The 113,823-nt window shown below is 50.1% G+C and carries 115 protein-coding genes, 2 tRNA genes and 1 pseudogene (2 of these 118 running past the window's edge); 67 read left to right on the top strand and 51 right to left on the bottom strand.

Features of this window, described 5'->3' with window-relative positions; all coding sequences use genetic code 11:
• A protein-coding gene (locus AACQ84_RS00830) for a phosphoglucomutase/phosphomannomutase family protein (protein WP_012305803.1) crosses the window boundary here: on the bottom strand, nt 1-981 show its 5' portion. 453 nt of this gene lie to the left of the window's left edge; the window shows 981 of its 1,434 coding nt (coding positions 1-981); its start codon is at nt 979-981; the stop codon falls past the left edge of the window.
• 270 nt (nt 982-1,251) lie between these two features.
• Between AACQ84_RS00830 and AACQ84_RS00825 the strand changes: the two genes are divergently transcribed.
• The 3 genes from AACQ84_RS00825 to AACQ84_RS00815 all read left to right on the top strand — a co-directional run bounded on the left by AACQ84_RS00825 (nt 1,252) and on the right by AACQ84_RS00815 (nt 3,770).
• Nucleotides 1,252-1,794 carry an Npun_F5560 family protein gene (locus AACQ84_RS00825; RefSeq protein ID WP_012305802.1) on the top strand — a complete coding sequence of 181 codons (543 nt, stop codon included), beginning with the start codon at nt 1,252-1,254 and terminating at the stop codon, nt 1,792-1,794.
• A complete protein-coding gene (locus AACQ84_RS00820) occupies nt 1,760-2,488 on the top strand; it encodes a hypothetical protein (RefSeq protein ID WP_012305801.1) in 729 nt (242 codons plus the stop codon). Before AACQ84_RS00825 ends, AACQ84_RS00820 begins: the two co-directional genes overlap by 35 nt.
• A 184-nt stretch (nt 2,489-2,672) precedes the next feature.
• Nucleotides 2,673-3,770 (top strand): ATP-dependent 6-phosphofructokinase, encoded by a 1,098-nt coding sequence (locus tag AACQ84_RS00815; protein WP_012305800.1) that lies wholly within the window; start codon nt 2,673-2,675, stop codon nt 3,768-3,770.
• Between the two features lie 24 nt (nt 3,771-3,794).
• Here AACQ84_RS00815 and AACQ84_RS00810 read toward each other — a convergent pair whose 3' ends face one another.
• Nucleotides 3,795-4,349, bottom strand: a complete 555-nt coding sequence (locus tag AACQ84_RS00810) for a COP23 domain-containing protein (RefSeq protein ID WP_012305799.1) — start codon at nt 4,347-4,349, stop codon at nt 3,795-3,797.
• Nucleotides 4,350-4,451: 102 nt separating this feature from the next.
• On the bottom strand, nt 4,452-4,919 hold the full coding sequence (locus AACQ84_RS00805; RefSeq protein ID WP_012305798.1) for a Tic20 family protein: 468 nt from the start codon (nt 4,917-4,919) through the stop codon (nt 4,452-4,454).
• Nucleotides 4,920-5,105: 186 nt separating this feature from the next.
• On the opposite strand from AACQ84_RS00805, the gene AACQ84_RS00800 reads away from it, so the two are divergent.
• The 3 genes from AACQ84_RS00800 to psbA all read left to right on the top strand — a co-directional run bounded on the left by AACQ84_RS00800 (nt 5,106) and on the right by psbA (nt 9,694).
• Nucleotides 5,106-6,158: a fatty acid desaturase gene (locus AACQ84_RS00800; RefSeq protein ID WP_012305797.1), complete on the top strand. Its 1,053-nt coding sequence runs from the start codon at nt 5,106-5,108 to the stop codon at nt 6,156-6,158.
• A gap of 132 nt (nt 6,159-6,290) precedes the next feature.
• The gene (locus AACQ84_RS00795; protein WP_012305796.1) at nt 6,291-8,444 is read left to right on the top strand and encodes a transglycosylase SLT domain-containing protein; all 2,154 of its coding nucleotides are present in this window, start codon (nt 6,291-6,293) and stop codon (nt 8,442-8,444) included.
• Between the two features lie 167 nt (nt 8,445-8,611).
• Nucleotides 8,612-9,694 (top strand): photosystem II q(b) protein, encoded by a 1,083-nt coding sequence (psbA, locus tag AACQ84_RS00790; RefSeq protein ID WP_012305795.1) that lies wholly within the window; start codon nt 8,612-8,614, stop codon nt 9,692-9,694.
• Nucleotides 9,695-9,882: 188 nt separating this feature from the next.
• Here psbA and AACQ84_RS00785 read toward each other — a convergent pair whose 3' ends face one another.
• The 5 genes from AACQ84_RS00785 to AACQ84_RS00765 form a co-directional block, all read right to left on the bottom strand.
• Nucleotides 9,883-10,731, bottom strand: coding sequence for a hypothetical protein (locus tag AACQ84_RS00785; protein WP_012305794.1), 849 nt, complete (start codon nt 10,729-10,731; stop codon nt 9,883-9,885).
• Nucleotides 10,732-10,792: 61 nt separating this feature from the next.
• Complete coding sequence (dut, locus tag AACQ84_RS00780) at nt 10,793-11,221, bottom strand: dUTP diphosphatase (RefSeq protein WP_012305793.1); 429 nt, start codon at nt 11,219-11,221, stop codon at nt 10,793-10,795.
• Between the two features lie 6 nt (nt 11,222-11,227).
• On the bottom strand, nt 11,228-11,896 hold the full coding sequence (locus AACQ84_RS00775) for an energy-coupling factor ABC transporter ATP-binding protein (protein WP_012305792.1): 669 nt from the start codon (nt 11,894-11,896) through the stop codon (nt 11,228-11,230).
• A gap of 104 nt (nt 11,897-12,000) precedes the next feature.
• The gene (locus AACQ84_RS00770; protein WP_012305791.1) at nt 12,001-12,273 is read right to left on the bottom strand and encodes a hypothetical protein; all 273 of its coding nucleotides are present in this window, start codon (nt 12,271-12,273) and stop codon (nt 12,001-12,003) included.
• 52 nt (nt 12,274-12,325) lie between these two features.
• On the bottom strand, nt 12,326-12,769 hold the full coding sequence (locus tag AACQ84_RS00765; protein WP_012305790.1) for an SRPBCC family protein: 444 nt from the start codon (nt 12,767-12,769) through the stop codon (nt 12,326-12,328).
• A gap of 191 nt (nt 12,770-12,960) precedes the next feature.
• Between AACQ84_RS00765 and AACQ84_RS00760 the strand changes: the two genes are divergently transcribed.
• From AACQ84_RS00760 to AACQ84_RS00745, 4 genes are all read left to right on the top strand, one after another.
• Nucleotides 12,961-14,580 carry a mechanosensitive ion channel gene (locus AACQ84_RS00760; RefSeq protein ID WP_041443304.1) on the top strand — a complete coding sequence of 540 codons (1,620 nt, stop codon included), beginning with the start codon at nt 12,961-12,963 and terminating at the stop codon, nt 14,578-14,580.
• 273 nt (nt 14,581-14,853) lie between these two features.
• Nucleotides 14,854-16,605 (top strand): bifunctional metallophosphatase/5'-nucleotidase, encoded by a 1,752-nt coding sequence (locus AACQ84_RS00755; protein WP_234991336.1) that lies wholly within the window; start codon nt 14,854-14,856, stop codon nt 16,603-16,605.
• 90 nt (nt 16,606-16,695) lie between these two features.
• Nucleotides 16,696-18,096 (top strand): glycosyltransferase family 4 protein, encoded by a 1,401-nt coding sequence (locus tag AACQ84_RS00750; protein WP_012305787.1) that lies wholly within the window; start codon nt 16,696-16,698, stop codon nt 18,094-18,096.
• Between the two features lie 352 nt (nt 18,097-18,448).
• Nucleotides 18,449-21,679, top strand: coding sequence for a PAS domain-containing protein (locus tag AACQ84_RS00745; protein ID WP_012305786.1), 3,231 nt, complete (start codon nt 18,449-18,451; stop codon nt 21,677-21,679).
• A 92-nt stretch (nt 21,680-21,771) separates the two neighbouring features.
• Here AACQ84_RS00745 and groL read toward each other — a convergent pair whose 3' ends face one another.
• From groL to AACQ84_RS00725, 4 genes are all read right to left on the bottom strand, one after another.
• Nucleotides 21,772-23,439 (bottom strand): chaperonin GroEL, encoded by a 1,668-nt coding sequence (gene groL / locus AACQ84_RS00740; RefSeq protein WP_012305785.1) that lies wholly within the window; start codon nt 23,437-23,439, stop codon nt 21,772-21,774.
• Between the two features lie 212 nt (nt 23,440-23,651).
• Nucleotides 23,652-25,412, bottom strand: a complete 1,761-nt coding sequence (locus tag AACQ84_RS00735; RefSeq protein ID WP_049761696.1) for an Rqc2 family fibronectin-binding protein — start codon at nt 25,410-25,412, stop codon at nt 23,652-23,654.
• Between the two features lie 56 nt (nt 25,413-25,468).
• Nucleotides 25,469-26,050 carry a hypothetical protein gene (locus AACQ84_RS00730; protein WP_012305783.1) on the bottom strand — a complete coding sequence of 194 codons (582 nt, stop codon included), beginning with the start codon at nt 26,048-26,050 and terminating at the stop codon, nt 25,469-25,471.
• 22 nt (nt 26,051-26,072) lie between these two features.
• Nucleotides 26,073-27,674, bottom strand: a complete 1,602-nt coding sequence (locus AACQ84_RS00725; RefSeq protein WP_012305782.1) for a YcjF family protein — start codon at nt 27,672-27,674, stop codon at nt 26,073-26,075.
• A 278-nt stretch (nt 27,675-27,952) separates the two neighbouring features.
• Here AACQ84_RS00725 and AACQ84_RS00720 point away from each other — a divergent pair, with 278 nt between their 5' ends.
• The 5 genes from AACQ84_RS00720 (at nt 27,953) to rppA (ending at nt 33,056) form a co-directional block, all read left to right on the top strand.
• Nucleotides 27,953-28,555 carry a DUF3611 family protein gene (locus AACQ84_RS00720; protein ID WP_012305781.1) on the top strand — a complete coding sequence of 201 codons (603 nt, stop codon included), beginning with the start codon at nt 27,953-27,955 and terminating at the stop codon, nt 28,553-28,555.
• A 26-nt stretch (nt 28,556-28,581) separates the two neighbouring features.
• Nucleotides 28,582-28,953 carry a DUF565 domain-containing protein gene (locus AACQ84_RS00715; RefSeq protein ID WP_012305780.1) on the top strand — a complete coding sequence of 124 codons (372 nt, stop codon included), beginning with the start codon at nt 28,582-28,584 and terminating at the stop codon, nt 28,951-28,953.
• Between the two features lie 129 nt (nt 28,954-29,082).
• On the top strand, nt 29,083-31,548 hold the full coding sequence (locus AACQ84_RS00710; protein ID WP_012305779.1) for an ATP-dependent Clp protease ATP-binding subunit: 2,466 nt from the start codon (nt 29,083-29,085) through the stop codon (nt 31,546-31,548).
• A gap of 205 nt (nt 31,549-31,753) precedes the next feature.
• A complete protein-coding gene (locus AACQ84_RS00705) occupies nt 31,754-32,167 on the top strand; it encodes a DUF4278 domain-containing protein (protein WP_012305778.1) in 414 nt (137 codons plus the stop codon).
• 205 nt (nt 32,168-32,372) lie between these two features.
• Complete coding sequence (gene rppA / locus AACQ84_RS00700) at nt 32,373-33,056, top strand: two-component system response regulator RppA (protein WP_012305777.1); 684 nt, start codon at nt 32,373-32,375, stop codon at nt 33,054-33,056.
• Here rppA and AACQ84_RS00695 read toward each other — a convergent pair.
• The 4 genes from AACQ84_RS00695 to psbZ form a co-directional block, all read right to left on the bottom strand.
• Nucleotides 33,053-35,440 carry a transglycosylase domain-containing protein gene (locus AACQ84_RS00695; protein WP_234991335.1) on the bottom strand — a complete coding sequence of 796 codons (2,388 nt, stop codon included), beginning with the start codon at nt 35,438-35,440 and terminating at the stop codon, nt 33,053-33,055. The genes rppA and AACQ84_RS00695 overlap by 4 nt on opposite strands.
• 201 nt (nt 35,441-35,641) lie before the next feature.
• Nucleotides 35,642-35,713 (bottom strand) — tRNA-Gly (locus AACQ84_RS00690).
• Nucleotides 35,714-35,812: 99 nt separating this feature from the next.
• Nucleotides 35,813-36,289, bottom strand: coding sequence for a 6,7-dimethyl-8-ribityllumazine synthase (gene ribH, locus AACQ84_RS00685; protein ID WP_012305775.1), 477 nt, complete (start codon nt 36,287-36,289; stop codon nt 35,813-35,815).
• Nucleotides 36,290-36,431: 142 nt separating this feature from the next.
• Nucleotides 36,432-36,620 carry a photosystem II reaction center protein PsbZ gene (psbZ, locus tag AACQ84_RS00680; RefSeq protein ID WP_012305774.1) on the bottom strand — a complete coding sequence of 63 codons (189 nt, stop codon included), beginning with the start codon at nt 36,618-36,620 and terminating at the stop codon, nt 36,432-36,434.
• A gap of 221 nt (nt 36,621-36,841) precedes the next feature.
• Between psbZ and murJ the strand changes: the two genes are divergently transcribed.
• Nucleotides 36,842-38,443, top strand: a complete 1,602-nt coding sequence (murJ, locus tag AACQ84_RS00675; RefSeq protein ID WP_012305773.1) for a murein biosynthesis integral membrane protein MurJ — start codon at nt 36,842-36,844, stop codon at nt 38,441-38,443.
• Between the two features lie 6 nt (nt 38,444-38,449).
• Here the strand turns inward: murJ and AACQ84_RS00670 are convergent, their stop codons facing one another.
• Nucleotides 38,450-39,328: a carbohydrate ABC transporter permease gene (locus tag AACQ84_RS00670; protein WP_012305772.1), complete on the bottom strand. Its 879-nt coding sequence runs from the start codon at nt 39,326-39,328 to the stop codon at nt 38,450-38,452.
• A 178-nt stretch (nt 39,329-39,506) separates the two neighbouring features.
• Here AACQ84_RS00670 and AACQ84_RS00665 point away from each other — a divergent pair, with 178 nt between their 5' ends.
• Genes AACQ84_RS00665 through AACQ84_RS00655 form a run of 3 tightly spaced genes read left to right on the top strand, consistent with a single transcriptional unit; the run spans nt 39,507 to nt 40,842 of the window.
• Complete coding sequence (locus AACQ84_RS00665) at nt 39,507-39,791, top strand: hypothetical protein (RefSeq protein WP_012305771.1); 285 nt, start codon at nt 39,507-39,509, stop codon at nt 39,789-39,791.
• Nucleotides 39,791-40,207, top strand: a complete 417-nt coding sequence (locus AACQ84_RS00660) for a heavy metal-responsive transcriptional regulator (RefSeq protein WP_012305770.1) — start codon at nt 39,791-39,793, stop codon at nt 40,205-40,207. The genes AACQ84_RS00665 and AACQ84_RS00660 overlap by 1 nt, the downstream gene beginning before the upstream one ends.
• On the top strand, nt 40,204-40,842 hold the full coding sequence (locus tag AACQ84_RS00655) for a bifunctional 4-hydroxy-2-oxoglutarate aldolase/2-dehydro-3-deoxy-phosphogluconate aldolase (RefSeq protein WP_012305769.1): 639 nt from the start codon (nt 40,204-40,206) through the stop codon (nt 40,840-40,842). The genes AACQ84_RS00660 and AACQ84_RS00655 overlap by 4 nt, the downstream gene beginning before the upstream one ends.
• A 71-nt stretch (nt 40,843-40,913) precedes the next feature.
• Here the strand turns inward: AACQ84_RS00655 and AACQ84_RS00650 are convergent, their stop codons facing one another.
• Nucleotides 40,914-41,300 carry an AbrB family transcriptional regulator gene (locus AACQ84_RS00650; protein WP_012305768.1) on the bottom strand — a complete coding sequence of 129 codons (387 nt, stop codon included), beginning with the start codon at nt 41,298-41,300 and terminating at the stop codon, nt 40,914-40,916.
• 216 nt (nt 41,301-41,516) lie between these two features.
• Between AACQ84_RS00650 and AACQ84_RS00645 the strand changes: the two genes are divergently transcribed.
• From AACQ84_RS00645 to AACQ84_RS00630, 4 genes are all read left to right on the top strand, one after another.
• On the top strand, nt 41,517-41,960 hold the full coding sequence (locus tag AACQ84_RS00645) for an Rrf2 family transcriptional regulator (RefSeq protein WP_012305767.1): 444 nt from the start codon (nt 41,517-41,519) through the stop codon (nt 41,958-41,960).
• Between the two features lie 10 nt (nt 41,961-41,970).
• Nucleotides 41,971-42,357, top strand: a complete 387-nt coding sequence (locus AACQ84_RS00640; protein WP_012305766.1) for a GFA family protein — start codon at nt 41,971-41,973, stop codon at nt 42,355-42,357.
• Nucleotides 42,358-42,394: 37 nt separating this feature from the next.
• A complete protein-coding gene (trmH, locus tag AACQ84_RS00635) occupies nt 42,395-43,054 on the top strand; it encodes a tRNA (guanosine(18)-2'-O)-methyltransferase TrmH (protein ID WP_012305765.1) in 660 nt (219 codons plus the stop codon).
• Nucleotides 43,055-43,669: 615 nt separating this feature from the next.
• The gene (locus AACQ84_RS00630; protein ID WP_012305764.1) at nt 43,670-44,512 is read left to right on the top strand and encodes a formate/nitrite transporter family protein; all 843 of its coding nucleotides are present in this window, start codon (nt 43,670-43,672) and stop codon (nt 44,510-44,512) included.
• Between the two features lie 105 nt (nt 44,513-44,617).
• On the opposite strand, the gene AACQ84_RS00625 is transcribed toward AACQ84_RS00630, so the two are convergent.
• Nucleotides 44,618-45,847 carry a saccharopine dehydrogenase family protein gene (locus tag AACQ84_RS00625; RefSeq protein ID WP_012305763.1) on the bottom strand — a complete coding sequence of 410 codons (1,230 nt, stop codon included), beginning with the start codon at nt 45,845-45,847 and terminating at the stop codon, nt 44,618-44,620.
• A gap of 47 nt (nt 45,848-45,894) precedes the next feature.
• The gene (gene der / locus AACQ84_RS00620) at nt 45,895-47,256 is read right to left on the bottom strand and encodes a ribosome biogenesis GTPase Der (protein WP_012305762.1); all 1,362 of its coding nucleotides are present in this window, start codon (nt 47,254-47,256) and stop codon (nt 45,895-45,897) included.
• 203 nt (nt 47,257-47,459) lie between these two features.
• Here der and AACQ84_RS00615 point away from each other — a divergent pair, with 203 nt between their 5' ends.
• The 3 genes from AACQ84_RS00615 (at nt 47,460) to AACQ84_RS00605 (ending at nt 51,435) form a co-directional block, all read left to right on the top strand.
• Complete coding sequence (locus AACQ84_RS00615) at nt 47,460-48,011, top strand: NUDIX hydrolase (protein ID WP_012305761.1); 552 nt, start codon at nt 47,460-47,462, stop codon at nt 48,009-48,011.
• Nucleotides 48,012-48,118: 107 nt separating this feature from the next.
• The gene (locus AACQ84_RS00610) at nt 48,119-49,615 is read left to right on the top strand and encodes a UDP-N-acetylmuramoyl-L-alanyl-D-glutamate--2,6-diaminopimelate ligase (protein ID WP_041443302.1); all 1,497 of its coding nucleotides are present in this window, start codon (nt 48,119-48,121) and stop codon (nt 49,613-49,615) included.
• Between the two features lie 65 nt (nt 49,616-49,680).
• Nucleotides 49,681-51,435, top strand: a complete 1,755-nt coding sequence (locus AACQ84_RS00605) for an ABC transporter ATP-binding protein (RefSeq protein WP_012305759.1) — start codon at nt 49,681-49,683, stop codon at nt 51,433-51,435.
• Nucleotides 51,436-51,568: 133 nt separating this feature from the next.
• Here the strand turns inward: AACQ84_RS00605 and AACQ84_RS00600 are convergent, their stop codons facing one another.
• Nucleotides 51,569-51,928, bottom strand: coding sequence for a single-stranded DNA-binding protein (locus tag AACQ84_RS00600; RefSeq protein WP_012305758.1), 360 nt, complete (start codon nt 51,926-51,928; stop codon nt 51,569-51,571).
• Between the two features lie 117 nt (nt 51,929-52,045).
• On the opposite strand from AACQ84_RS00600, the gene AACQ84_RS00595 reads away from it, so the two are divergent.
• Entirely contained in the window at nt 52,046-52,846 is an 801-nt protein-coding gene (locus tag AACQ84_RS00595; RefSeq protein WP_012305757.1) for a glutathione S-transferase, read from the top strand.
• Between the two features lie 100 nt (nt 52,847-52,946).
• Here AACQ84_RS00595 and AACQ84_RS00590 read toward each other — a convergent pair whose 3' ends face one another.
• Nucleotides 52,947-53,441 (bottom strand): glutathione peroxidase, encoded by a 495-nt coding sequence (locus tag AACQ84_RS00590; protein ID WP_012305756.1) that lies wholly within the window; start codon nt 53,439-53,441, stop codon nt 52,947-52,949.
• Between the two features lie 349 nt (nt 53,442-53,790).
• Between AACQ84_RS00590 and AACQ84_RS00585 the strand changes: the two genes are divergently transcribed.
• Nucleotides 53,791-54,969 (top strand): aldo/keto reductase, encoded by a 1,179-nt coding sequence (locus AACQ84_RS00585; protein WP_012305755.1) that lies wholly within the window; start codon nt 53,791-53,793, stop codon nt 54,967-54,969.
• Nucleotides 54,970-54,990: 21 nt separating this feature from the next.
• On the opposite strand, the gene AACQ84_RS00580 is transcribed toward AACQ84_RS00585, so the two are convergent.
• Nucleotides 54,991-57,219 carry a glycoside hydrolase gene (locus AACQ84_RS00580; RefSeq protein ID WP_012305754.1) on the bottom strand — a complete coding sequence of 743 codons (2,229 nt, stop codon included), beginning with the start codon at nt 57,217-57,219 and terminating at the stop codon, nt 54,991-54,993.
• Nucleotides 57,220-57,365: 146 nt separating this feature from the next.
• Entirely contained in the window at nt 57,366-57,947 is a 582-nt protein-coding gene (locus tag AACQ84_RS00575; protein ID WP_012305753.1) for a zf-TFIIB domain-containing protein, read from the bottom strand.
• A gap of 134 nt (nt 57,948-58,081) precedes the next feature.
• On the opposite strand from AACQ84_RS00575, the gene AACQ84_RS00570 reads away from it, so the two are divergent.
• A complete protein-coding gene (locus AACQ84_RS00570) occupies nt 58,082-58,786 on the top strand; it encodes a sirohydrochlorin chelatase (protein WP_012305752.1) in 705 nt (234 codons plus the stop codon).
• 246 nt (nt 58,787-59,032) lie between these two features.
• Nucleotides 59,033-59,545, top strand: coding sequence for a photosystem II cytochrome c-550 (gene psbV / locus AACQ84_RS00565; protein ID WP_012305751.1), 513 nt, complete (start codon nt 59,033-59,035; stop codon nt 59,543-59,545).
• Nucleotides 59,546-59,754: 209 nt separating this feature from the next.
• Here the strand turns inward: psbV and AACQ84_RS00560 are convergent, their stop codons facing one another.
• Together AACQ84_RS00560 and AACQ84_RS00555 are read right to left on the bottom strand one after the other, a co-directional pair.
• Nucleotides 59,755-61,065, bottom strand: a complete 1,311-nt coding sequence (locus AACQ84_RS00560) for a dihydrolipoamide acetyltransferase family protein (protein ID WP_012305749.1) — start codon at nt 61,063-61,065, stop codon at nt 59,755-59,757.
• Nucleotides 61,066-61,121: 56 nt separating this feature from the next.
• Nucleotides 61,122-61,700 carry a peroxiredoxin gene (locus AACQ84_RS00555; protein ID WP_012305748.1) on the bottom strand — a complete coding sequence of 193 codons (579 nt, stop codon included), beginning with the start codon at nt 61,698-61,700 and terminating at the stop codon, nt 61,122-61,124.
• A 70-nt stretch (nt 61,701-61,770) separates the two neighbouring features.
• On the opposite strand from AACQ84_RS00555, the gene AACQ84_RS00550 reads away from it, so the two are divergent.
• Both AACQ84_RS00550 and AACQ84_RS00545 read left to right on the top strand, forming a co-directional pair.
• Entirely contained in the window at nt 61,771-62,643 is an 873-nt protein-coding gene (locus tag AACQ84_RS00550) for an S-methyl-5'-thioadenosine phosphorylase (RefSeq protein ID WP_012305747.1), read from the top strand.
• A gap of 250 nt (nt 62,644-62,893) precedes the next feature.
• Complete coding sequence (locus AACQ84_RS00545; protein ID WP_012305746.1) at nt 62,894-63,238, top strand: hypothetical protein; 345 nt, start codon at nt 62,894-62,896, stop codon at nt 63,236-63,238.
• 132 nt (nt 63,239-63,370) lie between these two features.
• Here the strand turns inward: AACQ84_RS00545 and AACQ84_RS00540 are convergent, their stop codons facing one another.
• Nucleotides 63,371-64,387, bottom strand: a complete 1,017-nt coding sequence (locus AACQ84_RS00540; RefSeq protein ID WP_012305745.1) for a type I glyceraldehyde-3-phosphate dehydrogenase — start codon at nt 64,385-64,387, stop codon at nt 63,371-63,373.
• Nucleotides 64,388-64,688: 301 nt separating this feature from the next.
• Here AACQ84_RS00540 and murC point away from each other — a divergent pair, with 301 nt between their 5' ends.
• From murC to AACQ84_RS00525, 3 genes are all read left to right on the top strand, one after another.
• Nucleotides 64,689-66,155 carry a UDP-N-acetylmuramate--L-alanine ligase gene (gene murC / locus AACQ84_RS00535; RefSeq protein ID WP_012305744.1) on the top strand — a complete coding sequence of 489 codons (1,467 nt, stop codon included), beginning with the start codon at nt 64,689-64,691 and terminating at the stop codon, nt 66,153-66,155.
• 39 nt (nt 66,156-66,194) lie between these two features.
• On the top strand, nt 66,195-67,139 hold the full coding sequence (murB, locus tag AACQ84_RS00530; protein ID WP_012305743.1) for a UDP-N-acetylmuramate dehydrogenase: 945 nt from the start codon (nt 66,195-66,197) through the stop codon (nt 67,137-67,139).
• A gap of 128 nt (nt 67,140-67,267) precedes the next feature.
• Nucleotides 67,268-67,600: a YbaB/EbfC family nucleoid-associated protein gene (locus AACQ84_RS00525; protein WP_012305742.1), complete on the top strand. Its 333-nt coding sequence runs from the start codon at nt 67,268-67,270 to the stop codon at nt 67,598-67,600.
• A gap of 164 nt (nt 67,601-67,764) precedes the next feature.
• On the opposite strand, the gene AACQ84_RS00520 is transcribed toward AACQ84_RS00525, so the two are convergent.
• The 6 genes from AACQ84_RS00520 to AACQ84_RS00495 all read right to left on the bottom strand — a co-directional run bounded on the left by AACQ84_RS00520 (nt 67,765) and on the right by AACQ84_RS00495 (nt 73,680).
• Nucleotides 67,765-69,771: a caspase family protein gene (locus AACQ84_RS00520; RefSeq protein WP_012305740.1), complete on the bottom strand. Its 2,007-nt coding sequence runs from the start codon at nt 69,769-69,771 to the stop codon at nt 67,765-67,767.
• A gap of 133 nt (nt 69,772-69,904) precedes the next feature.
• Nucleotides 69,905-69,978, bottom strand: a tRNA-Asp gene (locus AACQ84_RS00515).
• Between the two features lie 136 nt (nt 69,979-70,114).
• Nucleotides 70,115-70,852 carry an isoprenyl transferase gene (locus AACQ84_RS00510; RefSeq protein WP_012305739.1) on the bottom strand — a complete coding sequence of 246 codons (738 nt, stop codon included), beginning with the start codon at nt 70,850-70,852 and terminating at the stop codon, nt 70,115-70,117.
• Between the two features lie 15 nt (nt 70,853-70,867).
• Complete coding sequence (cdaA, locus tag AACQ84_RS00505; protein WP_012305738.1) at nt 70,868-71,749, bottom strand: diadenylate cyclase CdaA; 882 nt, start codon at nt 71,747-71,749, stop codon at nt 70,868-70,870.
• Between the two features lie 163 nt (nt 71,750-71,912).
• Nucleotides 71,913-73,301 carry a diaminopimelate decarboxylase gene (lysA, locus tag AACQ84_RS00500; protein WP_012305737.1) on the bottom strand — a complete coding sequence of 463 codons (1,389 nt, stop codon included), beginning with the start codon at nt 73,299-73,301 and terminating at the stop codon, nt 71,913-71,915.
• A gap of 97 nt (nt 73,302-73,398) precedes the next feature.
• Nucleotides 73,399-73,680 carry a hypothetical protein gene (locus AACQ84_RS00495; RefSeq protein ID WP_143589372.1) on the bottom strand — a complete coding sequence of 94 codons (282 nt, stop codon included), beginning with the start codon at nt 73,678-73,680 and terminating at the stop codon, nt 73,399-73,401.
• A gap of 269 nt (nt 73,681-73,949) precedes the next feature.
• Here AACQ84_RS00495 and rimI point away from each other — a divergent pair, with 269 nt between their 5' ends.
• On the top strand, nt 73,950-74,504 hold the full coding sequence (gene rimI / locus AACQ84_RS00490; RefSeq protein ID WP_012305736.1) for a ribosomal protein S18-alanine N-acetyltransferase: 555 nt from the start codon (nt 73,950-73,952) through the stop codon (nt 74,502-74,504).
• Nucleotides 74,505-74,623: 119 nt separating this feature from the next.
• Here rimI and AACQ84_RS00485 read toward each other — a convergent pair whose 3' ends face one another.
• On the bottom strand, nt 74,624-75,913 hold the full coding sequence (locus AACQ84_RS00485) for a glucose-1-phosphate adenylyltransferase (RefSeq protein WP_012305735.1): 1,290 nt from the start codon (nt 75,911-75,913) through the stop codon (nt 74,624-74,626).
• Between the two features lie 145 nt (nt 75,914-76,058).
• Here AACQ84_RS00485 and AACQ84_RS00480 point away from each other — a divergent pair, with 145 nt between their 5' ends.
• From AACQ84_RS00480 to thrB, 5 genes are read left to right on the top strand one after another with little or no spacing between them, the layout of a single operon-like run.
• Entirely contained in the window at nt 76,059-76,187 is a 129-nt protein-coding gene (locus tag AACQ84_RS00480) for a hypothetical protein (RefSeq protein ID WP_254903487.1), read from the top strand.
• Between the two features lie 29 nt (nt 76,188-76,216).
• Nucleotides 76,217-76,957 (top strand): pyridoxine 5'-phosphate synthase, encoded by a 741-nt coding sequence (locus AACQ84_RS00475; RefSeq protein ID WP_012305734.1) that lies wholly within the window; start codon nt 76,217-76,219, stop codon nt 76,955-76,957.
• A 53-nt stretch (nt 76,958-77,010) separates the two neighbouring features.
• A complete protein-coding gene (locus AACQ84_RS00470; protein WP_041443704.1) occupies nt 77,011-77,334 on the top strand; it encodes an MgPME-cyclase complex family protein in 324 nt (107 codons plus the stop codon).
• A gap of 30 nt (nt 77,335-77,364) precedes the next feature.
• Nucleotides 77,365-78,168 carry a hypothetical protein gene (locus AACQ84_RS00465; protein ID WP_012305732.1) on the top strand — a complete coding sequence of 268 codons (804 nt, stop codon included), beginning with the start codon at nt 77,365-77,367 and terminating at the stop codon, nt 78,166-78,168.
• Between the two features lie 22 nt (nt 78,169-78,190).
• On the top strand, nt 78,191-79,108 hold the full coding sequence (thrB, locus tag AACQ84_RS00460) for a homoserine kinase (protein WP_012305731.1): 918 nt from the start codon (nt 78,191-78,193) through the stop codon (nt 79,106-79,108).
• A 43-nt stretch (nt 79,109-79,151) separates the two neighbouring features.
• Here the strand turns inward: thrB and AACQ84_RS00455 are convergent, their stop codons facing one another.
• Genes AACQ84_RS00455 through AACQ84_RS00440 form a run of 4 tightly spaced genes read right to left on the bottom strand, consistent with a single transcriptional unit; the run spans nt 79,152 to nt 81,843 of the window.
• Complete coding sequence (locus tag AACQ84_RS00455; protein WP_012305730.1) at nt 79,152-79,691, bottom strand: Uma2 family endonuclease; 540 nt, start codon at nt 79,689-79,691, stop codon at nt 79,152-79,154.
• A 39-nt stretch (nt 79,692-79,730) separates the two neighbouring features.
• Nucleotides 79,731-80,228, bottom strand: a complete 498-nt coding sequence (locus AACQ84_RS00450) for a 2TM domain-containing protein (RefSeq protein WP_012305729.1) — start codon at nt 80,226-80,228, stop codon at nt 79,731-79,733.
• 31 nt (nt 80,229-80,259) lie between these two features.
• Nucleotides 80,260-80,562, bottom strand: a complete 303-nt coding sequence (locus tag AACQ84_RS00445; RefSeq protein WP_012305728.1) for a hypothetical protein — start codon at nt 80,560-80,562, stop codon at nt 80,260-80,262.
• Nucleotides 80,563-80,577: 15 nt separating this feature from the next.
• Nucleotides 80,578-81,843 carry an MFS transporter gene (locus AACQ84_RS00440; RefSeq protein WP_012305727.1) on the bottom strand — a complete coding sequence of 422 codons (1,266 nt, stop codon included), beginning with the start codon at nt 81,841-81,843 and terminating at the stop codon, nt 80,578-80,580.
• A 146-nt stretch (nt 81,844-81,989) separates the two neighbouring features.
• Between AACQ84_RS00440 and msrP the strand changes: the two genes are divergently transcribed.
• Nucleotides 81,990-82,967, top strand: coding sequence for a protein-methionine-sulfoxide reductase catalytic subunit MsrP (gene msrP, locus AACQ84_RS00435; RefSeq protein WP_012305726.1), 978 nt, complete (start codon nt 81,990-81,992; stop codon nt 82,965-82,967).
• A 17-nt stretch (nt 82,968-82,984) separates the two neighbouring features.
• Here the strand turns inward: msrP and AACQ84_RS00430 are convergent, their stop codons facing one another.
• Nucleotides 82,985-83,650, bottom strand: coding sequence for an SDR family oxidoreductase (locus AACQ84_RS00430; protein ID WP_012305725.1), 666 nt, complete (start codon nt 83,648-83,650; stop codon nt 82,985-82,987).
• A gap of 80 nt (nt 83,651-83,730) precedes the next feature.
• Nucleotides 83,731-84,504, bottom strand: a complete 774-nt coding sequence (locus AACQ84_RS00425; protein WP_012305724.1) for a biotin--[acetyl-CoA-carboxylase] ligase — start codon at nt 84,502-84,504, stop codon at nt 83,731-83,733.
• Between the two features lie 115 nt (nt 84,505-84,619).
• Here AACQ84_RS00425 and AACQ84_RS00420 point away from each other — a divergent pair, with 115 nt between their 5' ends.
• From AACQ84_RS00420 to AACQ84_RS00395, 6 genes and pseudogenes are all read left to right on the top strand, one after another.
• On the top strand, nt 84,620-85,909 hold the full coding sequence (locus tag AACQ84_RS00420) for a M16 family metallopeptidase (RefSeq protein ID WP_012305723.1): 1,290 nt from the start codon (nt 84,620-84,622) through the stop codon (nt 85,907-85,909).
• A gap of 38 nt (nt 85,910-85,947) precedes the next feature.
• On the top strand, nt 85,948-86,625 hold the full coding sequence (locus AACQ84_RS00415; RefSeq protein WP_143589371.1) for a peptidoglycan-binding domain-containing protein: 678 nt from the start codon (nt 85,948-85,950) through the stop codon (nt 86,623-86,625).
• Nucleotides 86,626-86,700: 75 nt separating this feature from the next.
• A complete protein-coding gene (locus AACQ84_RS00410) occupies nt 86,701-86,895 on the top strand; it encodes a heavy-metal-associated domain-containing protein (protein WP_012305721.1) in 195 nt (64 codons plus the stop codon).
• A gap of 13 nt (nt 86,896-86,908) precedes the next feature.
• A pseudogene (locus AACQ84_RS00405) lies at nt 86,909-87,708 on the top strand (ion transporter).
• Nucleotides 87,709-87,811: 103 nt separating this feature from the next.
• Entirely contained in the window at nt 87,812-88,159 is a 348-nt protein-coding gene (locus AACQ84_RS00400) for a hypothetical protein (RefSeq protein ID WP_012305720.1), read from the top strand.
• Between the two features lie 102 nt (nt 88,160-88,261).
• Nucleotides 88,262-88,651 carry a hypothetical protein gene (locus tag AACQ84_RS00395; RefSeq protein WP_012305719.1) on the top strand — a complete coding sequence of 130 codons (390 nt, stop codon included), beginning with the start codon at nt 88,262-88,264 and terminating at the stop codon, nt 88,649-88,651.
• Between the two features lie 120 nt (nt 88,652-88,771).
• Here AACQ84_RS00395 and AACQ84_RS00390 read toward each other — a convergent pair whose 3' ends face one another.
• From AACQ84_RS00390 to rbfA, 4 genes are all read right to left on the bottom strand, one after another.
• Nucleotides 88,772-89,014, bottom strand: a complete 243-nt coding sequence (locus tag AACQ84_RS00390; RefSeq protein ID WP_012305718.1) for a DUF4327 family protein — start codon at nt 89,012-89,014, stop codon at nt 88,772-88,774.
• Between the two features lie 67 nt (nt 89,015-89,081).
• On the bottom strand, nt 89,082-89,330 hold the full coding sequence (locus AACQ84_RS00385; RefSeq protein ID WP_012305717.1) for a DUF4327 family protein: 249 nt from the start codon (nt 89,328-89,330) through the stop codon (nt 89,082-89,084).
• Between the two features lie 186 nt (nt 89,331-89,516).
• A complete protein-coding gene (locus AACQ84_RS00380) occupies nt 89,517-91,109 on the bottom strand; it encodes a glycoside hydrolase family 3 N-terminal domain-containing protein (protein ID WP_041443297.1) in 1,593 nt (530 codons plus the stop codon).
• Nucleotides 91,110-91,120: 11 nt separating this feature from the next.
• On the bottom strand, nt 91,121-91,516 hold the full coding sequence (rbfA, locus tag AACQ84_RS00375; protein ID WP_012305715.1) for a 30S ribosome-binding factor RbfA: 396 nt from the start codon (nt 91,514-91,516) through the stop codon (nt 91,121-91,123).
• Between the two features lie 74 nt (nt 91,517-91,590).
• Here rbfA and AACQ84_RS00370 point away from each other — a divergent pair, with 74 nt between their 5' ends.
• The 7 genes from AACQ84_RS00370 (at nt 91,591) to lpxB (ending at nt 97,152) form a co-directional block, all read left to right on the top strand.
• Entirely contained in the window at nt 91,591-91,794 is a 204-nt protein-coding gene (locus AACQ84_RS00370; RefSeq protein ID WP_143589370.1) for a hypothetical protein, read from the top strand.
• Between the two features lie 102 nt (nt 91,795-91,896).
• Nucleotides 91,897-93,189, top strand: coding sequence for a phosphopyruvate hydratase (gene eno, locus AACQ84_RS00365; protein ID WP_012305714.1), 1,293 nt, complete (start codon nt 91,897-91,899; stop codon nt 93,187-93,189).
• A gap of 180 nt (nt 93,190-93,369) precedes the next feature.
• Nucleotides 93,370-94,206, top strand: a complete 837-nt coding sequence (gene ylqF, locus AACQ84_RS00360; protein ID WP_012305713.1) for a ribosome biogenesis GTPase YlqF — start codon at nt 93,370-93,372, stop codon at nt 94,204-94,206.
• A 59-nt stretch (nt 94,207-94,265) separates the two neighbouring features.
• Nucleotides 94,266-94,523, top strand: coding sequence for a TIGR03643 family protein (locus tag AACQ84_RS00355; protein WP_012305712.1), 258 nt, complete (start codon nt 94,266-94,268; stop codon nt 94,521-94,523).
• 135 nt (nt 94,524-94,658) lie between these two features.
• Entirely contained in the window at nt 94,659-95,126 is a 468-nt protein-coding gene (gene fabZ / locus AACQ84_RS00350; RefSeq protein ID WP_012305711.1) for a 3-hydroxyacyl-ACP dehydratase FabZ, read from the top strand.
• Nucleotides 95,127-95,169: 43 nt separating this feature from the next.
• Entirely contained in the window at nt 95,170-95,973 is an 804-nt protein-coding gene (lpxA, locus tag AACQ84_RS00345) for an acyl-ACP--UDP-N-acetylglucosamine O-acyltransferase (RefSeq protein ID WP_315862069.1), read from the top strand.
• Between the two features lie 6 nt (nt 95,974-95,979).
• Nucleotides 95,980-97,152 (top strand): lipid-A-disaccharide synthase, encoded by a 1,173-nt coding sequence (lpxB, locus tag AACQ84_RS00340; protein ID WP_012305709.1) that lies wholly within the window; start codon nt 95,980-95,982, stop codon nt 97,150-97,152.
• A 2-nt stretch (nt 97,153-97,154) separates the two neighbouring features.
• On the opposite strand, the gene AACQ84_RS00335 is transcribed toward lpxB, so the two are convergent.
• Nucleotides 97,155-97,334: a PCP reductase family protein gene (locus AACQ84_RS00335; RefSeq protein WP_012305708.1), complete on the bottom strand. Its 180-nt coding sequence runs from the start codon at nt 97,332-97,334 to the stop codon at nt 97,155-97,157.
• 44 nt (nt 97,335-97,378) lie between these two features.
• Nucleotides 97,379-98,809 (bottom strand): protein adenylyltransferase SelO, encoded by a 1,431-nt coding sequence (locus AACQ84_RS00330; RefSeq protein WP_012305707.1) that lies wholly within the window; start codon nt 98,807-98,809, stop codon nt 97,379-97,381.
• A gap of 37 nt (nt 98,810-98,846) precedes the next feature.
• Here AACQ84_RS00330 and AACQ84_RS00325 point away from each other — a divergent pair, with 37 nt between their 5' ends.
• Nucleotides 98,847-99,101, top strand: coding sequence for a chlororespiratory reduction protein 7 (locus AACQ84_RS00325; protein ID WP_012305706.1), 255 nt, complete (start codon nt 98,847-98,849; stop codon nt 99,099-99,101).
• An 81-nt stretch (nt 99,102-99,182) separates the two neighbouring features.
• Here AACQ84_RS00325 and AACQ84_RS00320 read toward each other — a convergent pair whose 3' ends face one another.
• The 3 genes from AACQ84_RS00320 to AACQ84_RS00310 form a co-directional block, all read right to left on the bottom strand.
• Entirely contained in the window at nt 99,183-100,691 is a 1,509-nt protein-coding gene (locus tag AACQ84_RS00320) for a bifunctional metallophosphatase/5'-nucleotidase (protein ID WP_049761529.1), read from the bottom strand.
• Nucleotides 100,692-100,796: 105 nt separating this feature from the next.
• Nucleotides 100,797-103,799, bottom strand: a complete 3,003-nt coding sequence (locus tag AACQ84_RS00315; RefSeq protein WP_012305704.1) for a UPF0182 family protein — start codon at nt 103,797-103,799, stop codon at nt 100,797-100,799.
• Nucleotides 103,800-103,842: 43 nt separating this feature from the next.
• Nucleotides 103,843-104,343: a hypothetical protein gene (locus tag AACQ84_RS00310; RefSeq protein WP_041443296.1), complete on the bottom strand. Its 501-nt coding sequence runs from the start codon at nt 104,341-104,343 to the stop codon at nt 103,843-103,845.
• Between the two features lie 89 nt (nt 104,344-104,432).
• Here AACQ84_RS00310 and rnc point away from each other — a divergent pair, with 89 nt between their 5' ends.
• Entirely contained in the window at nt 104,433-105,158 is a 726-nt protein-coding gene (rnc, locus tag AACQ84_RS00305) for a ribonuclease III (protein ID WP_041443295.1), read from the top strand.
• A gap of 107 nt (nt 105,159-105,265) precedes the next feature.
• On the opposite strand, the gene mutT is transcribed toward rnc, so the two are convergent.
• Nucleotides 105,266-105,664 (bottom strand): 8-oxo-dGTP diphosphatase MutT, encoded by a 399-nt coding sequence (mutT, locus tag AACQ84_RS00300; RefSeq protein WP_012305701.1) that lies wholly within the window; start codon nt 105,662-105,664, stop codon nt 105,266-105,268.
• A gap of 151 nt (nt 105,665-105,815) precedes the next feature.
• Here mutT and AACQ84_RS00295 point away from each other — a divergent pair, with 151 nt between their 5' ends.
• The 10 genes from AACQ84_RS00295 to AACQ84_RS00250 all read left to right on the top strand — a co-directional run bounded on the left by AACQ84_RS00295 (nt 105,816) and on the right by AACQ84_RS00250 (nt 111,970).
• Nucleotides 105,816-106,025, top strand: a complete 210-nt coding sequence (locus AACQ84_RS00295; protein WP_012305700.1) for a hypothetical protein — start codon at nt 105,816-105,818, stop codon at nt 106,023-106,025.
• 26 nt (nt 106,026-106,051) lie between these two features.
• Nucleotides 106,052-107,011 carry an acetyl-CoA carboxylase, carboxyltransferase subunit beta gene (gene accD / locus AACQ84_RS00290; RefSeq protein ID WP_012305699.1) on the top strand — a complete coding sequence of 320 codons (960 nt, stop codon included), beginning with the start codon at nt 106,052-106,054 and terminating at the stop codon, nt 107,009-107,011.
• A 217-nt stretch (nt 107,012-107,228) separates the two neighbouring features.
• A complete protein-coding gene (locus AACQ84_RS00285) occupies nt 107,229-108,128 on the top strand; it encodes a hypothetical protein (protein WP_223209900.1) in 900 nt (299 codons plus the stop codon).
• A 96-nt stretch (nt 108,129-108,224) separates the two neighbouring features.
• Nucleotides 108,225-108,464 carry a FitA-like ribbon-helix-helix domain-containing protein gene (locus tag AACQ84_RS00280; RefSeq protein ID WP_012305697.1) on the top strand — a complete coding sequence of 80 codons (240 nt, stop codon included), beginning with the start codon at nt 108,225-108,227 and terminating at the stop codon, nt 108,462-108,464.
• Nucleotides 108,465-108,470: 6 nt separating this feature from the next.
• Nucleotides 108,471-108,890, top strand: coding sequence for a type II toxin-antitoxin system VapC family toxin (locus AACQ84_RS00275; protein ID WP_012305696.1), 420 nt, complete (start codon nt 108,471-108,473; stop codon nt 108,888-108,890).
• Nucleotides 108,887-109,543, top strand: a complete 657-nt coding sequence (locus AACQ84_RS00270) for a ComF family protein (RefSeq protein ID WP_012305695.1) — start codon at nt 108,887-108,889, stop codon at nt 109,541-109,543. The genes AACQ84_RS00275 and AACQ84_RS00270 overlap by 4 nt, the downstream gene beginning before the upstream one ends.
• Before the next feature lie 104 nt (nt 109,544-109,647).
• A complete protein-coding gene (gene efp, locus AACQ84_RS00265; RefSeq protein WP_012305694.1) occupies nt 109,648-110,205 on the top strand; it encodes an elongation factor P in 558 nt (185 codons plus the stop codon).
• 85 nt (nt 110,206-110,290) lie between these two features.
• Complete coding sequence (accB, locus tag AACQ84_RS00260) at nt 110,291-110,788, top strand: acetyl-CoA carboxylase biotin carboxyl carrier protein (RefSeq protein WP_012305693.1); 498 nt, start codon at nt 110,291-110,293, stop codon at nt 110,786-110,788.
• Between the two features lie 63 nt (nt 110,789-110,851).
• Nucleotides 110,852-111,199, top strand: coding sequence for an ArsR/SmtB family transcription factor (locus tag AACQ84_RS00255; RefSeq protein ID WP_012305692.1), 348 nt, complete (start codon nt 110,852-110,854; stop codon nt 111,197-111,199).
• 117 nt (nt 111,200-111,316) lie between these two features.
• Complete coding sequence (locus AACQ84_RS00250) at nt 111,317-111,970, top strand: DUF3318 domain-containing protein (protein ID WP_012305691.1); 654 nt, start codon at nt 111,317-111,319, stop codon at nt 111,968-111,970.
• A gap of 12 nt (nt 111,971-111,982) precedes the next feature.
• Here the strand turns inward: AACQ84_RS00250 and AACQ84_RS00245 are convergent, their stop codons facing one another.
• Nucleotides 111,983-113,823 carry the 3' portion of a hybrid sensor histidine kinase/response regulator gene (locus tag AACQ84_RS00245; RefSeq protein ID WP_012305690.1) on the bottom strand. It continues 1,294 nt past the right edge of the window, so the window shows 1,841 of its 3,135 coding nt (coding positions 1,295-3,135); its start codon lies beyond the right edge, outside the window; its stop codon occupies nt 111,983-111,985.

The raw sequence follows: 113,823 nt of genomic DNA, 5'->3' as shown, positions 1-113,823 counted from the left end.
AGTTTCGCGCATTTTTTCGCCGATATACTTGAAGCCGACTGCTGTTTCAAAAATTTCTAAGCCATATTTTGCGGCCAAATTGTCGAGCAAATGGGTTGTGGCCACCGTGCGGACGATCGCCCCTTTTTGACCTTTGTTTTTCAGCAGGTGCCGCGCAAGCAAGAGCAGAATTGTGTTGGGCGTTAAAACATTTCCCAATTCATCCACAACCCCAAAGCGATCGCTGTCACCATCGGTCGCCAAGCCTAGATCCGCTTGATCCGCTTTTACCGCATCCACGAGGCCCACCAACTGAGAGCCTTTTGGTTCTGGCATCCCACCGCCAAACAAAACATCACGGCTGGTATTAAATGATTCCGTTTCACAGCCGCAGTGGGCGAGCACTTCATCTAAGTAACCGCGCGACGTGGAATACAGCGCATCGTATTTAACTTTCAGGCCCGCTGAACGAATCTTGTCCACATCCAGGAGGGTGTAGATAAATTTTAAATAGGCAGGTTTCGGGTCGAACCGAGAAATCTTGTCGCCATTTTTGCCCGTGGGCATCTCCGCCGAAGCACTGGCAATATTCGCCACAATCGTGTCGGTGATTTCTGGGGTCGCTGGCCCGGCGTAATCGGGAATATATTTGATCCCACAGTAGGGGGCCGGATTGTGGCTGGCCGTAAACATCAACGCGCCGGCAGAGTTAAGAAACTTCGCATTGTAGGCAATCACCGGGGTCGGGCAATCCCGCTCTACCACCTGCACCGTCCAACCGAGATCCGCGAGCACTTCCGCCGCAGTCTGGGCAAATTCGTCTGCAAAAAAACGGGTGTCATAGGCCACCAGCACCGGACGATCCTTCCCATAGGCCGTCTCTAGGTAGCTGGCGATCGCCCGGGTCACTTTACAAACATTAGCGAAGGTAAAATCATCGGCGATAATGCCACGCCAACCGTCAGTGCCAAACTTAATCGGGGGATTGCTTGCAATACTCATGTGAAGAAAAACAGGGCTTGTTAAAAATCCCCTTTATCTTATCCGCAAGGGGGAAACCACGAATGGCGATTTTCTTACAAAATTTCCCCGAAGACAGGCATTTTTCCAAAGCATTAGATATTATTAGGTCTATACTGGCTAGTCCCAGTAAAAAGTCATAGGCGAAAGACTGTCTTTTCTATCCTTCGGGCGGTGCAAATTTTGTCTAGATTGATGTACATATCGGACGATTTAACCCCAAACCCTTGATCAATGGAGTGATGAATAACCGTGGCAACAACCGAACCCCGTCAATCCCAACCCCTCGATGTCGCCCAACTCCAGCAGGAACTCCAACTGCGGGATCAACTGGTGCAGCAACTGTCCCAGGAGTTATTTCGTCTCGTCAAGGGCAATGATGACCCGGCCCCGGAGCTAGAAGCCCAGCACCAAGAAGAACTCCAGCGCCTCCGGGAGCAGTTCCAAGAGGTTGAACAGCAAGTCGTTTTTTATCAAGAGCGCTTGACCCAGAAAGATCAAGAAATTTCCCAATTGCGCCAATCTGTTAAAGAATTAGGCGATCGCAGTCGGCGGTTAGAACAGGTGGTTCAGGAACTACCGCAGATTTATCGGCAAAAATTTGCTGAGAGAATGGCAACAGTTCGCGATAAAGTAGAGAAGCTGCAAAGGGAGAATCGCCAACTCCACGCCGACTTACAAAGTGTGAGTTACCGCCTTGCAGTGAAAAATCGTCGTCATAGCCTGTCTGAGATTGAATTACCCACATTTAACCCCAAAGGTGGCAGCCCCATCCCGACGTTCAGCACCCTCTAAGGTCATCATCTTAGTCAATGCTGAATTAAAGCATTCTGGCAAATTTATCTCTGCTTCCCCCGTTACGGAGCGGATGATTAAGGCATTTAAAACGGCAATTGTGCAGCAGGCCGAGGGCACAGAAGTAGAAGTGCTCACACCGGCGATGGTTCGGCGCGGGGGCCAGTCCCAGGGTCGCGACGTCCTCGTTTGTCCCTTGACGATTGATTTACCAGAGCCTTTTTCTTTCACGCACCAAAAAGTATTTCAAGCCTGTCGCAAAATTGAAGAGCGGCGTCAGTGGGTGCAGAAACACACAACCCACCGGGTCTGTAACCACAATTATTTAGGTGATCACTGGCTACCAATTATCTACACGGCGAAGGGACCTTTGTACGGCGAAGTGATCGGTGAAGGGGTAATGCCCAACTCCTACCACCAACCCATCGACCTCCGGGATGAACAGCGTCAAAGTTTGTATTATCTGGGCTACCAACTCCTCGATTCCATTGGGGCTACGCCTGGGGTTTACCTGCTACAGTTTTCTTTCTCACCGGAAAAGCGGTTAATTTTTGATCGACTCTGGCCTTTCCCGGCTGCACCGGCGATCGCCTCTCTGCGCTGCCAACAACCAGACCTGTTTACCTGCCATTGGCATTGTCTGACGGGCCAAAGTATCCCCGATGTGATTATTCCCCATTACCTCGCATCCTAAAGTTTCCCTGAAATTTCCCTGAAGATGTGAGCGATCGCTGACTTATCAGCCATATCAGTAAATAACTGTCAAAAAATTAAACGAATCATCTCAGAGGCTGTGGCGATCGCCGTTTCCTGATTAACAATAGGCCCAATGGCCCCAGGTCATAAATGCTTTAGGACAACGGTAAACAGCATCAGTTATGGGAAACGTAAAAAAAATTGGTGTACTCACCAGTGGCGGCGACTGCTCCGGCTTGAATGCAGCGATTCGGGCTGTAACTCGCTGTGCCCGACATCAATACGGTTGGGAAGTGATTGGTATCTGTCGAGCGACCCTCGGCCTGCTCCAGGAGCCACCAGAAACCATTGTCCTCACCGAAGATCAAGTCGATACTTGGTTAACGATGGGGGGCACCATGTTAGGGACGACCAATAAAGGTAATCCCTTTGCTTTTCCCATGGAAGACGGTTCCCTAAAGGATCGATCTCAAGAAATTGGCGAAGCCTATCACCGCTTGGGGCTGGATGCACTGGTCGGGATTGGTGGCGATGGTAGCTTGGCGATTCTCCAGAAATTAGCCCACCTGGGGGGCATGAACCTCGTGGGCATCCCCAAAACCATTGACAATGATGTGGGCATTACGGAACGTTCCATTGGGTTTGAAACAGCGGTCAATATTGCCACAGAAGCTTTAGATCGACTGCATTTTACGGCGGCCAGTCACAACCGAGTGATGATTGTGGAAGTCATGGGGCGCGATGCTGGCCACATCGCCTTAAATGCGGGTATTGCTGGCGGTGCCCATGTGATCTTGATCCCAGAGATTGCCTACGACTTACAGACGGTGTGTGAGTTTATTTGCGATCGCCAAAATTCCGGTAATGGTCATACCCTTGTCGTTGTTTCAGAGGCGGTCTGTACCACCTCTGGGGAAACCCTCAAACATGAATTGCAATTTGGGGAATGTCGCCTGGGGGGCATCGGTCAATACATGGGCGATGAGGTGGCCAAAAAGACTGGCGCAGAAACGCGGGTAACGGTATTGGGCCACATCCAACGGGGGGGCATCGCCTCACCCCTAGACCGTTTGTTGGCCTCGGCCTTTGGGGTGGCGGCGGTGGATTTGATTGCCCAGGGCAAATTTGATCACATGGTGACTTGGCAAAATGGCCAGGTGTCTAGTGCGCCCATTAGTGAGGCCATTGAGATCAATCGGGTCGTTGATCCGGAGGGAACTTTGGTGAAAACCGCGCGGGGCTTAGGGATTTGTCTTGGCGATCGCCCAGGTGAAATTTAGGCCACATTTAAGCCGCCCAGAACTCTAGGGAGAAGCTGGCTCCAGCAAAGGCTGCAGATCGAGGGGAACCTGGTTTGCGGTTTCTAATTGCATCCCCTCTCCCCATCGGCGTAGGGGCAGGGTCAGATCCGCAAAAAACTGCGTTGGGTCTGTCTCTGGCTTCAAAATTAGGAGCGTCGTACAAGGGCCGCCTTTCGTTTGAGTCAGAGCACAAATTGCTTCCCGTTCTGGGGTGGCTGGGTTGGGCTGATAGGTGAGGGCGCGGAGTTGCTGTGGCACTAGGGAATCTAGGCGCTGGGCGACCTGCTCACAACGACTTTTGGGGGACACATCCCCTTCCATGCCCGGCACCATTTGCAGCCAAGGTTGCGGTTGCCCTTGGCCCTGATGAAAGACCGTCCACATCAAGTCTCCTGTTTGGGGTTCTATGACGGGCTGACAGGTAAACTGCCGGGGTTTAAGAATATTGCGCCCCAGGGCATTGCTGACCCCCACCGTCAGGCCCACCGTGAGAAAGGCGATCGCCACTACGCCGCCCAACAATAGTTGATAAGGCTCTAACATCATCAACTTCGCCATTGTATTTCCCTAATACTTCACCATGATTATCTGTCGGGGATGACCCCAAAAAAGTTTCCCGATTAGACCCTAAATTTCCAGAATTTTGCCTATTTCGTCTGATTAATAAGGTAATTGGGAATAGGCAGCCTGGGAAATAGTCGGCAACTCCGCATATTTGCCGAGGATCGATTGCACCATTGCATAGAGACAAGCCACTAAAGTACCGAGAAAGGCAACATTTGAAAGGGTTTCAACGAGAAGACTGCCGCCCCCAAAGCCAAAAAAGCGAATTAAAATCCCGAACAACACCAGGGCAATGTCAATCAAAATCGCCTGGAGGGTATTGAAGCGAATGAAGTGGCTAATTTTGCTGTTGCGTACCACCGCAGCATAGAGAATGAAGAAAATAATCAGCCCTGCAAAGGGAAATGAATAAAGGCGGATTAGGGGTTGTAAAGGCACATAGATTACCGCCAGGATCGGAAAGCGCATTAAAAACGGCAGACCGAAGGGCAAAGCGTAGACGAGGGGTAATAGGTAAGGTAAGGCCCCAAATAAACGATCTGTGGGTTCAGTGGTAGTGGACATAAAACTTTTTCTGCAATGGACTAGCTCCTATTCTACAGAGAAGTCTTGAAGAAGTTCTGTGGCGATCGCCAGGGCCAAACAATGGGAAAAATTAAACGAAATTCAGGAATTTTGCGGCGATTTCCCCTGCATCCTGACAAAAGGCAGTAGAATTGTAAACATTTGTTAATCTCTTTTTGAAACTGAATGCAAAGTACAGTCCGCTCCCCAGGGAGTCGCGAGTCTCTACGGCAAGATCTGCCCTTCACCCTCAAGGATGTGAAAGCAGCCATCCCAGACTACTGTTTTCAGCCTTCTGTCTTCCGTTCCCTCGCCTATTTTTTTCTTGATATTGGGATCATCGCTGGCCTCTATGCGATCGCCGCGTACCTAGATTCTTGGTTTTTCTATCCCATTTTCTGGTTTGCCCAGGGCACGATGTTCTGGGCTTTGTTCGTGGTGGGTCATGACTGCGGCCATGGATCTTTTTCCCGCTCTAAATTTCTGAATGACCTCATCGGACACCTCAGCCACACGCCGATTTTGGTGCCTTTCCATGGTTGGCGCATTTCCCACCGCACCCACCATTCCAATACGGGAAATATTGATACCGATGAGAGTTGGTACCCCATCCCTGAGTCGAAATATGACCAGATGGGCTTTGCCGAAAAGTTAGTCCGGTTCTATGCACCTCTGATTGCTTATCCAATTTATTTGTTTAAGCGATCGCCGGGTCGGGGGCCGGGGTCTCACTTTTCGCCGAAAAGTCCCCTGTTTAAGCCTGCTGAGCGAAACGATATCATCCTCAGCACCGCCGCGATTATCGCCATGGTTGGTTTCCTCGGTTGGTTTACGGTACAGTTTGGCCTCCTGGCTTTTGTGAAATTCTACTTTGTACCCTACGTTATCTTTGTTATTTGGCTTGATTTAGTCACCTATCTGCACCATACGGAAGCGGATATTCCTTGGTATCGGGGGGATGACTGGTATTACCTCAAGGGCGCCCTCTCTACCATTGACCGGGATTATGGCATTTTCAACGAAATTCACCATAATATTGGCACCCATGTCGCCCACCACATTTTCCATACTATTCCCCACTACCATCTCAAGGATGCCACCGAAGCGATTAAGCCCCTCCTCGGTGATTATTACCGTGTGAGCCATGCTCCCATTTGGCGGAGTTTCTTTAGATCCCAAAAGGCTTGTCACTACATCGCCGATCAGGGTTCTCACTTGTATTACCAGCCGAAAAAATAAGCTCCAAAAGCGTGACTAGATAGCGCTGTAAACCCTAATTTTCCTCGGAGAATTGGGGTTTTTCTTTGGTTGGTGATGATGATTTTTAGAGAGATCGCCTATGATCGAGACCGTTGAATTTATGGCAGCAACATGAAACGGGTTCGGGTCAAGTACAGTTCACCAGTCTTTTGGCTGGGTCTTGGTTTAACCGGCATTTTGGGCATTGGGGCGATCGCCAACCGCAATGCTTTACTTCCCTTGTTTCCAGGCAGTGGTCAGGTGGAATCTCCAGCAGCGGTAGATTCTGAAGTGTTAGCCCTGGTGGATCTCGCCCCGGCAGAGCGGCGCGATCGCCTCGAAGTGATCGCCAACAGCAGCAACAATGACCTCGACCGAAACCGCGCCCGTTACCTGTTGGGGATGGACTACTTGGTTGCGGAAGATGGGGCAGCGGCCCTAGCCGCCTTCGAGAACCTAGAACAGGACTATCCGGTGTTAACGCCTCATATTTTGATTAAACGGGGCCGCGCCTACGAATTGGTCAATAATCCCGAACAGGCCCAGGTGATTTGGTTTGATGTGGTGCAAAATTATCCAGAGGATGCTGCCGCTGCCGAAGCGCTGTTTCGCCTCAGTGCCTACGACCCGAAATATGCCGACCAGGCGATCGCCGAATATCCCGCCCATCCGCGCACCCAAAGCTTGATCCAACAACGCCTTGCAGAAAATCCCCAGCAACGGGATCTGTTGGAGCTACGCCTCAAATATGATGCCGATGCCCCGGACATCGCCCAGGTACGCCAAAGCCTCATGGAGAATTTCGCTGACCAACTGTCTCCTGAAATCTGGCAGGCGATCGCCGATAGCTTTTGGGATCAATGGCAATATGCCGACGCCGCTCAAGCCTATCCCAATGCACCCCGCACCCCACAAAATCTCTATCGCCTGGCCCGTAGTTTACAGGTGAGCGATCAACCTGACCAGGCGCGCCCAGCTTACCAAACATTGATCCAAACCTTCCCCGATGCCCCGGAAACGGGCCTTGGCTTACGTCGCCTCGCGAGTTTAGTCAACGACACTGAAGCCCTTACTTATCTAGACCAAGCCGCCCAAAAATTTCCCGAAGAAGCCCCCAGCGCCCTTTTTGCCAAGGCCGATCTTCTAGAAAAACTTGGCAGCAATCGTTCCGCCAGCCAGACCCGTGAACAAGCCCTCAACACCCACAAAGACCAGAGTGCAACGACAGAATACCGCTGGCAACAAGCTGAACGCTATGCCCAGGAAGGAAACTACACCCAAGCCATTGAATGGGCCAAGGCGATCGCCACCCTCACCCCTGACCATACCCTTGCCGCCGAATCAATCTTTTGGACGGGAAAATGGCACCAACAACTCGGTGAAACCCAAGCGGCAAAACAAGCCTTTCAGCAGACCCTCAAGGATTATCCCGAATCCTATTACGCTTGGCGATCGGCGGTGCAACTCGGTTGGGATGTGGGGGATTTTGACTCCATACGCAGCCTCCAACCGGAATTAATGATCCCAGAAACTCGCCCTGTGCCCCCGGCGGGTTCAGAAACATTTCAGGAGCTTTATCGCCTTGGCCAGGATTTTGACGCCTGGAATACCCTCCAGCTAGAGCTTGCCAGCAAAGCAAAACTCACTGTCCCCGAAGCCTTTACCCAAGGTCTGTTAAAACTGGCCCAAGGCCGCTACCTCCAGGGGATCAACAGCATTTGGGGCCTCAGTCAACGGGATGAGCCGGGCGATCGCCAAGCTTGGCTAGCACTCCGAGACAACGAAACCTATTGGCACGCCCTTTTCCCCTTCCCCTACTCCGAGCCGATTCAGCGCTGGGCCGCCGAAAATGACCTGAATCCTCTGCTGGTCGTTTCTTTGATGCGCCAAGAATCCCGCTTTGAAAGAAATATTGAATCCCCCGTCGGAGCAAAGGGATTGATGCAGGTGATGCCCAGCACCGCCGAATGGATCGCCCAACAGACAACCGGGAATACCTACGCCCTCGATGAACCAGAGGACAACATTAAGCTCGGCACTTGGTATCTGCGCTACACCCACCAGGAATATGACGACAATTCTATGTTGGCGATCGCCAGTTACAATGCTGGCCCCGGCAACGTTGCCCAATGGCTACAACGTTACGGCCTCGATGACCCCGATACCTTTATTGAACAAATTCCGTTTAACGAGACAAAAAATTACGTCGAATCCGTCTTTGCAAACTACTGGAACTACGAACGCCTTTACAATCCTGAGCTTAGTCGCAAGCTCCAAGCTCTCTAAACCCCTATTTTGTCGCTTCGAACAGCCCAAAACTGAAACAAATGTAAAAAATACCTGAGAATACTTTACAAAACTTTATTTTGCTGTTAGTATATACACATACATAAAAAACCTGTTCTAAAGCAATTTAGAACGCACCTTGATAATTTCATAGCAATCATAAACACATGACTACTACACTACAACAGCGCGGCAGCGCCTCCTTGTGGGAGAAGTTCTGTCAGTGGATCACCAGCACCGAGAACCGCATCTATGTCGGTTGGTTCGGCGTCCTGATGATCCCCACCCTTCTCACTGCCACCACCTGCTTCATCATTGCGTTCATCGCTGCTCCTCCCGTTGACATCGACGGTATCCGTGAGCCTGTAGCAGGTTCTCTTCTCTATGGAAACAACATCATCTCTGGTGCAGTTGTTCCTTCTTCTAACGCAATTGGTCTCCACTTCTACCCCATCTGGGAAGCAGCTTCCCTCGATGAGTGGTTGTACAACGGTGGCCCTTACCAGTTGGTAATTTTCCACTTCCTCATTGGCGTATTCTGCTACATGGGTCGTGAGTGGGAACTATCTTACCGCCTCGGTATGCGTCCCTGGATCTGTGTTGCATTCTCTGCTCCCGTAGCAGCAGCAACTGCAGTATTCCTCATCTACCCCATCGGTCAAGGTTCCTTCTCTGATGGTATGCCTTTGGGTATCTCTGGTACGTTCAACTTCATGATCGTATTCCAGGCAGAGCACAACATCCTGATGCACCCCTTCCACATGCTCGGTGTGGCTGGTGTATTCGGCGGTTCTTTGTTCTCCGCAATGCACGGTTCTCTCGTAACCTCTTCTTTGGTACGTGAGACCACTGAAACCGAATCTCAGAACTACGGTTACAAGTTCGGTCAAGAGGAAGAAACTTACAACATCGTTGCAGCCCACGGCTACTTCGGTCGTTTGATCTTCCAATATGCATCTTTCAACAACAGCCGTTCCTTGCACTTCTTCTTGGGTGCATGGCCTGTAGTCGGTATCTGGTTCACTGCTCTTGGTGTATCTACCATGGCATTCAACCTGAACGGTTTCAACTTCAACCAGTCCATCCTTGACTCTCAAGGTCGTGTAATCAACACCTGGGCGGACATTCTGAACCGTGCGAACCTCGGTTTTGAAGTAATGCACGAGCGTAACGCTCACAACTTCCCCTTAGACTTAGCAGCTGGCGAGCAAGCACCTGTAGCTCTGCAAGCACCTGCAATCAACGGTTAATAACTGTTTGAGTCTTCGGGCTTAGTTGAGAAAAGATGATTGCTTTGACAGTAAAACTGAATAAGTAATGATTGGCGAAGGCCCCTACCAGAGATGGTGGGGGCTTCTGCTTGCTTGCTTTTTTTTGGGAAAATTTCGGATTGTTAGTATCGCAATCGCAGTTGAAAAAATATATTTTTGGTCAATCATTAACAACTACTTTGATTTTTTAGCCATTCGTAATCTTGATCTTGGCTTTTTTGATTTTTCTTGGGTGAAATTAATACTTGATAGCCTGATGTTTTTTTACATTTTTGATAATAAAGGCGCATCAAATTGATATGGGGCACCCGGCATTCTGTCCATTTGTTGTCAGTGGCGCGGACTTTTTTGGCGGCGTAGGCTTGGCCTTCAAGAATATCTTTCAGGGCTTTGATGAGGGCGACGAGGTTTTCGGGCTGGTCTACTAATACATTTAGAGAGTCCCGCAGAAGGGTGATTTCTGGTAGTAGAGTACCCACAAGGGTTTGTATTTGTTCTGCGTTGAGGCGATCGCCTTGGGTCTTTTGTTGGGAAGCTGACTGCTGTTGGAGATTAAATAAATCAACTTTTTGTTGTTCTAAGTCAACTGCATATTCTTGTAATTGGGCTTTCAGTTGGCTGATTTCTGCTTCTTTGTGGTGCAGGACATCCTGTTGGGATTGTTCTAAAGATTCAAGAATTTCGTCAATGTCGCGGTTATTTTCACGGAGTTTCTTTTGGCTAGCGAGGCTTAATTCTTTTTCCCGTTGTAGCTTTTGCTCGAGACGTTCTTTAATTTGAGTTTGGCTGGCAATACGTTGTTCAAGATCGGCGATCGCCTGTTGAAAGTCCTGGGCTTGATTCGCCATTTCTAAACTGTAGTTTTCCGCCTGGAGCTGGAGCTGGGATTCGTAGGCTTCCTGTTGGGTGGCAAAGTTTTTTTTGAGCTTTAAAATTTCCTGCTTTTGGACGGTGCGCATCGTAAAAAACAGGCCAATTCCCCCTAACCCTAAGCCCCAAAAAAAAGAAAAGTCCATAGCCGCAAATGTTGCCTACCGTAGTTACCTTTCTTCCAATTTAGCGTAAGGCACTTTGGATTTAAGTGCCCGTAGAGCCGAACCCGCCCGTACCTCGGCTTGTGTCGCTGACTTTGTCAACCACCGTAATATCCAAATGCATCACGGGAACCATCACCATTTGGGCAATGCGCATCCCGGCTTTGACCTCAAAAACTGTATCGCTATGGTTGATTAAAATCACGCCGATTTCGCCGCGATAGTTGGCGTCGATGGTGCCAGGGCTATTGAGAACGGTGACGCTTTGTTTGAGGGCCAAACCACTGCGGGGACGAATTTGAAGTTCGGTGCCAATGGGAATTTCCGCCGCGAGGCCCGTTTTGATCAAGGCGGTTTTGTGGGGGGCGATCGCCACGGGTTCAATGGCATGGAGATCAACGCCAGAATCTCCTTCATGTTGGTATTTGGGAATAATCGCGTTGGGGTGGAGTTTGAGGAGACGGAGGTGCATAGAAAGCTAGACGGTGGTGGTTTGTAGACGATGTTTAAGGGTTTGAGGATCGCCTTGGTCAACGACTCGGCCATTTTCCAAGAGGAAGGCCCCATCACAAAAGTCTAATTCATCGAGGCGATGGGTCACCCAGAGGGCCGTCATCCCCCGACTTTTAACCAGATGTTGCACTTGTTTGACGAGATCGAGTTGGGTATCACCATCCAAGAGGGCCGTGGGTTCATCGAGGAGCAGCACTTCACAATGTCTGGCGATCGCCCCGGCAATGGCGACCCGTTGTTTTTGGCCACCACTGAGGGCATAGATCGGCCGACGGGCCAAATTACCTAAACCCACTGCTCCCAAGGCTTCGGCCACCCGCTGTTGGATGGTGGGGGTTGGTAAGCGTTCAGAAACCAGGCCAAAGGCGACATCTGCGCCCACGGTAGGCATGACCAACTGGTGATCTGGGTTTTGAAAGACAAAGCCGACGGGTTGGATCAATTCAACGGTACCCGAATCGGCCGTTAGGAGTCCCGCCAGAATCCGTAACAGAGTCGATTTGCCACTGCCATTGGTGCCCAAGAGCATCCAAAATTCTCCCTGGGGGACGGCTAGATTGCAGTGACTGAGGATTTTTTTGTCCGGTTGCCAACTGAAATTTAGGTTTTCGACGGCAATGGCAGAACTAGACATGGCTTTGGGAGTGGTCACTGGGGGCCATAATCACAACGACACAGTAAACGTAACAAAAAAGAGGGCAGCGATCGCCCCCCGTGGATTGAGGCCAGAGACCTTTGTTATTCTGCTGCTTGGGTGGCAAAAAAGCCTGGTACCCGTCCGCCAGCGGCTGCACCACTTTTCTTGTTGAGGACAACGGCACTAATTTGATCACTGAGGAGGGCGATTTTTTTATCCTCATCCTTTTCGCAGGTGAGTTCGAGGAGGGTGGCGTAGTCGCCTTTCATCGCCTCAAGGACAGATTGATAGAGTGCTTGGGCCGCATCAGCTTCTTTACGTTGGACAGAAACGGGGATCGGGCTATATTTGAGGGTCAAATCCAAACTATACATGCAGGTTTACGGGTTATTTTTCCTAGTTATTTATCTTAAACGGTTTGGGGGGTCACGGTTGGGATGCTTCGGCGATCGCCTTGATCCGTCGCAGTTGGGCCTGCATATCTTTCTTTGTCCAGCGGGCGGCAAAGGTTTTAAAGCCCCAACGCACCAAAGGATTGGGAATTTCAAACTGAAAGCGGTTTACCAACTGGGTTCCTGTGGCATTGGGGATGCATTCCCAACGGTCTCGCCCCCGGAAAAAGCCCGTGAATTGCCAGACAATTAACCCCGGTTCCCGTTCTACGACGCGATTATTCAACACCAGGTTAACCAAGGGAATTTTTAACCAAAAGCGACTTTGACTTTCGAGGGCTGTGCTCCAGCGATCGCCGAGGGGTTCACACCGCAGCAGGGGATTTAACCAGCGGTGCATGGTTTCTAGATCCGTAAAACACTGCTCAACACAGGTGGCACTGGCCCGCACTTGAATTGATTGCTCAAAAATTTCCATCAAAATTCTATCTAAAGGTGGATTTTCCCAAAGTTATGAAAAGAAATATAGCGAATTTATCCTTTTTGCGGGTGAAAAATCCGGAGGATCTTTGTAGGGTGGAAGAGGCAACGTCTTGCCGTAAATTAGCGCAAAAACGCCCATTATGGCCGTGATTAGCGATGTAGTTATTTGATTTTAATTCTGAAACAATGTCACCTTTAATCAATACCTTGGGGCCTCCTGTGGGTGACCCCTATGCTGTTTTAGCACTCCAATTACCGGAGTCTCTACAAACCCTCGTCGGGGAAGATGTCGCCAATATCATTAAGGCGATCGCCATCTTAATCATCGGTTGGATCGTTGCCCTGGTGGTGAAAGCCATCGTCAAAGGGTTGCTGAATAAAACCGATGTCGATAATAAAATTGCTGCTTGGATCACCGGTCACGACGGCAAAAGTGATCTGCCCATTGAAGTTTGGGCGGCGAATATCGTTTATTGGTTCGTCATTCTCTTTACGGTGGTGGCTGTTTTAGAAACCCTCCAGCTTGACGGGGTTTACACACCACTGAATGAACTGCTTAGTCAAGTCACAAACTTCTTGCCCCAACTGTTTGCGGCGGGTTTGTGGTTAGGGGTTGCTTGGTTGGTGGCCACCATTGCCAAATTAATTGTGGTCAAAGGCCTAAATACCTTTCGCCTAGATGAGCGCCTTAATCCGGCGGACACTAGCGCTGAGACCGAGGCGACAGAAGCAGAAACGGCACCGCAATCCCAGACCACGAATATCAGTGAAACCATCGGCAATGCGCTGTATTGGTTTATTTTCTTCTTTTTCCTTACGCCGATCCTCGAAACCCTGGGCCTAGAAAACACCCTCGCGCCCCTACGGGATGTCGTGGATGAAGTATTGCTAATCCTGCCGGATCTCTTTGCGGCGGCCCTGATTGGGGTTGTGGGTTGGTTCATTGCCCAGGTGGTGCGCCGTTTGGTGACCAACCTCCTGAAGGCAACGGGCGTAGATCAAATTGGTGAAAAATTTGGTCTGTCTAGTAGTGCTGGGCGACAGTCTCTGTCTTGGGTGCTCGGTACCATTGCTTATATTTTGATCTTGATCCCTGTGGCGATTTCTGCCCTAGAGGTGGCCCAGATTGAGGCGATTTCGCTCCCGGCGATCGCCATGTTGGATCAAGTGTTGATGCTCTTGCCCAAGATTCTCGCCGCTGCGATTATTCTCACCTTTGCCTATGTGGTGGGTGAATATGTGTCTGAGTTTGTGAGCAATGTGCTGACGGGTTTTGGCTTTGATAATGTCTTAACTTGGCTCGGCCTAGACGGGATGGTTAGTGCGGCCCCTAGGGAAGGCGAGGGCGAAACCGCAAAACCCGGTAAAACCCCTTCCCAGGTGATGGGGACGATTTCCCTGGTGGTCATTATGTTGGTGGCGGCGCTGACTGCCGTTGATGTGCTACAAATTGAAGCTCTCACCAGCGTTGTGGGGGTCATTTTAGCGATCGCCGGACAGGTGTTAGTCGCCCTTTTGATCTTTGCGTTGGGTCTGTATTTCTCCAACATTTCCTACAAAGCCCTGGCTGCCTCTGGTTCTAGGCAATCGAAGATCCTCGGTCAAGCAGCACGGGTCATTATCCTGGTGCTCGTTGGGGCGATGGCCCTGGAACAAATGGGCATTGCGACCAATATTGTCAATCTGGCCTTTGGACTGCTGGTCGGTGGAATCGCCGTGGCGATCGCCATTGCCTTTGGTCTCGGTGGTAAAGATATCGCCGCAGAACAGGTCAGAAATTGGCTTGATTCGATGAAAAACGACTAAATGCTCTTAAAAACGTAATTACTCTAGACATGGTTGCGGCCATGTCTTTTTTTCGGTTACTTTGGCAGAACTTTACAGCCCACTAACGGAACCTTAACGCGCCGATTAAACAACTGTGCCACGCTTCCCATAGAAACTGCATTTCGTCATTGTGGCGATCGCCTTGCCTGTGCCGTCATCCTTTTGGGAAGTCCTGTGAACAGTCAGCCAAATCTTCCAGTCCCAAAGCCTTCTGCCCGATCAGAATCTGCATTTATCCCCAATCCGCTATGCTTGGTCGCCGCTCCCTATCTGGCGAAAAATCAGGGGCGATCGCGCTTTTTATTGATCGGCGATGCGACCCAACCCGTCACCGAAATTGAGATTACGCCGAATCTTTCCAGTCGCTACCAAATTCCCCGTGCCGCTGACCTGCCGATTGTGACCCCCTTTCGGTTAAAAATTTTGCATTTTAATGACCTGCATGGACGCATCAGTCACCTTGCCCCAGAGGGAAATATTCCTGTTTTTTCGCGGCTTGTCTCCCGTTACCACCAGCAACAACGCAAGTATGCCAACAATCCCCAAGCTGGGGTGTTACTCCTTTCGGCGGGGGATGACATGGTGGGAACCCCCTTTGATGCGCTGGTTTCTGAATGCAACCATGCCTACGATCTATATCAAACCTTGGGGGTCGATGCCGCCGCTTTGGGGAATCACGATCTCGATTTAGGCACCCATGCCCTCGCCAAAATGATTCAACGGTCGGGGGATTTTCCGGTGTTGTCGGCGAATCTGTTACCGCCAGCCCAGCTAAAAAAGGTCGTTTATCCGGCGGCATTACTGGATGTGAAGGGGGTACGGGTCGGCATTATCGGCTTAACCACCTCGGCGCAAATGAAGGGTTCCGATGCGCGCCATTTAACCTTTGTCGATCCGGTGCAAGTTGTCAAAAATCTTTTACCTGTGTTGCGTCCCTATTGCCATGTGCTGATTATTCTCAGTCATCTAGGCTATGATTTGCAATCGACCAGCGCCACAGTGGAAGATTACGGCGATCGCCAACTGGCGGAACATTTACCCTCTGGCGCAGTGGATTTGATTATCGGCGGACATACCCACCACATTTTGAATGAAACCTGTCTGAATCAAGAAAACATCGTCAACGGTATTCCCATTGTGCAGGCGGGAACTTTAGGGCGTTTTTTAGGGGAAGTGACCATTACTCTGAGAGATGAGCAGCAGCCCGCCACCGTGACCAATGCCAAACTGTCTGTGACTGCCGATCTGCCTGTTGAGCCAACCTTTGAGCAAACCCAGATTGCCCCGATCATTACCTCCCTACACCAAAAACTGAATCACCCCTTGGGCATGGTCGCCGATCACCCCGATTTGGAAACCGATGCGGTTTTAAATGATTTTGCCAGCCATGAATCCGCCTTTGCCAATTTCATCACAGCGGGCATGGTGGCACAGGCACAGAAAAACGGTTACGAAGTAGATTTTGCCCTGACCGATGCGGCGGTGTTATGCGCAGGTTTACCCCCAGCAACGTTGGTCTATGGCGATTGGTTTGCGGTGATGCCCCACGCCGATACGTTGCGCTTGTTTCAAATCACAGGGGCACAACTTTGGGATCTGTTGCAGGACAATGCACGGCGGGCAAATCGCTACGGTGAAGCCCACCTAGAACGGGGTTTTGTGCAATTTAGCGGGCAAATTCGCTACAAAATTCGGCTCGGTGAAAATCGCGTCGTGGCTCAGGCAACGGATATTGTGGTGCGGGGCATCCCGTTAAAAGAGCAACTGGCGCAAACTTTTACCTTTGTGACCCATAGTTTTATCCGGCAACCTGCCTGCCACTGGGAAGCTAAATTTACCCAAAAGCATCTGGATATTGCCCTGTTTAATCTTGATGTCTTGCCCAGCAAGGATACGGAATTGCTACTGCGGGAAGCTTTGATCACCCACATTAAAACCTATGGCGGCGTGACGAAAGCGGGCGGAGTGGTGCGGGATGGACGGTTACAGATTGAGTTTGTCTAAAACGATTCCTAGTCAAATCTTAAACTAGGCTTGATCTGGGTTTGCTTTGATTGGAAATGTTTTTTTGCCGTCGCGTTTGGGTTGCCACCGATGAAAATTGTCATGTTCTCGATTAATCCCCTGTTTGGCGATCGCGTGCTGGGGGGCGCACCGAAACAGATTAAAAATATCTCGGTGTATCTGGGGGAAATGGGGCATGAGGTGGTGATTCTCTCGACCCGTTGCGCCGATAGTTGCGTTGAATTTCGTTGGCATGACAATGTGCTGGTTAAACCGATTTTGCGGTTCCATCAACCCTTTCCACAGCCCTACGCCATCCCTGCCTATGACATTGCGAACATGATGCAGGATGTGGCAGCTCACCTCGATGGGGCGGATCGCTTTTATATGCACGACGGCGAATTCCTGTTTCCCTATGCTTACCAGCACATTCCGACGGTGGTAGCACTGCGGGATAACGTCTATCCGGAAACAATCCTTGGGGGATTTTTATTTCAGGGCGATCGCCTGATTGCGGTGTCGGAATATTCGCGGCGTTTTTATGCGGAGACGATGGGGCGATTTTTGCCAGAATTAAATGGGCGGTTGTTGGTGGTTTCAACGGGCATTGATTGGGATATTTTTAAACCGACTCCACCGCAAGAAATTTTGGCGATTGTGCCTGTTGACCCGGTCAAAGATGCGATTGTGATTCATCCCCACCGCCCTGAACCTAGCAAGGGTTTACCTCAAACGATCGCCGTCGCTGATTTACTTGTTCATAAATACGGCATCACCAATTTGAAAGTGTTGGTTCCCCGCTGGTTAGAGGTGGGCATTTCGCCGGAGGTGGCAGCCTTTTATCGGGAGATGGAAACGGAAATTAAAACCCGCAATTTAACGCAAAATTTTATTTTTCATGAATGGATTCCCCAGTCGTTAATGCCCCAATATTACAGTTTGGGTGCTGTCACCTTGGGCTTGGGTAATTTTGTTGAATCTTTTGGTAATTCCCCCTATGAATCCTTGGGTTGTGGCACCCCAGCGATTGTGTCCCGTGTCTCGACCCATCGGGAATTGTTGCCCGATCACTTAATTGATAAAGTCCATTTTGGGGATGCAGAAATAGCGGCAGTGATCGCCGCGCAAATTATTATAGAAAAACGCAAAACTTCCCCCGAAACCCTCGCCTATCTCCACGAAAATTATGGCGTACAAAGCCAACTCGAAGGCTATGCCCAAGCGATTTTAAACGCGCAATGTCGTGACCCCCTCGCCTATCGTTATACGCCCATCACGGAGGAAACCAATTACTGTTTACCGTCGTGGTGTTACCTCTGGGAAGGGGGCATTTACCATGATTTTCTTGCCAAACACCAAACCATTCCCGCACTGCAAACTTTGCTCAGTGAATATCCTGAAGGGTTTACCCAAAAAGAGGCGATCGCCAGCGGCATTTCCCCCGCACAGCTTGAAACTTGGTATCGTGACGGTTATCTGATTGTCAAATAGTCCGCAATCTCAGCACTGATAATCTAACTGAAATTCAAAAAACAATTAATGTATTTCAAGATGGAAAAATTTCATAGCAATTTAATGTTAGTTGGATCTACTTGTTGACATTTTTAGACTGTAACTGAATTGAGAGTTACTATCAATTGCCACAGAAACTAGAGGCGTCTTTTTTACATTGTGAAGTTGTTTTTTTTGAATTTCAAATCAAAAAATATTTGTTTCTTTTCCCTTCATAAACGAAGCCATAAGAAACATCGCTTGATATTATAAAAGGTAGCCCCCAAAGAATTAACACACAAAAGTTTGTTTTTGTGGCTCGCCATCGCCGCTATTGTTTCGCCTGTGTGCCATGTCAGCAGCACGTCCGCTTCGGTTTTTAACACCTGAAATTATCGCCAGTTTGCTGCATCAACCGGTTATTGTTTCGCCTGATCTATCTCTCATCGCATTGAGCGATCGCCTTTGTGCCGATCTTCAGCTTGTTGGTGTGCTGGTTATGGCCGATGAACAACTCCTTGGCACCGTTTCTCCTGGGGATATTTTACGGGCGATCGCCCAGGGGGAAAATCCCCAAACGGCCACCGCCGCAGAGATTATGCAACGGCCCGCCCCGACCTATCCCGTGGCCGCCCTCGACCAAATTGAATCATTATGTCAATACTTCGCCGAGCAGCAGCTTGCTTGGCTGACCCTTGTGGATGAGCAAGGGAGACCAGTGGGAATCTTGCCTGGCGATCGCCTCGCCGAATTACGCCAACACCTCGACCCAGAACCAGCCGCAGCACCGGAATACAGTCACCATGAACTGAAATTCTTTGAAGAAATTCTTGAAAATGCCTTTGCTGGCTATTGGGACTGGGATTGTATCAACAATATCGAGTATCTCAGCCCCAGTTTTAAGCGGATGTTTGGCTATGCAGATCACGAACTGCCTAACCGCCCAGAATCCTGGCAAAAACTGATTTTTCCCGAAGATCTCCAGAAAGTTAACCACAACCTGCAACAGCACATTGCTAGCCATGGCGAAATTCCCTTCTGCAACGAAGTCCGTTATCGTCACCGAGATGGCTCCACGGTTTGGGTGCTTTGTTCTGGTAAGGTCATCGAATGGGATGCACAAGGTCAACCGCTGCGCATTATTGGCTCCCACATTGATTTGACTCCCTACAAACGCTTTGAAGAACGCCTCAAACGCAGTGAAGCCTCCCTCCAGGAAGCCCAACGCCTCGCCCATATCGGTAGCTGGGAAGTCGATCTTGCCACTGGTCGTCTCTCCTGGTCGCCGGAACTGTTGCGGATGTTTGGTTTAAATATGGCCCAGGGGCCGCCCACCTACGATGAACATTGGGCCTTAATCCACCCCGATGACCAGGAACGCCTCAAACGCTGCGTTGAAACAGCGATGCGCACGGGCGAAAGCTATATGGTGCAATACCGTGCCCAACTGACCAATGGCCAAATTTTCTACCATGAGGCGAGGGGGAGTAGTCAAAAAGATGCCTCTGGCAAAACCATCCGTTTTTTTGGAACTGCCCTCGATATCACGGAGCGGGTCTTGGCAGAACAGGCTCTCCGGGAAAGTGAACTCCGCTGGCAATTTGCCCTAGAGGGTTCTGGAGATGGGGTCTGGGATTGGAATGCCCAAACAAATCGTGTCTTTTTCTCGCGGCAGTGGAAAGCGATGTTGGGCTACAGCGAGGCGGAAATTGGTGACACCCTGATGGAATGGGAAAGTCGTGTCCACCCAGATGATTTGGCAATGACTTATCAAGCCATCCAAGCTCACCTTGATGGCCAGACAGAAATCTATCGCAGTGAACATCGGGTGCGGTGCAAAGATGGTTCCTACAAGTGGATTTTAGACCGGGGCAAGGTGATCGAATGGACGCCGTCAGGGGAACCCCTGCGGATTATTGGTACCCATAGTGACATTGGCGATCGCAAACAGGCGGAACTGGCGTTGATTGATGCCAAAGAAGCAGCCGAAGCGGCCGCCCATGCCAAAAGTATGTTTTTAGCCACCATGAGCCACGAAATTCGGACGCCCATGAATGGCATTATCGGGATGCTCAATTTACTGCTCTACAGCGAAGGGCTCACCACGGAACAGCAAGAACACGCCCACATCGCCCTTTCTAGCGCCGAATCTTTACTGATGTTGCTGAACGATATTTTGGACTTCTCGAAGATGGAAGCCGGCAAGTTGCAACTAGAAACGGTGGATTTTGATCTCCATCAATTTTTTGAAAATTTTGCCAAGTTGATGGCGTTTGCCGCCCAGGAGAAAGGTCTCAATCTCATTTTTGATTTACGGGGTTTGCGGCACGGTTCTATCCAAGGGGACCCTGGGCGTTTACGACAAATCCTGACGAATCTGGTAAGCAATGCGATTAAATTTACCAACCAAGGGGAGGTGATGATTCGCTGTCAAACGGAGCGGGTTGGCGATCGCCTCGATTTTACCTGCTCAGTGACGGATACTGGCATTGGCATCGCCGCTGAGAAATTGAACGATCTTTTCGAGCCTTTTACCCAGTTAGAAGCGGGAACCACCCGGCGTTATGGTGGCACGGGTCTCGGTTTGGCGATTACCCAGCGTCTTTGTCAAGTGATGGGGGGCACCATTGAAGTGATTAGTACCCCAGGGGAGGGGAGCTGTTTTACCTTTACCCTAGGGTATGGGGCGGGGCGATCTCAACTGTCGCGGATGACCGCCGATAGCTTGCAGGGGCTAGAGATCCTCATCGTCGAAGAGCAACAAACCCAACGGGAAATTTTGCGCGATGAACTCCAAGCCTGGGGCGCCACTGTCCAAGCCGCAGCCAACGGCCAAGAGGCGATCGCCCTTTGGCAAACCCAGCCCCCCACCACCGAAACGCCCCTCCTGATCTTGGATCATTCCCTGAGGGAGATCGATGCCCTGACCCTCGCCCAAAATCTCCAACAGCTTTACCCTCAAAAAACCTGTCAGTTACTGCTGCTCACCACGTTTCCCTATAGCCCCACCGATCCCCAAAGCTTCCCCCAACTCACGGCAACCCACCACCTCGTCAAGCCGATTTTATCCCGTCCCCTGTGGCAGGCCTGTCGGCGTTTCTGTGAAAATTTCGCCCAGCCAAACGCTAGAACCCCAGATTCTGGCTCCCAACCTAGTGCAAGCAAACAGGGCCAAAAAATCTCGGCCCGCCTCCTCCTCGTGGAAGATAACCCCGTCAATCAAATTATTATTCGGGGCCTCTGTCAACAGTTTGGTTTTTCCGTCGATGTCGCCCCAGGGGGCACAGAAGCCCTACAAATGCTCCAAGCAACCCCTGAAAATCAGCCCTATCGTTTAATTTTGATGGATTGCCTCATGCCCAAGATGAATGGCTTTCAAACGAGCCAACATATTCGCCGGGGTGGTGGCGGCGATCGCCACCGGCAGATACCGATCATTGCGCTCACCACCACCCTAGGAGAAGCCAACCAAGAGCAGTATTTGGCAGCAGGCATGAACGACTACCTCAGTAAACCCCTCAATCCCCAAACCCTCCGGGAAACCCTCAATCACTGGTTACAGGAACAGTCCCCGATGGGCTAACTTAACCCAAGATTTTGCGCCCAGAAAACAAAAAAAGCACCCCGGAGGGTGCCCAATGCAGATAATGAATCTTTAAAAGGGTTCAGGAAAAATTACATCATTCCCATGCCAGGCATTCCCATGCCGCCCATGCCACCCATACCGGGCATACCACCACCCATGTCAGGGGCGGGCGCTTCGGGTTCGGGCTTCTCAACGACGAGGGCTTCGGTTGTGATCACCATTCCAGCGATGGAGGCTGCATTTTGCAGAACAGAACGGACAACCTTCGCCGGGTCAATGATGCCAGCGGCAATCATATCGACATATTCGCCAGTGGCCGCGTTGTAGCCAACGTTGAAGTCACTGGTACGAACCCGTTCTACAACCACAGAACCTTCGGCACCCGCGTTATCAGCCAATTGGCGGAGGGGCGCTTCTAGGGCGCGGGAAACGATATCGACACCGAGCTTCTCTTCGTCGCTACTGAGGCTTGCCTTTACTTCAGCGACCTTTTCAGCGAGGTGAATTAGGGTCGTGCCACCACCAGGAACAATGCCTTCATCGACAGCGGCTTTGGTGGCATTGAGGGCATCTTCGATGCGGAGCTTGCGGTCTTTGAGTTCAGTTTCGGTGGCTGCACCAACTTTGATCACAGCGACACCACCAGCAAGCTTGGCGATCCGCTCCTGGAGTTTCTCCATGTCATATTCGGAGTCGGTTTCAGCCAGTTGCTTACGGATTTGGCTAACGCGGGCGTCAATGTCAGCTTTGCTACCGCCGCCGGAAACGATGGTAGTTTCTTCCTTACTGATGGTGATTTTTTCGGCGTTACCGAGCATATCAAGGTCAATGGCTTCGAGGCTGAGGCCCACTTCTTCGGAAATGACCCGACCGCCGGTGAGGACAGCGATGTCCTGGAGCATTTGCTTACGGCGATCGCCAAAACTGGGAGCCTTGATCGCGGCGGCATTGAGGACACCACGGGCTTTGTTCACAACGAGGGTCGCCAGGGCTTCCCCTTCAATGTCTTCGGCAACAATCAGCAAAGGACGACCAGAACGGGCTACCTGTTCGAGGGCGGGCACGAGGTCGGCGATCGCCGAAATTTTCTTGTCGGTGATCAGGATGTAGGGATTTTCAAATTCAACGATTTGCCGTTCCTGGTCGGTGACGAAATAGGGGGAGATATAACCGCGATCCAGTTGCATTCCTTCGACTACATCCAGTTCGGTGGCGAGGGACTTGGACTCTTCAACGGTGATCACGCCATCTTTGGTGACTTTGGCCATGGCTTCGGAGATCATCCGGCCTACTTCTTCGTCATTCCCAGCAGACACAGCGGCCACCTGGGCGATCGCCTCTCCTTCAACGGGCTTGGCGATCGCGGCAACTTCCTTCACGAGGAACTTCACTGCCGCATCAATACCCCGGCGCAGGGCCACGGGATTTGCCCCAGCCGTCACATTTTTCAAACCTTCGCGGATCAACGCTTGGGCCATAACGGTAGCAGTGGTCGTGCCATCCCCAGCACTGTCATTGGTTTTCGCTGCCACTTCCCGGATTAACCGCGCCCCCGTATTTTGGAGCGGATCACTAAGTTCAATATCCTTTGCAACGGTGATCCCATCATTCACAATTTGGGGCGCACCATACTGCTTTTCGAGGAGTACATTCCGACCCTTGGGGCCGAGGGTGATTTTTACCGCATCGGCAAGGGCATTAATCCCTGCTTCGAGGGAGCGTCTAGAGTCATCCTTGAAAGAGACAATCTTAGCCATAGGAGTTTGCGTTATAAAGTTTTACGTCACTAGCAAATTTAGCACTCCTAGGGGGCGACTGCTAATGTTTTCTGGTTTCGGCGATGCAAACGGGCCAAAAGCTTTTAAAAAAGGCTTTTCAAGCAATTTGTCTTTTGTGGCTACATATTCTCTTTAAAAAATCAAGTGAGGGATCTCATACCTTTCCCCCCAATGAACCGAAACCCTACCCCCTACTTTTTCTCGGACTGATCTGTGGATTGGGTTAATTTGGCGATCGCCGCCTTGGCCCGTTGGGGTTGACCCCAGAGAATCGTTTCTTGTTTATAGATGCACATTCCTGGTTTGGCCCCCTTGGGTTTATAAACGTGCTTGGGTTTTGTATAAACAATGGGCACCTGATCGCTTTGGCTGGCGCGGCTGTAATAGGCTGCAAAATCCGCCGCCCACTGCAATTCCGCCTCATCGGGAACTGCACCGGGTTCTAGTCGTAATAAAACATGGCTACCGGGGATTTCTTGGCTATGGAACCAAAGATCATAATCATTGGCCACCCGAAACGTTAGATGATCATTTTGTTGGTTATTGCGCCCGATCCAGAGTTCTGATCCTCCTGGGGTGCTGTAAATGTGGGGTTTAGAAACCGCTTGTTTAGCAGTGGGTTCTCGGTTTGTTTTGAGGTAACCCCCGTGGATCAATTCTGCCTGAATTTCCTGTAAAGCTTCCAAGTCAGTGGCGTTTTCGTAATTAGCAATTTGTCCCAAACTGGCTTCAATGTGTTCGAGGTAATGAATTTCTGTTTCTACTTCCTTTAAAAGTGGTTGCACAATGTGATTTGCTCGCTTTAGTTTTTGGTGTTGCTTATAAAAAGCCTGGGCATTTTGGACAGCATTTTTATCCGGTTGGAGGGGAATTTTAACGCGATCGCCTGAGGCAAAATCCGTTAGGGCAATTTTGGTTAAACCCGGTTGCCACTCGTGCAAATAGGCCATGAGTAAATCGCCGTATTGACGGTATTGATCCGCTTCGGTGGATTCTGTGAGGCGCGTTCGGAAAAGTTGGGCCTTTTGCTGCAATTTTCCCAACAGGAGACTAACTTTCTGGCTGAGTTGGTGGTGCAGTTGTTGGAATTGTTGTTGATTAAGGCGGCTTTGATAATAGTGATTGAGAGTTGGCTGTAGGGGCAAACAAGATTCATCCGGCTGCCAGGTTACCATTTGATATTGGTTGTCCTGGAGCGTCAGGCAAAACTGTCGCTGTTCTAGGCAAGCAAGCCACCGTTGCCACTGCTGAAAAAGATTTTCCCAATCGTTAGCGGTGAGGGTATCCGTCGTTTGCTCAGGGGTTAACTGGGCCGCGCCAATCATCCCTTCTAGAAGAATAGGACTCACGCCCCGGTAATTTTCGAGGATTTGTTTTTTCAGGGATTTGGGTAATAGGGCGATTCTTTCTTGCCAGCGTTCAAAGGATTCTGTAGGGCTGGGCGCTGTTTTCGTCAGGGCCGGTGGAAATTCGTAGGGTTGGCCGGTTTGGACGGGGCGGACGGTGGAGCGATCGCCACTAATTTGTTGGGCCGTAGTAACAATTTGCTGGTCAGCATTGGCGAGGATTACGTTGCTATGTTTCCCCATAATTTCGACATACAAATGCCATTGGGGGACTTCTCCAGGGCGGCGGCCAAACTGAAAATCCACCACCCGTTCCCAGGGTTGGATCAGTTCAATTCCCAGCAAGGCCGAACCTTTAATCAAGTGGCGCAGTTGGTCGCTAAAGGTAAAGGTATCGGGATCCCTGGGGGGGCGATCGCCTAAATGCATTCTGGCGGCCTGGGGGTGCCAAGATAACCAGAGCCATTCCCGTTTTTCGAGGGTACGCAGGGCTAAACAGAGGGTTTGTTTGTCGTATTGATAAACTTGTTCGAGGCGCGCCGGCACCCAGTCCCGCTGTAATTCCGTGACCAGGGCCACCAAGGTTGTGTAGTCTACTGCCTGAATTTTCATTGCTGCTCGATTCTCCCCAATGCCGATGCCACGGATCGCAGTCTTGGATCTTAGGGGCTTTCGCTAAAACTATCCAGATAAGCGCCGATATATTTTTTCATCCGCTCGATGAAATAGGCCGAAAACAGTTCCCCATAGTCTGCTTCTACGAGGGCGATCGCCTCATTGAAACGGTGATGACCACAGGCGATAAACTGCGCCGTAGAAATGGCATGGAACTGCGATTCTGCCCCAGGCACATTATTTTTAAACGCATCAATATAAAGTCCCCGCACGCGGCGCACATAGTCTGTTTCCCAATCGCTAAATTCAACGGTGCCGATACTGGGAAACGACAATTCCACATTTTTCATAAAGCCCATCACCATGTTCATACATTGCCGGGTCTGCTCGATGGGGAGCGCTTGGGCCGCGCCGCGCCGATAGGCCCATTGGGTAATGCCGTTGGTCACTTCTAGGGCGCGCAGTTTTGCCAATTTATCCAAGGTTTCCGTCGGGAAGCGATCCAGATCTTGCAATTGCTGTTCAATTTCGGCTTGAAAACCAGCAAAATCCGCCGCAAAAAATTCCTTGAGTTCGTAAATTTCCGCTAATTTCTGCCAGTTAATCTGTCGCTGTGGTGCCATAATCATGCCTCAAGCTTCCGCGCAAAATCTACCATTCATCCCGCCGTCGCCGTTGGGGTGCCGTCCATTCCAACTCCGCTAACTCTGGGTCTTCTTCCAGTTCAATTTGCCACACTTCCTTAAAGGGATTGACAACTTTTAGAATTGCATCGCCGACAAAATCTTTGACAAACTCATCTTTTTTACTGAGCTTAAACTGTTCCTGCACTACTTCCGTGATCCCGCCATCGCCCCAATCCTGGTCATGGCAGAAATATTCAATGAAACTTTTGCCCGCAATGCGCGTGAGGTAGGCGGCTGTCACCCCTTGGATTGCTTTGCCCACGAGGTACGTAGCAATGTTTGTTTGGAGAATTTTTGCAAGAATTTCCACCGCCCCTTTAACGACCCCTAAACTAACGAGGGTTTTGCCGAGGGAGACGGCTAATTCTTTACCGCGATCGCCATCGATTTCGCAGCCATACACCCGACCAATTTCCATTACCATCTGGGCATTTACCGCCGCCGTCGCCAACATATCCACCACAGGTAAAGGCGTTACAGCAATTACTCCAGCACCAATCCACTGGTAGCGTTCGATCACTTGTTCGGCCTGTTTTTTCCGTTGGTGTTCAATGATTTTGCGGGCTTCTTCCCCCAGGCGTTGGGATTGTAGGAGGAGATTATCTGCTAACAAATCATCCCCTTCAGCCCGCAGCACCACCGCTAAACGCTTTACTAGGGGCATCACGTCCGGCTCTGGGGTAAAAATTTCGCCATCCTCTAGTTCTACGGGTTGGGGATTGGCACAGACTAAAACCACGTCCTGGGGAGTGATCAGGTGTTGCACTTTTTCCTTGAGGCGATCGCCAATTAATTGTTGATCAGCGTCTGCGTAAACGTCGATTTTGTTAAACACCAACAGCGATCGCTTGCCAATTTCAGCCAGCTCACAGAGGGGATCATATTCCGATTGCCGCAGATCGTTATCCACCACGAAAATCAGCAGATCCGCATTGGTTGCCAACTCCCGCGCCAGGCGATCGCGTTGAATGCCCGCTTCCCCCGCTTCTAGAATCCCCGGCGTATCCGTGATCAAAATCTGCCGATTCACCCCTTTTAGTTTCAGGCGATAGGTCTGGCCGGTCTGGGTAGTGCCCATGGTCGCTTCGACGTTACCCACCATTTGCCCAATCAAAGCATTCACCAAAGATGTTTTGCCCGCTGATCCCGTACCAAAGACAGCCACCTGGAGCTCTTGGCGCTCAAAATTCGCCTGAATTTCCTGGGAACGGTTCAGGAGGACTTTCTGGACGACTTTATCTTGGATTTGGTTGACTTGCTGTTGAATGGTGCGTAGATTTGCCGCCGCCACCTCTGTTTTTTCCGTGGGCAGTTGGGGCTGGTAATTGACAACTTTCCGGGGCGATCGCGGTTTTCGTTTGCGACCAAAGAGGTTGAAATAGCGCCAAAACGTCCAGAGAATTAAACCAATTAAAGCAATAAGCACCAAAATCAGCAGATTTGCCAGAAATGGCGCCGTAAAGGACACCTGGAGATAGAGACGATAGAGGGAATTCACCAACCACAACATCAGCCCCAGAATAATACTCAGGCCAATGAAAAATAAGGTGAGGCGAATCGGGTGCATTAACGCGCAAACTCTCTGAAAAACCTGATGACCATCATAGCTTGTCCCCCTTCGCTGAGGATGCTGTAACCCTTAGTTCACTTGACTCCCATTGTTTGTTTCCGGCTGCTTGGTCACGATTGATCTTGGTGATGGGCATCAAATGCTAGACAAGGGAGCGCTGGTTGGAGTTATGGGCGATCGCCTTTTCCCTTTTGGCAACCCAACAGTTGATATAAGAGAATGGAGCAAAAGCAAATTCTGACCCTGCAGACATAACCCCATCACCACAAACTCCTATGAAACGTGATTCCTACGGTGCTTTAGCGGGCGCATCGATCCCCGCCGCCATCCTCAGAGCCTCGGCCACCCTCAAACTCGCCGGTAATATTGGCTTCTGGGTACAGATTATCCTCGGTGTTGTCGCAGCGCTAATTCTCCTCTTTGCCAGTGCGAGCCTAGTCGGCAGTGATGCCACCAACGCCAACCAAGATATTCGCTTTAGCCAGGGAAGCAGCTTTGGGCTATTCTGTGCCGCCGGCGGTCTCATTGCCCTCATCGTGAGTATCTTTTTCTTCTTCCGCTACAAAACCATTGCCCGACTGATGCTCGCGGGTGATAGCTCCCTCCGGCCCAAGAAATCCTACACCATTCAAACCATTAAATTTGGTCTCTTGGCTAACCTCCTGGGTATGATGTTTGCGATCATTGGTGCCGAAGCCTTTGTGGGGCTCGTCCTAGGGAAATCTTTGACCATTCCCCAGGGGGCCGTTTTTTCAAACACATCCCAGCTCATTCAACCGAAAGATTTATTTATTATCCTGGCGAATACCCACACGATCGCCTCCCATTTCACCGGGATTGTCATTGCCCTCTGGCTCCTCGATCGATTGAATAAATAATGTCCTCACCGTTCCCGACGTGACCTATGCAACGTACCCGACTCAATCTCCTCCTGGGGGAAACCCTTGGGCAATTTACCAGTTTTTTTCAAAATCCATGGCGCAAGATGGCCTTGCTCGCCATTTTTCTCCTTTTTGGAAACTTTGTTGCGACGGTTTTTCCGCCGGCTATCGGCCAAGCCATGGCTTGGGATCCGATAGTTGCCATTGGGATCATTTTTTTGGCTGAAGTTAGTAATTTTCTCTACTACAGACAAGGCGATCGCCAAACCATTGCCCAAAAAGCGGCCACAAACCCTACTGCGCCCCAGAGCCGACTCTTATTTCAACTGATGCATGTCTTCAAAATTGGGCTGCTGTATGGCCTCACTGTTTCTGCCGTTAACGTCGGTTCGTAGCGAATGTTACCAGAGCTTGCCAAGGGGGAGAAACCGTATCAGAATCAATTGTTCTAGGCATCAACCAAAAATTTCCCCTGTGCTAGAATCAACTCTACATAGGGACTAGCAGCAGGTAAAAAACAGGTCATGTTTGAACGCTTCACAGAAAAAGCTATTAAGGTGATTATGCTCGCCCAAGAGGAAGCGCGTCGCCTTGGTCATAACTTCGTTGGTACGGAGCAAATCCTCCTCGGTCTCATTGGTGAGGGGACTGGCGTTGCCGCTAAGGTACTCCGGTCTATGGGGGTTAATCTCAAGGATGCCCGCATTGAGGTAGAGAAAATTATTGGACGGGGTTCTGGCTTTGTGGCCGTTGAAATTCCGTTCACGCCCAGGGCAAAACGAGTTTTAGAACTCTCCCTCGAAGAAGCTCGCCAATTAGGTCATAACTATATTGGTACGGAGCATTTGTTACTAGGCTTAATCCGTGAAGGGGAAGGAGTTGCTGCCAGAGTCCTCGAAAATTTAGGGGTTGACCTCTCCAAGGTGCGTACCCAAGTAATCCGGATGCTCGGTGAGACCGCAGAAGTCGCAGCGGGTGGCGGTTCTTCCCGGAGTAATAAGACACCGACCCTAGATGAATTTGGCTCAAATCTGACCCAACTGGCAAAAGATGGCAAACTTGATCCCGTCGTTGGTCGTCAAAATGAAATTGAACGGGTGATTCAAATCCTCGGGCGCCGCACGAAAAATAATCCGGTACTGATTGGCGAACCAGGGGTCGGGAAAACGGCGATCGCCGAAGGTCTTGCCCAAAGAATTTCCAATGGGGATGTACCTGACATCCTCGAAGAAAAGCGCGTTGTCACCCTCGACATTGGTTTGCTGGTTGCGGGCACGAAATACCGGGGTGAATTTGAAGAACGCCTCAAAAAAATCATGGACGAAATTCGCCAAGCCGGGAATGTGATCCTGGTGATTGACGAAGTCCATACCCTAATCGGTGCGGGTGCTGCGGAAGGGGCGATCGATGCCGCCAATATCCTCAAGCCTGCCCTCGCCCGTGGTGAACTGCAATGTATCGGTGCCACCACCCTTGATGAATATCGCAAACACATCGAGCGGGATGCGGCCCTTGAGCGGCGTTTCCAGCCCGTCATGGTCGGTGAACCCTCAGTCGAAGAAACTATTGAGATTCTCTTTGGTCTGCGGGAACGCTATGAACAGCACCACAAGCTGAAAATTTTGGATGAAGCCCTCGATGCAGCGGCAAAATTAGCCGACCGTTACATCAGCGATCGCTTCTTGCCCGACAAAGCCATTGACTTAATCGATGAAGCGGGTTCCCGTGTTCGGTTGATCAATTCCCAACTGCCCCCCGAAGCGAAGGAACTCGATAAAGAATTGCGCGATGTCCTAAAGCAGAAGGATGAAGCGGTGCGCTCCCAAGACTTCGATAAAGCGGGTGAATTGCGCGATCGCGAAATGGAAATCAAAACCGAAATTCGGGCGATCGCCGCCAGCCAAAAAGAGAAAAATAGTGACATCGATGCCGTGGTTGATGCTGAAGAAATCGCCCACATCGTCGCCTCTTGGACAGGGGTTCCCCTCAACAAACTTACCGAGAGCGAATCCACCAAGCTTCTCAACATGGAAGACACCCTGCACCAGCGTCTCATTGGTCAGGAAGATGCCGTTAAAGCTGTATCTCGCGCCATTCGTCGGGCCCGTGTTGGCTTGAAAAACCCCAACCGTCCCATCGCCAGCTTTGTCTTCTCTGGCCCCACTGGGGTTGGTAAAACCGAATTAACCAAGGCTTTAGCTGCCTACTTCTTCGGTTCTGAAGATGCGATGATTCGCCTCGACATGTCTGAATTCATGGAACGGCACACTGTTTCTAAACTGATTGGTTCCCCTCCCGGATACGTCGGTTATAACGAAGGGGGTCAGTTAACCGAAGCCGTCCGTCGTCGTCCTTACACCGTTATTCTCTTTGACGAAATCGAGAAAGCCCACCCCGACATCTTCAACATGCTGCTGCAAATCCTTGAAGATGGACGCTTGACCGACGCGAAGGGGCGCACCGTGGACTTCAAGAACACCTTGATTATCCTGACCTCCAACATTGGCTCTAAGGTCATTGAGAAAGGTGGCGGTGGCCTCGGCTTCGAATTTGGCGAAGATGCGGCAGAATCCCAGTACAACCGGATCCGTTCCCTAGTCAACGAAGAACTCAAGCAATACTTCAGACCTGAATTCCTCAACCGTCTCGATGAGATTATTGTCTTCCGTCAACTTAACAAAGAAGAGGTTAAAGAAATCTCCGAAATCCTCCTTAAGGACGTCTTCAAGCGCCTGACTGAGCAGGAAATTGAGCTGCAAGTTACCGACAAGTTTAAGGAGCGACTCGTGGAAGAAGGCTACAACCCATCCTATGGTGCCCGTCCGTTACGTCGCGCGATTATGCGCCTGTTAGAGGATGTCCTTGCTGAGGAAATTCTTTCTGGCCGCGTTGGTTCTGGTGATACGGCGATCGTCGACATCAATGAAGAAGGTAAAGTGGCCGTCAGTAAAGCGGCAAAACCTTTGGAATTAGCCAAGCAACCTGGTTAACTGTGACCAATCTCTAGCCTGTCGATAACCCTAACGTTAATTAAAACCTAAGATGCTAAGAGGAGCTTTCGGGCTCCTTTTTTGTGGTTTGGTTATACGCAATCTAAGTAGAATCCTTAAGTTTTTCTGATTTTTTCGAGAAAATCTAGGGATTAATGTAACAATAGTTACAGAAAAAGTTTTGAGGCACAGTGAGGAAATCTCTATGAAATTGACATATCGTGGTGTTTCCTATGATTCTCTTCCCGCAACCTTAGAAGTGACAGAAGGGGATATCTTAGGTCGTTATCGTGGACAAACGGTGCGGCGACACTGTGTAACGCAAACAGTTGATCGTCCGGATGTTGAGTCAGTACTCCTCCACTATCGGGGTGGCACCTACGCGATTCAGCAACCTGTGGTTAAAGCGACGGCCCAACAGCAACAGGAAGCGGCCGCTGCAGCTTGTCCGGTACGAGTCCCACAGCTCTCTAAATTAATGGGTCAAGACGCCCGGCGTGTGCACCTGGAAAATATGCGTCGCAGCTTAGAACGGCGGATCCGCACGGCCCAAGCCCAGGGGGACGAACAACTGATTACCCTGCTGCAACAGGAGTCTAATGCTTTATCCTCGGTTTAAGGTGTGATTTTGATTTAAACTCTTTCTGACTCTGGTGATAGAACAAGGTAAATCTCCCCAGTAGTTATAACAGTAAGAATAATGAATATTAGTTGGAAGTGGATGGAAGCTGCTTCCTTTTTTATTGGGAAAATGGTCGGTGATCGCCTTGGGTCAGGTTTCCTTCTTCGGGAATAATGGGAATCAAGGTGTTTTGGAAGTAACCATGCGCATTTTGTTGGTAGACGATGAACGGGAATTACGGGGCGCCCTGAGCCAAGTGCTCCAACGGGAAGGGCATACCGTAGCATTGGCAGAAACTGGCCAGCAGGGGTTAGAACTGGCCTGTGATCAAGAGTATGATCTACTGATTTTGGATTGGATGTTGCCGCAATATTCGGGGGTTGAAATCTGCCAACGGGTGCGATCGCTAGGCCGCACAACGCCTATTTTATTTTTAACGGCCAAGGATACGGTGGACGACCGGGTTTCTGGTCTGGATGCTGGTGCCGATGATTATTTAGTCAAGCCCTTTGAGTTGCGGGAACTGCTGGCCCGGGTGCGGGCGTTATTAAGGCGATCGCCAGGGGGAGAACCACCTAATCGTTTAAGAATTGCCGATCTCGAATTAGATGTGGCCAACCAAATGGCCTACCGTGCTGGCCGGGCTATCCGCCTCTCGGATCGGGAGTTGCAACTCCTGAGCTATTTTATGGAGCACCCGGCTCAACTTCTGACCCACGAGCAAATTTATCAACACCTCTGGCAAGATGGCGATGAATCTCCTAGCAGTAATGTGCTGGCGGCTCTGGTACGCTTGCTACGACGCAAGGTAGAAGCAAAAGGCGATCGCCCTCTAATCCACACCATTTACGGAAAAGGATATTACTTTGGCGAGCAGAATACCTAGGGAGCTGTTTCCTTCTTCTGAATAACAGGGGGAGCCGGCACATCAACATTCGTAGGAGCTGGTCTTGGGGCCGCCGGCGGACTCGGTGGCGTTGCGATGGATGCAGGTCGATTATTACTCGGTAAGGGGGCAAGGGGAGGCACAGTATCCGCCGGATCAGTGAAGTCAAAGGCCGGTGCTGGGGGTTTAATTTCATTGTCGACCACAGCTTTATTATCATTGTTCGTCGGTGTTGTCGCCGCTGCCTCTGAGGTTGGGCGCTCATCAGAGGATGCTTCCGTGGTCTCTTGTGCTTCTGAATTTGTGGTGCTGGTTTTTTCTTCTGTATCTGTGGCAACGACCTGCGTTTTTTTCGCGCCTCCTTGGATTGGTTCTGCGGCAATAGAACCGACGCGATTATTCAAATTTGGTAATTTGGGAAAATCTTCCACCGTCATGGCCGCCGCAATTTGACGCATTGCATCACCCCAAAGGCGCGCCGCTGTACTACTGGCTCCCCAGGTGGGTTTATTATCGTCATTGCCGAGCCAAACCCCTGTTACCATTTGGGGGATGTAACCAATAAACCACAGGTCTCGCGCCTGATCGGAGGTGCCTGTTTTCCCGGCCACTGGACGACCAATATTCGCTTGGCTGCCGGTACCGCTACTCACGACATTGCGCAGCATGTAAGTCATGATGGCGGCACTATCAGAATCGATAGCTTGGATCGGTTTGCGGTTCGCTTGGTAAACGACCTTGCCATTGCGATCAAGGATTCGACTAATGCCATACACAGGCTGATAAGCGCCACCATTTGCGAGGGTGCCATAGGCGGCGGTTAGCTCTAGTAAATTTACTTCCCAGGCCCCCAGAGCTAGGGAATAGGTGGGCTTCATCTCTGATTCAACGCCCATGCGGTGGGCGAGATTAATGATCGGGTCCCAACCCACATCAAGCATCACACTCAAGGCGATGGTATTGATCGATTTTGTCAGGGCTTCTGTGAGGGAAACAGCTTGATTGCTGACGGTACCGGAATAGTTCTTCGGACGGTAGCCATCAATGGCAAATTCTTGGTCAACGTAGGTTGCATTGGGAGACATCCCAGAGGCAATCGCCGCTGCATAGACAAACATTTTGAAGGTTGAACCAGGTTGCCGTTGGGCTTGGGTGACGCGGTTATATTGATTATTTTCAAAATCTAAACCCCCAACCATCGTTTTAATCTGGCCACTGCGGGGATCGATGCTCACCATCGCCGCCTGTTCAAAGCGTTGATAACGCCCGTAGTTCGTAATTCCTTCCGCTACAACCGCCTCTGACCACTCCTGCCATTGAGGATTTAAGGTCGTTTCAATGACAAAACTGCCCGTTTCCAACTGCTCTGGGGAAAGGTACCGTTTCAGTTCTGCCTTCACATAATCAGCAAAATAGGGGTATTTGCGCAGTAAACGTTGGGGCGTTTGCCGATTCGTTTCAATGGGGGTGGCGATCGCCGTTTCATACTCGGTCTGGGAAATATAACCCTCTTCCCACATCCGCTCTAGCACCTGATCCCGCCGTACTGTCGCCGCCTGGAGATTAACAAACGGTGAATATAAACTGGGGGCTGGCGCTAAACCCGCAATCATCGCCGTTTCCCCTAGGGTCAGTTCTTCTAAATTTTTACCAAAATAAACCCAAGCCGCATCCGAGACACCATAGGCCCCGGAGCCTAGATAAACTAAATTTAGATAACTTTCTAGGATCTGCTCCTTGGAGAACTGTTCTTCTAATTTCGTCGCCAAGCGCATTTCCTTGACCTTACGCGCTAGGGTCATTTCCTGGTTCAAAAAGACAATACGCGCCACCTGCTGCGTAATGCTACTGCCCCCTTCTACGACTCTGCCTGCCCGAAAGTTCATGTAGGCGGCCCGTGCGACCCCCTGTAAATCCACCCCAAAATGCTCATAGAAGCGTCGGTCTTCACTGGCAATAAACGCCTCGGTTAAAGTCGTTGGTACGGCCCAGATTTTGACCCGGTCATGGGAAACAGGCCCCACCTCTTCAATGACACTGCCATCTGCTGCTTGAATGGTAAGGGTGCCAGGACGTGTATAAATTAAGATTTCATCGACATTTTCCGGCACCAGTGCCTCTAGTTCCTGCCAGCCCCGGTAGATGAGAAAACTGCCGCTGCCAACCCCAAGCACAAGTCCCGCCAATAGCCAAAGCCGCCAACGTCGTCTTTTTGATTTTCGCTGTGGCTTTTGGGGTGATGCGCCGTTATCTGTAATGGTTTGTGGTAATTCTCCCCCGTCCATGGCTACCCTTTCAGCACCTTGTAAGTCATGGTCAGAGCTAGCCCCAGGTTGTGACCCACTCTGCAATTGATTGGTGTTGTCTTCTAGGGGTTGAGACACTGACTTTCTGACAAAATTAAACACGCCGAAATCCTCTAAGCATGGCTCGAATTAAGCGATAGATTATGATGCATCGCGGTCTTTGATTCGGAGCCAGTTTAACAAATGTGCTCGAATATTCCAGACAGTCTATAGCAAATCGCAACGATTGTACCAGGCCAATGATGAGGTTATTTTATTGTTTGATTAGTTTTTTAGTTAAGCGGGTAACGCGATTCGAACGCGCGACATTCACCTTGGCAAGGTGACGCTCTACCGCTGAGCTATACCCGCTTGCGTGCTGAGCACGTATACAACTATGCCAAGAAAAAACGAAGATGTCAAGGGTCTCATTGATTTTTTTTGAGATCCCGTTGGCGATCGCCCCAAAGCTTAAATCTTTCCCATCAGACTCGCCATTTCTAAAGCACTGAGAGCGTAGCCCCAACCGAGGTTATTCTTAATCCCGGCCCGTTCGAGGGCCTGCTGCATGGTATCTGTGGTCAGGACGCCAAAAATAACCGGTACGCCCGTTTGGAACGCCGCCGCCGCAACTCCCTTGGAAACTTCAGCCGCAACGTAATCAAAGTGGGGAGTATCGCCCCGAATCACCGCCCCAAGACAAATGATGGCATCGTATTTACCAGAATCGGCCAGTTTTTTGGCGACTAGGGAAATTTCAAAACAGCCGGGCACCCAAATGTAATCGATTTGCGCTCCTTCTGGATCGGTATTGACTCCATGACGACGGAGACAGTCTTGGCAGCCTGCGAGGAGCTTGCTTGTTACCAGGTCATTGAAACGACCGATGACGATCGCCAATTTGAGCGCTTGGGTGTTGTCGTTATAGGTTCCTTCAAAGGTAGCCATAATGGATTGGTAGAGAAAAGGTGTAAAGGGGGAAATTAATAAAAAAATTAAGGTGCAATCACGTTGAGGTTGCCAACGCAGAAGATTGCACCTTGGGGGAGATCAGGGCCGTCCTGATCGCCAAACATAGGAATGTGCGTGGTTAGATCACGAAAAAATTCAGGACACCGACGGCAATGACCAAAACAGTCCAAGCAATGGAACCGACAAAAATCAAGGATTTGGACTGTTCCCAGTTGGTGGGGGAAGCATAGGCAACAGGAACACCAATTACCATCAGGAACGAAAGGGCCACGAGGGCAGCAAGGGCAAGTTGGAATAAAATAGTCATTTTTTAAAATTCTCCCAAGACAGCAAGCAAATGGGGTTTATGGGCTTAGGATGCCAAATAGGGTTTTGAAAATCCTAAAGTTTTCATTGTTTATAGTAAGCTACCAGAAAATTGACCTTCTCTGGTAGATGGGGCCGCAAGTGATTCTCAAAGAAGGCATTCTCGGTGAGAATGGGAAAGCTTTTCGCTTTTTATTGTATTTTTTTAATTCCTAAAAGATTGTGACTGATTCTCCTCGAAAGTCTCGTTCGCTAGCTGGTATTGCGGGGGTTGTGGCGATCGCCACCCTGATTAGTAAGGTATTCGGCTTGGTGCGAGAGCAGGCGATCGCCCGGGCGTTTGGGGTGGGGCCAGTGGTCGATGCCTATGCCTATGCCTACATCATTCCGGGCTTTTTGCTCATTCTCTTGGGGGGAATCAATGGGCCATTTCACAGTGCCTTGGTGAGTATCTTGGCGAAGCGGGATCAAGAAGACGCTGCGCCCCTCGTCGAGACAGTTTCTACCCTAGTGACGGGGGGACTCCTGTTGATCACCGTGTTGCTGGTGGTCTTTGCGGGATTTTTCATTGACTTGGTGGCCCCAGGTTTAGAGGGCACCGTGCGGGAGTTGGCGATTTTGCAGTTGCAGATTATGGCCCCTTTGGCGGTCTTTGCGGGTCTGATTGGCATTGGTTTCGGGGTGTTAAATGCTTCGGATCAATATTGGCTACCGGGGATTAGCCCGTTATTTTCGAGCCTCAGTGTGGTGCTCGGGGTCGGCAGCTTGATCTGGATTTTGGGGGAACAGGCCAGCGCCCCCGAATATATGCAGTTGGGCTGTATTGTCCTCGCTGGAACGACCCTCGTTGGTGCGGTTTGGCAGTGGCTCGCCCAGGTGTTTGCTCAGTGGAAATCGGGCTTAGGTACCCTGCGGCCCCGGTTGGATCTGAATATTCCAGGGGTGAAGGATGTGATGCGGGTGATGTTGCCTGCCACCTTGTCTTCGGGGATGCTGCATATCAATGTTTATACCGATATGTATTTTGCCTCCTACATTGAGAGTGCGGCGGCGGCGATGCGCTATGCCAATTTCATCGTCCTTACACCCCTGGGGATTATTTCCAACATGATTTTGGTACCGTTGTTGCCTGTGTTTTCACGGTTGGCGGCCCCAGAAAATTGGGATGATTTAAAGATTCGCATTCGTCAGGGTTTGTTACTCACGGCCCTTTCGATGTTGCCCCTGAGTGCAATTTTTGTCTCCCAGGCGCGGACGATTATCCGGATTATCTACGAATACAATGCCTTTGCGGCGGAAGCGACGGCCATTGTTGCTCCAGTCTTGATGGCCTATGGGATGGGGATGTTTTTCTACCTGGGACGGGATGTGCTGGTGCGGGTTTTCTATGGCTTGGGGGATGGGGTCACGCCGTCGCGGATTAGTGTTTTTAATATTTTTTTGAACGCGTTTTTAGATTTTATTTTGGTAAACCAATTCCAGACGCCGGGTTTGGTCTTTGCCACGATTGGGGTCAATGTTTTTTCGATCATTATGATGCTTGGGATCTTAAACCGTCGCCTCGGCGGATTGCCCTTGGGAGAATGGGGCTTAAATTTGCTGGGCTTAACGGGGGCAGCGATCGCCGCTGGATTTGTAAGCTGGGGAATTTCGCTGGGGGTAGAATCCTTGAGTTTCGGCCAAAACCTCTATGTGCAGGGCTTGGAATTATTCGTGGCGATCGCCTTTTCTTTAGCCGTTTTCTTCGGCCTCGCGAGTTTGTTGAAACTGCCAGAACTCGAAATTTTTTGGCAGCGCATCAAGGGCAAACTCAAGCGCCGTTAAGGGAAGCTAAAAGCCTTGATTGGTTTGGCGAGACAGATAAAGATTAAAAATGGAGAGCACAAAAATTACCAGGAACAAGACTAGGCCAATGGTGCAAGCATAGCTGATCTCTAAATTTTGAAACGCCTGCTCATAGAGGTAATAGACCACCGTTTTTGAAGCGTTTAACGGCCCCCCCTGGGTCATCACATAAATTTCTTCAAAGACTTTTGTCGCCGAAATCGCCGAAATCACAGACACTAGCAAAATGTAAGGACGCATCAAGGGCACTGTAATGTCTAGATGTTTGCGCCAACCGTCTGAACCGTCTAGGGAAGCTGCTTCATACAGTTCCGGAGAAATCGCCTGCAACCCCGCTAGATAGATCACCATGTAATAGCCTAACCCTTTCCAAATGGTAACCAACATCACACTCCAGAGGGCGAGTTTTGGATCCGTCAGCCAAGGAATCCCATCCCCTAAACCGACTTGCTTCAGAAGTTGATTAAAAAAACCATTGGAGGCATACAGGGCGCGCCAGGCAATCCCCGCCACCACCAGAGAAACGATCACTGGGGTATAAAAAGCCGCCCGAAACCAAGTAATTCCCCGGAGACTCTGGTTCACCAAAATGGCCAAGGCTAAGGAAAAACTCACTAGTATCGGTACGACCCCAATCAGATACAACACCGTATTACCCAAGGTTTTCCAAAATAGATCGTCCTGGAGCAGCAGGGCAAAATTTTTAAAGCCGATCCAACGGGGCGTTTGGGTCAGGTCGTATTGGTACTCGGTGAAACTGAGGTAAAACGCTTGGAGAGCTGGGAGGGCGACCGCTAAGCCCAAAATGGCAAGGGCCGGTAACAGAAAAAGATATGGCGTCAGGAACTTAGTTGAAAGTTTCATGGGGAATACTGGGGCGCAGAATCAAAATGTATCTTAAGGCAAAAATCCAAGGTTGCCTGACCTAGACGGTGATTTGGGGCCAGCTCCTGAACCAAGGAGAAGCGCCAATTTGTTAAGCTAAAGGTGATCGTTATTCATTATTTTTCAGCCCCTGTGGAAAATTTCCCTGGAAAATTCTATGGCCCGTTTCAATCGACGAACTGTTAAGCGTTTATATCGTAAGGAGCCAGTGTCTAGCTTCTTGATTGTGATGGGTTTAATTGAGGTGGTGATTGGGGGCGTCGATGAGCATTGGGGTCTATTTACCATCGGCTTGGGATTTGTATTGGGGGCGATCGCCATTCGTTGGTCTCGCATTCGTCGCGATCAACGAGATCTCAATCGGGTTTTACCGCGCCGTTATTTACCCCCCACGGAAGTGAATGTGCCGCTGCCCCAGTTGATGAACGAAAGACAACGCTAATGGTAACGGCAGATTATGGCCTCAAAATTGGGACAGTGGCCCAGCAAAGCGGTTTACCGGTAAAAACGATTCGCTACTATGCGGATCTGGGTTTGTTAAGCACGGTGATGGGGCGATCGCCAAAGGGTTATCGACTCTTTTCGGCGGCGGTCTTTGCTCGGTTGGCATTTATTAAACGGGCCCAATCCCTCGGTTTAAGCCTCGAAGACATTGGCAAGATCCTGACAGTGCGCGACCAAGGAACCCTGCCCTGTGGGGTAATTAGGGAGTTATTAGAAGCGCAACTCCAAGAAATTAATCAGCAAATGGCTGCCCTGACGATCCTAAAGGGGGAGTTACAGGGTATTCTGTCTGGTTGGCAAGATTTTTCTGATCAGCCCCAGCCCCCATCGACCATTTGTCCCAATTTGCAATGACCCCCCTCCAACAACGCTGGTTTGCACAACTCCGAGAACACCGGGCGATCGCCGTTATTCGGGCTGTGGACTGGCAACTGGGAATAAAAATGGCTGAAACCGCGATTAACGGGGGATTAAAGCTCATTGAAATCACCTGGAATAGTGACCAAGCTGGCCACATCATTGCGACCCTACGGGAAAAATTTCCCCAGGCAATCATCGGCACGGGCACTATCCTCACGCCCACAGATTTAAAAGAGGCGATCGCCTGCGGTGCTACCTTCGCTTTCAGCCCCCACAGTGACCGGGAGTTAATCCAGATTGCCCATCACCAGGATATTCCCATGGTGCTAGGCGCCTTAACCCCAAGCGAAATCTACCAGGCCTGGCATTGGGGTAGTGACGGCGTCAAGGTATTTCCCATTAAAGCCGTTGGTGGCGCTAGTTTTATCCGTTGCCTCCAAGCCCCTCTACCCCACATTCCTCTCATTCCCACTGGGGGCGTTAGCCTCACCAATGGCCCAGACTTAATCCAAGCCGGGGCGATCGCCGTTGGCCTTTCGAGCGATCTCTTTCCCCCCGCGATGCTCGCAAAACAAGAATGGCCGGAACTTAGCCAGCGCCTCCAACAACATCACCCCAGTCAATGGTAATTTTCACAAAAAAACGACCCCCACCATGGCGATCGCTATCTCGATTTGTGCAGATTAATTCCTAGGAAAATTTAATCATCACCATCGGCACCCAGTTGTTTGAGGTGAATATGTTTGCGACCTAAAGAAATTTCAAATTCATCACCGGGCTGGAGTCCCATTTTTTTGGTGTAGGCAGACCCAATCAAAAGATTCCCATTGGACTGTACACTAATACGATAGGTGGCAGCACGACCCCCCCGACCTTGGGCATTTGTATTGCTATCTAACTGCACCCCTTCTGCTTCGATGAGAGCGTTATAGAACTTCATCATATTGACACGTTCAACCCCATTCTTGGTGATCGTGTAATAGCCGCAAGCTCTTGCTTTTTCTTCTTTACTGTGGTTTTCAAGCTCCTTAACTTTTGCGAGCAGTGCATCACCGGTCAATGTTTCAATCTTTTTCTTTGTAGCCATTTACTTATTACGAATGAATGACGATAAATGAGAGTTATGGGATGAAGCCTGCGAATTCTTTTTTTACTTCGCTGCGCACCTTAAACTTTTAAATTAGCTGTTTCTCACGTTTATCTTACATTATTCTCTCTTAAAATAGAGGTTAAGACGATTTTTTTTGGCAAAAATAATCGCATTCTTTCCTAACATGCCAAAATTTTTTCAAAAAAGGTAGCCATGAAGCTAACCACCAGAGGTCATTACAGCGTTAAAGCTTTACTCGATATTAGTTTACAACCCGGTTATGGCCCCACCTCCGTAAAGGCGATCGCCAAACGCCAAAACCTCCCTGCCCCATACCTTGAGAAGCTGTTGATTGAGATGCGTCGAGCCGGAATTCTTCGTTCAGTCCGTGGTGCCCAAGGGGGATATCAATTACTATCGAAACCCGAAGATATTTCCCTAGGTCAAATTCTCCAGGCCATCGGTGAAACCATTGAACCGCTCCCCCACCATGAACCCCACCCCGACCAAGCCGAAGATTGGGTTACCTTTAGTCTCTGGCAGCGGCTCCACCAAAAACTCCAAGAAGCCCTTTATAACATTACCCTTGCTGATTTGTATTACGACGCCCGCAGTTGGAAAGCAGCCCAGGGAGAAGCCACAAGTTTTGTTATTTGAAGTTTTTACAATGTCTAATTTTTCTACACCGAAACGTTATGGTGGTGGCTGTCATTGTGGTGGTGTTCGCTTCCAAGTCGTCCTGAGAAACTTTCAAGCCCTTGACTGTAACTGTTCTATTTGCCGCAAAAAAGGATTTCTCCATATCATTGTTCCCCAGGCAGATTTCCATTTACTCCAAGGACAAGATCTGCTAACGGCCTACCAGTTTAATACCCACCAAGCAACCCACCTTTTTTGTCGGCATTGTGGCGTCCATTCTTTTTATCTACCCCGCTCCCATCCCGATAGTATCGATGTGAATCTGCGCTGTTTAGATGAAAATCTATTAGATGTCTTTGAGATTATATTTTTTGATGGGGAAAATTGGGAAGACAATCTCTCCCAAATCACCTAAAATCTGGATCCTGTGCTGTTAGCAAAAAAATAAGATTGTGCTGTCGAGAAGATATCAACGCATTTGCCAAACCTTAGATCGTCGTCAACCTGACCTCACTGTCCTCATGGAGGATGTCCACAAACCCCACAATATTTCCGCGATTATTCGTACCTGTGATGCGGTGGGGGTGATGGCTGTCCATGCAATGAATCAGGTCGCAGATGGTGATGTCCTCGATACTTACTCCCAGGTGGCCCAAGGCAGTGAGAAATGGGTTGATTTAAATCGTCACCCTGACGTTACCGTAGCCATCGATCAGCTCCACCAGCAAAACTTTAAAATCTATGCGGCCCATTTAAGCGATCGCGCTGTTGATTATCGCACCATTGACTATACGCAACCCACGGCAATTTTGATGGGGGCCGAACGGTGGGGGGTCAGCGACACAGCCGCAGAGCTTGTAGATGGTCACATTATCATTCCGATGTTAGGGATGGTGCAGTCCCTCAATGTTTCCGTGGCCGCAGCGGTGATTCTCTTTGAGGCACAACGCCAACGCCTCCAGGCTGGATTTTATGACCAACCACGCCTAGATCCAGAGTTCTACCGTCAGAAGGTCTTTGAGTGGGGCTACCCTGAACTTGTCGCCCATTACCGCGATCGCCAATTACCCTATCCCCCTTTAGATTCAGAAGGTCAAATCATTCCAACCTGACCCGAGTCAGCCCTAATAATCTCATTGCAACACACCCATGGCCGCGATCATTCTTGCCTGGGTGTTTTTCATGTAAAAACGTAATTCAATTCATGCATAGAACTCAAGTGCCCTCAAAAATCGTAGCTTTGGTTACACATTTTCAGGATTTCCTTGTTTAACTTATGACCTATTAAACGCGCAAAATCTCTTTTAAAAAGATTTTTGTAGCTCGTTCTCTACTTTGCCAAGGATTATTATTTTCTTAGCAAAACCAACTGAAGATTACTTTCTTCTAAACAATTTGAATCCTCTATATTTTTTGCAGTTGGTCAGAAAATGGAGCTTTAATTGTGACTGGAGACTGATTTTATTTAAAAGTATCTTTCTTTGGGTGAATTCCTCAAAAGCATTGTATTACTTGGCTTTGACCTAGATCAAGGGACGTTCATGGCTGAATATCACAGCAGAACAAAAATCCAGAGCTAAACTTTTGAAATTAAATTCCGGAAAAGTGAAATTAAGTTCTTCATGAACAATTTATCTGTGGTTTAAAAGTTAATCTCAAAGCGCATTGACTTTAGAAAAACCAATGACCCTTTTGTTTCCCCATCGGTTTTAAATTAGGAGAAAATAATGGACTACGTAATCCCCAAAGAACTAGTAGATGCCAGTATCAAAGCAGGCGAAACAAAAGCACGTCTTTCCGTCAAAGATCTGCTCATCCGTGGCTTCTACTCTGGTCTGGCCCTTGGCGTTGCCACCACCCTCGCTGTTACCGTCGCCGTACAAAGTGGTCTGCCATTCCTCGGAGCACTTCTCTTCCCTTGGGGATTTGCCTCCATCGTGCTCTTTGGGATGGAACTGGTAACTGGCAACTTTGCGCTGATGACATCGGCAATGTTGGCGAGACGAGTGAGGTTTGGCAGAGTTATTAATAATTGGCTTTGGGTTTATCTGGGTAATTTTTTAGGTTGTTTGTTTGTGGCCCTGTTGATGGGGTTCTCCCTTACCAATGGTGGGACGGCTGACCCCAGCCCCGTGGGTGAAAAAATTATCGAAATCGCCCTCTCCAAGACCGTGGCAGTGAAAGAAATGGGCACCAATGGCTTCTTTCTCTTCATTGTCCGTGGTATTTTCTGTAACTTCCTAGTTTGTTTGGCTGTGATGATGGGCATGGTGAGTAAGTCCGTCCCAGGTAAATTTATGGGCTGCTGGTTCCCGATCTTCGCGTTCGTCACCCTCGGCCTGGAGCACATCGTGGTCAATATGTTCTTTATCTTGACTGGTATGGTTCTCGGTGCGCCGATCTCTGGTATGGATATGGTCTTCTGGGATTTCCTACCTGTGACGATTGGGAACATTATTGGTGGTGGTATCTTCATCGGTGCGCTGCTGTACTCGACCCACTACACGAAATCCCAAGGACTTCCTCAAATGGCGATGGAAGAATCCATGAAAAATCCTGTGTTGCGGTAATGAATTTAGGCTGACCAACAAATCGCCAAAATAATTAGAGAAATAAAGGGAGTGACTCAGATCGCTCCTTTTCTATGTTTTGAATTGTGAGGGACCAAGATCAACTCAAAGGATGCTGAAGGTTAAGCCACTGTAAGCGGTGAGGCGATCGATAAGATGTTCACCCATGGCTGTGGCTGGCGTCCAGAAGCCACCGGATCGGGATAGATTATCTTTGGCTAAACAGAGTCCTGCTTGGGCGATAATTTTTGCGGTGGAACCATAGCCAGGGTCGCGATCGCCAGTGACTTTTGCCATAAGAACTTCACCCGAAGTAGTAATGCCCCAAAAGCGTAGATCATAAAAACCGGCTTGCTGTTGGCTGGGGGAAGGCCCTTCGCCGGGGGCCGGGACAATTTTTTCGAGGAGACTAGGGTCGATCGCCGCAGTTCCTCCCAGGATTTTAAGTAATAGGCTTAGACCCTGGGCTTTCAACCAACCCCCAACACTGACCCCCGTAAGCAGCCCTTCGTCGTACTGGAACTGCTCACCATAGGCCCAGTTTTGTAGGGCATTGGAGCGCAGCACAATAGGCGTATTCACCGCTGCCATGATAAAGGGTGTCACCCATTCGCCAAAAATGTGGTCGATTTGTACCGGGATTAGGGGAGCTGGGTGCTGGGGATTGGGAGCTTTGGGACAGAGGGCATAGGGATTAGCCAATAGTGTTTTGATCTCTGAGTCGGCGATCGCCTCTTTGATCAGATTTACGCCGCTGGCCGCCGTCCCCCCGGAAATGCCTCCCTGGGCTGTCTTAACGCGCATCTTAATTTGGCGACAGGGTTTTCCGAATCGTTTTAAAGCCCGCTGTTGCAAAAAATACACCCCAAGGTCAGACGGCACCGAATCAAAGCCGCAACAATGGACGATCCGTGCCCCCGACTGTTGGGCGATCGCCTCATATTTAGTCACCATCTTTTTGACCCACTGGACTTCCCCGGTCAGATCGCAATAATCGGTTCCCGTTGTGGCACAGGCCCGGAGCAAGGTTTCTCCATAAAGACTGTAGGGGCCGACCGTTGTGAGGATCACCTTCGTTTGCTCGCAGAGGGCCGTCACTGCCCCTTGATCAAACACATCAACGACAAAGGTTGCTAAGGTCTCCCCTGGGATGCCCAAAGAGTGCTTGAGTTGGGCTAATTTTTCGGCTGAACGGCCGGCGATCGCCCAAGTAAACAATTCACGTTCGGCATGGTCACAAAGATAGCGGCAAATAATTTGGCCCACAAAACCAGTGGCCCCCACCACGATTAGATCATAGGGGGGTGACGATGGCGACATTTTTTCAGAAGACATAGAGCCTAGTGTCCCAGACAAAGATGCCCTTCAGTGTATCGTCTGTGCTAAACCTTTGTGGCTCGGTTGGGGGTGCCCCGTTCTGCATCCCGCACCCGTTTACCGCGCCAAACCAAACGGATCGGCGTGCCCGCAAAACCGAGATCCTGACGAAATTGCTTCTCGATATAGCGGCGGTAGCTATCGTTAAATCGTTTGGGGTCATTGACAAATAGAGAAATCGTCGGCGGCTGACTCCGTACCTGGGTGCCATAGTAAATCCGACCCTGTTTCCCTTGGCGACTGGTGGGGGGAGAATGCCAGGAAACCGCTTCTTGGATCACCTCATTAATTACGGCGGTAGAAACGCGGCGACGGTGAGATTCGGCGGCTTGATCAACTAAATCCAGAATTTTATTCACCCGCTGACCAGTCTGGGCGCTAATGAAGAGCATTTCGGCCCATTCCATAAAAAATAGACGCGCTTGCAACTCTTTGCGGTATTGGTTGATCGTGTAGGTATCCTTCTCGACAGCATCCCACTTGTTGGCAACGATGATCACCGCTCGGCCTTCGTCAATGATTCGACCCGCTAGTTTGAGATCCTGTTCGGTCACCCCATCTAAAACATCAATCACAAAAAGTACTACATCCGCCCGACGAATCGCTTTAAAGGCACGGTTAATGCTAAAAAATTCGGCCCCATAATCCACATTTTTTTTCCGGCGGATGCCAGCGGTGTCAATGAGGCGATATTGTTGGCCGTTGCGTTCGATGATTGTGTCAATGGCATCGCGGGTTGTCCCAGAAATCGGACTGACGATCGCCCGTTGTTCTCCGGTAAGGGCATTGAGCAGACTCGATTTACCGACATTGGGGCGACCAATGATTGCGACGTTAATGGTGGTATCTTCTTCGACATCGGTGATCGTCGGGAGATATTCAATGACTTTGTCTAAAAGATCGCCGGTGCCACTGCCATGGATCGCCGAGATGGGGAAAGGTTCTTCCATGCCCAGCTCCCAAAATTCAGCTGCTTGGGTATAGCCCTGTTCGAGGGATTCGCATTTGTTCACGGCCAGGACAACGGGGACATTTTGTTGGCGCAACCAGTCGGCAATTTCTTGGTCGGCGGCATTTAACCCAGCTTGGCCATCCACCACAAAAAGGGCAACGGCTGCTTCGGCGAGGGCGATCGCCGCTTGTTCGCGGATTAAAGGTAAAAATTCTTCGTGGTCGTCGAAAACAATCCCGCCCGTATCGACAATCTGAAAGTTGCGGTCTTGCCAAAAACCAGGCCGATAGGTGCGATCGCGGGTAATGCCGGGCTGGTCATGGACGATCGCCTGTTGATCGCCAGCAATGCGGTTGACGAGGGTAGATTTGCCCACGTTGGGACGACCGATCACGGCAATAATGGGGAGTTTCATAGGGACTCTGCTTGAATCAGGGGAAAAGACTGGATAATGACGGGGGGACTCGCTAAGCTTTAGTACAAGCGGTCTGTTTTGCTTCAAAAAATTATGATATAAACGCCAACATCAAAACTCAGAATATTTAATCATACCAATTTTTTAGGCGATCGCCCCGATTCCGACCCCCTTTTCTTACTCCTTACCCTGTAATTTTTTCCATGGTTTCCCACAATGAACTGCCTGAGGTGATTAAACCTCTCTTGATGTACAGTGGCTCGAAATTTGCCTACGAAGTGAATCGTCTGCGGTTACCCAATGGGGCCGTTGGTGATTATGGGGCGATCCGTCATCCGGGGGGCGCGTTGGTGGTACCCGTAACCAATGAAGGTCAGTTGGTGGTGGTACGGCAATATCGCTTTGCCCTCCAAGGGCGGATTATTGAATTTCCGGCGGGAACGATTGAAACCGAGGAAGACCCCCTCAGCACGGTGCAACGGGAACTACCAGAGGAAGCGGGTTACGCCGCAAAAAATTGGCGATCGCTGGGGAAATTCCCCCTTTGCCCAGGCTATTCTGACGAGTGGATCTATGCTTTTTTGGCAACGGATTTAGAAAAATTAGCCACTCCTCCAGCCCAGGATGCCGACGAGGATATTGAGGTGCTCTTGCTGAGTCCAGAGGAGTTGGAAGCGAAAATCCATAATGGCGATCGCCTCGATGCCAAAACCATTGCCAGTTACTATCTCGCTAAACCTTTTTTGACCCTCTAATACTGCGGTAATCCCACCGAAAAATTGAGCTAAACTGCTACTGAGATGACAAAATTTCCCTGAGCACAGACTAAAATCGGGAAAATCCCAGGATTTGGAGGCAAATGATGCAGCTAGGCGCACTTTTAAAACAGGTATCGGCCATTGAATCCCTGGCGGATCACCCGATGCTACAGCAAGTTGTCAAAGGATTGGCGAGCAACTCCCAAGCCGTAATGCCTGGGGATCTGTTCATTGGTTTGCCCGGTACCCGCGTCGATGGAGGCGAGTTTTGGCAAGGGGCTATCGAAGCCGGGGCGATCGCCGCTGTGGTCAGTCCAGAGGCCCTCGAAAAATTCCCCGCGACCAAGGGCGAATGCGTCATTCCCGTTGCTGACCCTGTGATCGCCTGTGCTGAAATTGCCAACCTTTTCTACGAAAAACCCACTGCAAGTCTAAAACTGGTTGGGGTGACGGGGACAAACGGCAAAACGACCACCAGCCACCTCATTGAATATTTCCTCCAAGCCGCCCAGCAGCCCACGGCCCTCATCGGCACCCTCTACACCCGCTGGCCCGGCTACGAAAAAATTGCCACCCACACGACTCCCTTCGCCATCGATCTCCAGAAAAACTTTGCGGCAGCCCTCGAAGCGGGCAATACCCACGCCGTTATGGAAGTGAGTTCCCATGCGCTGCACCAAAATCGCGTTAAGGGTTGTCAATTTGATGTGGCCGTTTTCACCAATCTCACCCAGGATCACCTGGATTACCACCCGACGATGGAGGACTATTTCCAGGCGAAAGCCCTGCTTTTTAACGAGGAATATTGCCACGGCAGGGCAGTGGTGAATTTGGATAATCCCTATGGCGATCGCCTCGCCCACAAACTCGGTGAAAAAGCCTGGGGCTACAGTCTCCAAGATGCCGCAGCGGATCTTTACATGGATCGCCTGATCTACACCGCGACGGGGGTTGAGGGCCGCCTAAAAACGCCCATGGGCACGGTAGAATTCACGTCACCCCTAGTCGGTCAGTTTAATCTCGAAAATGTGATGGCCGCCATCGGTGCAGGTCTGGCCTTGGGTTTGGATTTAAACCAGATGATTACCTGTTTGCCGCAATTCCAAGGGGTGCCGGGGCGCATGGAACGGGTGATCGTGGCTGAGGATCAAGACATTAGCGTCATCGTTGACTATGCCCACACCCCCGACAGTTTAGAAAATCTCCTGAAAGCCTCCCGGCCTTTTATCGCGAAAAAAATGATCTGTGTGTTTGGTTGCGGTGGCGATCGCGATCGCACCAAAAGACCTTTGATGGGAAAAATCGCCGCGACGCAATCAGATTGGGCCGTGGTCACCTCCGATAATCCGCGCACGGAAGATCCCAAGCAAATTTTGGCCGATGTGGTGGAAGGGATTCCCGAAAATATTCAGTTTCTCGTGGAAGCAGACCGGGCCACGGCAATTCAACGGGCAATTTTAGAGGCCCAACCGGGGGACGGGGTTCTCATCGCTGGCAAAGGCCATGAAGACTATCAAATTCTGGGGACTGAAAAAATTCACTTCGATGACCGGGAGGAAGCCCGCAAAGCCCTCGGCGATCGCCACCCCAAAACCCCCTAACGCTACAATCAACATAAATTTTTCTATAAATTTCTCTGCCTGAGTCTAGTAAAAAAACTGCCCCCATGAGTGATCTGGTTCTCGATGTCCGTCAACTGCAGGTGGCCTTCACCAGCGAAAATCAAACCAATCTCGCGGTTGATCAAATTAGCTTTCAGCTTAAACGGGGCCAGACCCTCGGTATCGTGGGCGAATCCGGCTCCGGCAAATCGGTCACATCCCTTGCGCTGATGGGGCTGATCCAAAAACCAGGCCGCGTCACTGGGGGCGAAATTTTCTTTAAGGCGACCCCAGACACAGAACCCCTTGATCTCCAAAGTTTGCCGGAATGGGAGCGGCGTACCTATCGCGGCGGTGAGATTGCGATGATTTTTCAGGAACCGATGAGTTCCCTTAATCCCGTTTATAACGTGGAGTTTCAGCTTACCGAAGCAATTTTATTGCACCAAAATGTCACCCCAGCCCAGGCCCGTCAACAGGCGATCGCCCGACTCCAGGAAGTGCAACTGCCCGCCGAGGTGATGAAACGCTATCCCCACGAATTGTCCGGGGGCCAACTACAACGGGTGATGATTGCCATGGCGATCGCCTCTAATCCAACGCTATTAATTGCGGACGAACCCACCACCGCCCTCGATGTGACTGTGCAAGCAACGATTTTGCAACTGTTGCGGGATCTTTGTCAGGCCCGGCAAATGTCTCTAATTTTCATTACCCACGATTTGGGGGTGATTGCGGAACTTGTTGACGAAGTGGCGGTGATGTACCGGGGAAAAATCGTTGAGCAAGGCCCCATCGAACAGATTTTTAAAGCGCCCCAACATCCCTATACCAAAGGATTACTGGCCTGTCGGCCCCGCCTTGATCAAAAATTAGTCCTGCTGCCGACCGTTGCCGACTACATGAGTGTTGAAACCGATCCCGACACCCAAACCGTCGTGATCCAAGAGCGACAGCCGGATTTGAATTTACTGGCAGAAGTCTCCCTAGAAGCCGATAAAAAGCGCCTTGAAGCTCTAATTAAACAAAAACCGCTCCTATCTGTGCAAAAGCTCCAGGTGGGTTATCCCAGTCGCAATTTTCTTTTGACGGGACAACGGTATTTCATGGCCGTTAATAATGTTTCCTTTGACCTCTATCCGGGGGAAACCCTCGGTCTAGTAGGCGAATCCGGGTGCGGCAAATCGACCCTGGCCCGGGCCATTTTGCGACTGATTCAACCCCTCAGTGGCGACATTTGGTTTCGGGGCGAAAATATTGCCCAACTCCCAGCCCGGAGTAAACGTCTCCGACAACTGCGCCGGGAGATGCAAATTGTCTTCCAAAACCCCTACAATTCCCTCAATCCCCGCATGACCATTGGCCGGGCGATCGCCGAACCGTTAATCATTCACAATATTAAGCGGGACAAGAAAAAACGCCTCGAACGGGTGCAATATCTGTTAGAGCGGGTGGGCCTAAATCCCGGTTGGGTGAACCGCTATCCCCACGAACTGTCAGGCGGTCAACGGCAACGGGTTTGTATTGCGCGGGCCTTGGCCATTGAACCCCAATTTATTATCTGCGATGAATCCGTATCGGCCCTGGATGTATCCGTCCAGGCCCAAGTGTTAAATCTGCTGAAGGAACTCCAAGCGGAATTTCAACTGACTTATATTTTTATTTCCCACGATCTCAGCGTTGTGAAATTTATGGGCGATCGCATCATCGTGATGAACAAAGGCAAAATCGAGGAAGTGGGTACGGCTGACCAAATTTACCGCAATCCCCAACAGGACTACACCAAACAACTCATTGCCGCAATTCCCCAAGGCCTCTAAAAAATATCCTCCCTGGAGGGAGGTGCCGCAGGCGCAGGGTGCAATTCTCCCCTTGAGGGGAGTTAGAGGGGTGCCTCCATTGAGAGGAGTTAGAGGGGCGTCCCTTAAGGAAAGTGCCGCAGGCGGAGGGTGTTTACCCGTAGTTGTTATAATTATCTACCGCATTGGGATCCACATCCCGCTTAGAACCCAGCAAATCTAGACGATTAACCCGAATTACTGGCTTAGACGATTCGTGGCCATTGCGATTCGTGAAAGTCTCGATCTTTAAAGTGCCTTGGATACCGAGCAGACTGCCTTTTTTTACATAATTAGCGGCGATTTCTGCTGTTTTTCCCCAAATCTCTAAATTAAACCAATCCGGCTGATCTGTCCGGCTGGTGGGACGATTTACCGCTAAAGTCAAATTACACAGCACACTACCCGACTCGAAATAGCGCACTTCCGGATCCCCACCGGCCCGGCCCACAAGATTTACGAGGTTAATGGTCATCGTTGACTTTCCATACAACTGTTCTGCTTTATTGTGCCACAAGTTCCCATGGCAATTTGTTGTGAAGTTTTGTAAGGTGTGAGTGATTTACCTACTCAATCATCAAGGCGAACCCCTATGTTGGCGTTATACCAATTTGAACTATCCCAGTTTTCGGAAAAAGTCCGCTTAATCCTCGATTACAAGGGTTTAGAGTACAAAAAAATCGAAGTGACCCCCGGTATCGGTCAACTGGATGTATATAAAATGTCGGGTCAGCGTCAAGTGCCTGTCCTCAAAGATGGCGATACGGTAATCAGTGACTCCACAGAAATTGCTTTTTACCTTGACCGCAAATATCCCGAAAAACCGATTATTCCTACCGCTCCAGTGCAACGGGCCCAATGTTTGATCATGGAAGAATGGGCCGATGAGTCCATTGGCTTGAAAGGTCGCAAGGCCTTCATTGGTGCCCTCAGCCAAAACCCTAACTTCCGCACCTCCATTGTGCCGAAGCAGGTGCCTGATCTCTTTAAAAATCTTCTGGGGGCTGTGCCGGGGGATGTTTTAGATTTCTTTGGGGCGGGTGTTGGCCTTGGTGGTGATGCAGTTAAAGAAGCCCAGCGGGGTCTCAGGCAGGATCTCGAAGCGTTAACCTTGCTTGTCCAGCAACAACCCTATTTAATCGGCGACCAACCAACTTTGGCAGATTTTTCCGTGGCCGCCCTGAGTATTTTGCTCAAATTTCCTGAGGGGAACTATTTTGATATCCCTGACTACCTCAAAGGTAAGGGCATTCCGGGCTTGGGGGATAATGCGGAATATGCGCCGTTTTTTGAGTGGCGCGATCGCCTTTATCAGGATTTTCGCCAAGAAACAGGGGGCAATCGTGAGACCAAGACTGAAGATGGCGCCCCCACAACCATCGAAATCGATTAATGAATTGTCCTTGAAATAAAAGAAAAAGCCCCCAAGTCCAATGCAAACCTGGGGGTTAATCAGTTTCAAAAAATAAACCGTTTTCTAGGGAAAATAATCTTTAAAGTAATTCCTGGATATCTTTGGCGATCGCCTCCGGTGTTGCCGTGGGTGCATAGCGTTTTACCACTTGACCCTGACGGTTAATGAGGAATTTTGTGAAGTTCCATTTCACATTTTTTGTCCCCAAAATACCGGGTACTTCTTTGGTTAAATATTGATATAACGGGTGAGCATTGCTGCCATTAACATCAATTTTTTGAAACATCGGAAAAGAAACCCCAAACGTTGTTTCACAAAATGATTGGATTTGCGATTCGTTGCCGGGTTCTTGTTGGCCAAACTGGTTACAGGGGAAGCCGAGGACAACTAAGCCTTTGTTGCCATATTGTTCATGGAGCGCCTGCAAACCTTTGTATTGGGGAGTGAATCCACATTGGCTGGCTGTATTGACAATCAATAAAACCTGATCTTTATAGGTACTAAGATCGACCGATGTGCCATCGATGGCCGTGGCCGAAAAATCATAAATAGAAGTAGGCGTTTGTGTCGTCATAAACTCGAAAAAATATTTGTAGAAGCTGTTTAAAACAATCTCGCAAGCATTATATTCATTATTTCAGCAGAGTGTAAATGAGTCTTAGAGATAAGACCACTGCGTAATTTTTGCCGCTACTCCCCCATGATGCTTAAACAGCAGCAATAGTATAACAGAGACCAACAATACTGGGGGTGATGTTTTGAAAACCGATGGTTTGTTGCTTTGATCAGTTGAGTTTAAATAGGCGCGTTTTGTTTTGTCAGAGGCAGAACAGCCTTTGCCGCTTAGGGACGAGATTTTTTCTTCGTTATAATGTTTTTTCTGAATACCTCCCAATAGAAGTTAAGAAATACGCTTGAGATCTATGCAATATCGTCGCTTTGGTCGCACCGAACTGCAAATGCCTGTTTTTTCCTGTGGCGGGATGCGCTATCAGTTCAAGTGGCAGGATCAAGATCCAGCAAACATTCCTGCTGATAGCCAAAAAAATCTAGCGGCAACGATTCGGCGATCGCTTGATCTGGGCATTAACCACATCGAAACGGCACGGGGGTACGGCACCTCAGAAATGCAACTTGGGTGGGTCTTATCGCAATTTAAACGAGAAGATCTCATTATCCAAACCAAGGTTTCCCCAAAGGCTGATCCCCAGGCATTTCGGCGCGAAATTGAAAAATCCCTTAATTATTTGCAACTGGATTATGTGGATTTATTTGGTATCCATGGCATTAATAACGAGGAAATATTTAAGTTCACCTTTGAACGGGGTTGTCTAGAAGTCGCCCAGGAATTGCAGCGGGCGGGACGGATTCGTCACATCGGTTTTTCGACCCATAGTTCGACGGATCTGATTGTGAAAACTATCGAAACGGGGGCGATGGATTATGTGAATCTGCACTGGTATTGGATTAATCAGGACAATTGGCGGGCCATCGAAGCGGCAACGCAGCAGGATATGGGGGTATTTATCATTAGCCCGTCGGATAAGGGGGGACATCTTTATAGTCCACCCCAAAAATTAGTCGATCTCTGCAAGCCGTTGCATCCAATGGTGTTTAACGATTTATTTTGTTTGTCTCATCCCCAGATCCATACTTTGAGTGTGGGGGCGGCGCGTCCGTCAGATTTTGATCAGCACCTAGAAACCCTCCCTCTGCTGGGGCGGGCCGATGAAATTTTGCCAGATATTCTCGCGCGACTGGAAAATCAGGCGATCGCCTCCCTGGGAGAAGATTGGGCCAAGACCTGGCAATTGGGCCTGCCGACCTACGACCAAACCCCGCACCAGATTAATATCCCCGTCATTCTTTGGCTCAGAAATTTGGTGATCGCCTACGACATGATTGAATACGGCAAAGCCCGCTACAACCTGATGGGCAACGGCGGCCACTGGTTCCCTGGCCAAAAAGCCGACCGCTTAACGGAGGTAGATCTACGCAACGTATTACGCCTCAGTCCCCACCGCAAACACATTCTCCAGTATCTCCAGGAAGCCGATAATTTATTGGGAGGAGCAGCGGTGCAACGGTTATCGACGAGCTAAGTTTTATCCTGAGAAAATGGCTTAAGGCACCTGTAGGGTAACAAAGCGATTTTCTGGCACAAAACTATGGTACTCACCATCATCGGCCAAAATTGCTACTAAATTGAGCGTATAGTCCGGTTTAATCTGCAGTACATCCCACGGCACAGACAATTCTAAACATTCTCGGTAAGCCATTTTGGCATGGGCACCCCGGGGCCGCCACTGGCCATAATCACTGGCTTCTTCAAACCAGATAGATTGGGTTAAGAGATTAATGCCGATGTGGTGCCGGAAGAGATAATTTAGGGGAGCCTGGTCGGGCATACTGGCGATGGGAGCCGGGCTAATGGCGCAGTTTACCCCTGGATAGAACCAAAGGAGATGGAGTTCTGCTGGAAGTTCTTCGCCCCATTTGATGCCCCGCTTGAGGTCAAAGCGCAAATAAAAATTAAGATGATCCCAACCGTAAAAGAGTCGTTGTAGGGCGCTACTTTGGTGCATGGTACCCCGGGCACCACCAATTTCGATGCAACCGGCTTTATCCCAATCCTGTTCGTCGCCGATACCATCAATGATCGGGTGAATAAAGCTTTCGGGGAGGTGCTCCCGGTGGCGGGTGTGGTCTTCAATGGGTTGGAGCACTTCCGGCGGAATCGGTTCGTTTAGGGCTTTGTAGATCCCAGCGACGTGTTCCCGAAAGAGTTGGTCAAACATGGCGTCTTGGTTAGAGGAGTGACCTTCCCCAAACCACCAAAACCAGTCTGAGCCTTCGGCCGCATAGAGGGATTCCCAGGCTTCGGGGTTGGTAATTTCTGTCGCTTCAGGATGGGCGGCGAGCAGGTGGCGGGCTTTGGTGAGCATATCCCAGGCGCGATTTTTAGCAGGGTCCCCAATCCAGGTGGTAAAGCTCCCATCAACCCAGGAACCACTATGGAGTTTGTGGCTGGGAATGGTTTCGGTGGGGGGAAATTGCTCGATAAATTCGGAGACCGTGACGAGTTCGAGTTGGCGATTGGCGCTCAGTTTTTCGTAGAGGGAAGTTAGGAAAGGGATGCCGTCTTTTTCGTAGAATTCCCAGCAGTTTTCACCGTCGAGGGCGATGGTTACGAGGTGTGGTTCTTGGAGGGCGGTTTGGCCTTCTTTTTGGTGGTGTCGCAAGCTCCGGGCGATCGCCTCTAGGTGACCGACCAGATCGCAGGCGGCCTGTTCTGAGTCCATACCACTATAGGTGAAGCCGACGAGATCCGACAGACGGTGATCCCGGAAGACAATGGCGAGATCCCCATGGTCTGTTTCGAGGCGATAGGGGCGATACATTTTTTCCGGTTCGTAGACATTGCCCACTTCGTCCCGATGGAAGAAATGTTTCAGGCTCCAACCCAACACCGCTTCGTCGGAACAGATCCACTTAAAGCCAGCGGCGGCGATGGGGTTAAGCACTTCCGGGCTGACAGATTGCTCCGATGGCCACAGACCTCGTACTTCCCGGCCAAAACGTTCCCGGTACATTTCCTTGGCGCGGTTGAGGTGGCGGGGAATATCCTCTGACCACTGGAAGCGCTCCTGGGGAAGTTCCATCTTAGGGACGGCGACGCGGCCAGAATTGGTATCTGCGAGCAGGGGCAAAATCGGGTGGGTGTAGGGGGTGGTGGTCACCTCCAGTTGCCCGTTGTCCTGCATTTGTTTGTGTTTGGGGATAATCCGCTTAATAATTTCCCGTTGTTTGGAATAAATGCGCTGGCGATCGCCTAAAGTAAAGCCGCGATCTTTTTCGAGCCAGGCAGCGATCTCCGGGTCATCCCAAAAGAGGGGATCAATCCAGGCTAAATTATGCCAAGCCAAGAGATCACTAAATTTTTGTTCGTCCCAATTTTCTAGGCACCAGGCTTTGCCTTTGTCCTGGCGCTCGGTGTACAGCTCCCGGTAGCGGGGATGGGGATCGACTAAGGTGCGGTGGTTGCCATCAAAGAAATGCTCCAGGATATACCATTTTTGATCACTGTTGAGGTCTGTGACGGGGGTGAGGGCCAGCTTTAGATAGGGGTCAAGAGCCTTGCCTTCGGCATAATCTTCCAACTGCATCATCAAGGAAGGTACCAAATTCACAGTTTGGTGGAGGCGTGGATATTTTTCGAGCAGCAAAATCAAATCTAGGTAATCTTTAGTGCCGTGGAGCCGCACCCAGGGGAGATGATATTGACCGTCCGGTGCTTTGTAGAGGGGTTGATGCTGATGCCAAATAAACGCGATGTAGAGGGGATAAGACATATAAATGGAAATATTTTGCCGCTGTGGAGTCTCCAAAAGCCTTGGGTAAGCTTGGCTTTCTCTTTAAATCATAGCGATCGCCTTTCCGTTCTTCCGGGCAGCCTTAACGAATTGCAAGGATGCGATGGGGCTGTGACATTTAGCAATTAGCGTGATTGACTTTGATTAGTCTGATTTTCGGTGACTTGGCGGGCCAGGTAAGCCACGGCAAAATCGCCATTGTTGTGGGCTGCTAGTTTTTCGCCCAGGTCGAAAACATCGGTGGCCAGGGTCGGCCCAAGTTTCTGGATCAGGGCCTGTCGTTCGCTGATGTTGTGCTGCTGTTCCCGGACTTTGTGCTGCCATTCGGCGGTAAAAATATATTCGAGGCTAGTGTGGAGTTGGAGTTTTTCTAAAATTTCCCATTCTTGGCGATCGCACCAGAAGCCATTACATTCGGGGCAACGCTCCAAGTAAAAAGGTTGGTCAACGGGGATTTTTACCCGCGATAAATAGCGGCGGCATTCGGGACAGAGGGCTGCTTTATTGTCTGTTTCACCGGGGATCACGGTTTCTGGGAGGGACAGTTGGGTATTGAGGCGCTGTGGTTTTCGTTGGCTATTTTGCCAGGTTTGGTAGCGATCGCCAGGGAGCCAATCTCCTTCACATTTTTCACAATGGCAACTGGTCAGCTCCCCAGATAGAAGCTGATCCCCAAGCTCAACATCGCGACATTTAGGACATTGCACAGTTTAATGACTCCCACAGTTTTTCTTCGTTTTATCCTACGCCGAAGCCAATCCCGCCACAACTACGGCCCAGAAATTTGGCGCTAACTTTTCTATAATCACCAAACAGAAACAATAGACGGGACAAAAAATTCATGCAGCGGTTATCGGTGGTGGTCGTCCATGGCAGTTTTAGTGACAGTTATCGACGGGAATTTCAAACTCTGATGACCCAGGTGAAAGCCCAGGTAGATCATCCGGTGCTTGGGGCCTATTTAGAATGTAGCGAGGTGTCCCTAACGGCGGCGATCGCCCAGTTCCTCCGGGATCACGCCCCAGAACCCGCTGAAGTGCAAATTCTCCCTCTATTTCTCTTGCCCGGTGTCCATGTCCGGGAAGATCTCCCAGAGGCGATCGCCCAACTGCAGGCCCAATTTCCTCAGGTAAAGTTTCAACAACTCGATTATCTCGGTAAAGATGCCCGTCTTGCCCCGTTCCTAGAGCGACAGTTTGCCGAAAATTCTACGGCCCAACGTATTTTGATTGCCCATGGTAGCCGTCGCACCGGCGCGAATCCCGAAATCGAAAAGCTCGCCCAGGCCCTCAACGCCAGTACCGCCTACTGGGCCACAGAACCCTCTTTAGACCAAAAACTTGCACAGCTCCAAGAGACGACCGCAACAACGATTCACTTGGTTCCCTATTTTCTTTTTTCTGGCAAAATCCCAAAGGCGATCGCCGCACAGGTCAGCACCTTCTCTCAAACTAACCCCGACATTACCGTTTACCTTGGCCAACCCTTTGGCACCGATCCCCAATGTGCAGCGGCGATCGCCCAAATTCTCCAGAGTGGATCCTAAAAAAAAGTAAAACGCAGCACGAAATATTGCTGTTCTTTACGGATTTATAAGAAAAATTCACCCCAATGGCATGATATGTATGGTTAGTTGCCCTGGCTGACTGGTGCCGTTGGCAACACAAATTTAAATAAACAAAGATAAGCACATTTACTTACAGCCTTGATAAATTCTTGCCTGTAGGTCTGCCTTCACAGTTAAATAGGTGGAGATAGATTTATTTACGTTATTGCTGTATTGAGGAAAAACATGAATAAAATTCTGGGGATCGACCCACTCAAAAAATTTATTTTCGGGATTAGCGCATTCGTTTTACTATTTTGGCAACTCAATGTCGGCGCTGCCAATGCCACCGCCCTCCGGGAAGTAGACCGCACCGTCAACCTCAATGAAACCGAAACGGTCGTCCTCAGTGACCAGCAGGTTGCCAAAGGAGAGCGGATCTTTATCAACACCTGTTCCACCTGCCACAACAGCGGCCGGACAAAGAGCAACCCCAACGTAACCCTTTCTCTAGTCGATCTAGAAGGGGCAGAACCCCGCCGCGATAATATCCTGGCCATGGTGGACTATCTCAAAAATCCCACCTCCTACGATGGTGAATTAGACCTATCTCAGTTACACCCCAATACCGTCCGTGCCGACATCTGGAGTAGCATGCGTAACCTCAACGAAGAGGATCTGCAAAATGTTTCCGGTTATGTCCTCGTTCAAGCCCAGGTGCGTGGTGTTGCTTGGGGTGGTGGTAAAACCGTTAACTAAAACACGATTGATCGACTTTATTTAAATCGTCTTTTTATCTAAAATTCGCAAAATGAAGTACCGAAGACAACCATAATGAGGTTGTCTTTTTTATTGTCTCTAAAAGCGATCGCCTCCGGTTTCGACACAAAAAACTCCCCAGACCGGGGAGCCATAGATCATGATTTATTGCATATTTGAGGAAAATCCCAAGGAGCAACGAGATGAACCTAAAGGGTCAGACTGTGCGTGTTATTTTCAATCAAGTCAGCTAAATCCTTAAGGAATGCTGCCGCATCGGCACCATAAATAATGCGGTGGTCGCAGGTGATATTGACGGTCATTTGTTTTTTCACACCAAATAAACCGTCGGGCGTCGCAACGACTTTAGGTTGAGCACCCCCAATCGCCAAAATAGAACCTTGACCAGGGGGCAAAATCGCATCAAAACTGCTGACCCCAAACATCCCTAGGTTAGAGAGGGTAAAGGTGCCAGTGCTGTACTCATCGGGCTGCAGTTGCTTGAGGCGCGCCCGGTCTACCAAATCTTTCCACTTGCGGGAAAGGGAATAGATATCCATTTGATCGGCATTTTGCAGCACAGGGGTAATCAGGCCGCCGTCGGGCATCGCAACGGCCACCGCCACATTAATACCACTGCTGTATTGGATCGCATTATCCCCAAAGCTGGCATTAACTACTGGATGTTTCTGGAGGGTCACAGCCACGGCCTTCGCCAATAGACCTGTCATGGTGACGCCCTTACTCTTAATTTGCTTGTAGAGGGCATCTAGGGCATCGGTCGTGATGTCATAGGACACATGGAAGGTGGGTACATTCAGGCTGGCATTCATATTCCGCACAACCGCCTGTTGCAACGTATTCAGCGGGACAACTTCACCAGGAGTGACAGCGACGGGAGCTGGCGCTGGGGCGGCAGGCTTACTGGTTGTCGGCGCTGGAGTTGATACGGCAGCAGGGGCAATAGTAGGTGCTTTACCAGCGGCTTTTTCGACATCTTCGGCGACAATTCGACCGTGGGGGCCAGAACCAGGCACTGTTTTAAGATCAACACCAAATTCTTTGGCGAGTTTTTTCGCCCTCGGAGAAGCAATAATTCTGCCATCGTTGACCACTGGTGCGGGAGTCGGTGCCGCAGGTGTAGGCGCCGGGGCTGCCACAACGGGAGCCGGTTCTGGACTAGGTGCCGCAGGGGCGGGTGCAGGCGCAGGATTAGCAGCAGGAGCACTACTACCCCCTTTCAGAGTCGCGGCTTTTTGTTTGGCCTCTGGAATTTCTGCTTCGGTTTCAGCGATGAGGGCGATCGCCGAACCCACTGGTGCCTCTTCCCCTGCATCAACGATAATCGCCGCGAGAAACCCTTCGTTAAAAGACTCAACGTCCATATCGGCTTTGTCAGATTCCACCACGACAACGGTTTCACCTTTAGCGACTTTATCTCCCGGGGACTTAGTCCAAGAAACGATTTTACCTTCGGTCATCGTAGAGCTGAGGGCGGGCATGAAAATATCGTGAATCATGGAGGAATCTTCTTTTAAAACAACGGTGTGGACAAACTTTACAATCGTTGTCGATTTTAACCCATCGGGGGAAGCTGGGCTGAGGAATTTGCCATCAGAGAATCAAGGTCTGTAAGGACTTCTTGGCTATGGATCGCGGGATTTACCCCTAGATAAATTTTGCGCAAAATACCTTCTGGATCAATGAGGTAGGTATGGCGTAGGGAATAGCCCGTCAGGTAGGAGCCATATTGTTTACTCACATCCCCGGTGCTATCGGCCAGGAGGGGAAACTTTAAGCCTTCGGCATCACAGAACGCTTCGTGGGAATCGACATCGTCAACGCTGACCCCCAGGACTTGTACATTACGCTCCAGGTATTTGGGAAGATCCTGTTGGAAACGGCGGGCTTCGAGGGTACAGCCAGGGGTGAAATCCTGGGGATAAAAGTAGAGTACGACCCATTGGCCTCGGTAGTCTTGGAGAGAAAATTCTTGAATCTTCCCCTCGCCGTCATTGCCCAAAAGGGTGAATTCTGGGGCGAGTTGGTTGAGTTCGGGCTGGGGGCCACCCAGGGCGATCGCCGCCTCACCGGGGAACCACATAAAGGCGATCGCCACCACAGTAATGAGAATCGTCCGAAAAAATTGCAACATGGAATTTAAAGCAGGTTTTGATACAAGATAATGTTGTAGCAAATCAAGGCAAATCTAACAGCGAGTCACCATGGCAGACATCAAAATTGGCATCATCGGCGGTAGCGGTCTCTACAAAATGGACGCCCTCCAAGACATCGAAGAAATTACCATTGAAACTCCCTTCGGTGCTCCAAGCGATCGCCTCATCAGCGGCACCCTCGACGGCACCCCTGTTGTCTTCCTCCCCCGCCATGGCCGCCACCACCATCTCCTCCCCACAGAGCTTCCGTTCCAAGCGAATATCTACGCCCTCAAATCCCTCGGCGTTGAATACATTATTTCTGCCTCGGCTGTGGGTTCTCTCCAGGGTCATATCAAACCCGTGGACATGGTCATTCCCGATCAATTTATTGACCGCACCCGTCACCGCACTGACACATTTTTTGGAGACGGGATCGTTGCCCACATTGCCTTCGGCGACCCCATTTGCCCTCAGTTGGCGAAGATCCTCGGTGATGCAGTGGCATCCTTAAATTTAGAAGGCGTTGATCTCCACCGGAGCGGCACCTATGTCTGCATGGAAGGCCCGGCCTTTTCTACTAAAGCCGAATCCAATCTCTACCGCAGTTGGGGCGCCAGCATCATTGGCATGACCAACCTTCAGGAAGCAAAACTGGCCCGGGAAGCAGAAATCGCCTATGCAACCCTCGCCCTCGTGACCGATTACGACTGTTGGCACCCCGACCATGACAGTGTCACCGTTGAAATGGTCATTGGCAATCTCCACAAAAATGCTACCAATGCCCAAAAAGTGATCCGGGCTGTCGTCGAAAAACTAGCGGCAAATCCTCCCCAGTCCGCTGCCCATGATGCCCTTAAATATGCGATTCTCACTCCCCTCGACCAAGTCCCAGCTAGCACCAAGGAGAAACTTGCCTTATTGCTCAACAAATACTTGTAAATCAGTCCAAAATTAGCACTCTCCTCTAGAAACTGCTAAATATTGCAAAAAGTTTGCAGATAACCCTTTTAGGGGGAATTTTCCTTAAACTAGATCAGTAACAGTCCCTATACCTCGACCGTAGGGACGAGCGCTCTCCCTCCCACTGTCCTATTCTGTGGCGATCGCCTCTAATGTACGGGACAGTCCCAGCCTGAGGATGCTGTGGACTGACTTTTCCCCTGGTTATGCGTTTGGAGTGTGCAAAAAAATGACTTACGCTTTCGATCTGCTTGGGGTGACCCCCCTGCTTACTTTTTTTAACTACCAACAGCAATACGAACTAGACCCCCAGCGTCCCAAAGCCTATCTCGCTGCCCATCGTTGTACTTTAGATAGCTTTATCCAGGCCCTAGACACCATTCCCAAAAAGCCCCATTGGAATTGGGACGAGGTCGTCGAAACCATGGTTCGCTTTTGGCTCAAACAAGAAGCGGTGGTACGCCGTTGTGAACAGGAATTACCCGATACTCCCCAAGAACCCTATTTGGTGGTGGCCCGCATTGCCAATCTTCAGGCCCTACGCCATGAATTTGAAAACTTATTCGAAGTTTAGTTAGCAAAAAAAGAGGTGGCTGCGTACCACCTTTTTTTACTATTGATTTGTAACTTGCCCTACCTGACTAAATATCAAATCCTAGTTCAACATCAATGTCAGATCAGACATGGCGCATATCGTTTTGGAAAATTACCCTTGCCAATTTTGGGCAACGATTTCTGCGAGGTCAACAACCCGTTGAGAATAACCCCACTCGTTGTCGTACCAAGCCACAACTTTAATTAGGTCACCGTCCATGGCGAGGGTGAGGCTACCGTCAATGGTGGAAGAGACATCAGTTCCCCGGAAGTCACAGGAGACGAGGGGTTCTTCGGTGTAAGCCAAAATCCCTTTCATGTAGGTTTCAGAAGCTTCTTTCAGAACTTGGTTAACTTCCTCAGCAATGGTGGGCTTCGCTACTTGGGCAACCAGGTCAACTACGGAGACGTTGGGAGTCGGTACCCGCATGGCGATCCCGTTGAGCTTACCCTTCATTTCGGGAATAACTAAGGCAACGGCTTTAGCTGCGCCAGTAGAAGTCGGCACAATATTTTCTGCGGCTGCCCGCGCCCGACGGAGATCCCGGTGGCTGTTGTCGAGGATACGTTGGTCGCCAGTGTAACTGTGGACGGTGGTCATCGTCCCTTTGACGATCCCAAAACGATCATTGAGTACTTTAACAATGGGGGCGAGGCAGTTGGTGGTACAGCTGGCATTACTGATGACATTTTGTTTGTCGTGGCCATACTGATCGGCGTTTACACCAACTACATAGGTGCCGATATGGCCGCCTTTACCAGGGGCTGTGATCAATACTTTTTGTGCACCAGCTGTAATGTGCTTAGAAGATCCTTCTTCGGTGTTGAATACACCGGTAGATTCGATCACCAAATCGACGCCCCACTCTTTCCAAGGGAGGTTGAGGGGGTTTCTGTCGGAACAGCATTTGATTACGTTGCCGTTGACAGTCAGAGAGTTGGCGTCATAATCGATTTCGCCATCAAATTTACCCAGCATCGTGTCATAACGAAGCATGTGGGCATTACTTTTGGTATCGGTGGTCGCATTGATCCCAACGACTTGGAGTTGGCTGTTTTCGCGACCAGCCCAACATCTCAAGAAGTTGCGTCCAATACGTCCAAATCCATTAATCGCTACTCTAATCACCGCGTCTTGCCCTCTATTAAAGATTAAATTGCAATAAAAGTTTTCATTTGATGACCCCAATCATATCAAAGACTGCACAATTCGATCCCCGAATTTCGGGAAACTGCCGAATTGATTTGGGAATTAAGACTTCGGTGCTACGCCTCTAGATCGATTGGCTAGACCCCAAAAGGCGATCGCCCCAAGGGATGTTTCTGCGGAATGATTTACTTGTAAATGTCCGGTAATATTGCATACTTAAATGTGTTCTGTTATCTATCGTTACCCATACCAGCGATAGAACGTGTGAGGGGAGGGATCTTTGAAAGCAGTAGATCTAAACGGAAAGCCATTCCATTTCATTGGCATTGGCGGGATTGGGATGTCTGCCCTTGCCTATGTCTTGGCCCAGAAAAAATTACCCGTCTCTGGCTCTGACCAACGCACCAGTCACATTACAGAACGCTTGGCGGCAGTGGGTGCCCATATTTTCAGTCAGCAAGTCAAAGAAAATTTACAGGCCTTTGGAGGAGAGTCCGATGCCATTGAACAGCACAATGGTTTACCCCAGGTCATTTGCTCAACGGCCATTGGTCAAGAAAATCCAGAATTTCAAGCGGCCCAGTCCCTAGGCTGTCACATTTTTCATCGGTCTGATGTTTTGTCTGCCCTCGTCGCCGAATATGACAGTGTGGCGGTAGGGGGAACCCACGGCAAAACAACGACCAGTAGTTTAATCGGCTATATTTTCCTGGTGGCCGGCGTTGACCCGACTATCATTGTCGGGGGCGAAGTGGATGCTTGGGATGGCAATGCTCGCCTCGGCCAGGGCAATTATTTGGTAGCTGAGGCCGACGAATCGGACGGCACATTGGTAAAGCTCCGTCCCCAGTTAGGGGTTGTCACAAACATTGAATTGGATCACCCGGATCATTATCAATCGCTGGATCAGGTGGTAGAAATTTTTCAAACCTTTGCCCAGCAGTGCGATCGCCTGATTGCTTGCGTGGACTGTCCCACCATCGCCACGGGGGTCGTGCCCTATCAGGTGGGCTATGGGTTACAGAATCTTGAACAAGCTGATTATTGGGCGACGGATATTCACTACGGTGCCACCTCGACCCAGGCAACCATTTGGGAACGGGGCGATCGCCTTGGGGAAATTAATTTAGCCCTGCTGGGTGCCCACAACCTGAGTAATGCCCTAGGGGCGATCGCCGCCGCCCGGTGTTGCGGTGTCCCCTTCGAGCCCATTGCCGAAGCTTTAGCTTCTTTTCAAGGGGCAAAACGACGGTTTGAAATTCGCGGTCAATACCAGGGTATTACCCTCATTGATGACTATGCCCACCACCCTAGTGAAATCGAAGTGACCCTCCAGGCAGCTCGACTCCGGGCTGGTCAAGGGCGACGCGTTGTGGCCATTTTTCAACCCCATCGGTATAGCCGTACCCAAGCTTTCTTCGATGAATTTGCAAAAGCTTTCAAAAACGCAGATGTGACCATAATTACTGATATTTATAGCGCCGGGGAGAAAAATGTAGATAACCTTACAGGTGAAGCCCTACAGCAGGCGATCGCCCATCAACAAGATGGTGACGTTGCCTATTACCCAGACCTCCAAAGCCTACCCACATGGTTAGCACCGCAACTGCAAACGGGGGATCTGGTACTGCTTCTGGGAGCCGGGAATCTCAACCAAACTATCCCAAGCCTCTTGGCTCAACTGTCTGCCAATGGCGACCCTGCGCTGCCCCAAGCGCCGTTGACCCAATGTTCTGCCCCAGACTAAGCGCTTTTGTCCTTTGCCCCCTAGACCCGGAAATACGCCATGGTTTGCTCCCCCTCCCGTTCCCAGATTGCTGCTCCTGCGACAACCCTCGGCGACGGCACTAGCCTGATTCAAGCCCAAGTTCCCTTGGCTCACTACACCTCCTTTCGGGTTGGGGGACAGGCAGAATTTTATGCAGAACCCAGCAATCTGGCGGAAACAGAAGCTTGTTTTGAATGGTATCTCAAGCATTTATCAGGATTTCCCCTCACTATTCTGGGGGCCGGTTCTAACCTTTTGATTAGTGACAAAGGCATTCCTGGTCTCACCATCAACACCAAAAAATTGCGCTATTACCATGCCCAAGAAGACGACGGCATTCTCGTGGCAAGTGCAGGAGAACCCATTGCTCGCCTTGCTTGGAATGCGGCGAAACGGGGTTGGAAAGGTTTGGAGTGGGCCGTGGGCATTCCGGGGAGTGTTGGCGGGAGTGTAGTGATGAATGCCGGCGCTCACCAGGGCTGTGTCGCCGATCAGTTGTTGTGGCTCAAGGTACTCAATCCCGACGGGACAATCCATCAACTCCAACCAACGGATCTCGATTACCGTTACCGCACGTCTAATCTCCAAGGGAGCGATCACCTGGTTCTAGAAGCGGCTTTTCAACTAGAACCCGGTTTTGATAAAGCAGCGGTACGGGCGGAAACCAATCGGAATCTTCGGATGCGCAAATCCACCCAGCCCTACCATTTGCCCAGTTGTGGCAGTGTTTTCCGCAATCCCTATCCCCAGGCGGCGGGCCATTTAATTGAACAAACAGGATTGAAAGGGTATCAAATTGGCGGAGCCCAGGTAGCCGAACGCCATGCTAATTTTATTGTCAATTGTGGTGGGGCGAAGGCCATGGATATTTTTCAGCTAATTCAACACGTCCAAGCCCAGGTGGAGCAGAGCTGGCAGGTTTTACTGAAACCCGAAGTGAAAATTCTGGGGGATTTTTCCTAGGCCCCGGCAGAAACTCCCCTGAAAACGTCAAATGGTGCCGGGAGATATTAAGATAGGTTACGGATTAGATGCCCTAGGGGGTCTAATCTAGACGAGACAATCACGAACATTATTATTTTGTAAAGACTATGCCACAAGGATTTGGACTCGGGAAAATGAAAGAGCTGGCCGCCGCATTCCAGCAAGCCCAAAAGGTACAGGAAGGGGCGAAAAAACTCCAAGAAGAGCTCGAAGCGATGGACATTGAAGGTACCAATGCCGATGGTTCTGTAAAAGTGATTCTCAGCGGCAACCAGGAACCACGGGGCGTAGAAATTTCCCCAGAGGCGATCGCCAAGGGTGCAGAGGAACTTTCAGCTGCCGTTTCCGAAGCCCTGACCGATGCCTATACCAAATCCACCGAAACCATGCGCACCCGGATGGAAGAGCTAACCAGTGGCCTCAACCTCCCCGGCCTTTAATTCAAAATAAAAATCATTCACCTGGTGAGTTTGGGCTGCGGAAAATACCCACACCAAAACCCAATCCTTCAACTTAAAAAAACAATAATTTTTGACCCCAGGGTTTTGTCTTGGGGTTTTTTATTGTTTGATTTGATTTTTTTTAATTATGCCAAGCGCCAAGATTAGGATGACGCCTCCGTTTCCACAACGGTGTAGGTAAAGCGCAAACCCGCCCACTGGGTCGTGGAGAAAACATAATTTTCTTTATTGGGTTCTGTGCCTTCTGGGGGAACCGCTTGCAAATCGCTGAGGAGACCTTGGATGAGGGGCAAGGATTTTTCTAGCCTCTGGGGAATTGTCTCTAAATCCCCAAAAAGTTGGGTGGCCTGGTCTTGGAAATTCTCAAAGGGGCGATCGCCAATGATCCAATAAATTGTCCACACTCCCAAGGGACGTAGCGCCGTCAATTCTAGGGGACTGGTTGCGGTTTCTGGGGGGATCTTGAGACCTTCTTTGGCGGTCAGGAGCAGTAATTCTTGTTTCGGGCTTTGGGCAAAACCTAGACAAAATAGAGGTTGCGTCCCCGTATTTTCCAATTGATATTGCCCCTTTTCTCCCACCGTAAACGTCGGTTGAGGATTAGGGTTGCTCTTCGACTGCCCCAGGCTAAAGGGTGTTGTTTTTGCCGTCAGCAGGGTCGAAAAACGATCCAAACGCTGGACAGTTACTTTCAAAGGCAGTTGGGTACTGGTTTCATTGACCAACAACCGGAGCCATTTTAAGGCTAATAATTGTTCCAGGCGGGGGAGGAGTCGATTGACTGAAGATTTGATCGCTTCGTTGGTATCGCTGGCTGGCACTACACCGGGGACAATTTTGCCAGGGACGGTGGTCAATTGATAGGCTTCATCAAAAACATAATCTACCCAATCTTGGGGGTTACTGACGCTGGCAATGTTGGTCAGACTTGCAAAAGCACTGGTGGCATCCACCCGTTCGATGCGACTGAGATCCTCAGCCAGGGCAATTTTTAAGGCGAGGTTGCGGGGCAGATGGCGTTTCGTTTCTTGGATTGCTGTGCCAACGGTGACATTCGGCGTAGAAGATTTCCCTTGGCCAAAAACCCCTGCTTTGCCGCTGAGTTGGAGAATCGGTGCCGTTTCGGTACGAATTGTTAATTCACTACCGGGGGCGATCGCCTGCAAAATTTCCGGTTCAAAGCCCCCCAAATAGACTTCTAATCCCGTGGGATTTTGGCTAAAAATCTGACCCGTCGCTGGCAGCGTATCGCTGGGGAGGGTGCCGTAGAGGGGCGCGGTTTTGGTGCCCAAAAAGGTCATTGTTGCCGGTTGCGTCTCATCCTTGGGTAAACGCACAGCAAGGTTCGTCTGGGCCGTAGTGACGGTGACCATCGGGTCATAGGCGGAGAGATATTGCCCAAGGGCCGCCGTAAACAGTCCCGTCATCACACCATTAATTTGCACTTCTGGGGTAATGCCCTCGGTGGCAGCCCACAGGTGAATCAAAGCTGATCGCCCCAACGCAAAACTAGAATTTGATTTGACAGTGGTGGTTTCGGGGGCAACAACGGGGGCGATCGCCGTTTCATCGGGATAGGTGCGGGGTCGCCAATAGGGGGCCGGGGGTCGGGACCCAGGATCAAAACTGGTATCCAAGACGAGAATTCCCTGGGCCGGATTGAGATCTTGGATTAAGGCTTGGAAAGTGCTCAGGGCGATCGCCTCAGGGCCAGATTTCCCCGGGAGCACTAGGGCCGGTATCGGTTCTGGATCCGCTGGGTCTGTGACTAAGCGAGTACCATAGCCGCTGAAATGCACAAAAACCAGATCCTCCGGCTTTACTTGTGTCTTCAGGTCTGTTTGAAACGTTGTAAAAATACCGCTGCCACTGGCTTGATCATTACGGAGAGTGACGATGTCCGTCGCCGCAAAACCAAAACGTGATTCCAGCAAGTGTTTCTGGATTTTTAGATCCTGCTGACACCCCCCCAAATTAGGCCCTTGACCATATTGATCGATACCAATAAGCAACGCGATCTTGCGACCCCGAAATTGACTGAGAGCCTGGACAGATTGTTTGAGATCAGATGGCCGTAAAAACGAAGAAAACCCCAGGGCACCACAGGTCAACCCCAAAGCTTGTAAAAAATCACGCCGACGCCATGCCATCCTAGTTCACTGCCTTTGAAATTCTGATATCAGCCTACCAGTACATCACTATTCCTGGCTAGAGCTATTTACCGCACTGTATTGCAAGATCTGCATCCACAGCCAGGGGCGAATTATATTCTTCTTTACTGTACGGGACTGACGGGACTCGAACCCGCGACCTCCTGCGTGACAGGCAGGCATTCTAACCAGCTGAACTACAGTCCCAAGTGGTTTAGGTCACTTTTAATAATATAAAGTTAGAAATTGTATATGTCAACTCCTTGGCGCAATTTTTTTTAAACAATACCCGAAGCTCAGCCTTAGATAACTGCATGGCGATTTTATGACATTGTTCAGGGGATTAAACGGTGGCTTTACCGAAGCGACGTTCCCGTTGTTGGAAAGCCAAGAGGGCGCGGTGGAGTTCGGTTTTGTCAAAATCGGGCCAGAGGGTGGGGGTGACATAAATTTCGCTATAGGCCATTTGCCACAACAAAAAATTACTCAGGCGCATTTCACCGCTGGTACGGATCAAAAGATCGGGATCAGGGATGCCGTGGGTATAAAGGTGATCGTTGATCAAGGTTTCATTGATATCGCTGGGTCGCAGTTCCCCGGCAGCAACTTTGGTGGCGATCGCCCGACAGGCCTGGACTAATTCTTGGCGGCCGCCGTAGTTGGTGGCAACGGTAAATTGAATGCCATTATTGTGCTGGGTTTGAATGACGGAGCGTTGAATTTCCGCCTGGAGGGAATAGGGTAAGGAGGTCAGATCCCCCACAAAGCGAATTTGAATCCCTTTGGCCGCCCAAATTTTAATTTCTCGCCGCAGCACCTTTTCAAACAAGGTCATCAAAAATTCCACCTCGGTGGGGGGACGCCGCCAGTTTTCGGTGGAGAACGCATAGACCGTGAGGGCATGGATTCCCCAGTCTTGGCAGTAGGTGAGCATATTGCGGATTGTGTCTACCCCTTTTTGATGACCCATAATTCTAGGTAAACCACGCTGTTGGCCCCAACGACCATTCCCATCCATGATGACAGCGATGTGTTTGGGAAGCTTTTGGGGATCGAGGTCAGCGGGCAAAGGATGAACCATAGTTACAGTCAAAGGTTAATCTTTGTGGGTGAAAGGGAGATTCAGTTGCCGAAGAAACTTGAGTAAATCTTCCCCTTGAGATTTTAGCCGACGACCCAGGTCACCTAGGGACGGCGTTACAGATTCGCGATCGCCGGTGGTGAAATATTCCGAGAGCAGTTCTTTGAGTTCATTGCTGGTGAGGGGACGATTCAGGTTCCCCCGGTCTGCGAGAGAAATAGAACCCGTTTCTTCGGAAACCACCACACAGACACAGTTTTCAGCTTGTTCTGTTATGCTGCGGGCGGCCAGGTGACGGGTGCCTAACTGACGGAAGCCGGATTTTTCGGACAAATGGAAGAAGACCTTTGCGGCCACCACCCGGGAGTCACGGATCAAGATCGCGCCATCGTGGAGGGGATTTTTGTCGTAGAAAATCGATTGGAGCAGTTCCTTAGAGACCTCTGCATCGATGGGGACTCCAGGCTGGGCAATGCCTTTTTTATCGATGGGAATGGCAGTGGTTTCAATGAGAATTAGCGCTCCGGTACGGGATTGGGAGAGTTCTTTAACCGATTCAACAATCCGGTCGAGCACGGTATTTTCGGAGTTCGTATTCCGCGCCTCGACGGGCCGGAGCAATTCCATGATTTTACCTTGGCCTAATTTCTCTAATAGGCGCTTCAGTTGGGTTTGGTAGACTAGGGCGATCGCCACCGCAGAGATCAACAGTAATTTATCGAGGAGAGCCGCCGCATATTCAAATTGATATATTTCTGCTGCTTTATCAGCAATCATCAACAGCAAAAATCCCCGCATCACCCAGAGGGTTCGTCGGTCTCGAATGGCAAAAACCGCCACATACACTAAGAACAATGTCAGCGCAATATCCGCAATGTCAAACAGCCAATCTGGCATCCTCTATTACCGCTACTCCAGCACAACCAACAACTTGCCATCAGACTCTATCATGTCATGGCGGGGGTAACCTTGGGCAAAGAAAAACGGGGTTGGCGATCGCCCCAATGTGGCTACCCCATCTACCCCGTTACCCCAAAAATGTTTAACCAATGAAAATAGATCAGCCTTGACGTAGCCGCTCCGGTAAACAATCTTGACGCACTAAATCCTCCAAGGTTTCCCGACGGATAATCAGTTGGGCCTCCCCTTCATTCACCAGTACGGCTGCCGGGCGACCGATGCGATTGTAATTCGAGGCCATACTGTAGTTATAGGCTCCCGTCGCCAGCACCACAAGGATATCCCCCGGTTGGGGCGTGGGCAGTTGGGCATCCTTGATCACCACATCCCCCGACTCACAATGTTTACCCGCTACCGTGACTGTTTCCTCGCAGGGGGCCGACAGGCGATTAGCAATGACCGCCCGGTACAGAGATTGGTAGGTAATCGGACGGGGATTATCAGACATGCCGCCATCCACAGAAACATAGGTACGAATTTCTGGTACAACCTTACGACTCCCAACGGTGTAAGCGGTAACACAGGCACTACCGACGAGAGAACGGCCCGGCTCTACGATTAATTTCGGTAACGGAATCCCATGGCTCCGGCAGGCTGCTTCGAGGGACTGGGCAACATTTTGCGACCAGGCTTCAATGCTGGGAGGATCATCGGATTCGGTATAACGAATCCCTAAACCGCCGCCAAGGTTGAGAATTTCTGGGTTTAGGCCATAGTCAGCGGCTTTTTTGTACCAACCAGCGAGGACATCACCGAGATCTTTGTGGGGTTGTTGTTCAAAAATTTGCGACCCAATGTGGGCATGGAGGCCAATGCAGTTTAAAAATTCAGCCTGGCTCACCAGGGCAAAGGCCGCTTCAATTTGGTTCGGGTCAAAGCCAAATTTGCTATCTAAATGCCCCGTCCGGATATATTCGTGGGTGTGGCACTCGATGCCGGGGGTGAGGCGCAAAATAATCTTGGCCGTTGTTTGGCGATCGCCTGTGAGTGCCTTGAGCAATTCCAGCTCAAAGAAATTATCAACAATGATCGTCACCCCTTGGTCGAGGGCAAAATTCAGCTCCTCGCGGGATTTGTTATTGCCATGGAAATAAATTTTTTGCGGGCTGACTCCAGCTTTGAGGGTTGTGTAGAGTTCTCCCCCAGAAACCACATCGAAGCCTAACCCTTCACTGTCAACAATGGCGCAGATGGCCATGCAGCTCCAGGCCTTAGATGCATAAATCACGAGGGATTCACCACCGTAATATTTTTGGAAACTGTCGCGGTATTGACAGCAGGTGGTTCTCAGGGTGTATTCATCGAGGATATATAACGGAGAACCATATTGCTTGACCAATTCAGTCACATCGCAGCCTCCCACCACTAAGTGATCCTGGCCATTTACGGTGCTGGTCAGGGGCATTAACGCTTGGTTGGGAGACAGGCCATCTGGATTTTGGGGCAAATATTGCCGACCTGTATTGTCAGTGGAGGCTGCGGTTAACATAAGCAATTACTTTGTGGTTATCTTTTACTAGATTCAATAGAATCATAGGTAAATAAGGATACCGAAAAAATAATCACCCTTGCTATGGAAATGGCGGCTATTTGTCTAAATTTTCATTGGCGTTGGTAGTTGTCGTTTGATCACCATCCCGGCCCGTCGTCGTATTGGTATTTTCACCGCTGCTCGAAGTATTGTTTACATTCGAAGCTCCACTTTCACTGACACGAACTCGAATGGTACTACCATTCTTAGTTTTGATGGTAATTTCTGTACCATTTCTCCCTTCAGATACAGTCATCGAGCCACCGTTAAATTCCTGAGCCATGGCATTGTGACTAAACCCCAAGAGGGAGCCACCACACAGAGCGACAACTGCCATACTTTTTAAGGTAATTGCTTTGAGAGTTCTACTTTTTTTTTGCATCGTTTGTGCGTGAAATCTGCTGTCATTGTACAAATGGATAAAAAAACTGTTTAACAATTTTTATAAACTAATTGTCTTTGCTACTGAGAGAGGATGATGGATGATTATTTTCGGCACCACGATGAACATAAAAATTTAATGACTTAACCTGATGTCTTTCAATTTTTCTGCTGTTCGCATTTGATAAACTTTTCAAGTATTTTTATGAGTGAGTGGTGAGATTTGTGAGTGCAGTTGCTTTATCGGTGCAGCCCCTGACAGAACAAACACTGCCCCAGGCATTGGTTTTAGATCAATTATGTTTTGGTGGCCTTTGGTCTAAGGATGGCTATCTACGGGAACTAGAAAGTCCAAATAGTACCTTGCTGATTGTGCCGGCTCCCCATGATCCAAATAAATTATTGGGATTGGGTTGTCTCTGGGCGATTGTCGAAGAAGCTCACATTACGCTCATGGCAGTTCATCCGGAAGTGCAACGGCAGGGCTTGGGACAACTCATTTTGTTGGGTTTGCTCCGGGATGCTTGGTTACGGGGTTTAGAACGGGCGACCCTCGAAGTCAAAGAATCCAATCAGCGGGCGATCGCCCTCTACGAAAAATTTGGTTTTACCCTGGCCGGACGCCGTAAAGGGTACTACCAAGACACCGGAGAAGACGCCCTGATCATGTGGCGCAAGGGTTTAGATCAGCCCGAATTTACTGTCCAATTAGAAGCCTGGGGAGCGACCATTGCCCAACGACTCCAGCAAAACCACTGGTCTTGGTCCCTCGATGCTTAGAAATGCCAAAGGCTATCTCTGTCCACAAAAAAACCCCATCTCACCGAGAGACAGGGCACATTGCCTAGACAAAAAATGTGATTTAAAAAGAATTTTTAAAACAAGAACCGCAACAGATCTTAAATGACCGTACCGTCGGGAATAACGGCGTTCTTTAGCACCACTGTAATGCCGCTGCGAATGTAGTAGCCAAGCTCCTCACGGTTTGACTCCTCCACATTTTCCTTATTGACGATCATCACGTTTTTACCGATGCGTGCATTTTTATCGATGATCGCCCGGCGAATCGTTGTCCCTTCACCAATCCCAATGGGAGGCTTGCCACGACGGAGACAATCCTGGCGCTTCTCATAGGGCTGATAATAATCTGCGCCCATGATCATCGTATCTTCGATAGTGCAGTCCGCTTCGACACGGGTGCGAATGCCAAGAACTGAGTGGTGAATGCGGCAGTTTTTAATGATGCAACCTTCGCTGATCATCGATTCTGTCACGTCAGCGTTGAGCACCTTCGTCGGCGGTAAGTAGCGCGCCCGGGTGTAGATGGGAGCCTTTTCGTCATAGAAACTAAAGGGTGGGATCGGCTGCTTCGTCAAGCCAAGGTTTGCTTCATAGAACGCTTCGATGGTCCCAATGTCAGCCCAATAATCATCAAAGAGATAGGCCTGAACGTTGTAGTCCTTGGCCGCATCAGGAATAATTTCTTTCCCGAAATCGGTTTTATCTTTGCCTTCTTTGAGTAGATCGAGGAGTACTTGTTTCTTAAAGACGTAGATCCCCATCGACGCAATGTAGGGCTTTTCTTTCGCCTGCTCTGGATCGAGACCCAAGGACTGGGTATCCACCTGCATCGCCTTAAGGGCTTCACCAGTGGGCTTTTCACTAAAGTCCACGACACGACCATTGGCATCAATTTTCATCAACCCAAAGGCGGGGGCTACTTTTTCGCCCACGGGAACCACAGACAGGGTGATGTCTGCCCCAGTGTCACGGTGGCGCTGGATAAATTCACGGTAATCCATACGGTAGAGGTGATCACCGGAGAGAATGATGTATTCATCGACATCCCAGTCTTCTAGAAGCCAACTGTACTGTCGGACAGCGTCGGCGGTGCCTTGGAACCAATCGGGATTTTCTTTAGTTTGTTGGGCTGCGAGTACTTCGGTAAAGCCTTCGGTGAAGCCGGTAAAGTTGTAGGTTCGACTAATGTGACGATTTAAAGATGCTGAATTAAATTGGGTTAAAATGTAGATTTTATGAATTTCAGAATTAATGCAATTGCTAACAGGAATATCAATGAGACGATATTTGCCTGCTAGAGGTACTGCGGGCTTAGCTCTGAGTTTTGTTAGCGGATATAGGCGAGTACCTGCGCCGCCGCCAAGTATGATTCCTAGGACTCGTTTCACAAAAAAGACCTCACGACTGCCTTTGACCTCTGTGTCAAGTGTATGACTGGAGGGGGGATCTCGAAAAGTAACAATTCAAACTTTTTCGGGATTTTTTCCCCAGAATCCATCATAGGTCTGATTTTCACCGACGTCATTTTAAGATTTGGGAATCGTTTATTTAAGGGCGATCGCCGCCCCCAGAGATCCAGTGGGGGATCGTGGTAATCCCCTGCAAATTCTGCGCAATGCCCCTTCCATCTCCTTTGGCAACCCTGATAAAATGGGCTTTTAGTTTTTTATCTTCTAAGCTTATTTTCCCTAATGGTTTCCCCAAATCCTCGCCTGACCCTCGGTGTGAATATTGACCATGTTGCGACGATTCGTCAAGCGCGACGCACGGTAGAACCAGATCCAGTGGCGGCGGCAACCTTAGCAGAACTGGGGGGAGCCGACGGGATTACGGTACACCTCCGGGAAGACCGGCGGCATATCCAAGACCGGGATGTGAAAATTCTGCGGCAGACGGTGCAGTCCCACCTGAATTTAGAGATGGCCCCCACGGCGGAAATGGTGGCGATCGCCTTAGACATCAAACCCGACTACGTGACCCTCGTCCCCGAAAAACGCGAGGAAATCACCACGGAAGGAGGGATCGACATCGTGGGTAATTTTGCCCGATTTGAAGAAGTGGTCGATCAACTCCAGGGGGCTGGGATTCCCGTCAGTTGGTTTATCGATGCTGAGCTAGAGCAAATCGAAGCGGCCCAGAAAACCGGGGCACAATTTATCGAGTTGCACACGGGGAAATATGCCGAGGCCCAAGACTCAGATCAGCAGCAGGCAGAATTGGCGACCCTCAAAACTGGGGCAAAACAGGCGATCGCCTTGGGGTTACGGGTCAACGCTGGCCATGGCTTAACCTATCGTAATGTTTACCCCGTCGCTTGTATCGAAGGCATGGAAGAGTTAAACATCGGGCATACCATCATCAGCCGGGCTGTGTTGGTGGGCCTAGAACGGGCCGTGCGGGAGATGAAGCTTGCCATGTGGGGACAATTGTAGGGTATCTTTACTGGAACAAAAACAGTTATAAATCTTTCTATACTGAACAAGTGATGACGACCTATCATTTTGCCCTGGCCAGCCAAAAATTTCTCTTTGAAGAAGAACCCTTTGAAGAAGTAATCCAAGAACGCATCCGCCACTACGAAGAACAAGGCAAAGAACGGGATTTTTGGGTAGTGGAGAATCCGGCCTTTATCAACGCTCCTAGCCTCAAAGAAGCAAGCGAAAAGACTCCCAAACCCTGTGTGGCGATCATCTCCACGAAGAAGCAATTTATTACTTGGTTAAAATTACGGTTGGAGTATATCTACGTCGGCGAATTTGAGGCCCCCTCTGAGGAAATTCCAGAGCCCCTCAAGTCCCTAGCCGCTTAGACTCCCCTATTCTTTCTGGCGTGTGAACTTATGATGGGCAATTTCTGGCAACCGTTGATTAGGCTTGGGCGTGCTGCTTGCATCGGGAGTATTGCGGCGATCGCCTTTGTCCCCCCCAGTGTTGCCCAGCGGGGTTTATCCCAATGTCAGCCGCCCCAGGGCGCAGAGTTTTTGGTATTGGTATTTACCCCGTCTCAACCCCTCCAGGCGGAAGTGCGCAATCAAGTGAGTCAAACCCTCCCGGAAAACCAACAGGCGGTGGTTTGTGAATACGATGGCAACGTTCTCAGTCGGGTCGGGGGCTTTACGAGCCTCGAAAACGCAACCCAGTGGGCTGAATATTTTGGGGAAGCGGTGGGTTTGCCCTTGATGGTGATCACCCCAGTAGATAGTGATTTGGCCCTAGAAACCAGCCAAGCGCCGACTATTCCCCCCATGGCAACGGCGAGCGCCCCCGATCTGATGGTCGAAACGACCGAGACACCAACCCGTAACGTTGCTCTGCCCCCAGCCCAGCCCCAGGCAGAAACAAAATCGACGCCTCCCCCCGCAACCCAAGGACCGACTAATTTCCGACCCCAAGGACTCCGGGGGGGATTTGGGGTGCTGGTAGAATACGGCGGGAATTTGGCGATCGCCAATCAGTTGCAGCGTTTAATGGGGCAAAATATTGGCCTGGTCGCCTATGGGGGACGCGGTTATCTGCTGGCGGCCCACACCGCAGATTCCGCCCGGATCACCGAATTGTTAAATCGTCTCAATCAAAATGGCCTCGGGGCGATCGCCGTTCCAGCCGATCAAGTCATTCTGCTGAAGGCCGACATTAGCCTTTGATTTGTTTTTTTTGAAAAAGTTTATGACCTCTATCCACGTCCAAGTCCCTGCTACCACTGCCAATATTGGCGCCGGGTTTGACTGCTTAGGCGCTGCCCTTAGTCTCCATAACCAGTTCCAATTTCGCCTTGCGGGGGAAAGTGAGCCATTTTTCAGCCTCGAACTCGTCGGTGCGGATGTGGAAACCCAGAAGCTCGAAGCCACAGCCGACAATCTGCTCTACCGTGCCTTTGCGAAAGTGTTTGCAACCCTCGGCCAGCCCGTTCCCCATGTAAATATTGCCATTGATCTCAAAGTGCCTTTGTCCCGTGGGTTGGGTAGTTCAGCGACGGCAATTGTGGGCGGCTTGGTGGGGGCCAATGCCCTGGCCGGATCTCCTCTGAGCCAGCGGGAAATTATGAACCTCGCCATCGAAATGGAGGGCCACCCCGATAATGTGGTGCCTGCCCTACTGGGGGGCTGTCAACTGTCGGTAAAACATCAGCAGGATTGGGTGATTTGCCCTTGGGTTTGGCATGAAAATGTGGTGCCTGTGGTGGCGATCCCTGATTTTGAGCTGTCCACGGAAGAAGCCCGCGCCGTTTTGCCCCAACAGTACGCCCGAGCCCAGGCGATTTTCAATGCGTCGCGGTTGGGTTTGCTGCCCCACGGGTTAGCCCAAAATAATCCTGAATATTTAACGGCAGCCCTGGATGATCAAATTCATCAGCCCTACCGAAAAAACCTGATTAAAGGCTATGACCCAGTGCAACAGGCAGCGATCGCCGCTGGGGCCTATGGCATGGTAATCAGTGGCGCGGGCCCGACCTTATTAGCGCTTGCGGCGCCAGAAAATGCCCCCAAAGTCGCAACGGCGATGCAAACCGCTTGGGAAGGGATTGGCGTCAAGGCGATCGCCCACGTTTTAGAAATTGACCAGCAGGGCACTGTCATCCTCTAGGGAATGGATCGCGATGCTCGGCTATTGACGGAGAATTTTTAGCTTAATGCTGCTGGGTCATGGCGATCACAGTTGCTACGGTCAGATTTTTGATGTCCCCTAGAGTTGGTAAAACGTTCTCGCCAGCGTAAATAATCGGTAGCTCATCCTGCTCCCAAACCCAAACCCGTTCTCGCTGAATATCAATTAACCAAGCTAATGCTGTTCCTTGCCCCAGGCAATGCAGGATTTTATTTTGGAGATCGAGGGTGCTCTGGTCGAGGGAGCGAATTTCAATCAGCCAGTCCGGTGCTCCCTGTAATGGGCCATCTTCTGTTAATCTCTCTGCTCTAACAACCACAATATCCGGCACCGGCGACAGGGGCGGCACAATACAACGTAATTCCTGAATCGCTTCATACTGGGTGGTTTGCTGGTTAATGGCGTTGACCAAATTGCGCTGGAGACGGGAGTGGAACAGAGATGGCATCGGTTTTTGTTTTGCAGCCCCAAACAGAAATTCCCAAGCAGGCGAAGCTTCGATATTTTTTTGGCGTAAAAAATCGTCTAATTCAGTCGCTATGGGTTTAGGGATCTGGGTCATGGGTTCGAGTCGGCAAAAATGACTGGATCAAATGTGGCGTTAGGAAATGCCCTTGAGAAATTCCTGGGTTTTTTGCCAAAGAGTTTGGACAGATTCCTTGAGCTGCATTTTGCGGTCCCATTTTTGAAACTCGGTTTCGTAATCGGTACCGCTGGTTTGCCAGAGTCGCCAACTCCGCAAAGTAAAAAAGAGTCCCCACAACAGCAGCACATACAGAGACCAGGAGGGATGGCCGGTATCGAGGGTATCCAGGCCAACGAGGAAGCTGTTGACGATACCAAAACGGATCGCGCGGTTTTTGAGGCGTTGACGGCGATATAAATTGAATTCTTGCTTTTTGCTGGTTTCAACCTTGAGGTCGAGCCAAGTCTGTTCGGCAGCGACGAGGTCGGTTTGGGGAATGCCCAAGTCAGCGGCAATTTCTTCGAGTTGGCTGCGGGTCAGTTCGCCATCGGTATCCCGGCGGGCGATCGCCAATTGGAGAATGGCTTGGATATCTTCAACTTGATAGGTGTCGGGCCCTTGGGGTGCGCTCATCGATGCATCGCAACGGAATGGTTTTCTTCCATTATGCCGAATGATTTTCCTCTGCGACGGGGGCGATCGCCCCAAATTCGGCTAACAACGTTTGGGCTTGGCTCGGATTGCAATAGATCAATTCCAATAATTCATCGGGGCTCATCTTAAGCAACTTGGCATAGAAACCCACCTCTCCCATCACGCGCGCTTCCCCTTGGCGTAGGTACATGGATAGGCAATGGTGGGCTTGGGTTTCCACGGCGCGGCCCGTCCGAAAAAAGGCAAGGGCATGGAGCAAACGGTCTTCGTAGGGGGCAAGGGGAGGCAGGGAAAAAGATTCGGGATGTTTCATTTTGAAAATTGCTAACTATGGCTGATTTAAAAATTTTTGGGCATAGCGATCGCCGGTGCGCCCAAGGGCAAATTTAAAGGAAGTACCAATTTTGGCATTGCCTTGGGTGAGGAAGATAAAGAAAGAAAACAGGGCCAACCCAGCGGCGATCGCAAAAATCCCTTGATAACCGACGGTCTGGGTGACGGTGCCGAGCAATAGACCCGCCAGGGCAATCCCCACATCAAAGCCGCCAATACAAATAGAATAAACCTTCCCCCGTTCCGCACTAGAAGAACGATCCGACATCAGCGCAATCATCATCGGCACGAGAGTCCCTGCCCCCAAACCTTCCACTGCCCCCGCCACAACAAACCAGGGAGTACTGATAGCGTGGTTGAGGATCAGCATCGTTGCGGCGTAACAGAGCAGACTGCCGCTAATAAATAAACCCCGCCCCAAGGTATCCGACGCCCGACCCACGAGGATACGACTACTAAAACTAGAAATGGCCGCCGCCCCATAGAACAGTCCGGTATTGAAATTTAAGCCCAGTTCCCGAATGTACAGGGGGAGAAACGTCACTAAAACGCCGAATACCAAGCCAATGCAGAGCATAATCAAGGAAGGAATGTAGAGTCCCTTATGACGAAACAGTTCCGGGTAATCACGGTTGGTTTCCCCTTGGTTGGGCGTCAGGGAATTTTTATCAATGGCGATCACCTGGGGATTAGATTCTTTAGTTTGACTGGCCAGGAGCAAAGCCCCCACCCCACACAGACCCGACGCCGCAAAGATCCACGGGTAATCGACGACCCCCAAGAGATAACCCCCCAACACTGGCCCAATGGACATCCCCACCGGAATCGCCAAACTCATGTAACTGATCACCTCACCCCGGTTTCGTTCTGGGGCCAAATCTACCACTAGGGCACTGTAACCCGTCGTAAAAGCGGCGATACTAATTCCATGGAAGGCTCGCCACACCATCATCTGGGGAATTGAATTTAAAAATATATATCCCCAAGGGGCGATCGCCACCACCACAGCGCCAATGAGGATTACCCGTTTGCGACCCTGCTCATCGACCATTTTACCGAGGCGGGTGCGGGCCAAAAGCAGACCGATGGCAAAGCAACCCATCACAAAGCCCACCTGCTGATCCGTTGCCCCCAAATCTTGGATATAGGCCGGGAGCACCGGTAATAAACTGGTCATACTCAACCAAAATCCCAGGGCCGCTAAAAATAACAAGCCCAAATTCCAGCGCATTTCCGGCTGGAGCTGCAAAAAAACCTTCACCTAAATTTCCCTAACAATTGCTTAAACACATGACATATCTTTTCAAATTGTAAAGGGATGTTAACGAAGTTGGGGCCGGAGACCCTTGGCAAAATGCGTTAGATTTTTAAAACGTATAACCCTACTCGTCCTCTGCAAAACCCGCCATGGTGCTGTTTAAAGTCCTCCCCAGCTATACCCTTTCCGAAAATCTCGTCACCACCGAAAGCGTCTATTGGAACCGCCGCAAATTTATCAAAACTCTCCTGGGGGCTGGGGTGGGCATTGGTTTAGCGAGTTGTCAGTCCCAGGATCAGCAGTACAGCGCCCTCCGTGAAACTTTAGATTTGCCCAAACTAGACGCGATTAAAAATCCCGACTTCCGGAAAATTGGCGATCGCCCAATCACCAAAGAACTCTTCGCCGGTCAGTACAATAATTTCTACGAATTTGGCGGCACCAAAGGCATCTGGCAAAACGCCCAAAATCTCCCCACTAAGCCCTGGCAAGTAGAAGTGGGCGGCCTCGTGAACAACCCCCAAACCTATGACATCGACGATCTGAAAACAAAATTCCCCCTCGAAGAACGCATCTACCGCTTCCGTTGTGTCGAAGCCTGGTCGATGGTGCTGCCCTGGATTGGCTTTCCCATGCGCGAATTAATCAAAGCTGTCGAACCCAAGACCCAAGCAAAATTTGTCCGCTTCACCAGTTACTACGACGAGAATGTCACCTATGGCCCCAGTTTTCATCTGGGTAATTTGCCCTGGCCCTACACCGAGGGATTGCGCATTGAAGAGATGAATAACGAACTCGCTTTCTTTGCCCTAGGAATCTATGGCCACGATTTGCCGAAACAGCATGGTGCGCCTCTGCGGATGGTCATTCCCTGGAAATACGGCTTTAAGGGGGCAAAATCTATCGTCAAAATTGAATTTCTCGCGGAACAACCTGCCACCTACTGGAACACCATCGACGGCCACGAGTACAAATTTGAAGCCAACGTCGAGCCAAATGTGCCCCATCCCCGTTGGTCTCAGGCCACCGAAAAATTTATTGGCAATACCCCAGAATTTAGCTGGGAAATGAAGGAAACCCTACCCTACAACGGCTACGGAGAATACGTCGCCAGCCTCTACAGTTAGAAAAAATGACGCACCACTTACCAGGGCAAAATCTCCCCATTGGCGTGCCAAAACGTGCCTGTATTATCGAGATTTAGTGCTTCAATGCGGGCCAGTAACCCTTCGACTGCCACCGTGGGGCTAATGCCATCTTCCCGGAAATTAATCATCCGCGTTTTCACGAGGCCAGGGTGTAAAATACCCACCGCAATTCCCCTGGGTTTGAGATCGATCGCCAGGGATTTTCCGGCCATGGAAAGGGCGACTTTTGACATTCGATAGCCATAGGAACCACCGGAAGTATTGTCTTCAATGGAACCCATGCGACTGGTCATCAGGATAATTTTTGAACCAGATTTAAGATTCGCTAAAAGGGCTTGGGTGAAACGCAGCGGGGCGATCGCATTGACTTCAAATTGACGGCGAATACTGTCCACATCTAGCTGATCTAAATCGACCCGTTCTAAAATCCCGGCGTTGTTAATCAAGACATCAATAGTTTCCCCCTGGAGATCTTGGGCAAGCTGTTTGACGGCATCGGGATTCGTCAGATCCACATCCGCTTTTACCGTTACACCCAGTTGCAGCAGTTCCTCAGAGGGCGTCCGACAAACAGCAATCACGCGATCGCCTTGGGCTTTGAGTTGACGGCAATATTCCAGGCCGATGCCCCGGTTTGCGCCAGTAACGAGATAGGTTGACATATTCTTGAATATTTGTTCTGAGACAACGATTTGCAGTGTGGCAAGCTCTATTGGGAAAGTCAAATTTAAAACGAGATTCTCTACAGATAGCCGAGGGAAATTTGACCAGGGGGAATTTTTACAATGCTACTGGCACCGGGAGCGCTAAGTTTAACCAGTAGTTCGCCCTTTTGATTGACCCCGGTAATGATCCCTTGATGGCCTTCATAGGTGATTATTTCGCCTAGGTTTTTGAGGTGCTTTAAATAGCCCGGCAATATATTTTCAATTGAATTTCGAGCTAGTTTTTGCGTCCCCTGCAGAATTCCGGCAATAACCAACGCCGCAAGGCGATCGCCTTTAATTTTCAACTCCCCTTGCCAGAATTGTTCGAGATTAATGCCCGTTGGAGGAACTGGGTTTCGGTAGTTAATGCCGACCCCGACCACAGCCGCACTAATTTTCCCCTGGGAGACTTTCGTTTCGGTTTTAATGCCCCCCAGTTTTTTGTTTTGCAAGAGAAGATCATTGGGCCATTTAATTTGTACGGGAAGCCCTTGCTGTTGGAACATTTCAACAATGCCCCAAACGCTGGCTAGGGTTAAGCCATAGGCTAATTGAGGCTCTAATTCAATGGGCAACAAAACTGATAAGTAGAGTCCCCCCGGAGCAGAAATCCAGGTGCGTCCCCACTGGCCCCGCCCCGCTGTCTGGGTTGAGGCGATCGCCACCCTAGGCATTGTGCATTGTGCTTGATACCGTTGCCACAGGAGCGCGTTGGTCGAGTCAAGCTCCGGGAAAACTTCGATGGGAAGTGTCGTTTCACAGGCAAGAAGATCACTCAAGGCCCCTTGAATCGCGTCAGAATGGAACACAGTCAGTAAATATTTTTATCGCTTTTCTCAAATAGCGTACCTTGCAGCGTTCCTCACCCCAGGAATTTGCTAAAGTGAAACGCCAGCGTTCTTTTTCGGAAAGTCTCCTCTGCTCATGGTTGCTAGCCCCGCATCTCCCCAAATGACCCACCGCACCGTCCTCAAAAATGGCATTACCCTAATTGTGACGGAAAATCCTGTGGCAGACTTGGTGGCAGCGCGCTTATTTTTTCCCCAGGCGGGCGGACGCTGGGAATCCCTCGACCAAGCGGGGCTATTTCATCTCTTGGCAGCAGTGATCACGAAGGGAACAAGCCGTTACAGTGCCGTTGAAATTGCCGAGCAGATTGAATCCATCGGGGCGAGCCTCGGCGCGAGTGCGTCCAACGATTATGTGGCCCTGAGTCTCAAAACCGTCACAAAGGATTTTTATACAATTTTCAAGCTAGCAGCAGAAATCCTCCGGGAACCGACTTTCCCCCCCGAAGAAGTAGAGTTAGAGCGCAAAATTACCCTACAAAATATCCGTTCCCAAATGGAGCAGCCCTTTAATGTGGCCTATGACCTCCTCCGGAGCCAGATGTATCCCCAGCATCCCTACGGCCAATCTATTTTAGGGACGGCAGAAACGGTGGCGCGATTCACGGCTGCAGATTTACAACAGGCCCACCAAACCCATTTCCGGCCAGACAATTTGGTGATTAGCCTCTCCGGTCGGCTGACCCTCGAACAGGCAGAGGCAATCGTGGAACAAACCTTGGGGGATTGGCAAAACCCGACAACGCCGCTACCAAGCTTAGAAATTGCGCCCCTACAGCCCCAGGGAGGGGTGTGGACAAAGGAAAAAGAGAGTCAACAGGCGATCATTATCTTGGGTTATCTGACGGGAACGGTGGCCGATGATGATTTTTTTGCCTTGAAACTCCTCAGCACTTATTTGGGTAATGGACTATCTAGTCGGCTGTTTGTGGAATTGCGAGAAAAACAAGGGCTTGCCTATGACGTGTCGGCGTTTTTTCCCACGCGCTTGAGTCAATCCCAATTTATTACCTACATTGGTACGGCCCCCCAAAATACGGCGATCGCCTTGAATGGATTACACCAAGAAATCCAACGGCTGGTGACGGCTCCCCTGTCGGAAGCGGATTTGCAAATTGCGAAGAATAAACTCCTCGGCCAGTATGCCCTGGGGAAACAGACCAATGCTGAATTGGCACAAATTTTTGGCTGGTATGAGAGCATTGGCCTCGGCATCGACTTTGATCAAGCTTTCCAGCACCACGTCGAAAAGATTACAACGACGGAAACCCACCAGGCAGCCCAACGTCATTTTCACCATCCCTATGTGTCGGTGGTGGGCTCCCAAACGGCCCTTTCCCTGATCGAAGATCTTCAGCTATCGTAAAAGGCGATCGCCTCCTAAACATCATGAAGAAAATCGTCATGTCTGCGCGTCAAACCGTTTTAAATTTAGGTCTATCGACGGCTCTGATTTTAGCAAGCAGCCTCGGTCTTAGCCCCCTGGTCAGCGCCCAATCTCCCCGACCAGAATTGCGCATTGGCAGTACGGGGACTGTGGTTCAGGAGCTGCAAACCACCCTGCGACTGCTGGGCTACTACAGCGGCGAAACCACGGGTACCTATGACGAAGCGACGGTGATCGCAGTCTACCAATTTCAAAAGGCGGCCCAAATCCCCCAGACCGGAGTCATGGATCGCACCACTTGGGAGACATTATTTCCGATTTCGGCGGCGAATTTACCCGTTGCTGAGGAACAAGCCCCAACTCCAACAGCCAGTAGCCCAACAACAGCCCAGAACGAAACCCCTGCAACCCCAGCCCAGGAAGCAACTGATGCCGAGGCAGCTCCCAGCTCCAGCACAAATCAAACGGCCACCAGCACAGATCCAGATACGCTGCCCCTGTTAAAGGAAGGCATGGAAGGGGATTCGGTGAAACTTTTGCAAACTCGCCTGCAAGCATTGGGCTATTACACAGGCCGTATCGATGGTATTTTTGGCCCGAATACTCGCATCGCTGTCATTGCGGCTCAAACTGCCTTGAAATTAGATGGAGATGGCATTGTTGGTGCTCAAACCTGGCGTAAGTTACTAAACTAACATTGAAATCAATTTCAAACGAAAGGCTTTAAAACTGACTAAATACTTACCGTAAACCGTTATTTTTTAATATTTATGGAATTTACAATTACTGTGCCGACAATCGCTTGTGAAGTCTGCGGTCAAACCATTACAAAAGCCATCCAAAATCATGATCAAAAGGCCCAAGTTGCCGTCGATATTCCCAGTAAAGTAGTTTCGATTCAGACAACGCTTTCTGAAACGGCCTTAAAAAACATTATTACCGAAGCAGGCCATACTCCCGCCTAGGCAAGAAATTCCGATGGAAAGCCAATTGCCTTGGCGATTAAGACTAGGCCGTTATCTCGATGATTTTGACAGTGGCACAGGCCGCCTCCTCAATTTGGCTTTGTGTGGACTGATTTTCATTTCGTCGGGGATTTTTGTGGCGCAAACCTATCCTTTGCCAACGGTTTGGGCACAATATTTGGATTATTTAGATACAGGCATTTTGATTTTATTTGCCGTGGAATATTGCTGCCGCTGTGTGGGCGCCGCTGAACCTCGGAAGTTTATTTTTAGCTTTTTTCCTACCTTGATCTGTTGGCGATCGCCCCGTTATTTTTCGGCTTCCTCGACATTCGTTTTGTGCGGCTGTTCCGCTGGTTTCGATTACTACGCTTGATCCGATTTTTTCGCCTAGAAATCTCGATTTTCAAGATCAAGGCCGAAGACAGCATTATTCTCAGCCGAATTCTCCTGACCTTGTTTACAATTATCTTTGTTTACTCTGGCCTAATTTATCAAGTTGAACATGACATTAATCCCGCTGTTTTTGGCAATTTTTTAGATGCTTTATATTTTGCTGTGGTGACGATGACTACAGTGGGTTTCGGCGATAAAACGCCCATTTCAGACATTGGCAAAGTCGTGACTTTAACGATGATTCTCACGGGGATTGCGGTGATTCCTTGGCAGTTAGGGGATTTAGTGCGCCAGTTTCTCAAAAGTGCGAATCAACAGGAAATCGACTGCACAAAATGTGGTCTAGCTTTTCATGATCAAGATGCTCAATTTTGTAAGCGATGTGGCACAGCCCTCCGGCAAAATCAATTAAATTAGCATTCAGCGACATTGCTCAATAAAAGATCACAAAAAATTGGCGATCGCCCCAGGAATTCCTATGATGAAACCATCGTTATTTTTTCGAGTTTAAACTAACAGAATGTCAACGCCCCTCACCCTCAATTTATTACAAGGTTCTGTCACCTTTCGGTTCACCAGCACTGCCGCCCAAACTCTCAAGGCAGAAATCGCTCAACTGATGCACAGCATGAAGGCGATCGCCGGCAATAGTAACCCCAAAGGCCGTCCTCAGCCCCAAGAATCCATGAATTATCAGTACACCGGGGACATTTTTTTAGAGATTTTTTGCAATCCGAATATTTACCCCAGTCCCTTCGCCGCCAAGGTATTGATCACCCTCCGGGATGACCGGATTCGGCTCACCAGCGAAGCAGAATTACCCCGTTTAATCGAAGATTTAGAGAATTATCTGGCCCAGGCCGATTAGTGTGAAAGATAACAGCGATTTTTGTGGCGGTGCGCTAGGCTAAACATAAATAATGCAATTTTCTAGTCCCATCTCAATCCCTCAAGCGAGAAAACTGTTGCCATGAGTACATCCACAAACTTCTTTGAACTGTTTCAAAAGGGCTTCCATGTCACCGTTGGGGCCGCTGCTACCTTAGTCGAAACGATCCAAGATCCCACCAAACGGGAAGTGACAATTTCTGAATTTCGCACAGAGCTTCAAAATCGCGCCGAAGAATGGTCAGAAAAAGGTGAAATGACCGAGCAAGAAGCCCGTAAATTCCTCGAAAAAATCTTCCAGCAAGACAAAGCCGCCAGGGAACCCGGTACCCAAGAAATCGTGACCACGGCAACGGAAGTAAAAGATAGCGATCTGCAAAACGAACTAAAGAATCTAACAGATCAAATTGTCACCCTCAAAAGCGAGCTTGCGGCGCTCCGTCAGGACAAACAAGAAAACGAACCAAACTAGGCATCGAGTGCGGAGCTGTCGGTAAATCTTACGTGAGTCCAACCGCTTGGGGCAGTTAAAATTGCTGCCCTATTTTTTTGTCTATTCCCTAGAGCAAGAATGACGAGAGCAATTAATCGTTTAATCGTTCTCCCATCGCTCTGCCCCTAACAAATCCCCGATGCAGTCCCGGAGAAGAAAGCCGCAGCGTTCTAGCTCGACTTCGATGCAGTGCCACTCGCGGGGAGGAATATATTCACAAAGGCTATAGAGAGGCTGTTGACGACTGATGCGATTTTGCTCGACTAATTGTTTTACTTCATCGCGAATTTGTCCCAATGAAAAAAAGAAAGGCGATCGCAATGCAAAGACAGATTGAGTCATGGAAAGTCATCCAAGGAAATGGTCGGCGTTGGGCAGCGCACCCAGATACCGACAACAGTGAATTTATTTAGTCATCAGACCAGCATTGGGCTGGATTTAGATCCGCAATTTGATCCCGGAGAAGAAAACCATTTCGTTCAAGTTCACATTCTACGCAAACCCATTCCCGGGCTGGAATGAACTGACAGAGGACATAAATGGGCTGGCAGCAGTCTACTGTTCCTGATTCGACCAACTGACGGGCTTCGTCCTTGAGCATTTCAATAGAAAAATGTTTTGGGGTAGGAGACGCCGGAGGCATTGTCGTGGTGGTCATAGGATTTACCTCTTGGGTGGCTGATGTTTGTTCCATGCCTATTCTATTGGATTATGCAAGGCATTGCTATACAGAAAACGCTGTATATTTCAATACTTATCAATAACGTTTTTAGCGAAACTTTAAGTAATGTAATCAAAGATCATTAAGGTTTGATTATCCGTTGTCCAACGTCCGACGAACTTTTTAAATGAATTCGGCGGCGCTGGGAGCCGCTTGGGGCGCTTCTTCCCAGAGGGATGTACAGATTTCGGCTTGGGCGATCGCCATTTGACCATAGCTAAACCACCAGGGAATTTCTGGCAAAGTCGTTTGTAAAGCTTCGAGGAAGTAGGGACTACCGTAAAAGATAACGCCCTGTAACGGTATTTGGGCGGCAATTTTTTGGAGAACATCGATGGGATCTGCCAGTTTTTCTGTAAAGGGATTACCCCGAAGAAAACACTGGATAAGGGTAGGGATCGCTTCTAACTGCAGGCGAGGGAGCGTTTTTAATTCGACAATTTCAGCGGCATAACCGTGGCGTTGGGGAATGGCGATCGCCGGACAATTGGGACGCAAAAAAGGGCTTTTTAAAACTGAATCCACCACAATTAAGTTGCGCGCAAAATTGTCAGGAAAACTTGATATTTTTACGAGGGATTTTTGATGTTTAGTCGCTCTTTCCAGCACCATGGCAACGGTTTTTCTCGTTTCCGGGCGATCCCCGCTGATCCCCTGGGGAAAAGTTGATGGTGTTGCCGTAAGGATTTTTTGCTTGGCCTGCCAAATTCGTTCTACGGATTCATAGATGCGACTTTCTGAAAGTTGACCTGTTTTGATCGCCGTTTCGATGGCAATAATCGCTCCGTCCACATCGGGAGGCATCAGGAGAATATCCGCCCCAGCGGCGATCGCCTGGACAACAACGGTATCAGGAGCCGCAAACTGGGTAATTCCTCCCATGACCAACGCATCGGTGACAATTAACCCTTTAAACCCCAGCTTGTGCCGCAGTTGGCCCGTAAGAATTGCTGGCGAAAGGGTTGCTGGATATTGTTGATCCCAAGCGGGGATCATGAGGTGGGCATTCATCACCGCATCTACGCCCCCTTGGATAGCGGCCTTGAAGGGAGGCAGTTCGACGGTATTTAAGCGCGTGTCATCGTGGGAAATGGTGGGGAGCGCGAGGTGGGAATCAGTTGCCGTGTCCCCATGGCCCGGAAAATGTTTCGCTGTCGTTAAAACAGCATATTGTTGCGCCCCCCGGATAAACGCAGTACCCAAGGCACTCACCTGATCCGGCGTTTCCCCGAAGGCACGGATGTTGATCACCGGGTTGTGGGGATTGTTATTCACATCCAGCACCGGGGCCAAAACCCAATTGATGCCAAGGCTGAGGGCTTCCTGGGCCGTAGTTGCACCCATGGTTTCTGCAAGGGCGATCGCCTGGTGGGGATCTGTGCGCCAAATCTCACCGAAAGCCATGGGAGGCGGGAATTCCGTCGCACCGCGAAACCGTTGGCCGACCCCTTCTTCGATATCTGCGGCAATCAGGAGGGGAATTTCGGCCCAACTCTGCAATTGCTTGGTTTTCTGGGCTACCTCGGCGGCACTCCCACCCAGAAGAATTACGCCACCGATCCCCGCCTCGATCCAGCGTTGTAGGGTCGTTTGATCAGCTTCCCACTGGGGGTAGGGGCGTTCGTAGTCAAATAGATAGCCTGCCCCCCGCACAACGATCATCTGGGCGATCGCCTGGCGGAGAGACAAGGATTCAACCGGGGGGAGGGGAGCCATCACCAAGGGCGCTACACCATTTCCTCGGATTCTTGGGCTTCTAGTTCCTCTGGATCCTTAATTTCTAGTTGGTTAATGAGATGGATCATCCGGTCTCCCTCTTCAAGGGAACGGTCTTCAATGAATAAAACCTCTGGCGATCGCCGCAGGCGAATCCGTTGACCTAGGGTACGACGCACAAATCCTTGGCTGGCCCGCAGTCCTTCCATCGTTTCGGCCCGGGCTTCCTCGGAACCGTAGATGCTCACAAAAATCTTGGCGTGCTGCAAGTCCCCAGACACTTCCACTTCAGTAATGCTCACCATGCCCGCCCCAACTCGGTCATCTTTAATATCTTGCATGAGCATCAAACTCACTTCCCGCTTGATTAGCGAAGAAACCTTCGATACCCGTCGACTATTTGCCATGACTTTATTCGCCTCCTAAAATCCTGTACCGCGTTCCAGGCACTTACAACCCCAGCCGCTCCTTAGCCATTTCCTTGAGTCTTCCATTGATTCAAAAAGCTGCAAAAAAAATGTGGCGATCGCGGTGGCGGCTTGATGTGACTCGAAGTCGGTTTGGCGGTGTGACAACGCCCTCAGTGTATCTTGAAAAAACCCTACCCTTCAACTCCCTGGCTATCTTCCCGTTGGCGATCGCCGCAAACCTAAAGAAAATATCAAGATATATCCCTGAACCTTGACAACGGACGATTGTTCCCAAAATCCCCCCTAAAAAAAGCAACAAATCCACCAGAACAGGGTATGTTTATACCTGAATATCAATGGTCAGTGAGTAATCCCAAATGCTGGACAAATCCGAAGCAATCATCGAAGCAATAGATGCTAGAGAAATTTTAGATTCCAGAGGTCGCCCCACCGTCGAGGCAGAAGTTCGTTTAGAAAGCGGTGCAGTAGGTCTCGCCCAAGTGCCCAGTGGAGCCTCTACCGGTAGTTTCGAAGCCCATGAACTGCGGGACGGAGACAAAGCCCGTTATGGCGGCAATGGGGTACTAAAGGCCGTGCGCAATGCGAAAGAAAAAATTGCCCCGGAACTGATCGGTAAAGATGCCCTTGACCAAACGACAGTTGATTACGCCATGATTGCCCGGGATGGCTCTGACAACAAATCTAATCTAGGGGCCAATGCCATTTTGGCGGTATCCCTCGCGGCGGCAAAAGCGGCAGCAGCGGAACTCGCCCTACCCCTCTATCGTTATCTCGGTGGCCCTTTGGCTAATGTCCTCCCCGTGCCCTTGATGAACGTGATCAATGGCGGTGCCCACGCCGCTAATAACGTTGATTTCCAAGAATTTATGATCGTGCCGGTGGGGGCCAGTTCCTTTAAAGAAGCACTCCGTTGGGGAGCGGAAGTTTTTACTGCCCTGAGCAAGGTACTTGACAGCAAAGGTTTACTAACAGGTGTCGGTGATGAGGGCGGATTTGCCCCTAACCTAGGCTCTAACGAAGAAGCCCTCGAAATTCTCGTGGATTCGATCAAAGCGGCGGGCTATGAACCCGGTACACAGGTGGCCCTCGCCCTCGACATTGCCGCCAGTGAATTTTACGCCGATGGTCAGTACACCTACGACGGTACAGCCCACAGTCCGGCAGAATTTATCGACTACCTGACGGCGATGGTCGAAAAGTACCCAATTGTTTCCATTGAGGATGGCCTCCATGAAGATGATTGGGATAGCTGGACAATTTTGACCGCGCGCATCGGCCACAGGGTACAACTGGTTGGAGATGACTTGTTTGTTACCAACAAGGTGCGACTCCAACAGGGCATTGAGAAAAAAGCAGGCAATGCGGTGTTGATTAAGCTCAACCAAATCGGCACCCTTACCGAAACCCTCGAAACCATCGATCTGGCGACCCGCAATGGCTATCAGTCCGTGATTAGTCACCGCTCTGGGGAAACGGAAGATACCACCATCGCTGATCTGGCGGTGGCAACCCGTGCTGGCCAAATTAAAACCGGTTCCCTCTGCCGTAGTGAGCGGGTAGCGAAATACAATCGCTTACTCCGCATCGAGGATGAACTTGGCGATCGCGCAGTTTATGCCCCTAAAGTTGGTCTTGGCCCCCAATTCTAAGCTTTCTCGCCGAACAGACATTCAGCCTTAACTTTTTCATACTCCCATACGGATCACAGTGTTCTATCGCTGTGGTCTTTTTTGTGGTGGGTCGCCAAAAGCACTGCCAATTTACCCCTAAGCAATTTTCGACCCAACCCAAGGCAGTATGATAAAAAACACCGTTTTGACTTCGTTCCCATGCCCCAACCGATCCAATGGTATCCCGGCCACATTGCCAAGGCCGAACGCCAACTCAAAGAACAGCTCAACCGCGTTGATGTGGTGCTAGAAGTCCTCGATGCCCGCATCCCCTTCGCATCCCACCACCCCCAAGTCGATGAATGGATTGGTGAAAAACCTCGGGTCGTCGTGGTCAATCGGCGGGATATGATCCCCAGCGAAACCCTCAGTCAATGGCGCGACTGGTACCAAGCCCAAAAAATTCAGCCCGTCTTTACCGATGCCAAAAAAGGAACCGGGGTTAAAGGTGTGATCAAAGCCGCCCAATTAGCCGGAAAAGCGATGAATGACCGCCGCATTTCCCGGGGAATGCGGCCCCGTCCCGTGCGGGCAGTGGTTATGGGTTTGCCTAACGTGGGGAAATCGGCCCTGATTAACCGTTTAGTCGGTAAAAAAGTCGTCGAAAGCGCCCGCAAAGCTGGGGTAACGAAACAATTACGTTGGGTGAGAATCTCTGACCAAATTGAAATGCTTGATGCCCCAGGGGTAATTCCCTGGAAGCTCGATGATCAACATAATGCGGTGAAACTAGCCATTTGTGAGGACATTGGCGCGGCCTCCTATGACAACCAACTGGTCGCAGCGGCCATGGTGGATTTGCTCGTGGAACTGAATTTAGAACAGCATCTGACTGAGCGCTATGACCTCGACCCCCTCGATATGTCTGGCGAAGATTATGTCATTGCCCTCGGAGACCATCGCTTCCAAGGCGACAGGGAACGTAGTGCAGTTACGTTGCTCAATGAATTTCGTAAGGGCATTTTGGGACAAATCCCCCTCGAATTGCCGAATTAAAGATTTGCGCTACAGTACAGCGTGGAACTGATTTAGATAGAACTTATTAAAAGACAACAATGAATTTTGAGGCGCTAGATGAGGCCACCATTGACCGGGTGATCGAAATGGCCTGGGAAGACCGCACTACCTTTGAGGCCATTGAGATGCAATTTGGGCTTCAGGAAAAGGAAGTGATTCAAATCATGCGGCGCTATATGAAACGCTCTAGTTTTAAGATGTGGCGCAAGCGGGTGACCGGGCGGAACACAAAACATCTCCAAAAGCGAGATTTCATAGAAGGGCGATTTCGTTCCGCAAATCAAACAGGTTCTTAATCGAAGCCATGGACTGACCTGATTTTCATCCGCATGGGGCACTAATACAGATCTGCCGTGGAGAAGCGCTGCAGAATTAACATTTTGTAGTAATCTAAACTAGCCGCACAGACTGTTATTAATTGATCACCGTCTATGACCACAGAACATCCCGGAACTTTGGCCCAGCCGATCCCCGTCGAAGAGATTCAAAAATTATTACCCCACCGCTATCCTTTTTCGCTGGTAGACCGCATCCTCGAATATATTCCTGGTGAAAAGGCTGTGGGTCTGAAAAATATCACTTTTAATGAACCCCATTTCCAAGGTCATATCCCAAATCACCCGATCATGCCGGGGGTACTGATGGTGGAAGCGATGGCCCAGGTGGGCGGGTTTATTTTGACCCAAATGCCGGGGATGGAAGATAGCTTTTTTGCGTTTGCTGGGATTGATAAAGTTCGGTTTCGGCGACCGGTAGTCCCTGGTGATCAGCTAATTATGACGGTGGAAGTGATCACGGTAAAGGCCAAGCGCATTGCGAAAATGAAGGGCTGTGGCACCGTGGATGGTCAAGTGGCGGTGGAAGGGGAGATGCTCTTTTCCCGTCTGAATTTTGAATAATTGGCCCTGAGGCCCACTACACTACTATGGAGCACACTGGAGAATTCTTTTGAGTACTCTGATTCATCCGACGGCGGTGGTTCACCCCAACGCTCAAATTCATCCAACGGTTCAGGTTGGCCCCTATGCAGTGATTGGTGAATATGTCACGGTTGGGGAAGGTACGGTTATTGGTGCCCATGCAATTTTGGATGGTTATACGCGCATTGGTCAGGGGAATCGGATTTACCCAGGGGCGGCCATTGGCTTAGAACCACAGGATCTCAAGTATCAGGGGGCAGCCAGTTTAGTTGAAATTGGCGATCGCAATACGATTCGCGAATATGTGACGGTGAATCGGGCGACGGCGGCGGGAGAAAAAACGATCATTGGGAATGACAATCTCCTGATGGCCTATGTCCATGTGGCCCACAATTGCATTCTGGAAAACAACATCATCATTGCGAACAATGTGGCGATCGCCGGCCATGTGGAAATCGAATCGCGAGCGGTGATTGGTGGGATGTTGGGCATTCACCAGTTTGTACATATCGGCAAGATGGCGATGTTGGGCGGCATGAGTCGCATTGATCGGGATGTGCCACCTTTTATGCTGGTCGAAGGCAACCCGTCGAAGGTGCGTTCTTTGAATTTGGTGGGCCTCAAGCGCAGTGGTTTAACCCCGGCGGAAATGGGTCTGCTCAAACAAGCATTTCGTTTACTGTACCGCTCGGATCTCAAAACCTCCGAGGCGATCGCCCAACTTGCGACTATCGGCGACCATGAACATCTCCAACATCTCCAACAGTTTCTCGAAAAAGCCCTTGACCCCAGCCGTCGGGGTTTAATTCCGGGGAAACGGAGCTAGGCGATAATGCATATTTTCATCAGTACGGGGGAAGTATCCGGCGATCTCCAGGGGAGTCTCTTGGTGGAAGCGCTCTTTCGTCAGGCCGAGGCGCTCAATATTGACCTAAAAATTACTGCCCTCGGTGGCGATCGCATGGCTGCAGCGGGAGCAACCCTCCTGGGTAACACCACAAAAATTGGCTCCATCGGTCTGATTGAATCCCTGCCCTACATCATTCCGACCCTCCGCATTCAACGGCAGGCGAAACGCTATCTCAAAGAAAATCCGCCGGATCTGGTGGTGCTGATCGATTACATCGGCCCGAATATTGGCATCGGTAACTTTGTTCGCCGTCAGTTGCCCCAGGTGCCAATTATTTACTACATTGCGCCCCAGGCCTGGGTTTGGTCGTTTAATGACAACAATACAAAGGCGATCGCCCGCATCACCGACCGGATTCTTGCCATTTTCCCGGAAGAAGCCCGTTACTTTGCAGAATACGGCATAGACGTAAAATTTGTGGGCCATCCCCTCGTGGCGAAAATGGCCACCTGTCCCCGCCGTGCCACCGCTAGGGAAAAACTGGGCCTCAACCAAGACCGCCCCCTGATCACCTTGTTGCCAGCCTCCCGCCGCCAGGAGCTGAAATATCTCTTACCTGTGATGGTGGAAGCGGCCAAAATTCTCCAGCGTCAGGTGCCGGAGGTGAAGTTTTTAATTCCCGTCGCTCTACCTCACTATCGCAAAACCCTAGAAACAGACATCAATGAGGCAGGTTTAAATGCAATTCTCATCGATGACCCAGCCCAGACTCCCTTGGCGATCGCCGCTGCGGATCTAGCGATCACAAAATCGGGCACCGTAAACCTCGAAATTGCCCTGTTAGACGTCCCCCAGGTGGTGCTGTACAAAGTGCATCCCGTCACCGCTTGGATTGCGAAACATCTGCTGAAATTTTCGATTCCGTTCATGTGTCCAGTGAATTTGACCCTGATGCGGCGCATCGTTCCCGAATTACTACAAACAGAAGCGACCGCCCTCCGCATTGCCCAGGAATCTTTGGCATTACTCCAGGATGGCGATCGCCAAGCCCAACTCCAGCAAGATTATCAAGAAATGCGGGCAGTGATGGGCGATGGCAAAGCCTGTGATGTGGCGGCTGTCGATATTCTCACTTTTCCCAATCACGGGCGATAAAATTAGGCTTCCCCCGATTTTTTGGGGTCATTAAATTGAGCTTTAGCCTGGATATAAATCTCCTTATCGATAATTTTTGCTCCCATTTCTTCGGCAAGTTTTTCAATTTTCTTTTTGGCAAAGGGTCGCACAAAAAAGGGTATTTTTTTAAAGAGTTCTTTAGCTTCGTCTATCCATTCCATCGGGGTTAATCTCAATCAAAATAAAAACTGTTTCGTTCAAAAGATTATTGTTTCGTGCGAATTCTGTCGAGTAACTCGTTAAAGGGTTGCCAGTTATTTTCTGTGGTGATCGGTTCCCAAACAGATTCGATCACCGGACGCAGTAGAGCCGTTTTTGGATTGGTCTGCTGGAGGCGATCGCCAATTTGTGCCAACTCAGGTTCAGGGATTTCTTGTAAAGCCCGCTGGTAAAGTCCTTGCCATTGTTCAAAGAGCGGCCCTGACAAATCACTATTTTCCAAAATGGTGCTGGAATGCGATCGCCAAGCGTAATTAAACTGAGCTGCCAACTGATAGAAAAAGTCGTGGTAGCCCGTTTGGGTTTCCTCCAACAGTGCTAGGGTGGCGGCAAACAGATCGGCCCCTAGATCTTCCGGCAAATCTCGCAGCCCCAATTTTTCGAGCATTAACTGGCGATAGGTTTGCTCATATTCGATTTCATAATTCACGAGGCCCGTCGCCAAATCCCGCTTATCCATCACCAGCGCCAGGGGCATTTGCAACATTTCCAAATTCAGACGACAGATCATTGGTTGGTTGCCGTAGCTATAGCGACCACTGTAGTCGAAGTAAGCCGCCGTAAACTTGCGGTCATAGCTGGAAATAAACGCGTAGGGTCCATAATCAAAGCTTTCCCCCGTAATTGCCATATTGTCCGTATTTAATACCCCGTGGCAAAAGCCCGCCGCCATCCACTGGGCCGCTAATCGTGCCACCCGCTTCACCAAATCAGCGTAAAACAGGGCGTAGGCATCCTCATCCCCAACATATTCGTCGTAGTAATGTTCCACCACATGGTCGAGGAGTTGCTGTAACAAATCCCGCCGTTGCAGATAGTAGAGCCGTTCAAAGGTGCCAAACCGAATATGCGATCGCTGGAACCTGACCATCACTGAAGACCGAGTGGGAGAAGGCTCGTCCCCCCGCCAGAGGGATTCCCCCGTTTCGATCAAGCTTAGACAGCGGGAGGTATTTACCCCCAGTTGATGCAATGCTTCTGCCGCCAAAACTTCCCGAACGCCGCCCTTAAGGGTTAAACGCCCATCACCATTGCGGGAATAGGGAGTTTGCCCAGAACCTTTCGTACCGAGATCGTAGAGTAAGCCATCCTGGGCGCGCACCTGCCCGTAGAGAAAACCCCGTCCGTCCCCTAACTGAGGATTGTACTGACCGAATTGATAGCCGTGGTAACACATGGCCCGCAAGGGATGGGGCGCTTGGAACTGACCAAACGCTTCGAGAAAATCTTGATCGTCTACTTGTTTCGGTTCAAGGCCCAATTTTTCTAAAACGGCGTCATTGCGGAAGCGTAGCTCATGGTGAGGAAAATCTGCCGCTGTCACTTCATCAGAAAAGCGATCGCCTAGGCTTGCAAAGACCTGTTCGTAGGGCAGACAAACGAGGGGATTTTGAGTGAGCTCACTGATGGGGGCCATAGGCGTACAATTAAACCAAAAAGCATTAAGGCATATTATGGCAGATCCGATTATGTACCAAGTGGATGGTTATGTGGTGTTGCGCCACGACCACCCGGAACAATTGATGGAGCCGGAAGAAATTCGTACTTTTTTCCAGGATCTATTTGCTACCCAGCCGGATCTACTGCCCCCAGAGTTAGCGAACCTTTCCTCCCAGGAAGCGCAAATTGATCAACTCCTCGCAGATTATTGTGAATTGGAAATTGAGGACGGTTTTTTGCAGTGGTATGCGGTACGGTTTGAAAAATAGGACATCCCCCACATCCCTCTAAATCTCCCTTCATAAGGGAGACTTCTTGTTCCCTTCCAGCGGAAGGGCTAGGGGAGGGTTCTAATCGATCCATTCCTGTTGGAGCTGTTGAATAAAGGCAAAACGTACATCTTCTCCCGTTTCGAGCAAGGTCACATCGGGATGGTCAGGCGTGAAGAAATCGAGGCCCGTTTCTCGCCCGGAGATGAGAAATTCCGTCGCTGCGACCCGATAAATGCGTTCGGGATCTAAAGGGCGATCGCCAATTTGCCAGGTTTGACTTTCCGGGACAAAGGTCACCCTCGCCGTTTGCAAATATCCCCCGGTGCCGCGATTGGCTAAACCTTGATTGAGAATGCGTTCCAAGGTTGTGCCCTTGATCTCGACGGTGGCCAAATTTCCGCCGAAGGGCAAAATCCGAATCACATCATACTGGGACAACGGGCCGGGAGGCAGCACATCATCAACACGGATCGAGCCGCCATTAAAAATGGCTAATTCGGCAGCGGGTGTCGCCGTTAACATCGACTGGGCAATGATGTCCGTTAACGCTGTGGCTTGGTTGCGCACGGAACTTTCCAAACCATCTAGGGCGATTGGACTTTCGGTAATGATTTGCTCTGGTTCAAAACCATCAGCCCGAAAACCATCAAAGGCCAGTTGCTGCCAATAATTAACCTCCTGTTCTGTTTCTGGATCTGCGGCGATCGCCCCGGTAATCGGTTGCAAATGTGATTGAACTGTAAGCTGCTCCGTTTCTGTGTCGTAGCTGAGATTATGGAGATAAACCGTGCGAGCATTGGCATCGGCCTTGAAAATCGGCGTAAAATCCGCACCACGCCACTGTTGAATATTTTCATGGTCGTGGCCCCCCAGGATTAGGTCAATTTCCGGGATATTTTCAGCAAGATGATGGTCATCCTGCATCGCCAGGTGAGTGACCGCCACAATAATATCCGTTTGTGCCTCTAATTCTGCGACGAGGATTTCCATCTGTTCTAGCGGGTCGAGATAGGTGACGTAATCTACGGGATTGCTCGGAATTACCACCCCCACAAAACCAACACGCACCGGGGTGCCCGCCTCACCATAAATGGTTTCAATCACGTAGGGAGGTACATTATCCCAGGGTTCCCCCGCCGCCGTCAGGACATTCCCCGAAAACCACTGGAAATCTGATTCTGCTAAGCGTTGCTTGAACTGGGATTCGCTGATGTCAAATTCGTGGTTACCGAAGGTGGCAAGATCCAAGCCCACTTGGTTCATCACCGCCACAATTTGTTTTCCTGCGAGGCGATCGCCATCAACCACCGCAGTCCCCAAGGCCGACGGACTAAATAAATCCCCAGCTAAAACGGTGAAAGTGTGGGGATTTTCGGCGAGCAGTTCCTTGCGTAGGGTCGCCAACCGCGCCAGGCCCCCCGTTGCCCCACCACCCAGGGGCGTAATTTCATAGACATCATTGAGGTGAAGCAGTTGCAATTCTACCGTTTCAGCCCAGAGAGATAGGGGGGCGATTGCCAAACTGACCATGGCCCCAGACACCAGCACCGTAGAACGAACGACCTTCCCAAAGCAATCAAAAAACATGGGTTATTACCAAATCCATCACTAATCCCTTCATGATGGTTCAGGTCACCGCCGCAAAAGGCGATCGCTCATAAATTGTGATATTTGCGCTGAAGGGCAATTTCCCTAGACAGGTGGTGGAACGACCACATCTGTTTCTAGATCCCGAAAAATCGTCTCCTCCTGGGGCGCTACTTGCTCCGGACGAAAAATCGTGTTGAGGGCTGTTTCCAAGGTGCGGGACATCACAATTTGGTTGTTATAAACCACGATCACCCGTGCCAAGGTCGGGACGCTATTTTCTTCGGCCTCTAGGTAAAGGGGTTCCACATAGAGGAGCGACTGTTCGATGGGAATTACCAATAACTTGCCCTGCACTGCCCGGGAACCTTCTCGATTCCAGAGGGAAATTTGCTGGGAAATAACCGGGTCTTGTTTAATGAGGGCTTCAATTTGATCCGGCCCATAAATCAACTTCTGTTTCGGGAATTGGTAAAGTAACAGCTTGCCGTAATGTTCTCCATCGGCGCGGCCCGCTAACCAGGCAATTAAATTAGGGCGACTGGTGGGGGTATAGGGATGGAGCAAAATAAATTCCTCTGAAGTGGCCGTGGGTAGCCGCATGATCAGATAGTAGGGGGCGATCTCCTGGGGTTCATTTCCATAAACTTCCTGGGGAATTTCCCACTGGTCTTCGCGGTTATAGAAAACCTGGGGATCCTGCATGTGATAGCTCAGGAGGCGTTCGGACTGCACATTAAACAAGTCAGTTGGATAGCGCAGGTGTTCTTTTAAACCATCGGGCAATTCGGCAAAGGAACGAAACAATTCTGGAAAGGCCCTTGCCCAAGTTTGGATCATCGGATCGGCGGCATCGGCGATATAAAAACGCACCGTGCCATTGTAGGCATTGATCACCACCTTGACGGAGTTGCGGATGTAGTTGAAAGGATGTCGCCCCGGATCGGCATAGGGATAATGGTCACTGGTGGTGTAGGCATCCAAAATCCAATAGAGGTAATTTTTTTCGCCGAGGCGGTTGGTCTCACCAATGTCAGCTGACACAAGGTAGGGATCACGATCAAACCGCAAAAATGGGGCGATCGCCCGCACCCGTTGATTAATATTGCGTCGCATCAACAAGCGAGTATCACCGGTGAGATCATTGGATAACAAAATCCGCCAATCCCGGAGATATTGCGCGAAAAACAAACGTTTCAAAGGATTCCCAAAGGCAATGCCCCCCGTCCCGTCGTAGGTGTTGTAGCGGTTATCTTCCCCACTGGGATAGTCCAACTCCTGCACCTTGGTATCGGTCATCACGTAGTTATTGGTCAGCTCACCGTAGTAAATGCGCGGTTGACCAATGGGAATTGCCTCCCGTACCGCTGGGGTTAAGGTAGTCAAATTGCCATTATCTGCCGTCGCCCCGGCCCCAATATCCTGTACATAATATTGGGGTAAGCCAGTCTCCTCAGCCCGGTTGACTGGACTCACCGTAAAACCATAGCCATGGGTATAAATGAGATGCTTGTTCACCCAAGTCTTTGCTTGTTCTGGCACCGCTTCATAATCTAGCTCCCTGGGGGCAATGATCACCTGTTGTTGGCTGGGATTTTGGTCTGGGTTTAGGCGTAGGGTATAGCGATCAATATCAGCATCCGAAAAGCGATAATACAGCCGGATTTGCTGCAATTGGCGGTTAGTTTGCAGGATGGGGCGACTGTCCCATAGGCGGATGTTGTTGATGGTTAGGGGATTGCTGTCAATGTCGGAGGCGGTGAGTTCCCCCTCTGGATTAAACACCCGTGACTCGATGGCATCTAGCCCAAAAGCTCTACGGGTGGAGGCGATGCTGTATTCCAGATAGGGACGCTCCCGGGCTAATTCATTCGGTTGCACGATGAGACGTTGGGTCCCGGCAGAGAGAATAGCACCGATGGCCATAACGCCGATATACAAAAGAATGCCCTTTAACACCTGGGGCTGTTGGCGACGGATAGAAACGGTACGGCGGTGGGGATAACGCCAGAATTGCCCTAAACACCAAGCGGCGATCGCCAAGGCCAAAACTGTGAGGAGAATTTCCACGTGTTGATCGACGTTGATATTGGTATAGCTCACCCCATAAACCACCCCCAGCTTGGAGTAGAGCAGCTCATAACGTACTAACCAATGGCGTCCGGCCACGGCGAGGAAGAGGAGGCCCGCCAAGAGATTGAGATGCCGTAACTGGGCTGGACTAAAGCCCGGAAACTGCCCCTGGGAAAAACTATCGCCAGATAGCAGATAGTACAGGGTGACACTCACCAAACCATAGAGAAATAAACCCTCAAACCAAAAGTCGAGGATTTGCCACAGGGGCAGGGTAAAAACATAGAAACCAGCATCATGGTTATAGATCGGATCAATTTGGCTGAAGGGCACCCCAAACCAACCCTGGAATATCCGCACCCAATTATTCGCCAGGATCGTCCCGAAACAGAGACTTAAAACCACGGCGATCGCCCGCAAGGAAAACCACCGTCGCCAAAGGATGCCCCCCAACACCACCACAGCTAACCCCAAACGCCAGATTTGCTGTTGGGTAAATTGCCACAAACTGCGCAATGATTTGAATGCCAGGGGATCCGGTAAAGCAGGGGTAATTAGCGGCAGGCTCATGTCCCGTTGTCCCATTTCCCAGACCACCGAGCCGTAGTGGAACAAAATCAAGACAATCAACAGGCTAAACCCGGCCATTAACAGCAGTAATCCCCGAAAATTAATCGCCGGTGATTCGGGAATTTTCTTGTGATAGGGGATGGGTTCGAGGAAAAATTTTTGCCACCATTGCAACGGAGGGCGGGGCACATTGGTTTGGCGATCGCCCCCCGACTGATCCGGGATTATTTGCCATTCCTGGCGGTCAACCACCCGGTAATTTATCCAGAGGAACACAAAGGAGCCACAAAAACCAAGACTCCACAGGCCAATGCGTAGGGAAACCTGCTTCAAAAAGACAGAACGATACCCTAGCTCAGCGAACCAAAATTGTTCAACGAGGAAACGGGAGACTAATTCAAATAGACCCCAGCCGGCGGCGATCGCACAGCATAGATAGATAATTAGTGACCATTTTTTATCCATGGTGCCGATTGTATCGACTTGCTGGCCTAAAAATCACGCTCGATCAATAATTCCGGAAAATTGGCCGCCCGCACTTTTGTAGGATGCCTGGGGGAATCGGTTTACCGCTGGCGAGGCGTTGTTGTTGGCCCGGAGGGAGGCAGCGGCGATCCACGTCGTAAAAGTAATAGCCTTGGGAAGTTTGGGAACGGGAGCCATTCAGCAGCAGATCGACAAGAATTTCTTGGATGGTGCGGCGATCGCCCGTTTGCCCCCAAAACAAAGAAAAAAGCTGATTCCGAAAAAAATCATCCCCCTGTAACTGGGTAAAGCGGCTGTCTGGAATGGTTTGATATTGACTACGAATATCGGCCAGGATGCCTTGCCACGTTTGGCGGCCAGGAAGCCCCTGACTAGACCCCGAAGATTGCTGCACGATTGTCGGTTCGGGTTTACGATCCGGTTTGGCGATCGCCCCAGGGCTGGGAAATAAGCCCGCCGCGACCAAGGCAGAGCCTAGGGTTAACTGAGTGAGCCGTGTGATCCGTTGCCCAAAAAAGCCCATAATTCTCCGCTGATGTTGCCTCAAATTGCTATGGTGTAGAGAGTAGACGAAAATCACCAGGCAAAGTTCCCTACTTTTGCTATCTTAGTATTTCCATGGTTCCTCCCCAACGTCAAAAAAGCCTCCGTCGCCTCATCGATCGCCTCGGCCTCCCCGATTACCATGGTATGCGCTGGGATTTACTGGATCTGGCCCTCACCCACCCCAGCATTTCCCCCGACAAAAATTATGAACAGTTAGAATTTATCGGCGATGCGGTGGTGCGTCTGGCCGCGTCTGAAGTGCTCTACGCCGAATATCCCGCTGAACCCGTGGGAGAATTTGCCGCCATTCGGTCGATCCTCGTGAGCGATCGCACCCTGGCAGAATTTGCCCACCGCTACAATCTCAAAAAATATTTGTCCTACCACGGCCATTACCACGGTGCTGGGGAAATTTCCCTGTTGGCCGATGCCTTTGAAGCAATGTTGGGGGCCTTATTCCTCACCACCAACGATTTAAGCCTTGTGCACCCTTGGCTCGATGAGCATCTCCGCCACAAAGCCGCTGAGATTAAACAAGATCCAGCCCGGGAAAACTATAAAGATGCCCTGCAAACCTGGAGCCAAGGGGAATACCAAAAACTCCCCACCTACCAAGTGACTGAAAATCCAGAATTTCGCCACGAAGAAGAACGATTTTTGGCGGAAGTGAAGCTGGGGGATACTTTGCTCGGTAAAGGGGTTGGTCGTTCTAAAAAAGCCGCTGAACAAGCTGCCGCCCGCATGGCCTTTGAGGCGATCGCCCCCCTCGAAAATTTCACGCCTCAGCCATAGAAAAGCGCCCGGAGATCTGGCCTGAGTTACGATCCCCCGACGCCCTTCTATTGTCCTCACACCCAAACTAAAATTCTTAGACGATTGGCCCAGATTTAGGGTTCCATTTAGCTTTCTTGAATTGCCTCGATGATCGCTTGATTGGCTTCTGGAAACTGGTATTGCCCCAATTCGCCGGGATTGACCCACAAAATCTCTGCACATTCAAGGGGTTTGGCCTCTCCGGCCAGGACACTGCACCAATGCACATGGAGTGAAACTTTGAATTTCGGGTAATCATGTTCAATTAGCATAAGGCGATCGCCCACCTCTACCTGGAGATTAATTTCTTCTTGGATTTCTCGCGCAATACAGGCTTCTACTGTTTCCCCTGGTTCGATCTTCCCCCCAGGAAACTCCCACAGGCCCGCCATTTCCCCTTGGTCTAAACGGCGATCAATTAAAATTTTTCCTTGGCGATCGCGAATAACGGCGACACCGATCTGCTTATGGGGCAAAGACGACATTTTTTTAACTCCGCACACAAGATAAACCCGATCATTATAGGAGATGGCTCCCGCCGCATTTGCCCAGATCAATTGAGGTTTTTGTTGAAATAAACCATTTAGAATTGTCCTTGTACTTTAGGCACCTCTACCTTTTGTCTTTTTCTAAACTGTGACTTGGATTACAATTAAAACCACAAAAGCCCGTTGGGAAGCTGAGATGATGGGAGAAATTCTCACCGCCCACAGTATCCCCAACCGCGTTTTAGATATTGGACTGGGCATTTATTTTGGGCAAGGAAGCCAAGCTGCCCTCCAGGTGCGATCGCCTGATCAATGGACCGCCTTACTGCTGCTCAGTCCCCCAGAAGATGACCCCTAAACCCTTGTGTTTCGCCCTAATCGCCTATGTCTCTTTTTGATTGGTTTGCCGCAAATCGCCAAAATTCTGAAACCCAGCTCCAGCCCCAACAGGAGCGCGAGATTGCCGATGGCCTCTGGACGAAATGCAAATCCTGCGATGCTCTCACCTACACTAAAGACCTCCGCAACAATCAAATGGTCTGTAAAGAGTGTGGCTTCCATAACCGGGTCGGCAGTCGGGAACGGGTACGCCAATTGATTGACGAAGGCACCTGGACAGAAATTAGTCAGAATGTCGCGCCGACCGACCCCCTGAAATTCCGCGACAAAAAAGCCTATAGCGATCGCCTCAAAGATTACCAAGAGAAAACGAACCTCACCGATGCTGTAATCACTGGCACAGGACTGATTGACGGTTTACCCCTTGCTTTGGCAGTGATGGACTTTGGCTTTATGGGCGGCAGCATGGGATCCGTTGTCGGCGAAAAAATTTGTCGCCTCGTAGAACATGGCACCGCCGAAGGTTTACCCGTGGTGGTTGTTTGTGCTTCTGGTGGAGCAAGAATGCAAGAGGGCATGCTCAGTCTGATGCAGATGGCGAAAATCTCTGGTGCCCTCGAACGCCATCGCACCAAAAAATTACTCTACATCCCTGTTTTGACTAATCCCACCACCGGGGGCGTCACCGCTAGCTTTGCGATGTTGGGCGATTTGATTCTTGCCGAACCCAAAGCAACCATCGGTTTTGCTGGACGCCGCGTCATTGAACAAACATTGCGCGAAAAACTTCCTGACGATTTTCAGACATCTGAATATTTACTCCAACATGGGTTTGTGGATGCGATTGTGCCCCGCACTGAATTGAAAAAAACCCTCGCCCAAATGATTAGTCTCCATCAGCCCTTTCACCCGATTCTGCCAGAGCTACAATTGGCTCCCCATGTGGAAAAAGAAAAAGTTTACGAACCCATTGCCTCTACTTCAACCAACGACTTTTACAAGTAGACAAAGTAAGTAAAAAACATTGCCGTGATTAGCATAAACAATGGCATCCTTTAGGGATTTTGTTGCTAAATGTACTGTTATTACTGGCATTCATGTTAACTTTGATTAAACATCTCTTTGCATCGACCCAAACAATGGCTTGATAGGGCGTCGCGGAGAGACATTTTTCTTTAGGCATCAATTTAGGTTGAGCGGGAGTCGGGATATGGAAAATGTCATGAATCAGACTTGGCAAAAGACAGCTCTCAGCTGGGAATATCACAAGGCAGCCAATCCGCGTTTAGCAGATGTACCCATTCGTGCATTTCCGGCCAGCCTCCATGAATCCGGTGAAACACGGGTCATCCCCCTCGACCTTGCGGTGGAACTGGGGACAAAATACCCCGCCACGACTCCGAATCTTCTCGCTAACTACATTCGGATTAATGCTGGGGAACAGATTCCGGCGATCGCCGCTTCCAGTTCTGAAGTTTTTTATGTGATGCGTGGTGCCGGGCGTACCGAAACTGAATATGGCGTGCTCGAATGGAAAAAAGGTGATTCCTTTACCCTGCCAATGAATGCAGGCGTTACCCACTATGCCGATGAAGATAGTGCGCTCTATTGGGTTCACGACGCACCAATGTTGGCTTATCTTGGCGTTCGGCCCACTGCTCCGCGCTTTGAACCCGCTTTCTATGCCAGCGAATATCTCAACAGCGAAATTGAACGTATCCGGGAAGAAGGCATTCGTCGCAACCTCAACCGTAACGGTGTGATTTTAGGCAACCCCGAAAGCGAAGCAACCCGCACCGCCACCCACACCATGTGGTCTTTGTATAATCTGGTGCCGCCCCATTCTTCCCAAAAGCCCCACCGTCACAATTCCATTGCCTTAGATTTAGCGGTTTCAGCGAAAGAAAATACCTACACATTGATCGGCAAATCCCTTGATAACGATGGCAATATCATCAACCCAGTGAAAGTAATGTGGCAGCCCAATAGTGTCTTTGTGACGCCGCCGAGCCTTTGGCATTCCCACCACAATGAGTCTGACGAAGATGCCTTTGTTTTTCCGGTACAGGATGCAGGGATGCAAATTTATATGCGTACCTTAGACATTCAATTCGCCAAGTAATGAAAAACACTCGTTAGTGCAGATTACTCCTTCTGTCTGAGGGAGTTTTTTTATGACACATTACAATCGAAGTTAGACAATTACGCCTAAAAAAATATGGCCAGCATCTCAATTCACGATTTAGATCGGCATCTCAGCGAGCGTTTACAAGAACGTGCCCAGAAACATGGACGTACCCTCGAAGCAGAAATTATTGATATATTGCAAAAAGCTTTAGTTGCAGAGGAGTCATCACAAAATTTGGTGGAGGCGATCGCCCAACATTTTCAAGAATTCGATGAATTTGAAATTCCCTTACCCCCCCGGGAAAAAATTCGCGATGTCTTTCTCGCTTGAAGCACGGTGATTATTTTAGATACAAATGTTCTTTCTGAGCTCATGAAGCCCCAAGGCTCCCATCTGGTGAAAGCTTGGATTGCCCAAAAAAACCGTACAGAACTTTTTATTACAGCGATCACTCAAGCAGAAATTCTTTATGGTATTGCCACTTTGCCAGAGGGACAGCGACGGGAGCAGCTCACTCAAGCGGCTCGGAATATGTTCCAAATGGAGTTTCGCCATAAGATTCTCGCTTTTGATGATGAGGCCGCCATTGCTTTTGCAGACATTTCATCTGCGCGGCGAAGACAAGGAAGGCCAATATCTCAGTTTGATGCTCAGATTGCGGCGATTTGTTTGATCAACCAAGGTATTATCGCGACTCGCAATATTGACGATTTTCATCATTGTGGCATCGATGTTGTTAATCCTTGGCAATCATGAAACTTTTTCAAGATTTCTTTTCCCTATTTCTTCAGGATAAATGTCCCCTCTGCGATCGCCCTGGAGAAAATATCGTCTGTCGGGACTGCGATCGCCAATTACAAAAAACAAAGCTCATCAATCCTAAACGTCACTGGCAAAACGATCTGCCGCTATTCGTCTGGGGCCAGTATGACGGCAGCCTCAAACGGGCGATCGCCACAATGAAATACGACAATTGCCCTCAACTGGGACGCTGGCTCGGTACCCAATTGGGTTCGCAATGGCGAAAATCCTTTCCAAACCAGCAAAAATTAACCGTTATCCCCATCCCAATGCACCCCGCAAAACAACAGCAACGGGGTTTTAACCAAGCCGAGATTATCGCCCGTCAATTTGCCCAAGTCACCGGATTGCGCTACGAAGCCCAGCTTCTCCAACGCCCAAAAGCAACCCAAGCCCTCTTTGAACTGACGGTGGCACAACGACAACGGGAACTGCAACGGGCTTTTTCCCTTAACCCTAAAGTCATATCCCAAGGATTGCGCCAGCCTATTTTGCTGATCGACGACATTTACACAACGGGGACAACGGCCACTGAAGCCCAACAAACCCTTGTGCGTGGGGGCTTAGAAGTTTGCGGCATTGCGGCGATCGCCACCCCTAAAACCTGAAAAAATCCTCCCCCCGAAAGCAGTCGAGGAATTTAGCCGGAAATTTCCCTATCAACGGTAGAATATGGTTTGATTATGCAAGCCCGTAATGTTGCTAAAGCTCCATGATTTCAAGTAATGACTTTCGTACTGGTACATCCATCGAATTAGACGGTTCAGTGTGGCGCGTCGTCGAATTTCTCCACGTTAAACCCGGTAAAGGTTCTGCCTTTGTCCGGACAAAACTAAAAAACGCCCAAACAGGCAGCGTCGTTGAAAAAACGTTCCGCGCTGGTGAAACCGTTCCCCAAGCGATCCTCGACAAACGCACCATGCAACATACCTATAAAGAGGGCGAGCAGTTTGTCTTTATGGATATGGAAACCTATGAAGAAGTCCGCCTAACGGAAGCGCAAATTGGCGATCGCGTTAAATACTTGATGGAAGAAATGGAAGTTAATGTCCTCTTCTGGAACAGCCAAGTCATTGACGTTGAACTCCCGAATACCGTTGTCCTCGAAGTCACGGAAACAGATCCTGGTGTGAAAGGCGACACGGCCACAGGGGGCACCAAACCCGCCATCGTTTCCACAGGGGCCCAGGTCAATGTGCCTCTTTTTATCTCGATTGGTGAGCGCATTAAGATCGATACCCGCACCGATACCTATCTCGGTCGCGAATAAAGCCCCAAAGCTTTTTTGGAGATCCGCACTAATCCTGGCTTGGATCTCCCCCCTACCCATGCAGTTGTGAGGAATAACCTGTTCTGTGGCTATTAATTTACAAGAGATCCAAGAACTTCTATCCACCATCGGCCAAACCAATGTCACCGAGTTTGAACTCAAAACCGATGATTTTGAACTCCGTGTGAGCAAAGGTACTGTTGTGGCTGCTCCCCAGACGATGGTGATGTCCGAGGCGATCGCCCAACCAGCAATGTCCACTCCCGTTGTTTCTCAAGCAACTGCAACCCCAGAAGCCTCCCAAGCGGAAACCCCGGCTCCCAGTGTGAGCATTGATGATAAGTGGGTCGCCATTACCTCCCCCATGGTGGGAACGTTTTACCGCGCGCCGGCCCCTGGTGAAGATCCCTTCGTTGCCGTTGGCGATCGCGTTGGCAATGGTCAAACCGTTTGCATCATCGAAGCGATGAAATTAATGAATGAGATTGAGGCAGAAGTCAGCGGTGAAGTTGTTAAAATTGCCGTTGAAGACGGTGAACCCATTGAATTTGGTCAGACCCTAATGTGGGTCAACCCAACCTAAGCGTTCCAATAATCAATTGATACAATAGTCTTAAACTATCTATTCCTTTTTCTGAGAAAACCAATGCCTGACGACCATCAGATGCCCCCAGAAGTTCTCCAACAGGTAGCTTCGTACTTTAGTGTTCTGGGAGAACCGATGCGGTTGAGGATTTTAGGTCTTTTACAGGACGGGGAACGCTGCGTCCAGGATTTGGTTCAAGCAACGGATACAAGCCAAGCAAACGTGTCTAAACACCTCAAGGTGATGCTCCAGGCAGGAATTTTACAGCGACGGAGTGAAGGAACTTCTGCCTATTATCGGGTCAGTGATGAGCTGATTTATGACCTGTGTAATTTAGTTTGTAATCGCTTGGCTGAGCGCATTGAAGAACAGGCAAAGAAGTTTCGCAATGCCTCTTTGACTTCCTAGGCGATCGCCTTTGTTGATGCTGTCCAAGGTTAACAAAAGGATTAGGTCACGAAAGTTTACAATTGTTATAACGAAGCAAGAATTTATTCCCTAGCCCACCTACAGATTGCCGATCCTATGACTTCCTATTCCACTTTTTCTGCCAGAGCCGAAATGAGTGAGCTGCGTCGCCTCAAGACGCTGTTGCCCCCTGAGTTGCAAAGTTGGGTGATGGTTGAGGGCACCACAGAAGTCAATCCCCCCCTCATCCGCTGCGAAGAATTAGGGAAAGATGAAGTCGAAATTCAAATTGATTTGGCGAAGTGGGAAAATCTCGCCATTGACCAACGCAACCTCTTGTTTTGGCATGAAGTCGCAAAGATCCAGAACGATACAATTCCCCGGGAAGGCTGGGAAATGGCAGCCCTCGCCATTGGTCTGGGGGGTGCTGTGGGCGAGCTTTGGGTTCAGGATGGTTTGCTCTTGGTTTTGGCGATCGCCCTTTGTGGTTTTTCGGGTTACCGACTATGGCAAAAAAATAGCGGTGAAAAACGGATGACCATCGCCATTGATGCCGACGAACAGGCGATTCGCCTCGCTACTCGGTTTGGTTATACCCTACCCAATGCCTACAAGAGTTTGGGGAGTGCCCTTAAAGCCCTGATTGAGCAAACCCCCAACCGCCGCAAACGCAAGGATTACGAAACACGGCTCCAGTTCTTACGGAAGAGTGCCGCCAAAGCCAAGGCCCAGATGGAAGACCAACAGGTACGCCGTCCGAAAATGAGCTAATTCCTGTAGTAATTAAGGGGTGGCGATCGCCGCTGGTTTCGCCTTCGTTTCGGCGATCGCCCCTTGGAGGGTTTCGATTAACTCTTGATCTAAATAGGGCTTCGTTAAGTAGCCATTTGCTCCCAACTGCTGGGCCAACTGCCGGTAGCGTTTACTGCCCCGGGAAGTCAGCATTAGCACCGGAAGTTCCGCTTTCGGATGTTTTTTGCGACAGCGGCCGAGAAACTCAAAGCCGTTCATATTGGGCATTTCCACGTCACAAATAATCCCGACCACTTCAGGGTGAAGCTCCAGTTGGTTGAGGCCGTCGGCACCGTCTTGGGCCTGGATGACACGATAACCGGCTTTTTGCAGGGTGGTGGAGAGGGTTTGTCGGGTCGTTAGAGAATCATCAATGGCGAGGACAGTCGGCAAAGTTAATTTTGGCTGGCGGGTCTGGAATTGGGGATTAATAATGGTTGTGTTGTGGCTATCTTTTTGGCAGACCCGTTCAATGAGGGCGGCACTATCTAGAACGGGAACCAGGCGACCATCCCCTAAAATAGTGCAACCAGAAATATACCGAGGTGAGGCGATCGCCGTCCCAAAGGGTTTGATCACCAGATCTTGTTCGAGGAGAATTTGATCGACCCGCAAACCAATCACTTCATTGGCCTGGGCCATGACCAAAACCATCTGTTGGCCCACTTGATTCCAAATATTACTAATATTGCCCTGGGCTAAAGAGCCAATTTGTTGCCGACTGGCAATGGCCGAAGCGGGATAATTAAAGCCACTCAGGAGGGCCTGGACGAGGGGCACTGTTTTCCCTTGCCAGCGGAACTGTTCTTGGTGACCGTCTTTTGTGAGATCTGCTTTTTCGGCAGCGGCGATCGCCGACAAACTATTGATAGGCACCGCAAAGACACTCTCCTGACAACGGAAAATCAACAATTTTGTAATGGTCATACTCCAGGGGAGCCGGAGGGTAAAAGTTGTCCCTTGGCCTAGCTCAGAGGTCAAGGAAATATTTCCCTTGAGGGCGCGAATTTGCAGACGTACCGCATCGAGGCCCACCCCCCGACCCGATAAATGACTGACTTTTTCTGCTGTCGAAAAACCCGGAACAAAGAGTAATTCATACAGTTGTGACCGAGATAATTCTGCCGCTTCAGTGGCACTGACTAAGCCTTTGCGCACGGCTTTGGCACGGACTTTCTCAATGTCAATGCCGCGACCATCATCCTGGATTTCAAGGTAAGTAGAGTTGCCCCGGTTGTAGGCTTTGATTGTAATCGTGCCCGCTTCTGATTTATTGTGGGCAAGGCGTTCTTCGGGGGAGTCGATGCCATGGTCAAAGGCATTACGAACTAAGTGAACCAGAGGATCATAGAGCTTCGATAAAATCGCTCGATCCACAAGGGTATCGGTTCCTTCTAGGTTCAGGCTGACGGGTTTATTACCCTTAACGGAAAGATCACGCACAGTGCGCGGAAAACGGTTCAGAAGCTCCCCAATGGACAACATCCGCGCTTGGATTAGATTATTTTCTAGTTGTTTGAGGGTTTGTTGTCGTTGTTTGAGGGCCTGCTGATCCTGCTGGGCGATGAGGGTGGTGTCTTCAATGGTTTCACTGAGCTGGGCCATTTCCTCGGTCATGGTCGAAGCAAAAATGACAAATTGCGCCAACTGAGCCCGGGCCTGGGGATTTTTGACCACCAGTTCTTTGGCATATTCTTGGAATTGCGCGGTAATTTTATCGAAGCGACCATACCAGCGTTTGAGGGAATCGAGGGCATCGCTGCTTTGTTTATTCCGGAGTAGGGCGCTGTTGTCCTGGGTGACTAATTCGCCAACCAGGCTGTTGAGGTGAT

Origin of the sequence: Picosynechococcus sp. PCC 7002, assembly GCF_963860125.1 — a bacterium.
Lineage (GTDB): Bacteria > Cyanobacteriota > Cyanobacteriia > Cyanobacteriales > MRBY01 > MRBY01.
This window is presented reverse-complemented; position numbering and strand designations above follow the sequence as displayed.

Bases quoted from the DNA above. Each gene is read 5' to 3' on its own strand.
- AACQ84_RS00815 (WP_012305800.1), top strand. From the start codon at position 2,673: ATGGGAAACGTAAAAAAAATTGGTGTACTCACCAGTGGCGGCGACTGC.
- AACQ84_RS00810 (WP_012305799.1), bottom strand. From the start codon at position 4,349: ATGGCGAAGTTGATGATGTTAGAGCCTTATCAACTATTGTTGGGCGGC.
- AACQ84_RS00805 (WP_012305798.1), bottom strand. From the start codon at position 4,919: ATGTCCACTACCACTGAACCCACAGATCGTTTATTTGGGGCCTTACCT.
- AACQ84_RS00800 (WP_012305797.1), top strand. From the start codon at position 5,106: ATGCAAAGTACAGTCCGCTCCCCAGGGAGTCGCGAGTCTCTACGGCAA.
- AACQ84_RS00795 (WP_012305796.1), top strand. From the start codon at position 6,291: ATGAAACGGGTTCGGGTCAAGTACAGTTCACCAGTCTTTTGGCTGGGT.
- psbA (WP_012305795.1), top strand. From the start codon at position 8,612: ATGACTACTACACTACAACAGCGCGGCAGCGCCTCCTTGTGGGAGAAG.
- AACQ84_RS00785 (WP_012305794.1), bottom strand. From the start codon at position 10,731: ATGGACTTTTCTTTTTTTTGGGGCTTAGGGTTAGGGGGAATTGGCCTG.
- dut (WP_012305793.1), bottom strand. From the start codon at position 11,221: ATGCACCTCCGTCTCCTCAAACTCCACCCCAACGCGATTATTCCCAAA.
- AACQ84_RS00775 (WP_012305792.1), bottom strand. From the start codon at position 11,896: ATGTCTAGTTCTGCCATTGCCGTCGAAAACCTAAATTTCAGTTGGCAA.
- AACQ84_RS00770 (WP_012305791.1), bottom strand. From the start codon at position 12,273: ATGTATAGTTTGGATTTGACCCTCAAATATAGCCCGATCCCCGTTTCT.
- AACQ84_RS00765 (WP_012305790.1), bottom strand. From the start codon at position 12,769: ATGGAAATTTTTGAGCAATCAATTCAAGTGCGGGCCAGTGCCACCTGT.
- AACQ84_RS00760 (WP_041443304.1), top strand. From the start codon at position 12,961: ATGTCACCTTTAATCAATACCTTGGGGCCTCCTGTGGGTGACCCCTAT.
- AACQ84_RS00750 (WP_012305787.1), top strand. From the start codon at position 16,696: ATGAAAATTGTCATGTTCTCGATTAATCCCCTGTTTGGCGATCGCGTG.
- AACQ84_RS00745 (WP_012305786.1), top strand. From the start codon at position 18,449: ATGTCAGCAGCACGTCCGCTTCGGTTTTTAACACCTGAAATTATCGCC.
- groL (WP_012305785.1), bottom strand. From the start codon at position 23,439: ATGGCTAAGATTGTCTCTTTCAAGGATGACTCTAGACGCTCCCTCGAA.
- AACQ84_RS00730 (WP_012305783.1), bottom strand. From the start codon at position 26,050: ATGATTATGGCACCACAGCGACAGATTAACTGGCAGAAATTAGCGGAA.
- AACQ84_RS00725 (WP_012305782.1), bottom strand. From the start codon at position 27,674: ATGCACCCGATTCGCCTCACCTTATTTTTCATTGGCCTGAGTATTATT.
- AACQ84_RS00720 (WP_012305781.1), top strand. From the start codon at position 27,953: ATGAAACGTGATTCCTACGGTGCTTTAGCGGGCGCATCGATCCCCGCC.
- AACQ84_RS00715 (WP_012305780.1), top strand. From the start codon at position 28,582: ATGCAACGTACCCGACTCAATCTCCTCCTGGGGGAAACCCTTGGGCAA.
- AACQ84_RS00710 (WP_012305779.1), top strand. From the start codon at position 29,083: ATGTTTGAACGCTTCACAGAAAAAGCTATTAAGGTGATTATGCTCGCC.
- AACQ84_RS00705 (WP_012305778.1), top strand. From the start codon at position 31,754: ATGAAATTGACATATCGTGGTGTTTCCTATGATTCTCTTCCCGCAACC.
- rppA (WP_012305777.1), top strand. From the start codon at position 32,373: ATGCGCATTTTGTTGGTAGACGATGAACGGGAATTACGGGGCGCCCTG.
- ribH (WP_012305775.1), bottom strand. From the start codon at position 36,289: ATGGCTACCTTTGAAGGAACCTATAACGACAACACCCAAGCGCTCAAA.
- psbZ (WP_012305774.1), bottom strand. From the start codon at position 36,620: ATGACTATTTTATTCCAACTTGCCCTTGCTGCCCTCGTGGCCCTTTCG.
- AACQ84_RS00670 (WP_012305772.1), bottom strand. From the start codon at position 39,328: ATGAAACTTTCAACTAAGTTCCTGACGCCATATCTTTTTCTGTTACCG.
- AACQ84_RS00665 (WP_012305771.1), top strand. From the start codon at position 39,507: ATGGCCCGTTTCAATCGACGAACTGTTAAGCGTTTATATCGTAAGGAG.
- AACQ84_RS00660 (WP_012305770.1), top strand. From the start codon at position 39,791: ATGGTAACGGCAGATTATGGCCTCAAAATTGGGACAGTGGCCCAGCAA.
- AACQ84_RS00655 (WP_012305769.1), top strand. From the start codon at position 40,204: ATGACCCCCCTCCAACAACGCTGGTTTGCACAACTCCGAGAACACCGG.
- AACQ84_RS00650 (WP_012305768.1), bottom strand. From the start codon at position 41,300: ATGGCTACAAAGAAAAAGATTGAAACATTGACCGGTGATGCACTGCTC.
- AACQ84_RS00645 (WP_012305767.1), top strand. From the start codon at position 41,517: ATGAAGCTAACCACCAGAGGTCATTACAGCGTTAAAGCTTTACTCGAT.
- AACQ84_RS00640 (WP_012305766.1), top strand. From the start codon at position 41,971: ATGTCTAATTTTTCTACACCGAAACGTTATGGTGGTGGCTGTCATTGT.
- AACQ84_RS00630 (WP_012305764.1), top strand. From the start codon at position 43,670: ATGGACTACGTAATCCCCAAAGAACTAGTAGATGCCAGTATCAAAGCA.
- AACQ84_RS00625 (WP_012305763.1), bottom strand. From the start codon at position 45,847: ATGTCTTCTGAAAAAATGTCGCCATCGTCACCCCCCTATGATCTAATC.
- der (WP_012305762.1), bottom strand. From the start codon at position 47,256: ATGAAACTCCCCATTATTGCCGTGATCGGTCGTCCCAACGTGGGCAAA.
- AACQ84_RS00615 (WP_012305761.1), top strand. From the start codon at position 47,460: ATGGTTTCCCACAATGAACTGCCTGAGGTGATTAAACCTCTCTTGATG.
- AACQ84_RS00610 (WP_041443302.1), top strand. From the start codon at position 48,119: ATGCAGCTAGGCGCACTTTTAAAACAGGTATCGGCCATTGAATCCCTG.
- AACQ84_RS00605 (WP_012305759.1), top strand. From the start codon at position 49,681: ATGAGTGATCTGGTTCTCGATGTCCGTCAACTGCAGGTGGCCTTCACC.
- AACQ84_RS00600 (WP_012305758.1), bottom strand. From the start codon at position 51,928: ATGACCATTAACCTCGTAAATCTTGTGGGCCGGGCCGGTGGGGATCCG.
- AACQ84_RS00595 (WP_012305757.1), top strand. From the start codon at position 52,046: ATGTTGGCGTTATACCAATTTGAACTATCCCAGTTTTCGGAAAAAGTC.
- AACQ84_RS00590 (WP_012305756.1), bottom strand. From the start codon at position 53,441: ATGACGACACAAACGCCTACTTCTATTTATGATTTTTCGGCCACGGCC.
- AACQ84_RS00585 (WP_012305755.1), top strand. From the start codon at position 53,791: ATGCAATATCGTCGCTTTGGTCGCACCGAACTGCAAATGCCTGTTTTT.
- AACQ84_RS00580 (WP_012305754.1), bottom strand. From the start codon at position 57,219: ATGTCTTATCCCCTCTACATCGCGTTTATTTGGCATCAGCATCAACCC.
- AACQ84_RS00570 (WP_012305752.1), top strand. From the start codon at position 58,082: ATGCAGCGGTTATCGGTGGTGGTCGTCCATGGCAGTTTTAGTGACAGT.
- psbV (WP_012305751.1), top strand. From the start codon at position 59,033: ATGAATAAAATTCTGGGGATCGACCCACTCAAAAAATTTATTTTCGGG.
- AACQ84_RS00560 (WP_012305749.1), bottom strand. From the start codon at position 61,065: ATGATTCACGATATTTTCATGCCCGCCCTCAGCTCTACGATGACCGAA.
- AACQ84_RS00555 (WP_012305748.1), bottom strand. From the start codon at position 61,700: ATGTTGCAATTTTTTCGGACGATTCTCATTACTGTGGTGGCGATCGCC.
- AACQ84_RS00550 (WP_012305747.1), top strand. From the start codon at position 61,771: ATGGCAGACATCAAAATTGGCATCATCGGCGGTAGCGGTCTCTACAAA.
- AACQ84_RS00545 (WP_012305746.1), top strand. From the start codon at position 62,894: ATGACTTACGCTTTCGATCTGCTTGGGGTGACCCCCCTGCTTACTTTT.
- murB (WP_012305743.1), top strand. From the start codon at position 66,195: ATGGTTTGCTCCCCCTCCCGTTCCCAGATTGCTGCTCCTGCGACAACC.
- AACQ84_RS00525 (WP_012305742.1), top strand. From the start codon at position 67,268: ATGCCACAAGGATTTGGACTCGGGAAAATGAAAGAGCTGGCCGCCGCA.
- AACQ84_RS00520 (WP_012305740.1), bottom strand. From the start codon at position 69,771: ATGGCATGGCGTCGGCGTGATTTTTTACAAGCTTTGGGGTTGACCTGT.
- AACQ84_RS00510 (WP_012305739.1), bottom strand. From the start codon at position 70,852: ATGGTTCATCCTTTGCCCGCTGACCTCGATCCCCAAAAGCTTCCCAAA.
- cdaA (WP_012305738.1), bottom strand. From the start codon at position 71,749: ATGCCAGATTGGCTGTTTGACATTGCGGATATTGCGCTGACATTGTTC.
- lysA (WP_012305737.1), bottom strand. From the start codon at position 73,301: ATGTTAACCGCAGCCTCCACTGACAATACAGGTCGGCAATATTTGCCC.
- AACQ84_RS00495 (WP_143589372.1), bottom strand. From the start codon at position 73,680: ATGGCAGTTGTCGCTCTGTGTGGTGGCTCCCTCTTGGGGTTTAGTCAC.
- AACQ84_RS00475 (WP_012305734.1), top strand. From the start codon at position 76,217: ATGGTTTCCCCAAATCCTCGCCTGACCCTCGGTGTGAATATTGACCAT.
- AACQ84_RS00470 (WP_041443704.1), top strand. From the start codon at position 77,011: ATGACGACCTATCATTTTGCCCTGGCCAGCCAAAAATTTCTCTTTGAA.
- AACQ84_RS00465 (WP_012305732.1), top strand. From the start codon at position 77,365: ATGATGGGCAATTTCTGGCAACCGTTGATTAGGCTTGGGCGTGCTGCT.
- thrB (WP_012305731.1), top strand. From the start codon at position 78,191: ATGACCTCTATCCACGTCCAAGTCCCTGCTACCACTGCCAATATTGGC.
- AACQ84_RS00455 (WP_012305730.1), bottom strand. From the start codon at position 79,691: ATGACCCAGATCCCTAAACCCATAGCGACTGAATTAGACGATTTTTTA.
- AACQ84_RS00450 (WP_012305729.1), bottom strand. From the start codon at position 80,228: ATGAGCGCACCCCAAGGGCCCGACACCTATCAAGTTGAAGATATCCAA.
- AACQ84_RS00445 (WP_012305728.1), bottom strand. From the start codon at position 80,562: ATGAAACATCCCGAATCTTTTTCCCTGCCTCCCCTTGCCCCCTACGAA.
- msrP (WP_012305726.1), top strand. From the start codon at position 81,990: ATGGTGCTGTTTAAAGTCCTCCCCAGCTATACCCTTTCCGAAAATCTC.
- AACQ84_RS00430 (WP_012305725.1), bottom strand. From the start codon at position 83,650: ATGTCAACCTATCTCGTTACTGGCGCAAACCGGGGCATCGGCCTGGAA.
- AACQ84_RS00420 (WP_012305723.1), top strand. From the start codon at position 84,620: ATGGTTGCTAGCCCCGCATCTCCCCAAATGACCCACCGCACCGTCCTC.
- AACQ84_RS00415 (WP_143589371.1), top strand. From the start codon at position 85,948: ATGTCTGCGCGTCAAACCGTTTTAAATTTAGGTCTATCGACGGCTCTG.
- AACQ84_RS00410 (WP_012305721.1), top strand. From the start codon at position 86,701: ATGGAATTTACAATTACTGTGCCGACAATCGCTTGTGAAGTCTGCGGT.
- AACQ84_RS00400 (WP_012305720.1), top strand. From the start codon at position 87,812: ATGTCAACGCCCCTCACCCTCAATTTATTACAAGGTTCTGTCACCTTT.
- AACQ84_RS00395 (WP_012305719.1), top strand. From the start codon at position 88,262: ATGAGTACATCCACAAACTTCTTTGAACTGTTTCAAAAGGGCTTCCAT.
- AACQ84_RS00390 (WP_012305718.1), bottom strand. From the start codon at position 89,014: ATGACTCAATCTGTCTTTGCATTGCGATCGCCTTTCTTTTTTTCATTG.
- AACQ84_RS00385 (WP_012305717.1), bottom strand. From the start codon at position 89,330: ATGACCACCACGACAATGCCTCCGGCGTCTCCTACCCCAAAACATTTT.
- AACQ84_RS00380 (WP_041443297.1), bottom strand. From the start codon at position 91,109: ATGGCTCCCCTCCCCCCGGTTGAATCCTTGTCTCTCCGCCAGGCGATC.
- rbfA (WP_012305715.1), bottom strand. From the start codon at position 91,516: ATGGCAAATAGTCGACGGGTATCGAAGGTTTCTTCGCTAATCAAGCGG.
- eno (WP_012305714.1), top strand. From the start codon at position 91,897: ATGCTGGACAAATCCGAAGCAATCATCGAAGCAATAGATGCTAGAGAA.
- ylqF (WP_012305713.1), top strand. From the start codon at position 93,370: ATGCCCCAACCGATCCAATGGTATCCCGGCCACATTGCCAAGGCCGAA.
- AACQ84_RS00355 (WP_012305712.1), top strand. From the start codon at position 94,266: ATGAATTTTGAGGCGCTAGATGAGGCCACCATTGACCGGGTGATCGAA.
- fabZ (WP_012305711.1), top strand. From the start codon at position 94,659: ATGACCACAGAACATCCCGGAACTTTGGCCCAGCCGATCCCCGTCGAA.
- lpxB (WP_012305709.1), top strand. From the start codon at position 95,980: ATGCATATTTTCATCAGTACGGGGGAAGTATCCGGCGATCTCCAGGGG.
- AACQ84_RS00335 (WP_012305708.1), bottom strand. From the start codon at position 97,334: ATGGAATGGATAGACGAAGCTAAAGAACTCTTTAAAAAAATACCCTTT.
- AACQ84_RS00330 (WP_012305707.1), bottom strand. From the start codon at position 98,809: ATGGCCCCCATCAGTGAGCTCACTCAAAATCCCCTCGTTTGTCTGCCC.
- AACQ84_RS00325 (WP_012305706.1), top strand. From the start codon at position 98,847: ATGGCAGATCCGATTATGTACCAAGTGGATGGTTATGTGGTGTTGCGC.
- AACQ84_RS00320 (WP_049761529.1), bottom strand. From the start codon at position 100,691: ATGTTTTTTGATTGCTTTGGGAAGGTCGTTCGTTCTACGGTGCTGGTG.
- AACQ84_RS00315 (WP_012305704.1), bottom strand. From the start codon at position 103,799: ATGGATAAAAAATGGTCACTAATTATCTATCTATGCTGTGCGATCGCC.
- AACQ84_RS00310 (WP_041443296.1), bottom strand. From the start codon at position 104,343: ATGGGCTTTTTTGGGCAACGGATCACACGGCTCACTCAGTTAACCCTA.
- mutT (WP_012305701.1), bottom strand. From the start codon at position 105,664: ATGTCGTCTTTGCCCCATAAGCAGATCGGTGTCGCCGTTATTCGCGAT.
- accD (WP_012305699.1), top strand. From the start codon at position 106,052: ATGTCTCTTTTTGATTGGTTTGCCGCAAATCGCCAAAATTCTGAAACC.
- AACQ84_RS00285 (WP_223209900.1), top strand. From the start codon at position 107,229: ATGAATCAGACTTGGCAAAAGACAGCTCTCAGCTGGGAATATCACAAG.
- AACQ84_RS00280 (WP_012305697.1), top strand. From the start codon at position 108,225: ATGGCCAGCATCTCAATTCACGATTTAGATCGGCATCTCAGCGAGCGT.
- AACQ84_RS00270 (WP_012305695.1), top strand. From the start codon at position 108,887: ATGAAACTTTTTCAAGATTTCTTTTCCCTATTTCTTCAGGATAAATGT.
- efp (WP_012305694.1), top strand. From the start codon at position 109,648: ATGATTTCAAGTAATGACTTTCGTACTGGTACATCCATCGAATTAGAC.
- AACQ84_RS00255 (WP_012305692.1), top strand. From the start codon at position 110,852: ATGCCTGACGACCATCAGATGCCCCCAGAAGTTCTCCAACAGGTAGCT.
- AACQ84_RS00250 (WP_012305691.1), top strand. From the start codon at position 111,317: ATGACTTCCTATTCCACTTTTTCTGCCAGAGCCGAAATGAGTGAGCTG.